Genomic DNA, 115,343 nt, shown 5'->3' on the forward strand with positions numbered 1-115,343 from the left:
GTGCACATCTCCTCCGACGCCGCCGGCCTGCTGAACAAGACCTTCAGCACCGACGCCGTCAAGCCCGGACTCCTCGTCGGAATCGCCAAGATCACCGTCAACACCAAGTAACACCCCGCACAACCCGAATGGCCCGCCGCTTACGCGGCGGGCCATTCTGCTACCCCCGAACATTCCCAGCCCGATGATGCAAGGATCAATCAGTGAGAACAGTCCTGACCCTTGCCGCCACCGCGGCTATCGCGGTAGCCATCGGCTTCGCGACGACCCAGTTGCAACTGTTCACCCGCGCTGACGCTCCCGCTTTCATCGTCGTGATCGGAGCGGCCTGGCTCTTCTTCGCCCTCGCCTTTCTCGCCCTGAGAAAAGTCCCGGCCCGCCATGTGACGGCCGTCATCATCGCCGGATCCCTCGCCATAGGCGGAGCCGCGCTGCTCGGGCCGCCGAACACCAGCACCGATTCGGCGCGCTACGCCTGGGACGGCATCGTCACCAACGCCGGAGTCTCCCCCTACGCCCACATTCCCGTGGCCGACTCCACGAAGGAGTTGCGCCCCGACTGGCTCTTTCCGACCCCCGCCGGCACGGCCGTCGCCGACAGCGCCGCCGCCGGCAAGAACGACGTCGATCACGATGCGGACTGCCCTGGCGTCGGAAACCGGTACAACGACACCAAGTCGTCGCCCTCGCGAGAACTGCTCTGCACCGCGATAAATCGACCGCACGATCCCACCATCTATCCGCCGATGGCCGAGCTCTACTTCGCCAGCGTGCGCTGGTTCGTCGACCCGAGCGTCCAATACTGGCCATTCCAGGTCGGCGGTCTCGTGATCTCACTCGGCATCACCTGGATGCTCCTCGTCGCCCTCCGCCGCCGCGGCATGGATCCGAGATGGGCGGCCCTCTGGGCCTGGTGTCCCCTGGTCGCGACGGAGGCGATCACCAACTCGCACGTAGACGTTCTCGGGGTGGCGCTCGCACTCGCGGCCAGCCTGCTCGTGGCATCCGGCAAGCGGGTCTGGGGCGGAATCGCGCTCGGCGCGGCCATCGCAACCAAACTCATCCCCGTGATCGTCGCGCCACCCCTGTTGAAGAAGCGGCCCCTCACGCTCATCCTGGTCTCAGTCGCCACCTTCGCCGCACTCTACGTTCCCTACGTGCTGACCTCGGGAATCAAGGTTCTCGGCTACCTTCCCGGCTACCTGTCTGAAGAGGGCTATGAAGACGGAACCAGCTTCGCCCTGCTCTCGACCGTCCTGCCGGGCAAGTCCGCGGTAATCGTGGCCGCGATACTCATCGCCGTGATCACGGGGCTCACCTGGTGGCGCGCGAGCCCGACCTCCCCCTGGCTGCCGCAGCTGGTCCTCATCGGCAGCATCCTCATCATCGTGAGCCCCCGCTACCCTTGGTACGCACTTCTGCTCATCCCCTTCATCGTTCTCAGTCAGCATTGGGAATGGTTCGCCGTAGCGCTGGCCCTCACCGTGCGTCTGTTCGTTCCCACCGTCGATGTGATGCGCGGCGGGCTCGCGCTGGCCACGTTGATCGTCGTCGTCGCATGGTTCTATAGGCAGCACCTCGCGAGAGGCGGCGGTCTCCACCTGCCGGGCAGAGGCCGGCTCTCGAGCCAGCCCAGCGCATCCGGTCGCATCACGGAGGTATCGTCGTGACACGCATCACAGCACTGCTGTCTCGGCGCATCGAGATCCCTCTTCTGGCCATCGTGGCCATCGTGGTCGTCGCCATCGGCACGGATACTCCGTCGATCTGGTACGACGAAGCGGCCACGATCGTCTCGGCTACTCGCACCTGGCCCGAACTGTGGGCGATGCTGCACACCGTCGATGCGGTGCACGGGCTGTACTACGCGTTCATCCATGTCTGGTTCGACATCGTCGGGTACTCGCCGTTCACTCTGCGGCTGCCCAGCGCGATCGTCTCCGGCGGCACGGTGGCTCTCACGATGCTGCTCGCCTCACGATTCGGAACCCGCGGCTTCTCGCTACTCGCCGGAGTCGTGCTGATCACGATCCCCCGGTTCACCTGGGCGGGTATCGAGGGGCGCTCGTATGCGCTGACCGCGCTGCTCGCGGTTGCCCTGACGCTGCTGTTGATGCGGGCACTGGCGGCCGCGCGCGAACCGTCCGGCCGCTGGTCGGCCGTCTGGCCCTGGCTCGCGTACGCCGCCGTGGGGCTCTTCTCGGTGGGAATCTTCGTCTATCTCTCACTCGTCGTGGTGGCGCACGCCGTGACCGTGGTCGTGCTCACACTCTCGGGCACCCTCAACCGTCGACAGCTGTTCGCGTTCGGACGCACGGTCATTCCCCTAGGCCTGGTCTGCATTCCCTTCGTGCTCATCGTGGCCGGACAATCGGGCCAGCTCTCCTGGATCGACCCGATCAGCCAGCGCACCCTCACCGGAATCCTCGTCACCCAGTTCGCCCCGCGCAATACGCCCTTCGCGATCTTAACCTGGGTCGTCGTGCTCGTCGGCATCACCACGTTCATCGTGGCAAGACATTCATCTGCGGCCCGCGCCCGCGCAGCCCGCGATCTCATGGCCTGGGTGCTGCCGTGGCTGGTCGTGCCGACCGTCGTGCTCGTGCTCACCTCGGTGCTGATCACCCCGCTGTACTCCCCGCGCTACCTCACGTTCCTCATGCCCGCCCTGGCCGTGGCCATCGCCGGCGGCATCGTCGGCCTCGGCCGCTTGACCCGGCGGGCCGCTCGGCTCTCTAAGGGGCCGGCTGCGGCCCGGATGCGATCGGTTCCGTGGACCGCGTTGGCCGCGGTCGCCGGGGTGCTCGTTCTGGCCCTGCTCACGCAGCCGAGCTATGAGGGTCAGCGAACGACCGGCGCGAAGCAGAAATCTTCGTGGTCGCAGGCGGCCTGGCGCGTGGGAGAGGTCTCTTCCACTCTGCCGGCCGACGCACACCCCGCCGTCGTCTTCGGAAGCGTGGCGTGGCATCCGACCGCCACAGCACGGGTCGTCGAGTACTCGTACCCGTGGGCCTTCACCTCGCTCGACGATGTCGCCCTCGACAAACCCGTGGGCTCGCTGCCCCGGCTCTGGGAGACGTCGAACCCCGTCGACACGCAGATGCTCGAGGGCCACAACACCGTGATCCTAGTGTCGAGCGGTCGCGATCGCGAGCTCAACGAGCAGGCGATCGAGGATGCGGGCTTCGCCGAGTCCGACAGCTGGCACTACCCGAACCTCTGGGTGAAGGTCTTCACGCGCTGACGTTCGGCGCGCTGATCGAGTACACCTCGTCGCTACGACAGGACAGATCAAGAGTTCTTCGGCGTGCCACCGGCTCAGCGACGGAGTGTCGTCGATTCATCCTGTCGAACGATTCCGGTTCATTCGTCGAAGACGGTGAAGTTCCTCCGCGTCCGATACCACCCGACTGATGGCCGCCAGAGTCGATGGCCACAGGTCGAAGATGTGGTGCGGAAGAATCCGGAGCGTCGGCCGTCCGAAGGCGAACGACTGGAGCGTCTTTCCATAGTCCCAGCTGGTCTGCTCCTCTCCCGTATGCCAGGCGCGGCTGTCGATATCGAGGCCGACAACGCCGTTGATCAGCAGATCGAGGTCGCTCGAACCCGGAATACTCGCCTGCGGCTCGACCTCGAACCCTGCCCGTCGCATCCTCACCCGAACGATTGACTCGGGACCAGAGTCCGCCGCGGGATCGAGCTCGAGTCTCATCCTCTGCAATCGGCGAGGGAGAGACGTGAAGAGAGACTCGAGGTCGTGGTCGCGCACGACCTTCTTCCGCAGTGCGGAGTCGATGGCCGCGATCGCATGCTCGTCGTCGAGGCAGAGCACGGCCTGACGGAGCGCGCTCATCGGATCGACCAGCCAGTCGTACGCCCACGACCGCGCTGTTGGCGCATTCGCGCGCTGCCAGTGCACGCGTGGTCGGCCCGGCTCCGCCCAGAAGGCCTTGTCGGTTCGACGGATCTCGGCACTCCGGCCCAGCGCGGCGATCTCGTCGAGGTGGAGGCGAGATGCCGATGCGGGAACGTGGATATGAAGCGCCCTATCGAGCCCGCCCCATACCCCGACACGGCGAAGCGCACTGACACAGCCAACACGCCCGCCGGCGAGCACTGCCCGACGCTGGTCGATGTCGGCCTCAGGGAGCGCATACATTCCTCGGCGGAGCCGCTCGAGGCGCCCCGATCGGCATGCCACATCGATGTCGGCAGAGTCAACTCGTGCCTCGAGGAGCGTGCGCCTCGACGCGACGTTGCCGTTACGACGGACACAATCCTGAAGGAGCCAGAGATCTCTCGAGGAAACACTCATTCAAGGATCGTCGTCCCGATCGACTCATCGGTGGATCACGGGTCTTCGTGGTGAGGAAAAACCGTCGAGTTCGGACTTTCGGGAGGAGAAGTCGGGGTCGAACATCGCCGGACGCTTTCGTATAACAGGACGAAAGAAGACGACGTCGGTGCGTCGTCGAACGAACGACGGTGTGTCGTCAGTTCATCCTGTCGAAGGATCCCGGTCAGGAGGTGCTGAGACAGGAGGTCGTATTCAGGAGGTCGACGTTACGACGGAACGGGTCCCGTCGTCGATCCCACGTGGAGTTCGCACGTGAACGCGATCGGGGTTTCGGGGCGCTCTCCCGACAGCAGCGCCGTGACCGCTGCTCCCGCAGCGTGGCCCTTCGCGCTGGCGGGCTGCACCATTGTCGTGAGGTCGTGTGCGAAGCCGTCGATGCGGATTCCGTCGAAGCCGATCACACTAACGTCGACCCCGACCACCAGGCCGAGCTCCTCGACCGCCTGGATCACTCCGACGGCGAGCAGGTCGGCCTGCGCCACGATCGCTGTCGGCCGCTCCGCAGCACCGAGCAGGGCGAGCGCCGCGCGGCGACCGTCTTCGGGAGTGTTGTGCACCGAGGAGAAGGCCGGGGCATCCGGGTACACCTCGCGGGTGCCGAGGAGTCTCTCGCGAGTGACAGAGACGGCGATCTCGACGTCGTCGATCACGGGGCCCGCCTCGTGCCCGTCGGCGATGCCCAGGGTGGCGATGCCCACGCGCTCGTGGCCCAGCGACTGCAGGTGCCGCGCCGCGACCACCGAGGCGGCGCGGTTGTCGAGGGTCACCTCGACGAGTTCCGGCCGTGATGGCCCCTCGACCGAGACGACGGGAATGTCGCGACGACCGAAGACCTCGATCGAGTGGTCGACGCGGGTCGAGCATCCCAGCAGGATCACGGCGTCGACGGCCGCCGTGTCGATCGTGGCCGCGCCTTCGCCCGAGTCGGTGAGCAGCAGAATGCCGGCGCCCTGCGGTCCGAGCGCGGTGGCGACTCCGTCGAGAGTGATGGATGTCACGGGGTCGCGGAAGGCGTAAAGCAGGCTGCCCTCGAGAACCACTCCGATGACGCCGCTCCGCCCCTGACGCAGCGAGCGTGCCCGAGGGTCTGGACCGTCGTAGCCCAGTGAAGCCGCGGCGGCGAGCACGCGCTGGCGCGTCGCATCTGACACCGGGCCCGAGCCGCTGAACGCGATCGAGGCGGTCGAAACGGACACGCCGGCGGCCTTGGCCACGTCGGCCAGGGTGGGACGGCGGGAGTGTTGATCGCTCGCAGTCATGTTGGTAGCGTAGTCGAATCGATTCGATCTCGCGCGATACCGCTCCTCCAACTCTTCAGGACACCCCATGACCACTCCCACGAGCGACGTCGCCGTGCATCCTCCGCGAACCCTCATCTCCTGGCGCAACGCGGTCTTCGTGATCTTCATCCTGAGCGGCGTGAGCATCGCCACGTGGGTGGCGCGGCTCCCCGCCATTCGCGACGGACTCGAGCTGAACACGGCCAACGTCGGCGTACTCATCTTCGGAATGTCGGCCGGTTCGGTGGTCGGACTCATCGTCGCGCCCGCCATCCTGCGCCGCTTCGGGCCCCGCGCCGGCATCACCGTCTGCATCTCCCTGGTCGCGACGGGCCTCGTTCTCATCGGCATCGGCGGAGGCCTCGTTCCCGCCGTGACCATCGCCTTCATCGGCCTGGTGCTCTTCGGCTTCGGCAACGGCGCCTGCGACGTCATGATGAACGTCGAGGGCGCGGCCGCCGAGCGGGCCATCGGCAAGACGCTGATGCCCCTGATGCACGCCATGTTCTCTGGTGGAACAGTTCTCGGCGCGGGCATCGGCGCCCTCGCCTCGGCCCTCGCCATCCCGGTCTTCGCGCACCTGATCACGATCGCCGTCATTCTCGTCGTCGCCGTGATCGCCGCCGTCAGGTTCATCCCCCACGATCTGGATGCCGCAGACACAGCCGACGCCGCAGGCTCAGCCCCGCGCATCCCGCTCGGCCAGCGGCTCAAGGCGAGCCTGGCCGTATGGGCCGACGCGCGCCTGCTGCTCATCGGAGCGGTGATGCTCGGAATGGCGTTCGCCGAGGGCAGCGCCAACGACTGGATCGCGATCGCGACCGTCGACGGACACGAGCAGTCCAACACCACGGGCGCCATCGTCTTCGGCATCTTCGTGGCGGCCATGACCGTCGGGCGCGTCGCGGGCGGTCCTCTGCTCGACCGCTTCGGACGCGTTCCGACGCTGCGCGTCACGGCGGTCATCGGCATCGCGGGGCTCCTGCTCTTCATCCTCTCGACCGACATGTGGGTCACTATCATCGGAGCGATCCTCTGGGGCATCGGTGCCTCGCTCGGATTCCCCGTGGGCATGAGCGCGGCCGCAGACGACGAGAAGAACTCGGCCGCTCGTGTGAGCGCCGTGGCCATCGTCGGCTACACCGCGTTCCTCGCGGGCCCACCACTGCTCGGATTCCTGGGCGAGCACTTCGGCATCCTGAACGCCCTCTACGTGATTCTCGCGCTGCTGGTGCTGTCGTTCTTCGCGTCGCCGGCGACCCGCGAGCGCACGTACTCGAAGTAGGGCGCGGCTACACTCGACGGGTGCGTCTCGTCATTGCGAACTGTTCCGTCGACTACGCAGGCCGCCTGAGCGCGCACCTGCCGCTGGCCACCCGACTCCTCATGCTGAAGAGTGACGGGTCGATCCTGGTGCACTCCGACGGTGGCTCGTACAAGCCGCTCAACTGGATGAGCCCGCCCTGCTACATCACCTTCGACGAGCCCGATCAGACGCAGGCGGATGCCGGCATCACCGAGGTCTGGAAGGTCACCCAGAAGAAGACCGACGACGTACTGGTCGTGAGCATCTACGACGTGCTGCACGATTCGTCGCACGAACTCGGCATCGACCCCGGCCTCCAGAAAGACGGAGTCGAGGCGCACCTGCAGAAGCTGCTGGCCGAGCAGATCACCCTGCTGGGCGACGGGCACACGCTCGTTCGCCGCGAATACATGACCGCCATCGGGCCCGTCGACATCCTGGCCCGTGATTCGGGCGGCGCGGCCGTGGCCGTCGAGATCAAGCGCCGCGGCGACATCGACGGGGTCGAACAGCTGACGCGCTACCTCGAACTCATGAACCGCGACCCCCACCTGTCTCCGGCGCAGGGAATCTTCGCGGCTCAGGAGATCAAGCCTCAGGCGCGCACGCTCGCGCAGGACCGCGGCATCCGCTGCGTGGTGCTCGACTACGACGCCATGCGCGGCCTCGACGACAGCGACTCCCGACTCTTCTAGGAGCCACCTATGGCAACGCGCCCCATCCCCTTTCCCCGCAGCTACGTCAACACCGCCGTGCGCGACGCCCTCGCAGCCTTCGAGGCCGAGCCGAGCGTGGCCGGCATCCAGAAGGTTCTCTCGCTCGCAACATCGGGCGGGTTGGTGGTGGATGTGACGGGCTCGACCCCCGAGTCTGGCCCGCGTGTCCGCACGCTCACCTCGACAGACGGCCAGCTGGTGCTGCCCCTGTTCACGAGCCTCGCGGAGCTCGGGCTCGCAGTGCCGGAGGCCGAGCGCGCCGCGGTGCAGGGCACGATCCTGTCCGGCCGCGACGCCCTCGCGATCGTGCAGAGCGCCGAGATCGTCGCCGTGCAGTTCGATCCGGGCAGCCGCCAGGTCATCGTGAAGCGCAGCTTCGTCGACGAGGTGCTCGGCTCGAGCTAGCCCAGCGGATCAGACGAAAGTTATGCGCAGCGTCGACGGCGTCAGGGTCGAGCCGGAGAGCAGGAGCCTGGTGCCAGGGATATCGTCGTTGCCGCCGACGTAGCCGAACATCTCGCCCTCGTCGAAGTCGGGCCTCACGTCGCCGAAGCCCGCGGCTTCGATGGTGGCACCGGAGCCCGAGCCCGCGACCTCCGCCGCGCTCCCGCGAAGCCACCATCCGGCTCCCTCGTCGGAACCGCCCAGCGCCTCGGCCCCGCTCACCGCGAGCTCGCCGTCGAACACGAGCTCGACGGCATAGCGGGTCGCCACGCCCTCGAACGCGACGTCGAGACTCACCCCGTTCTCGTCGATGGTCGCCGTCATGACCGTGCTCAGCGACACGGCATCGACCGACCGGTTCTCGAAGTCCATCGACGCGAAGTAGCGGCCCTCCGAAACGGGCTCCGACAGATCGCGTGGCGACCCGACGACCAGGGGCTCGTAGTAGCCGGAACTGCGCGTTTCGCGGAGCACCGCCCCATCCTCGACGCGCTCCAGGCTCTGCGGCCGGACGCATCCCATCGAGAAGAAGGTCGGGGCGATCCGCACCGAACGAAGAACCACACCACCCCGGCGCGCCCTCACCAGGGTCGCCGAGTTGGCGAGTCCGGAGGCGATGCGGCCGGTGCGCGAGAAGTCGCTGCCGGCGAAGAGCGAGGCCGACACCGGCCCCCGGCGCACACGCAGGAGACTACTCTCCGGGTAGAACGTCTCCTCGGCGACCGCTGCACCGACGACGGCGGGCAGTCGCCGAGCCAGTTGGGGATGGCGAAGGACCTCGGCGAGGTGCCGCCCTGGGTGCTGCATCCCCCTCGAGACGATCCCCGAGGCCAGCGCGGCCAATCTGCCATCGCCGTGCTCGATCGCCAGCTGGCGAAGCGGAGAGAGGAACAGTTCGACGTCGTAGGCGAGTCGCTGATCCTGTCTGCGCGAGTGCAGGTTCTCGACCTCGCCGTCGTCTTCGACGAGCCCCACATAGGCGCGCAGATTGCGCAGCACGATGTCGCGCAGCTGCGGCCGGTCGAGGTCGCGGGCGATGTTCAGAAGGCTCGGGTTCGTGACCTCCGCGGCGTAGATTCCGCTTCGTTCGGAGTACAGGCCGTCGGCATCGATGTCGATGCCTTCGTCCAGCCACAGCTCGGCTCGGGCGCGCACCCGGCCGTCGGGCCAGAGGGCGTTGAGTCCCGCGAGCGCGCTCGCCACCTCCCAACGATGGTTGGGGGTGTGCACACCACCCGTCGCCAGAGCCGGGGCGGCGCGCAGAGCGATGTCTTCGAGCTGCTGCCGGATGCCCGACCAACGGTTCCGCACGGAGTCGTCGGCCCCGTCGAGCAGCGACACGGTCGAACAGAGGTCGTTGATCGTGAAGGCGGTGTCAGGAGGCGAGTCGATGTTGCCCTCGCTCGAGAACAGTCCCCCAGCGCCCTGCATGCCCGCCAGGGCATATACATAGCGCTCCGACGCTTCAAGCCAGGCAGAGGCTCGTTCTTCTGCGCCCGCGATCTCTATCGCCACAAGCACGAGCACCGCGCGCATCAGCTCGCGATGTCCCCAGCCGGCCACGTCGGCGGCGTCGGTCGATGCCAGATCGGCGGACTGCTCGAGAGCGCCATCGAGCAGCGTCGAGATGAAATCGTGGTCGAGTAGAGCCTCGTCTTCTCCGAGAACCCTCAGAAGGTTCGTGCTCGTCGTGCTCGCACTCATGCGTTCTCTCTCCTTCGGATGCGGAGGGTGACGACCTCGAATGGTCTCAACTCGAGGAGGAACCCGCCGTCGGGTTCGGCGGTGACCGCCGGGCCATCGACCCGTGGCCGCTCGAGGAGATCGACGATCGTGCACGACTCGATGGCGAAGCCCGCCTCGATTCTGGCATTCGATCGCCGCCCCTCGCTCTCGTACAGCCGCACGATCACGTCGCCCGACGCATCCGCCGCCAGTTTCACGGTCTCGGCGATGACCGATGTCGGCGTGGCACCCGTGGGTGCGGTCGCAGCGATGAGCCGAGGCGGAACGTGACCTCCGCGCACGACTCGCGTCGGCGCATCCGATGCTCGCCCGGCCCTGATCGCGTCGGCGATGCCGGGAGCCACCGAGAGGGTGCTCGTGATGACGTGGATGCCCTGGTCCGCCTCGGGGTCGGGAAAGGTCGGGGCGCGCAGCAGCGACTGGCGCACTACTGTGACGACGCGGCCATCGTCGACCTGACGCGTCACGTCGTGACCGTAGAGTCCGTCGTTGGCCACGGCTGCGCCGAATCCGGGCTCGCCGACGTGCAGCCAGCGGTGGGCGCAGACCTCATAGCGGGCGGCATCCCACGACGTGTTCGTGTGAACGGGGCGCGTCACGTGGCCGAACTGCGTCTCGTAGGAGGCAGCGGGCGCGTGCAGATCGAGCGGGAAGGCGAGCTTCAGCAGCTTGCGACGCTCGTGCCAGTCGATCTCCGAGCGGATGCGCACCGTCGGCGCGGCACCGTCGAGCTCGATGCGCTGCACGACGCTGCTCGAACCGAACTGTCGGCGAACGATCACGGCGTCACCGTCGAGCGACGCGGTTCCCTCGACGAGGTCGTGGGAGCTCGTGCGGTAGGAGGCGTCGAGATCCCAGGCATCCCACTGGTTCGGTTCGTCTCTGTGCAGCTGCAGAAGATTCGCCCGGCGTCCTTCGGCGATCAGGTTGCGGCCAGTGGCCTTATCGCTCATTCGACTGATCGTGCCGTCTCGCTCGACCACAACGACGACCGCGTCGTTCTCGAGCACGAACGGGCCTGCGTCGCCGCGAGCCTCGGTGTTCGAGACTCCCGTCGCTGCCGAGGTCTGAGCCGCGTCTTCTTCGATGACCCGCCCCGTGCGAGCGGCGATACCGCGCACGGTCACCGGCGACGCGTTCAGCGCGATCGCGATCTCGCCTTCGCCGGTGAGGTGTCGCAGCGCCGCCGCAATGAGCTTCTCGGCCCGCTCGGTGACATCGGCGTGGCTCGCCTCTGCCTCCCTGTGCACCCACGCGATGGCCGTTCCGGGCAGGATGTCGTGGAACTGCAGCAGCAGCACGGTGCGCCACAACTCGTCGAGCTCTGCGCCGGGATACGGCGCGCCCATGAGTACGGTGGCCGCGGACGCCCAGGTCTCCGCCTCGGCGAGCAGACGCTCATTGCGGCGGTTGCCGCGCTTGGTTCGTGCCTGAGAGGTGAAGATACCCCGGTGGAACTCGAGGTACATCTCTCCCGACCACACGGGCGGCTCGACGTACTCCGCCTCGGCCTCCGTGAAGAAGTCACGAGCTGTGGCGAAGCGCAACTTCGGAGATCCCTCGAGGTCGGACTGAAGTCGACCCGCGGCCATCATGTCGCGAGTGGGTCCGCCGCCGCCGTCGCCATAACCGAACGGCATCAACGAGGTGCTCGCCACTCCGTGGTCACTGAAGTTGCGGTTGTCTCGCGCCAGCTCGGTGGGGCGCATGTCGCCGCTGTACGTGTTCACCGGGGGAAAGTGCGTGAAGATGCGCGAACCGTCGATGCCCTCCCATACGAAGGAGTGATGCGGCATCGCATTGGTCTCGTTCCAACTCATCTTCTGAGTGAAGAACCAGCGCAGACCGGCCTGACGCAACAACTGCGGCAGCGCGCCCGAGTAGCCGAACGAATCCGGCAACCAGCCCACGTCTGCGGCCTCGCCGAACTCCTCGATGAAGAAGCGACCACCCTCGAGGAGCTGACGCGCGAGCGACTCTCCGCTCGGCATGGTGACGTCGGACTCGACCCACATGTTGCCCACCGGCACGAAGCGCCCCTCGCGCACGCGAGCGGCGAGACGAGAGAACAGCTCCGGATCTGCGGCCTTCACCCAGGCGTACTGCTGAGCCGACGAACAGGTGAAGTTGAGTTCGGGATCGCGATCCATGAGGTCGAGCACGTTCGAGAACGTGCGGATGCACTTGCGCACGGTCTCGCGGGTCGGCCACAGCCAGGCGGAGTCGATGTGCGCGTGACCGGTCGCCACGATCCGATGGGCGGAGTGCGCCGCGGGCGCCGCCAACACCGGCTCGAGAACGGCTCGCGCCGCCGAGACACTGCCACCGAGGTCGTCGGGATCGAGCGCATCGAGCGCGGCGCCCAGCGCGAGGAGGATACGGAGTCGGCGCGGATCGGACTCGGCCAGTTCGGCCATCAGCCCCCTGAGTACCCTCAGCTCGAGCTCGAACGACTCGAGCTCGACGTCGATCAGTCGCAGCTCCAACCGACCCAGCGTGTAGAGCTCACCCGCGGGCGCCGTGCTGCGGTCGCCGAACGGGGTCGGAGCGAAGGCCCGCTGGCTCTTGAAGTCGTCGCCGCCGGAGAGGTCGGGATTCGATGCCGCCTCGACGTAGAACTCGAACGCCTCACCCGGGAGCACGTCGAGCGGCACGTGATGATTGCGCGGTTCCAGCCCTTTGACCGCGCGACCCGAGGGGGTGCGCACGAGTCCCTCGCATTGGAAGCCCGGTTTCGACTGCGAGAAGCCGAGATCGAGCGAGAGTTCGATGCGGTAACGGCCCTCCGCTGTGTTCCAGCTTTCGGGCACGGTGCCGGTGACATGCAACCAGGTCGTGCCCCACGGCTCACCCCAACGGACGCCCCGTGCGATCGGCGTGAAGCTGGCGTCTCGGGCATCCTCGAACGGCACCGGTTCGCCGGCGACCCTCCAGGCGCCGGCCTCGACCGGCATGGCGTCGAAGACGATGGCGGGCGGTAGGAATTCGCCGAGGAAGCGATCGACCCGGGCGGCGGACTTGTCTTGATCGAGGTGCATGGAGGTCAGTCGCGGAGTCCCGTGTTGATGTCGGAACTGGTGATGTATTTCTGAAACACCAGGTAGAGGAGCACGAGCGGAATCATCGAGATGACCGAAGCGGCCAAGAGAATGGCCCAGTCGATGTTCTCCGACCCGAGCAGGCTGCGCAGCGCGATCTGCAGGGTGAAGTTCTTTGGGTCGCTCAGAATGATGAGGGGGAAGATGTAGTCGTTCCAGCGCCACTGGAACGAGATGATGGCCAGCGTCAGCATGATCGGTCGTGCCAGCGGAAGCATGATCCGGAAGAAGATCGACAGCTCGTTCGCGCCATCGATTCTGGCGGCGTCCAGCAGCTCGTCAGGCACAGTGATGAAGAACTGCCTGAACATGAACACGCCCGTCGGCGTCAGGATCGAGGGCAGGATGACACCGAGGAGCGAGTTGTAGAAGCCCAGGTCGCGCACCACGGAGAAGGTCGGGCTCAGGATGACCTCGCCGGGCAGCATGGTCATCGACAGGATGCACAGAGCGAACACAGAGAGCCACGGCGCGCGGTATTTCGCGAGCGCATACCCCGCGGTCGCGCAGAAGAAGACGGTGAGGGCTGTGGTGATGGCGGCGACGACGATCGTGTTTCCGAAGTAGCGCACGAAGTCGATACGCTCCCACGCCCTCGCATAGCCGTCGATCGTCCACTCCCGGGGCAGGAAGGAGAGCGGATAGGTGAAGAGCTCGCCGCCTCCCTTGAAAGAGGACAGCAGGAACCACAGAAGCGGAAAAGCCATGAGGATGGCGAGCACCCAAAGCATGGTGGTCGGCAGGATAGACCGACGGATCTCGCCGGACTTCTTGCGCATGACAGCTCGGGGCAATCGAGAAAATCGTGAACCTGTCGACTGCGGCATCGTCTCGGTCGCCATTATCGAGTGGCCTTCCTGTTGATCGCGATCTGGATGAGTGCGATGACCATCAGAATGACGAGAAGCACCATCGACGCCGCGCTGGCGTAGCCCACATTGGATTGGGCGAAGCCCGTCTGGTAGATGTACTGCACGATGAGCTGATTCGAGGTACCGGGGCCACCGTTGTTCAGCGCCTGGATCATCGCGAACTCCTTCATCTGACCGAGTGTCGAGAGGAGGATCACGAGGACAGACGTGGGCGCGATTCCGGGAAGGGTGATGGAGACGAAGCGCTGCCAGCCGTTCGCCCCGTCGAGCTGAGCGGCCTCGTAGTACGACTTCGGCACGTTGTTGAGGGCAGCGATGAAGAGAAGCATGTTGAACGCGGCGCCGGCCCACGAGGACGCCACGATGACCACCATGAGCGACAGGTTGGGGTCTGACGACCACGGCACCGCGCCCCCGCCGAGCGCGGTGATCACGTAGTTCACGAAGCCGAAGTTCTCGCCGAACATCCAGCGCCAGATCACACCGGTGACGATGGGCGACACCAGCCACGGCAAGAAGAAGATGATGCGGGCGGCTGTCTTGCCCCGTGCCCGCACGTTCGTGAGAGCGACCGCGAGGGAAAGAGACAGCGCATATCCGAGGGGAACGGAGAAGACGGTGTAGATCAGGGTGCGACCGAGCGCTGCATAGAACGTGGGGTCGCCGGCCAGCTTCGTGTAGTTGTCGAGGCCGACGAAGTTCATCGGCCCGAAACCCTTGTACGAGGTGAACGAGTAGGTGAGGCCGAGCACACCCGGCCAGATGAAGAAGAGCGCCATGAGAACGATCACTCCGGCCGAGAGCAGCAGGGGTGTCAGGCGGTATCGCCGTTTCGCCCGACCACGTCGACGAGGCGGTGTGACGGCACCCGCGGCTGTCGGCGCATCCTCGGCCTTCGGGGCGACGACGCTGCGCATCGTGCTGGTCATGTTCTCTCCTCGGGTGTGGTGTTCAGATGGCTCAGGCTGCGCGTCGTGCTGCGCACGGGTGAGACCCGGTCCCGGTGCGCCGACAACGGCGCACCGGGATCATGAGGTCAGCCCAGCGCCTCTTTGGTCGCCTTGGTGATCGCGTCGATCGTCTGGTCGATCGACTGCTCACCGCTGATGTACTTGATGGTCTCGTCCTTCAGAGGTTCGACCTCGAGGCTCTTTCCCTCGTAGCCCTGGCGCAGCTGGTCGGTGGTCTGCACAGCAGACACGTCAGGCGATGCTGCGATCTCTGCGTTGTACAGCGCGAACGCGTCGGCGTTCTTCGGGTACGAGACGTTCAGACCGCTCACCGACGGCAGGCATCCGGCGATCTCGCAGTAGGCCGTGTAGTTCTCGGGCTGGTAGAGCCACGAGATGAACTTCGTCGTCGCCTCGTCTTTTCCCTGCCCGCTGAAACCGACGATCCACGATGCGGCACCGTAGTTCGTCGCCTTGACCGGCTGCTGCGGGGTCGGAACGGAGGCCCAGGCGAAGTCGGTGATGTTCGCCTGGAAGTCCGCGATCTGCCACACGCCCGAGTAATAGGCGGCGACCTGTCCGCTCTTGAAGGTGGCACTTGCGTCGTCACCGGCGGTCCACACCGACTTGGGCATGAAGCCGTCGTCGTTCATGGTCTTGAAGTACTCGAGGGCGGTCTTGCCCTCGTCGTCGATCGAGAAGTCGTCGCCATCCTGCACGACGCCCTGGCTGCCGAACTCGTAGAGGAACGAGCGAAGGCGGTGCGCCGACGCGTCCATCGTGAGTCCGTACTGGGCTCCCGCGCCGGACTGGACCTGCTTGGCCTTGGCGACGAACTCGTCCCAGGTCCATGTCTGGCCCTCGTCGGTCGGGTAACTCACGCCGGCCTTGTCCCACAGGTCTTTGTTGATGAACATGCCCACCGAGGTGAGGCTGGAGGGAAGAGCCTTGACCTTCTTGTCGGCCGGGTCCTCGACGGTGAGAGTGGGCAGCACGTTGGCGTCTTTGGCGACGCTCGTGAGGTCGAGCAGCTGATCCTTCCACAGCGGATCGACGTTGGCCGCCGCGGCGATGTTGGGAAGGTCGTCCGCCTGCGCGCTATTGCGCAGACGCGTGGTGAGATCGTCTCCCGGCACGTCGACGATCTCGACCTTGGTGCCGGTCTCCTCGAAGTACTTGTCGGCCATCTTCTGGTAGCCGCCGCCCTGCGTCGCGTCGCCCGAAAGCACGAACTTGAGGGGGGCCGATTCGTCATTCGAACTGGAGCAGGCGGTTATGGATGCCAGCAGCGCTCCGACCGCGACAACCGTCGCAGCGACGCGAATTCTGTGATTCACAGTGAGCCTTTCATGGGGCGGGTGAGGGCGAAGCGCTGTAATACATCGCTTCTCAGTTGATCTTTTGTATCAGTGCAAGGGTTATCTGGTCAACGACCAAAACCACGTGAGTCCCCGAACTTCTTCGGCTTGAAACAGGCGTTTACACACGTGAAACATTTGATTCCCTCTCTGCGGGTCTCACCTTCAGCAAGCTTGCAGTGAGCGCGAGAGCGTGCTTTATTATCACTATGAGGCAATGATGCAGCCGATCGCCTCGCGAAAGGATGGACCTCCTCACCCGCTACTGACGAACGAAGAGAACCGGAGAGTCGTGCTTTCAGGCGCCCAACCACCCCGCCATCCGTCGTCGACCCCGCATGCGCGTGGCGACGAGGTGTCGCTCTCGGTCGTCGGCATCGATGTCGGCGGAACGAAGACCCACATCCGTGCCATCGACGGGAGCGATTCGACGACCGAGATCGTCGTGCCCTCCGCAGAGTGGCGACGTGGCTCGCTCTTCTCCGACGACGACAACTTCGTTCGGCTCAGCGCGACCGTGCGCTCGCTCGGCTCCATCACCCGCGACACGGTCATCGTCGCCGGGGTGCACGGATGCGACACCGACGAGCAGATCATGCTGACCGAGGCGAGACTCAGCTCCTTGTTGGAGGCCGAGGTGACCGTCGTGAACGACGCCCTTCTGCTGCACCACGCCACGACGATCCGACCGACGATCGAGATGATCGTCGGAACCGGCGCGGTGATCAGCGGAACGACCGCGACCGGAGCCCGTGTGACGGTCGACGGCTATGGATGGCCACTCGGCGACAAGGGGAGTTCTCACGATCTGGTCACTGCAGCCCTGCGCGCCACGCTCGCTGCCTCAGACAGGGACGAGGTCGATCATGATCCCCTGTTCGCCGCCATGCTCGGCGCTTTCGGCGCCCGCGGTGCAGCGGAGCTGGCCGAACAGGCGTCGTCGAGCGCCAGCGGAGCGGCCTGGGGCCGGCACGCATCGATCGTCTTCGACCTGGCCGCGGCCGGATCCCCCGCAGCCGCGGCGATCATCGACCGCGCCGCACTCGACCTCGCCGAGGGCGCTGCTCACGTGATCAGACGAGGCGCCATCGGCCGCACTGTTGTCGCGGGTGGTGGAGTGATCGTCAATCAGCCGAGTTATGAGGCGGCGGTACGCACTCACCTCGAGCGGATCCTGCCGGGCATAGAGCTTCTGGTCGTCCGGACCCCTCCCGTGCAGGGCGCCGTGCAGTGGGCCGGCGAATTGCGGGCCGCGCTCGTCGAGCGATCGGTGCTCGAGTCATGAGCTCGCCCTCGCTCGCCCACCCGCTCACCTCGCTGAGAGTCTGCGTCGCTGCAGACGCCGAAGCCGCGGCCGAGGTGGCGGCCACCCGCATCCTGACCCTGCTCAGAGAAAAGCCGACGGCAGCGCTCGGCGTGGCCACCGGGTCGACGCCCTCGCCCGTGTACCGCGCGCTCGCGCGGTCACTGCAGTCGGAGCCTCTCGACCTTTCGCGAGCGCGAGCCTTCGCCCTCGACGAATACGTGGGCATCGACCCCCGTGCGCCCCAGAGCTACCGGAGTGTCATCGACGCCGAGGTGACCGAACCACTCGGGTTCGACCGCCGTCTCGTCGCTGTGCCGGATGGCTCGTCTGCCGATCTCGACGCGGCCGCCAGCGCCTACGAGGCAGGCATAGACGCGATAGGCGGGGTCGACCTGCAGATCCTCGGCATCGGCCACAACGGCCACATCGGATTCAACGAGCCGGGTTCTCCGCATGACTCACCGACCCGGGTGGTGGATCTGGCCGAGGAGACCCGAGAAGCGAACGCGCGGTTCTTCGACGGCGACATCGACCGTGTGCCGCGGCAAGCCATGACCCAGGGAATCGGAACGATTCTCAAGGCTCGTTCGATCGTGCTGCTCGCATTCGGCTCCGGCAAGGCGGAGGCCGTCGCCCGGGCACTCGAGGGTCCGATCGCAGAGGCGAGTCCCGCATCCGCACTCCGCCGGCACGCCGACGTCACCATACTTCTAGACAAGGCCGCGGCGTCGTCGCTGAGCTGAGACCGCCGAGACCGGGCACGCTGTCGAAAGAAGAGATCGATGAACATGAAGAAGCGAACAGCAACGACCCGTGTCGTCACGCAGATCAATCGAACGGCGATCCTCGATTGCCTCGAAGAGAACGGTCCCCTCTCTCGCAAACAGATCGGTGAGAAGACCGGGTTGAGCCCGGCCACCGTCGAACGGCTCAGCGCCGCCATGCTCGCCGAAGGCATTCTGGCTCACGAGGGCATGCAGCAGTCCTCGGGCGGACGCCCATCCAATCTCTTGCGAGCCGCCGGAGAGTCTCGGGTGATCGCAGCCGTCGATGTGCGCCGCGACTCGGCTCACGGACTTCTGCGTGACTTCGGCCGCAAGACCGTGGTCACCGAGGTCGTCGTCTTCGACGACGATCCGGCCACCGGCGCCGTTTCGGCCTCCACCCGACTGGCGGGCACGCTCGCCCTGACCCAGAGGCTCGTCGAGGCGGCCGCGGGCGAGAAACGTGAGCTGATGGGGATCGGCATCTCCGTTCCCGGCATCGTGCACGACGGCCGGGTGATGAACACGGCCGAGCTGGGCTGGCGCGACATCGCGCTCGCTTCGATCGTCGCGAGCGCGACCGATCTCCCCGTGCACGTCGAGAACGATGCGAACTGCATCGCCTTCGGCGAGTGGGCCCTCGGTGCGGGCCGGGGAACTCAGAGCGTGGCGTCGTACCTCCTCGGAGAGGGCGTCGGCGCCGGCATCGTGAACAACGGAGAGATCTACCGCGGGTTCCGCTCCGCGGCTGGCGAGGTCGGCTTCCTCTTCACCGAGCGCGGCGCCCTCGCTCGCTACTTCACCGACCAGGGTGACCTCGAATCGAGAATCGCGGGCATCGCGAGCACACACGGTCAGGTGCGACTGGCTGCGCCGGAGGCCATGCAGCGACTCCTCGACGACGCGGCCGAGAAGATCCCCTCGGCGAAGGATGCCGCCGACGAGCTGTTCGACCTGCTCGCCTTCTCCTGCGGGGCGCTTGCGACGGTGCTCGACCCCGAGGTCATCGTTCTCGCCGGACACCTCGCTCGGCATCCGGCCTTCGCCATCCGCGAGATCTCGGCTCGTCTGGTGGGACGCATCCCGTTCCCCCCGCGTCTCGTGGCCGGAACCCTCGGGGATGACGGCGCGCTCCTGGGCGTGGCGGAGATCATCACCAGACAGGTAAGAGGGTCCACCTATCTTGCGTGAATCGACCGCCAAGGCGCCCTTCACTCCCGTGCGCCTCGGCATCCTGCTCGCCTATTTCTTCAACGGTCTCGCCCTGTCATCGTGGATGGTCCGGCTTCCCGGAATCCGCGAGGGTCTCGACCTGTCGGTTTCCGACGTCAGCCTGTTTCTCAGCGCCGGGGCCATCGGCACCCTCGTGATGGTGACCTTCGCCGGTGCAGCCGTCATGCGCTTCGGCCCCCTCCTGACCTACCAGCTGGCCACCGGCGCTTTCGTGCTGGCGTATCTTCTGCTCGGACTCTCGATGGAGGTCGGCGGCCTGCCCGTCCTCCTTCTCGCGAACGTGCTGCACGGCGCCGCGTTCGCCCTCACGAACGTGCCGCAATCGATCCTCGCAGCGGCGAACGAGCGCTCTGTCGGACGCACGATTCTGCCCCAGTTCCACGCCGGCTACTCGATCGGTTCGGCCGTGGGCGCCGCCACCGGAGGGGCCGCAGCGGCGCTGGGCGTGACGGTTCTCCCCCAGCTCTTCGGACTCGCGCTCGTGGCCGTCATCATTCGCACACTGGTCGCTCGGCTCGTGCGCCCGCTCGCACTCGAGGTTCGAGAGAATCACCTGGCCGCCGCACAGGCGCTTCCCATCGCCAAAGGCGCCTCGCTGCGGGTCTGGGCCGAATCGCAGACGCTGCTGCTCGGGGTGATCGTCTTCGCTGCCGCCCTGTCGGAGGGCACGGCGAACAACTGGGCGGCCCTCTCGGTGGTCGACGCCTTCAGCGCACCCGAGAGCGAAGGCGCCATCGCCTTGACCGCGTTCCTCGTCGCGCAAACGGTGGTTCGCCTCGTCGGCGGGCCGGCGATCGACAGGCTCGGTCGGCTGACGATGCTCCGCCTCTCCGGAGCCGTCTCCATTCTGGGCCTCGGCGTCTTCGCCCTGGCGCCGTCGCTGCCCCTGGCGATCTGCGGGATGGTGCTGTGGGGCGCAGGATCGGCCCTGAACGTGCCGATCGGAATCGCGCTCGCCGCCGCCGATCCTCTGCGCGGCCCCGCGAAAGTCGCGGCTGTCACCTCGCTATCGTCGATCGCGAACATCGTCGGCCCGCCGGCGATCGGAGCCCTGGGCGAACGGATCGACATACGGCTCGCCATGGCGTCGATCATCGCGGTCATCGCCGCGGCTGTCTCAGCCTCCGGCCGTGCCGTGCGCTCGCTTCCTCGACCCTGACCCCCTCGCCCGCGTCCACCACCACGTGAAAGACTCTCGCCATGACAGCACCCCTCGACCTCGAAGCCTCTCTTTCGTCTGCCGAGGCGTTCGTCGCGGAGCTCTCCGACCCGGGCCCCGGCCGCGGATCGCTCGCGCCCCGCGCGCACCTCTCGAGCGACGCGCCGACTCTCCGTCTCGACGGCGAATGGATGTTCCGCCTGTCGCCCTCCGCGAGAACGGCTCCCCAGGACGACTGGATGAGCGATGCTGCCGCGAATGACGGCGCCTCATCGGGCTCGTGGTCGACGATCACGGTTCCCGGTCATTGGAACCTGCAGGGTTTCGGCTCTCCTGCCTACTCGAACGTGGACTTCCCGTTTCCCGTCGACCCGCCGCACCCGCCCGAGGCCAACCCCATCGGTGATTACCTTCTGGTCTTCGATGCCGACGAACCCTTCTCGGCCTCGCGCAGCATCCTGCGATTCGACGGCATCGAGTCGGCCGCCACGGTCTGGCTCAATGGGGTCGAACTCGGCACGACACGGGGCAGTCGACTGACCCACGAGTTCGAGGTGAGCGGCATCCTCCGAACCGCCGCGAATGTGCTCGCCGTTCGGGTGGCACAGTTCTCTGCCGCCACCTATCTCGAAGATCAAGACATGTGGTGGCTTCCCGGCATCTTCCGCAGCGTCACCGTCGAGGCGCGGCCCGCCGACGGCATCCGCGACGCCCAGGTGCACGCCTCGTTCGACGCCGCAGATGGCTCCGGCCGGCTGCGAGTGGATGTCTCGCTCGAGTCGGGCGCATCGGATCAGGACGCGCTCGGGTCGAGTGAGTCGGGCGCGCCGCCGGTTCAGGACGCGCTCGTGTGGGCGCCGACCCTCGGCATCCACGGATCGCCCGCGGGCACGGAACACGTGATCCCGTCGGTCGAGCCCTGGACCGCCGAGACGCCGACGCTGCACGAGGTCGTCGTGCGAACGCCCGGCGAGACGGTCACGCTGCGAGTCGGATTCCGCTCGATCTCCGTCGAGAACGCCGTCCTCCTGGTGAACGGCGCCCCGATCACCCTGCGCGGAGTCAACCGGCACGAGCACGATCCCGAGAGGGGCCGCATCGTCCCTCTGGAGGCGGCACGCCGCGAGTTGATCTTGATGAAGGCGCACAACATCAATGCGATCCGCACCTCGCACTATCCGCCGCACCCCGACTTTCTCGATCTGGCCGACGAACTCGGGTTCTGGGTGATCCTCGAGAACGACCTCGAGTCGCATGGCTTCGAGCCGGTCGGGTGGCGCGACAACCCCAGCGATGACGACCAGTGGCGTGAGGCCTACCGCGACCGCATGCGCCGCACTGTAGAGCGCGACAAGAACCACGCCTCGGTCATCATGTGGTCTCTCGGCAATGAGGCAGGGGTCGGGGCGAACCTCGAGGCCATCGCCGAGTGGACTCACCGCAGGGATCCGTCGCGGCTCGTGCACTACGAGGGCGACTGGAGCAGCACCTACGTCGACGTCTACTCGCGCATGTACGCGTCGGTCGCGGAGGTCGAAGCGATCGCTCTCGAGCACGACACTCCGGCACCGTCTGACGCCACCCCCGAGGAGCTGCACCGACGTGGGCTGCCCTTCGTGCTCTGCGAATACGCGCATGCCATGGGCAACGGACCGGGTGGGCTGACCGAGTATCAGCGTCTGATCGACGAGTCTCCTCGCGTGGCGGGCGGGTTCATCTGGGAGTGGGTCGAGCACGGCCTCGCGGTCAGAGCCGCCGACGGACGACGCGTCATCCGCTACGGCGGGGATTTCGGCGAGGCGGTGCACGACGGAAACTTCGTGATCGACGGACTCGTCAGCGCAGATCGTGAGCCTCGACCCGGTCTCGCCGACTTCGCTCAGCTCACGGCACCGGTGAAGATCGACGTGGACGCCGAAGACCTCTCGGTGACGGTCGGCAATCGCTATGACACTCTCGGGCTCGACCACCTCGAGTTCCGGTGGCAGCTCGAGACCGACGAGGGAGTCGTCCGCTCGGGAACTCTCGCGGTTCCTCCGACCGCGGCGCACACGAGCAGCGTGGCCACACTGCCTTCCGAAGTACGTCTCACCCCGCTCGACCGGGGCCGGATGCATGCCGTGACGATTCTCGCGACGCTGCGGCAGGCGACATCCTGGGCGCCCGCGGGCCACGTCGTGAGCTGGGGCCAATCGGCCGTTCGAGCCACGGACCGCGACACACTGGTGCCCACGGGCGACGCGAGTCCCTCCGTCAGCGCCCCGACCGCGAGTGCCGACGGCATCGCTCTCGGCAGCAGTCTGATCGATCCCGCAACCGGACGACTCCTGCGGCTGAACGGCGTTGCCGTGAGCGGCCCGTCGGTCGGAGTCTGGAGGGCACCGGTCGACAATGACCGCGGCGTCGGCTGGGACGAACCGGAGCTTCCGCCCCTCGCCGATCGCTGGCGGGACGCAGGCCTCGATCGCATGGTTCCGCGCCTGCGCGGCATCCGCCTGGACGGCGACACGATCGTGGTCGACACCCGCTGGGCCCCGCCCATGCGCGACGTCGGAATCGACACCAGCTTTCGATGGAGTCAGACCGACGAGGGCCTGCGGCTAGACGCCTCGTTCGAGCCCTTCGGTCCCTGGGTCGTAGATTGGGCGCGGCTCGGAATCGACCTGGTGTTCGAGGAGCCGACCGACCGCCTCGACTGGGTGGGCCAGGGCCCGGGGGCGGGCTACGCCGACACCGGCCAGGCCAACCGCTGGGGACGATGGTCTGCGGGGCCCGAGCAGCTGCACACCGCACATGTGCGCCCGCAGGAGAGCGGCGCACGTCGCGGCGTCAGCGAGGCACAGCTCGAACTGGCAAGAGGGAGCGTGATCGGGCTAAGTGAGAATCACGCCGAGCAGGCTTCACAGGGGTTGATCGTGACCGTGTCGCGGTGGTCGAGGGAGCAGCTCGATGGCACCCTCCACGCCGATGAACTGCCCACGAGCACACAGAGCCACGTATCGATCGACGTGCTGCAGGCCGGCGTCGGCACGGCCACGTGCGGTCCCGGCATCCTGCCCGCCTATCGCGTCGCCCCTCAGCCCGCGCGCCTGTCGGTCACCTTCACCGCACCTGCCGCGTAGTTCGAGGCTGGCTGGCGGGCAGTAGGCTCCCATCCATGCAACCGTCCAAGAGCAACCTCCAGCTGCTGCCGAAGCCGGTGGTCAACACGGCCGCGCGGCAGGCGACGGTGAACGCTCTGCTCGCGGCGTCGTTGACCGTCATCGGCTTCCTTGTACTCTGGGCGCCGTACTACTTGCTGCGCACCGATTCGCAGCTGGTGCTGGCCCCGTTCGTGCTGATCTGCGTGCCCATCTTGTGGATCTTCGCCGTGCGCGCGATCGTCTTCGGTCGCCGGGGCCGCCGCTGGGCAGCGCTGCACGCGCCGGCGCCCGCGCCCGCGGCGACACCGGCTCAAGCACAGGCTCAAGCCCCGACATCCGATCAAGCGCGGGCTCAAGCTCCGGATGGCGCGACTCCGCCCGCTTACAGCTCCGGCAGGCGCGCCAGCACCTGGAGCGTGGCGACGGGGGTAGTCACGATCGTGGCACCCCTGCCCCTCTTCATCTTCGGCGCGCTGCCACTGCAGCTGCTCGGCGGCGCCTAGCTCGCCGAGCGCGGGTGTTGCCGTCCAGCGCGGTGGCGCTGCCACCCGTCTCGGCGCGCACTCCCGCGCTCGGCGGTCGGGTTCCTACGCTGCCGCGACGATCACGAGTTGAACGCGATCCAGGCGGGCCATTCGCCGGTCTCGGCGAAAGCGGCGGCGCCCTTGCGATGCGTGACCTCAGCCGTGCGGAGAACCCTGTCGGCGCCATAAACGTGCCACTCGGCCGGGTCTACCGCCGACGCAACGAACACGCCGTGGATCGGTTCCTCAGGCCGGAAGCCGAATTCATAAGCGGCGATCGTGTCATCCGAGAAGGTCTTCTTCGCATACGCCATAAATGCCATGACTCAATACTCCAACGCCCTGCGCCGCCGAGCCTGGATTCGTCTACTTCCATCCGTAAGAGAAAAGCCACGCCAGCGCATCGAGCGCCGGTTCCGAAAGGTCGACGCGATCCCATGTACACCGGGGCACCGCATATCTGCCGTACCCGATGTAGTCGGTCAACAGCTGGCTGAGCTTCGCGTCTTCTGCCACTCTGGCCCTTCCTATCTGCGTGATGGCGGTCGTGTGAGCTAGCTACGACCTAGAACTCACAAGCCGCCGGGCTCAGCTCACATGAACATCAGGGCGGCGCCTCGGATTCGGCTCCGCCCGGCGCAGCACCTCACGGGTGACCGGGGCCACCTCGCCGCCGCCCGTAATGAGGTACTTGAACATGTTCGAGATGGGGTTTCCCTCTGTCCACTCGAAGTAGATATCGGGCACCGTTCCCGTGAGGTCGCGGATGTTCAGCAGCACCGTGGCGATCGTGTTCGGTATATTGCCGCTCGACACCTCGAGCACCCGGTTGCCGTGCCTGACGACGCCGCGCACCTCGAGGTCCTCCTCGAAGTTCGACGAGTCGGTCGGGTACACCTCGAGAAAGATCACCGGTCGCCGCGACGGGATTCCACTGTCGCGACGCTCGTCTGAGATCTTCTGCCGGTACTCGCTGGCGCTGCCGTCGTCGGGCTCGTTGGCCACGATGAGAACCTGGTCGTAGGCATCCGCGTCGGCGAGCACGAAGTCCTGCGCCGTCGCATCCAGTGTCACGCTCGTCGCGCGCAACTGGAACGAGCGCTGCACGCGCGACACAATCGACACCACGAGAATGCCGAGGATGAACAGCGCCGCGATGCGCACACCGTCGGGCCGCTCGAAGACGTTCGTGATGGTCGTGTAGACGAAGACCACGGCGATCGCGCCGAATCCGACCGTGCGCTTGCGCTGCTTCTTGTGCAGAGCCGACAGGGTCACGGCCACCGATGCCGAGGTGATGAGCACCAGCACGCCGGTCGCGTAGGCACCACCCTGCGCATCGACGTTCGCCTGGAACACGATCGTGATCACGAACGCGATCAGAGTGAACACGATCACCATCGGTCGCACGGCTCGGGCCCACTGCGGCGCCATTCCGTAGCGCGGCAGGTAGCGGGGCACCAGGTTCAGCAGGCCGGCCATCGCCGAGGCGCCCGCGAACCACAGGATGCAGATGGTGCTGATGTCGTAGGCCGTGCCGAACGCGGGTCCGAGGTATTCGTGCGCGAGGTAGGCGAGGGCACGCCCGTTCGCCTCGCCGCCGGCCTTGAACTTCTCCTGCGGAATCAGGAACGTCGTCACGATGCTCGAGGTGATGAGGAACGTCGACATGATGATCGCGGCCGTCGTGAGCAGCCGCTGCGCGCCCCGGATGCGACCGGCCGGGTTGGCCTCGGTGTCGCCGGGCTTTCCCGAGATCTGTGGCATGACCGCCACGCCCGTCTCGAAACCGGAGAGACCGAGTGCGAGCTTCGGGAACACGATCAGCGCGATACCGACCATCACGACGGGGTTGCCGTGCTGCGCGGTGAGGGCCGCCCACCAGTCCGTGATCACCACCGCGTTCTGGGCGACGTGCCCGATCGACACGGCGATGACGATGGCGTTAAGCACGAGGAACACGGCGACCAGTACCACCGCGATGTTGATGGCCTCCTTGAAGCCACGCAGGAACACGGCCGCGAGCAGCGCCACGAGAACGAGCGTGATCAGCACCTCGTTTCCGTGGAACCAGCTCGGGGCGAACGGATTCTCCACGGCGTGCGCCGTCGCATCCGCCGCCGACAGGGTGATCGTGATCATGAAGTCGGTGACCGCGAAGCCCAGCAGCACGAGTACGAAGAGCTTGCCGCCCCACCACGGCAGCAGGCGCTCGAGCATGGCGATCGAGCCCTCGCCCCGGAAGCTCTCGCGGGCGACGCGTCTATATACGGGCAGCGCCCCGAACAGCGTGAGCAGCACGAGCACGACCGTGGCGAAGGGAGAGAGCAGGCCCGCAGCCACGGCGGCGATCGCGGGCTGGTAGCCGAGGGTCGAGAAGTAGTCGACACCGGTGAGGCACATCACCCGCCACCACGAGTGGGTCTTCTCGATCTTCGCCGCGTGCGGACCCTGGTGCGCGCCGGAGTCGTCGGTCAGGCCGTCGAGAAGCCAGGCCCCGAAGCCGCGCCGTCGCGCAGAAGTAGTCGTCATGAGTACAGCTTGCATGGTTCTCATGAAGCGAACGCGCTCAGATGCTCAGCATCACTGCAGTCCTAACGAATTCCTAACGGGCCGATGAGGGTAGAGTTCCTCGCCTACGCTTGGCTGATGGGCGTCGAATCTACAGCCGCACGAACACCCCGGCGCCGTGTGACCCTCGCTCAGGTCGCTGAACGAGCGGGTGTCTCTCGCAGCGCGGTGTCGTTCGTATTGACGGGCCGAACCGACCAGCGTCTCTCGGTGGAGACGACCGAACGCGTGCGCAAGGCGGCCGAGGAACTCGGCTATCGGCCCAATGTCACGGCGCGCACCCTGCGCACGGGCAGGTCGGGCACGGTCGCCCTGGTATCCGACTTCGTGAGCTCGACGTCACACGCGAACTCCATGGTTCGCGGAGCGCTCGACGCGCTGCGCGAGCGGGACACCATCCTGTTCACGGTCGACACGCAGGGTGACGCCGACCAAGAGAAGCAGGTGATCGACAGCCTTCTCGACCGCACCATCGACGGGGTGATCTACACCTCGATGTTCACGCGCGCGGTCACGCCGCCCCCGCTGCTCTCGCAGGTTCCCTTCGTGCTGTTGAACTGTGTCCCGGCCGAGGGCGTCGCGCGCTCCGTGATACCGGACGAGGTGGCCGCCGGAAGAGACGCGGCCAACGAGCTTCTCGAGTTCGGTCACCGCGATCGCATCTGGTTCATCGGATGCCTTGCTCCCGGTGTGACCGGCGGCGCCTCCTGGAGCGGGTGGGCGCCGCTCGCCCTCACCGATCGACTCGAGGGAGTGCGACAGGCTCTCGCCAGTGCCGGCACGGAGCTTGCTGGAACCCAGATGGTCGACGACGACTGGACCACCGAGGACGGACGCGAGGCGGTGACCCGGCTTCTCGCGACAGGTGCCCGACCGACCGCGTTGATCTGTGCAAACGACGCCGTGGCGGCGGGCGCCTACCAGGCGCTGCACCGGGCCGAGTTGCGCGTGCCGGAGGATGTGTCGGTCATCGCCTTCGATGGCAGTCCGATCAGCCGGGCGATCGACCCGCCTCTCACCTCGATCGCGCTGCCCCAGGTCGAGCTCGGCCGACGTGCCGTCGAGCTCCTCTTCGATAAAGAAGCGAAGCCGACCGTGCATCGAATCGCGATGACGATGGTGCGCGGCGGATCCGTCGGCCCAGTCCGCTGAAACTGCCCGAAGATTTTCCTGCTTAATTCTCAGCTATATCGATATAGCCTCTGATCTGACGCGGATTGCACTGAGCACTCAGGCTGCGGCGCGACGTATACAAAGGGGTATGACATGACGACGACGGCACCGACGCGAAGCGGCCCGAATGCGTGGTGGGTGGGATTCGTCTGCGGTATGGCGACGTTCGTCGACGCCGCGGCGACCACAGGCATCGGCATCGCGCTCGTTCTGTTCCTGGCTCCCGGGCCAGGCGCACCAGGCCTCACGAACGATCAGCTGGGCCTCCTTACTGGAGTGCTCACCGCTGGCGTCGCTGCCGGAGCGCTGATCGGTGGTCGGCTCGGCGACCGATACGGTCGCCGAAAAGTGTTTCTGGTCACGATGTCGATCATCGTGATCGGCGCGGCCACACCGTTCTTCGGGATCTCGCTCGCCGTGCTGCTTCCCGGGGTGGCGCTCATCGGGCTGGGCGTGGGTGCTGATCTCCCGGTCGCCCTCGCAACCATCTCGGAGGCCGCCACCGATAAGAATCGCGGAAAGATTCTCGTCTTCTCGAATCTGCTCGGCGGCTTCGGCATTCTGCTCGCCGTTCTCATCGGCATCTTCTTCGGATCGGCTGGAGCGACCGGCGGTCACATCATGTTCGCCTCCTTCGGCATCGTCGGCGTCGTCGTGCTGGTGTTGAGACTCACGATCCCCGAGTCGGCAGCCTGGTCTGTCGCCAGGGAGGAGCGCACGGAGGGCGTACGCACCGTGCGGGCCCAGCGCGGTCGCATCGCCGACTTCGGGCGACGTCCCTATCGCAGGGCCTTCATCACGCTGCTGATCTTCTACACGCTCACGTCGATCGCGATCAGCGTTGCCGGCAGCTTCGGCACGTTCGTCGCCGTCAGCGTCGCCTCCATCCCGGTCAATGAGTACCAGTCGTGGACAATCCTCGCCATGCCCGCAGCAGTGCTCGGTGCCCTCTGGTTCATGAGCGTCGCCGACACGCGGTTCCGCATGGCGTACTTCGTCATCGGCTCGATCGCCGTGGTCGTCTTCAACCTGGTGCCCGTCGTGTTCGGGTTCAGCCTGCCCACGCTGGTCGTGTCGGTCGTCGGCTCCACATTCGCCGGGGCCTTCTGCTTCGAGACGATCATGAAGGTGTGGACCCAGGAGTCCTTCCCGACGCTACTGCGCTCCACCGCGCAGGGCACGATCTACGGCGTGGCGCGCTTCGCCACGGCGGGCTTCAACGTCGTGACGCCCGCGCTCATCATCCTCAACCCGCAGGCCGTCTACATCGTCGTCTCCGCCATCGCGCTCGTCGGATTCCTCGTCGGCTGGATCGGCTTCCGACGTGGAACCGGCACCGTTTTCGACACCGAAGACCAGACCGTGCCTCTGACGGCGGCGACTCCCGCGGTTCACGCGACCGCGTAGACACCGTGACGCAGCATGATCGACACAACAACCGATAGAGGTAGCACCATGAACATCCGTCCGTTTGAAGCCCGAGTTCGCGGTCTCGTGCTGCGCGGTTCCCAGTACCTCGTCGAGGAAGAGGGGCAGCACCCCACCGCCGTGTTGATGCACGGATTCGGCGGCTCTCGGGTCGAGACGACCGGTGTTTTCGTCGAGCTCGCTCGTCGACTTGCGCGCTCGGGAATCGGCGTCGTTGCATTCGACCGCGCTGGTCATGGAGAGAGCGACGGCGACTTCTTCGATACGAGCGCGACAGGAGACGTTGCCGACACGCTCACGGTACTCGAGCAGATCAGCTCCCTGCCCGAGGTCGACGCACACAACCTGCACCTCGTGGGCATGAGCCTCGGCTCGGTGATCTCTGCATCGGCGGCAGCCCGTGTGGCCGAAGGATCGGGGCTCGGTGGTCCAGGCATCCGGTCACTCACGATGTGGTCGACGGCGGCCGTTTTCGTCGACGACATTCGAGCCGGCACGATTCAGGGGCGTTCGCTCGACAGCCTCGACACCCTCGGCTATTTCGACTTCGCAGGAATGCGCCTGGGCCCGGCGATGCGAGACGATGCGCTCGCATTCGACCCCTACGCCAGTGCGGCCGCCTATCAAGGACCAGCGCTGCTGCTGCACGGCACGGCAGACTTCGTGCCGGTCTCCTACGCCGAGGGATACCTGGCGCCAGACGTCTTCGCGGATCGGGCAGAACTCGTGGTCGTCGAGGGTGCAGACCACGGATGGGCCGAGCTTCCTCAGCGCGACGAGGTGCTCGACCGCACCGTCGAGTTCGTGCACGCGCATGCGTCTTCGGTGGCCTCATGACGGGCGAGACAGCACCGGCGACATCCGGTCTGGTCGTCGAGCTCGACGGGGGATCCGTCCTGCTCGAGGGGCACCTCGACGTGATGACGGTACCGGGCGGCGTGCGACCCGTTCGACTTCCGCTGGATGCCTGGAAATTCTTTCCGCCCGCAGGCGAGCTGCTGGGCGCGACCGTCTCCAGCGCCAGCGGTGTGCGCATCCTCTTCGACACCGAGGCGCAGCAGATCCAGCTGCGTGTGCGCTGCACCCGGCTGCAGTACGACGAATTGCCAGGGCCACTCAATACGTTCGTGGCCGAGGTGAGCGGCATCGATCGCGAACCGGTCGAAGCACCCGTCGACGCCGTGCGCCGGATCACGATGCTGGGCGACAAGGCGACGGATCTGCCGCGGGGAGAGTCGTCACTCGTTGTGTTCGATGGACTCGGCGCGGGCTCGAAGAGCGTCACGGTGTGGTTTCCGCAGGGCCTGATCGTCGACCTGCTCGACATCACCGCCACGGCACCCGTACGAGCATCCGCACCGTCGACGGCCGCCCGCTGGATTCATCACGGCAGCTCGATCAGTCACTGCGTCGAGACACCCCATCCCACCGGAACCTGGCCGGTGATCGCCGCGCGGCGCGCGGGCCTGCACTTGGTGAACCTCGGCTTCGGCGGTCAATGCATGCTCGACCCCTTCGTCGCCGACGCCATCGCCGCGCAGCCTGCCGACATCATCTCGCTCAAGGTCGGCATCAATATCGTGGGGGCTCGATCGATGGATCAGCGCACCTTCGCCCCGGCACTGCACGGCTTTCTCGACCGGGTGCGCCGGGGTCACCCAGACACACCGATCGTTCTGGCCTCGTCCATCTTCTGGCCCGGCAGCGAAGATACGCCCGGCCCTCCCGGGCTGGAGTTCGAGGGAGAAAACGTGCGCTGCTTCGCCGACGGCGACCCGGCAGATGTGGCCAAGGGCGCGCTCACTCTCGCGCAATCGCGACTCCAGATCGAGCACGTCGTTCGCATCAGACAGAACGTGGGCGAGAACATCCACTACCTCGACGGACTCGAACTGTACGGCCCCGGCGACACCGAGCGCTTTACTCTGCCCGATGGCCTGCATCCTGACGCTGTGCTCTACGCCGAGATGGGCAAGCGCTGGGCCGAGCGCGTCTTCGGCCCACGCGGACTGGTGCCGATGACGGCGACCTGATCGCGTCGGTCGGGCTCCCTGCTCGCTAGCTCCCGGCGGTCAGCCACAGCGCTACGGTCGCAAGCGGCACGGTCAACAGCACCACGCCGAGGCCTGCCAACATGAACTTCGGCCACGACAGAGTCACCCCGAGGCCGGTGATCTTCTGGTGCCAGAGCAGGGTGGCAAGCGAGGCCCACGGCGTCACCAGCGGACCGAGGTTCACCCCGATCAGGAGCGCCGCGAGGCGCACCGGCGAGTGGCCGATCGGCTCGAGCACGAGATAGGCCGGCAGGTTGTTGATCGCGTTCGACGTGACCGTTCCGAGCGCCGAGAGCTGCAGCAGGCTCAGAAGATCGGTTCCATTTCCGCCAATGTTCGAGATGAAGGCCGTGAGTCCGCGCGCGTGCGCCGTCTCGACGAGCACGAAGAGCCCCGCCGCAATGCCGAGCGGCTGCCACGGCACGAGATTCACGCTGAGGGCACCGGGGCGCCGGATGCCGAACAGCACCACGATCGCCACGGCCGCGGCGGCGGCCGGTATCCAGACGGGAAGGCCCGAGACCAGCAGCGGAAGCAGGGCCGCCACGACGATCGCGCTGACCAGAAGAAGGGTGCGGTCGGGGGCGCGCTCGACGGGCGGCGCCGAGTAGCGCCCCCGCAGTTCCTTGCGGAACATCAGGCTGAGCACGATCACAGGCACCAGGATGCCGACGGCGGCAGGAGCGGCCACGAGGGCCGCGAATCCGGCCGGGCCACCGACATCCATTCGCCCTTCGGCGAGCAGGTTCGTGAGGTTCGACACCGGAAGCAGCAGCGACGCCGTGTTGGCCAGCCAGACCGTGGCCAGGGCGAATGGCAGCGGCGGCAGGCCGGCGTGCAGCGCGAGCAGAACGACGACCGGAGTGACGAGAACCGCCGTGGTGTCGAGCGAGAGGAAGATCGTCGAGACGACCGCGAGCGCCAGCACGAAGAGCCAGAGCAGGATGCGGCGGCCTCGACCCCAGAGCGCCAGCCGGCCGGCGAGCGCCGAGAAGACACCGGCCTCGGCAGCGAGCTCGGTGACGATCGTGATGGCGGCCACGAAGCCGAGCACGGGCACGACGCGGTCGGCCAGCACCAGAGTGTCGCGCCAGGGCAGGATGCCTGTGGCGATGACCACGAACGATGCCGCCAGAAGTGAGACGACGACAATGAGACCGCGGCGGCCGGGCGGCTGAGGCGCGGAGGCGGAATCCGACGCGGCCGAGGAGTGCTGTTCGATGTCGCGATTCTATGACGCTGTCCCTGACAACAGGGTGAAGCGTCGGCAAGGAGGTGGTTGGCCCGCCCTCGACCGCTTCGACGGAACAGCGCCACCTCCTCCCCATAGGATGTCTGCGATGACTAGCCACGCCCCCACCAAGCCCTGGTCGACGATTCTGTTCGATCTCGACGGCACGATCACCGACTCGGCCCCCGGCATCCTGAACCGACTGGCGCGCACCCTCCAGGCACTCGGCCACCCTGTGCCGCCGCCCACAGAGCTGGTCAAGTTCGTCGGTCCGCCGATTCTCGATGGCTTCCGCGCCGTCGCCGACATCGATGCCGAGGGCGCCCAGGAGGCGCTCGTCGTCTACCGCGGACTGGCCGCATCCGACGGGCCAGAGGGCGACAGCGTCGTGTACCCGGGAATTCTCGGGATCCTGCGCGAGATTCACGCCGCGGGCATCCCCCTCGCCATCACCACCTCGAAGTCAGAGGTGCAGGCCGTGCGCATCCTTCAGCACCTCGGCATCGCCGACCTGTTCGCCACGATCACCGGCTCGAGCGAAGACGAGACGCGCAGCGCGAAGGCCGACGTCGTGGCAGAAGCCCTGGTGCGACTGCGCGCTCAGAACGTCGACCTGTCGAACACGGTTCTCGTCGGTGACCGCCACCACGACATCGAGGGGGCGGCCGAACACGGAATCCCCACGATCATGGTGGAGTGGGGCTACGGCTCCCCCGCCGAAGCCGCCGGTGCTATCCAGGTCGTGCACTCCATGGAGCAGCTGCGGGCGCAACTGCTCTAGTCAACTACCGTCTCCGGCGCGGATGCGCAGGGTCGCCACGACCGGGCGGTGATCGCTGCCGGCCGCGTCTTCGGTGCTCAGCACCTGGGCCGAGTCGGCGCTCCACTCGCTCGTCGTCAGCACGTGGTCGATGGGTGCCGACAGGATCGGCGGCAAGCTGGTGGGCCAGCTGCCCTCGGCACCCGCGCCCGCCTCGGTGAGAGCGTCCGAGCATCCACCCAGCGGGCCGAGGTGGTCGAGGGTCGCGTTGAGGTCGCCGCCGAGAATGAGGTCGGGCTGGTCACAGAGCGACAGCACCCAGTCGAGGTCGCTGCGCCACAACGACATGATCGACGGCAGCGGGGGCATCGGATGCGCCGCGACGATCACCGGGCCGCTGCCGTCGGCGGGCCGCACCACCACGCTCGGCATCGTGCCCGTGTCGCCGAGCTCGTCGGTGACCTCGTAGTCGCCGAGCTCCTCCGAGACGAGTAGCGCCGTCGGCGGAGTCTCTGACGGGTCGCCGCGCTCGGCCGCGAACACCTGCATCGGCCAGCCCGCGGCATCCAGTGCACGGGCGACGGCCTCGGCCGTCTCGCGCGAGGTCTCGGGCAGAGTCACCACCATCGACCGCTCGGCGAGGGCCACGCGGGCGATGTCGTCGGCGGCCACGGTGCCGTAGGTGTTCCAGGTGAGAACGCGGATGCTCGTAGCCGAGTCGGCCGCATCGGCCACGGATGCCGGTGCCGCGTCGGATCCGAACCCTCGGCCTGCCTGCACGGCGACGTTCGCGCCCCCAGCGAGAAGCGCGATCGCGGCCAGCCCGGCGACGACCGGACGGGCCTTGGGTGCCCGGCCCCGGAGCATCCAGAACAGCAGCGCGCCGACAAGACCGACCGCCACAAAGCCCAGCGCGAGAAGACCGCGGAACGCGATCAGCTGGGCGAACGCGAGCTGGCGCTGCAGCCCGAACACCCCCGGGGCGGTGACAAGCAACGCGACGGCGGCACCCACCACGAGCAGAACTATCCGACCCCACATAGGCCCGACCCTAGCGGCTAAGCATCCGCGCCTTCTCGGAGCATCCGCTGCTGGTCGACCAGGCACCGATGCGCCTAACCGGCGCGGATGCCGCTATGCGTCGCTCGGCTTGTCTTTCTTGGAGCGGGCCTCGCGGGCCTCCTCGTGGGCGGCACGACCTTCGGCCTGCACCTCGCGGAGCACGGCGATGCGCTCCCGGTACTCAGCCGCGTCGATCTCGCCGCGAGCGAAGCGCTCTGCGAGAACGACCTCGCCGAGGTGACCGCCGAGTCCTCGTCCGCCGCGAAAGCCGCGCGGTCCGAAGTGGCCGCCGCGCCCGCCGAAGCCGGGGCCGCCGAACGGGAAGCCGGGGCCGAAGCCGGGCCGCTGTCCACGGCGATCGGAGTTGTTGTTGTCTGTTTCGGGCTCGTGGCCCTCATCGAAGTTGTGAGTCATTTCTCTTCCGTTCTAGGGATCGTGGGCAGCCGTTGTGGCTGCTGAGATCGATACTCCTCCGATCGCTCGAAAACGGAATCCTCCCGCGGGATGCACCTCGCGCACTCCCCCGGCGGTAGCTGCGCCGCTACTTCTGCACGGCCGGGCGCAGGCGCAGCTCCTGCATGCCTCCGTCGACGGCGAGATTCGTGCCGGTCGTCGAGCGGCTGCGAGGGCTGGCCAGGTAGCAAACAGCATCGGCGATCTCGGATGCCGTCACCAGGCGGCCGTGCGGCTGTCGCGCCTCGAGGGCCAGGCGTTCGGCCACCGGATCGTCGGCGCTGTCGAGGAGGCGTCCCACCCAGGGAGTATCCGCGGTTCCCGGCGAGACGCAGTTGACTCGCACGCCCTCACGGAGATGGTCGGCTGCCATTGCGCGGGTCAGCGAGAGCACGGCTCCCTTGGATGCCGTGTACAGCGCGCGCTCGGGCAGCCCCGCGGTGGCGACCACCGAGCAGGTGTTCACGATCGCCGCGGCAGACGAGCGTCTGAGGTGAGGAAGGGCGGCGCGACTGACTCGGGCGACTCCCACCACATTCACGTTCAGCACGCGCGCCCAGTCGTCATCGGAGTTGGCTTCGACGGTTCCCTGGGCGCCGATGCCCGCGTTGTTGATCACGATGTCGAGCGATCCGTACTCGGCGACCACGGCATCCACCGCCGATCGCACCGACGCGTCGTCACCGATGTCGGTCTGCACGGCGAGGGCGGCGGGATTCGCTCCTTCGGTCGCGACGTCGAGCACCGCCACGCGGGCGCCACGATCGAGCAGTTCGGCCGCGATGGCGGCTCCGATGCCCGACGCCCCTCCGGTGACGAGCGCCACGAGTCCGTCGAATTCCTGTGCGGCGAGGTTCTGCGACATGCCCCGCCCCTACGCCTGTCCGAAGAGTTGGCGCTGGCGGCCCAGCCCGTCGACCTCGACCTCGACCACGTCGCCCTCGGCGATGTACGGGAACCGACCCGAGAGCGCGACGCCCTCGGGCGTGCCGGTGAGAATCACGTCGCCGGGGTCGAGCGCCAGATACTGGCTGAGGTGCCAGACGAGGTAGTCGACGTCGAAGATGAGGTCGGCGGTGGTCGAGTCTTGACGCGGTTCGCCGTTGACCCAGCTGCGCAGTCGCAGCCCGCCGGCATCGACCTCGTCGGCCGTGACGAGCCAGGGCCCGAGAGGCGTGAAGCCCGGGGCCGACTTGCCCTTGCTCCATTGGCCGCCCGACTCCGCGAGCTGGAAGTCGCGCTCAGAAAGGTCGTCGGCCGTGACATAGCCCGCGATGTGCCGCGCTGAATCTGCCGGCGAATCGAGGTACAGCGCACGCCTGCCGATGACCACGCCCAACTCGACCTCCCAGTCGGTCTTGACGCTGCGCCGAGGAATGTCGACGTCGTCGAAGGGGCCGCTCACCGAGTTGGTGGTCTTGAGAAAAAGGATCGGGCGCTGCGGCGGCTCGGCGCCCGACTCGGCGGCGTGAGCGGCGTAGTTCTGACCGATGCACAGGATCGCGCCCGGCCGCGCGACCGGCGAACCCACACGCAGATCCGCCGCTCCGTCGAGCACCGGCAGCGTGCCCGCGTCGCGGGCGGCGGCGATCTCATCGAGCACGGTGGATGCGAGATGGGCGCCATCGAGATCGATCACGATGCCGCGCAGGTCGAGGTAGCGATCGCCGTCGACCAGCACGGGGATCTCCTGGCCGACGGGGCCCAGTCTGGCGAGTTTCATCGGTGCTCCCTCTTCATCAGTCTCGACGGCCGAGCAGGTACGACGTGATCTGAGCGGAGAGCTCTACGTCGATCGCGCGCTCCATGCCGTCGAGCCTGTTGATCGGCACGGCCTGTCGCACACTCGACACCAACCACAGCGCGTCGGCAGAAAGGAGATCGGCGACCGGGATGACCGCGTACTCCGTTTTCATGCCCTCAGCTTGCGCGAACTCGAAGACGCTCGCCTGGGTTGTTCCGGGGAGAATGCCCTGATCTGTCCGAGGGGTCACGAGCGTGTCGCCTTTTCTCAGGATCACGTTCGCCGTCGGGCCTTCGAGAACGAAGCCGTCGCTCGAGGTGAAGATCACGTCGTCGGCGTCGCGACGCTCAGCCTCGCGCAGTGCAGCGCGGTTGATGGCATACGACAGGGTCTTGGCACCCTGGAGCAGCCACGGCGAGGTCTGCGCGACATCGTGCCTCAGACCGCGATCGAGGGTGACCACGCGGATTCCCTCGGTGCGCTCGCGCGTGAAGTCGGCCGCTGCGGCCGCGTAGACCCAGCCGGTCGGCACACCGGTGCCCTCGATGCCTCGGGTCATCACGGTCTTGATGTAGAGCTCGGGCAGATCGTCATGTGCCTCGATTGCCTCGAGGATCCCTTGGCGGTAGAGGCCCAGATCTGGTTCGGGCAGATCGAGGAGACGCGCCGAGCGCGCGAAGCGATCGAGGTGTGCCTCGAGAGCCTGAGCACGGCCATCGCACACACTGATGGTCTCGAAGATGCCGTCGCCGCGGGTCACCCCGAGATCCATGACGGAGACGTGCTGTGCGTCGGGATCGGCCCTCACGCATCCGGAATCGACAGAGACGAGAAACAGAACGGGGCGCGACGAACTCATACCAAGAAGCTACTCGCCCCGGGCGACACCCGGGGCTAGCATCGAGCCATGATCGTCGTGACTACCAATGAGATTCCCGGCCACCGCATCGATGCCGTCTTCGGAGAGGTGATGGGCCTCACCGTGCGATCGCGCGACATCGGCGCGCAGTTCACCGCCAGCTTCCGTGCCCTTGGAGGAGGAGAACTTCCCGAGATGACCAAGGCCCTCTACGAGAGTCGCCAGGAGGTCATGCACCGTATGGTCGTCGAGGCCGAGAGCAAGGGGGCGAACGCCATCGTCGCCATGCGCTTCGACACATCGGAGATGGGCACCAACTGGACAGAGGTCTGCGCCTACGGCACCGCCGTCTTCGCGATTCCGCTCGGCCGAGGAGAGGCCGGCTCCACCGGCCAGTCGGCCTACCTCGTCGACGCCGCCGCCGGCGCACAGACCCCGCCAGCCGCAGATCAGGCGTGACCTGCCCACATCGAGAGGCGCTGCGGCGTCGTTCGGCGTAGCTTTGTCATCATGCGCGAAGAACAGGCCCACATCATCAAGGCCCTCACCGTCTTGCCCACGATCGACGCCGCGGCCGAGGTCGAACGCCGCACGTCGTTTCTCGTCGACTACCTGCGCCGAACGGGAGCGAAGGGTCTCGTGCTCGGCATCAGCGGCGGGCAGGACTCGTCGCTCGCCGGACGTCTGTGCCAACTCGCGATCGAGAGGCTCCAGGGCGAGGGCGTCGAGGCCACGTTCATCGCCGTGCGTCTGCCCTACGGTGTTCAGGCCGACGAAGACGACGCTCAACTCGCTCTGAGTTTCATCAAGCCCGAGCGCGTCGTCACCTTCGACATCAAGCGCGGAGTCGACGGCATCGCCGCCGAGTTCGCCGACGCCGTCGGAACTCCGATCACCGACTTCAACAAGGGCAACGTCAAGGCTCGCACCCGCATGATCGCCCAGTACGCCATCGCCGGAGACGCCGGTCTGCTGGTCGTCGGCACCGACCACGCCGCAGAGGCCGTGACCGGCTTCTTCACGAAGTTCGGCGACGGCGGCGCCGATATCCTGCCGCTGTCGGGCCTCACCAAACGACAGGGCCGGGCGCTGCTCGAAGCGCTGGATGCGCCCGAGCGGCTCTACCTCAAGGCCCCGACGGCGGATCTGCTCGACGACACCCCCGGCCAGACCGACGAGGCGAACCTCGGCCTCACCTACACCGACATCGACGACTTCCTCGAGGGCAAAGACGTCGAGGCCCGCGTGGCGGACGCCATCATCGCCCGGTACGCCGCGACGGAGCACAAGCGCTCCCTGCCCGTCGGACCGGCCGATTCGTGGTGGAAGTAGCACACGGCTACTCAGTCGCTGTCGTCGCCTGCTCAGTTCGGCTCGCCTTGTTGCTCAGGTGCGTGACGAGAGCTGTGAGAGACCGATCGTGCCTGCCAGCATGGTGATCGCCCCGCAGTGCAGGGCTCAGATCGATTCCGATCCGACCCCGACGATCACGAAAGGCCTCACCAGCTCATGTCCACCACCACGCATCGCAGACTCACACCGGTCGCCGCCGCCGCATCCTTGATGATCGGGCTGTTCGCCCTCACCGGCTGCAGCGTCCTCGACACGGTCTTGCCCAAAGACGAGGCCGTTCGCGACGACAAGACCAGCGAGGTCACCGAAGCCGGCCAGGCCGATGTCTTCACGATCGCCGTGGGCGACTGCTTCAACGACGTCGACGCCGAGGAGATCAGCGAGGTTCCCGTGGTTCCCTGCGACCAGCCGCACGACTACGAGGCCTACAGTGCATTCGACCTCGCAGGCGATGAGTTCCCCGGCGACGAGGCAGTCACGCAGCAGGCCGGCGACGGCTGTACTCCGCCCTTCGCCGAGTTCAACGGCGTCGGCTACGACGACTCCACCCTGTACCTCGGCTATCTCCTTCCCACCGAAGACAGCTGGAACGAACAAGCCGACCGCGAGGTGCTCTGCTACATCTACGAAGAGAACGTGCAGACAACGGGAACCCTGAAGGGCGCCGCCCGCTAGCGTAGACGGGCCGCCTGCTCGTGCCGCTATGGTCGGTGCATGGCATCCAGTTACGACTTCTTCATCTCCGGCGATCACGATGCGGCGAAGACCCTCATCGGTGACGCGCTCACCGCCGAGGGATTCACCATCACCATGAACGTAGACGGCGGCTTCCACGCCGTTCGCGGCAGCACCGCCGCCACCGTTCTCTGGGGAGGACTCGCGGGCAAGAAGCTGCACATGGCCTTCGACACGCAGTTCTTCGTCGACGACAAGGGCCAGCTGGTCGCGCGCCTCTCGCGCGACCTCGCCGTCGGCGCCCTCAAAGGCGGAGCGATCGGTGCGACGAAGACGGCCAACGCGTTCGAAGCCACGTCGCACGCCGTCGGCACCGCCCTCACGAATGCCGGCGTCCTGACCGGGAGCCTCGCCAACTAGTCGACGAGCCCCGCCTCACAGCACGAAGCGGTATCCCATGCCGGCCTCGGTCAGCAGGTGCCGTGGTCTGGCCGGCTCCTGCTCGAGCTTCTTGCGCAACTGAGCGAGATAGACGCGCAGATATCCGGAATCGTTCGTGTGGTTCGGCCCCCAGACCGCGGTCAGCAGAGAGGCTCGGGTCACGAGCCTGCCGGGGCTTCGCACGAGCGTCTCGAGAATGATCCATTCCGTCGGAGTGAGCCGAACTGTCTCGTCGCCACCGGCATCCGTTCTTCTCGTCACCTGCTTGGCCGACAGGTCGATCGTGACATCGCCAAACGTCACGAGGGCCTCATCGCCCGCGGTGGGCACACGTCGCGTCAGGGCTCGGATGCGCGCGAGCAGTTCGTCGATCGCGAACGGCTTGGTGACATAGTCGTCAGCGCCGGCATCGAGGGCCAACACCTTCTCGGCACCGTCGGTTCGCCCCGACACCACGAGAATGGGAACCTGCGACCAGCCGCGGAGCCCCTCGATCACCTCGATGCCATTCAGCTTCGGCATTCCGAGATCGAGCATGACCAGATCGGGATGCTGGTCGATCGCCGCGTTGAGCGCCTCGGCTCCGTCGTGGGCCAGAACCACGTCGTAGCCGCGCGCGCGCAGCGTCACAGAGAGCGCCCGAAGGATCTGCGGGTCGTCGTCGGCTATCAGAATCTTCATGGTTTCCCCTCGACGTGCTCCTCGGACGGCTTCGCGGAGTCAGGCGCCATGGGCAGCGACACGACCATGGTCAGACCACCGCCCGGGGTGTCTTCGGCCTCGATGGTTCCGCCCATGCCCTCGACGAACCCCTTCGAGAGGGCGAGACCGAGGCCCAGGCCCGTGGAGTTGTCGGTGTCTCCCAGTCGCTGGAACGGCACGAACACCTCGTCGCGTCGGTCACCCGGAATACCGGGACCGGTGTCGACGACGCGAAGCTCCACCCGCCCCTGAAATCCGCTGGCAGAGAGTCTGACCCGCGTGTCAGCGGGGGCGAATCGCACCGCATTAGACAGCAGATTCACGAGCACCCGCTGCAGCAGCACCGGGTCGGCGAGAACGGGCGGCAACGTGTCGGCGGCGAGAGCCAACTCCACCGATTCCGGGCCGAGTCCCAACTCGTCGAGGGCAGGCACGATCACATCGTCGACGTCGAGCGGAATGAGCGACACGGCCAGCACCCCCGCCTCCACCCGGCTCACGTCGAGCAGGTCGGTGACGAGTTCGGCCAGGGTGTCGAGGCTCTCCTGAGCGGTGTCGAGCAGCTCGGCCTGATCGGCGCCGCTCAGCTCGACCTGCGTGGAGCGCAACCCGCTCACGGCCGCCGTCGCAGCGGTCAACGGGCGCCGCAGATCGTGGCCGACGGCGGCGAGCAGAGCGCTGCGCATCCGATCCGCGACGGCCAGCGGCTTCAACTCCTGGGCCGTGGCCGAGAGGTCGCTGTGCTCGAGGCCCTGTTCGATCTGTGCCGCGATCACGCCCAGCAGCCGTCGTTCGGATGCCGCCAGGTCGGGCCCGCGCAGCTCGAGCACGGCGCGATCGCCGACCGGCACGGACGAGACGAGCCCGTTCGTCGAGCCCGTCGAGACGGCATTCCCTTCGACAGGCTCGGGGAACGGCCCCGTAGACACCGCCAGGATGCTGCCGTCCGATGCTTTGAGGCGCACCTCGTCGAGCCGGAACGCCTCGCGGGTGCGAGCAAGCAGGGCCTGCAGCGCATCTTCGCCACGCAGCACGCTTCCCGCGACCGTGGCGAGCAGCTCGGACTCGGCGGCCGCTCGACGCGCCTGCCGCGAGCGCCGTGCGGCCGTGTCGACGACCACGCTCACGAGCACGGCGTTGACCACGTAGAGCGCGAGTGCAAGCAGGTGGAGGGGTTCGCTGACCGTGATCGTGTAGAGCGGGGAGACGAAGAAGAAGTCGAGCGTGAGACCCGACAGCAGGGCCGCGAAGAGCGCGGGCCAGATGCCACCGAGCAGTGCCACGAGAACGACGAGCAATTGGAAGGTCAGCACGTCGGAGGTGATCGACTCGTCGCTGCGCAGAACGACCAGCAGCCAGGTCACCAGGGGGCCGCCGACGAGGGCGAGGGCGAAGCCCAGCAGGCGGCGACGCATGGTGAGCGAGCCGCTGAACTTCGGCAGAGACAGGCGGCCGCCGGCGGCAGCGTGGGTCACGATGTGCACGTCGATATCGCCGGAGGCGCGAACGACCGTGGAGCCGATTCCCGGCCCGGAGAGGGCAGCGCTCAACCTGCTGCGGCGGCTGACGCCGATCACGAGCTGGGTCGCGTTGACCCCGCGCGCGAAGTCGACCAGTGCAGCCGGGATGTCATCGCCGACGACCTGGTGGAATGTTCCGCCGAGCGACTCGACGAGCACGCGCTGGGCGGCGAGCGCCCCCGGATGCGCCGCGCGGAGGCCATCCTGGCTCGTCACGTGCACCGCGAGCAGGTGTCCACCGGCCGACCGGGCCGCGATGCGCGCGCCCCGTCGCAGCAGCGTCTCGCCCTCGGGGCCGCCAGTGAGCGCGACGACGACGCGCTCTCTGGCCTCCCACGTGTTCGAGATGCCGTGGGCGGCACGGTAGTTGGTGAGCGCCGAGTCGACCTCGTCGGCCAGCCAGAGCAGGGCGAGCTCGCGCAGCGCCGTGAGGTTGCCGAGCCGAAAGTAGTTCGAGAGGGCGGCGTCGATGCGCGCCGCGGGGTACACGCGTCCGTCTGCGAGGCGGTCGCGTAGCGCCTGCGGGGCCAGGTCGACGACCTCGAGCTGATCGGCCGAGCGCACGACCTTGTCGGGCACGGTCTCCTGCTGGCGCGCTCCCGTGATCTGCTCGACGACGTCGGTGAGCGACTCGATGTGCTGGATGTTGACGGTCGTCATCACGTCGATGCCGGCATCCAACAGCGTCTCGACGTCTTGCCAGCGCTTCTCGTGCCGCGACCCCGGCGCGTTGCTGTGCGCCAGTTCGTCGACGAGGGCGACACTCGGATGCCGCTCGAGCACGGCGTCGAGATCCATCTCGCTGAGCGTCACTCCCCGATGCGTCACCGACAGGCGCGGCACGACCTCGAGGCCGGCGAGCATGCGCGCTGTAGCTGAACGTCCGTGGGTCTCGACGACCGCCACGACCACGTCTCGACCCTCGGCGGCGAGCCGAGCGCCCTCCTCGAGCATCGTGTAGGTCTTGCCGACACCGGGCGCAGCTCCGAGCAGCACGCGCAGACGGCCGCGCCCCATGATCAGCCTGCCATCGAAGAGAGGGCGAGGTTCAACTCGAGCACGTTGACGGTCGGGTCTCCGAGGATTCCGAGATCGCGACCCTCGACGAACGACTCGACGAGCGCCGCGACCTTCGCCTCGGGCAGGTCGCGTGCCTCGGCGACGCGGGCCACCTGCAACCGCGCATACTCAGGGCTGATCTGGGGGTCGAGACCGGATGCCGACGCGGTCACGGCGTCAGCGGGAACCTCGGACTCCGACACGCCTTCGAGTTTAGCCACCGCGGCTCGACGGTCGCCGATCGCCGTGATGAGGTCGGCGTTCTCGGGGCCGAGGTTGCTGCCGCTCGACGCGGTGCCGTCGTATCCGCTGCCCGCAGCAGACGGCCTCGACTGGAACCACTGCGGAAGCGCATTGCCGTCGGCGTCGGTGAAGGACTGCCCGATGAGGGCCGAGCCGACGACCCGGCCGTCGGCATCCGACACCGGCTGGCCGTCGGCCTGCGCCGGCAGCGCCAGTTGGCCGATGCCGGTCACCACGGCCGTGTAGCCGACGCCGAGAACAAGGGTGAACACCGCCATCGCCCGAAGGGCCACCCAGTACTGACGGCCGGAACGTGAACGTGAACTCATTTTCGTGCTTCTTTCTTTGTATGCGCTGGTCGAGTAGGCCGCCTGCGGCCGTAGCGAGACCTAGAAACCAGGGATCAGGGTGACGACGAGGTCGATCAGCTTGATGCCGATGAAGGGTGCCACGACTCCGCCGAGTCCGTAGATCAGCAGGTTGCGGCCGAGGATGCGCGAGGCCGACAGCGCCCGGTACTTCACGCCGCGGAGTGCCAAGGGCACGAGCACCACGATGATGATCGCGTTGAAGATGATCGCCGAGAGGATCGCCGAGGCGGGCGAGTGCAGCTGCATGATGTTCAGCAGCGCGAGCCCCGGGAACACCCCCGCGAACATCGCGGGAATGATCGCGAAGTACTTGGCCACGTCGTTCGCGATCGAGAAGGTGGTGAGCGCACCACGGGTGATGAGCAGCTGCTTGCCGATGCGCACGATGTCGATGAGCTTGGTCGGGTCACTGTCGAGGTCGACCATGTTGCCGGCCTCCTTCGCGGCCGAGGTACCGGTATTCATCGCGACTCCCACGTCGGCCTGGGCCAGCGCGGGCGCATCGTTGGTGCCGTCACCGGTCATGGCGACGAGGTTGCCGCCCTCCTGCTCGCGCTTGATCAGCTCGAGCTTCTGCTCGGGCGTCGCCTCGGCGAGAAAGTCGTCGACCCCGGCCTCGGCTGCGATGGCCTTCGCGGTGAGCGGGTTGTCTCCCGTGACCATCACGGTGCGGATGCCCATGGCACGCAGCTCGGCGAACCGCTCGGCGATGCCCTCCTTCACGATGTCCTTCAGATAGACGACACCCAGGATGCGGGCTTCGCCCGGCTGCTTTCCGACGGGCGGCGCCTTCACGGCGACCACCAGGGGCGTGCCGCCCGCGTTCGAGATGCGGTGCACCTGCTCGTCGAGCTGCGCCACGGTCGACGAGGCCGCTGTTCCCGACTCCTCGACCCACGCGAGCACGGCCGAGCCGGCACCCTTGCGGATCTGCGAACCGTCGGGAAGGTCGAGTCCCGACATGCGGGTCTGCGCGGTGAACGGCACGATCACGCCATCGATATCGTCGGGCGTCACGAAGCCCTTCGTCTCGGCGAGCACCACGATCGACTTGCCCTCGGGGGTGGGGTCTGCGAGCGACGAGCTGGCGGCCGCCTCGATGAGCTCCAGCGGGGCGACACCGTCGAGGACCGAGAACTCGGCGGCCTGGCGGTTTCCGTAGGTGATCGTTCCGGTCTTGTCCATGAGCAGCGTGGTCACGTCGCCCGCCGCCTCGACAGCGCGGCCCGACATGGCGAGCACGTTGTGCTGCACCAGACGGTCCATTCCGGCGATGCCGATGGCCGAGAGCAGCGCGCCGATGGTGGTCGGAATCAGGCAGACGAGCAGCGCCACCAGAACGGGCACGCTCACCGAGGCCGCGGAGTAGCCCGCGATCGGGTTGAGCGTCAGCACCACGACCACGAAGATGACCGACAGACTGGCGAGAAGGATGTTGAGGGCGATCTCGTTCGGCGTCTTCTGCCGTGACGCGCCCTCGACGAGCGCGATCATGCGGTCGACGAACGTCTCGCCGGGCTTCGAGGTGATGCGCACGACGATGCGGTCCGACAGCACGCGGGTGCCGCCGGTCACGGCGCTGCGATCGCCGCCCGACTCTCGCACGACCGGTGCTGACTCGCCTGTGATCGCGGATTCGTCGACCGAGGCGATGCCCCACACGATGTCGCCGTCGCCGGGAATCAGCTCGCCGGCGGTGACCACGACGTGGTCTCCGAGAGTGAGCTCGGCGCTCGAGACGGGACGTGTCTCGGCACGCAGGCCACCGGCATCCGACTCGCTGTCATACGACGCGATCACGTTCGCGGTCGTCGAGGTGCGGGTCTGGCGCAGGCTGTCGGCCTGAGCCTTGCCGCGACCCTCGGCGATGGATTCGGCCAGGTTCGCGAAGACCACGGTGAGCCAGAGCCACACGGCGATTCCCGCGGTGAACGTGGCCGGTACGGGCGAGCCGCCGGATGAGGCCGGCCCTCCGAGAAACGGCTCGGCGACGGCCAGCAGGGTCGTGAGCGCGGCGCCGACCTCGACGACGAACATCACGGGGTTGTGCCACATCTGGCGCGGATCGAGCTTGCGCAGGGCCCCGGGAAGCGCGGGGATGACTGTTGCAGTGAGCATGGACATAGCTGTGGTTACAGCCCTTCAGCGAGTGGAGCGAGTGCGAGAACGGGGAAGTAGGTGAGGGCCGACACGATGATCGTGACGCCCACGAGCAGGCCCACGAACTGCGGACGGTGCGTGGGCAGAGTTCCCGCGGTAGAGGGGATCTTGGGCTGCGCGGCGAGCGAGCCCGCGAGCGCCAGCACCAGCACGATCGGAATGAAGCGGCCGAACAGCATGGCCGCGCCGAGAGCGGTGTTGAACCAGGGGGTGTTCGCCGTGAGGCCCGCGAAGGCCGACCCGTTGTTGTTGGCCGCCGAGGTGAACGCGTAGAGCACCTCGCTGAGGCCGTGCAGCCCGGGGTTCAGGATCGACGTGCCCTCGACATCGGCTCTGACCGCCGGAATGGCGAAGCTCAGAGCGGTGCCGGCGAGCACCAGGGTGGGGGTGACGAGGATGTAGAGGCTCGCGAGCTTGATTTCCCGCGGGCCGAGCTTCTTGCCCAGGTACTCGGGGGTACGTCCGACCAGCAGGCCGGCGATGAAGACCGCGATCACCGCGAGGATCAGCATTCCGTAGAGGCCCGAGCCCACGCCTCCTGGTGCGACCTCGCCGAGCATCATGTTGATCATCGGCATCATGCCGCCGAGCGAGGTGAACGAGTCGTGCATCGAGTTGACCGCGCCGGTCGACGTGAGTGTCGAGGCCGAGCCGAAGAGGGTCGACGTGGCGATGCCGAAGCGCGTCTCCTTGCCCTCCATCGCCGCACCGGCGAGTTGCGGAGCCGTGCCCGCGCCGCCCAGCTCGAACAGGGTCAGCGCCGTGAGCGACACCACGAAGATGGTCGCCATTGCAGCCAGGATCGCGTAGCCCTGGCGCTTGTCGCCCACCATCGCGCCAAAGGTGCGGGGAAGGCTGAACGGAATGGCGAGCATCAGCACGATCTGAACGAGGTTCGTGAACCCGGTGGGGTTCTCGAACGGATGAGACGAGTTGGCATTGAAGAAGCCGCCACCGTTGGTACCGAGCATCTTGATGGCCTCCTGGCTGGCGACAGGCCCGCCGGGGATGCTCTGCGCCCCGCCGCTCAGCGTGGTCACATCGGTGAAGCCGGCGAAGTTCTGGATGACTCCTCCCGCGACCAGCACGATCGCGACCAGTACCGCGAGGGGCAGCAGAAGACGCAGGATGCCGCGGGTCAGGTCGACCCAGAAGTTGCCGAGGGTGCCCTGGCGGGTGCGGGCGAGGCCGCGCACGAGGGCGATGGCCACGGCGATTCCGACCGCGGCAGAGACGAAGTTCTGCACTGCGAGGCCGGCGAGCTGCACGGTGTAGCCCATGGTCGCCTCAGGCGAATAGCTCTGCCAGTTGGTGTTCGTGACGAACGAGACGGCCGTGTTGAACGACAGCCCCTCGGGAATGGCCGGCAAGCCGAGCGAGTATGGCAGCACAGCCTGCGCCCGCTGGATCGCGTAGACCAGCAGTACACCGATGAGCGAGAACGCGAGCACGCTGCGGAGGTAGGCCATCCAGCTCTGCTCGGCGCGGGCATCCACACCGATGAGCCGGTAGAAGCCGCGCTCGACGCGCAGGTCCTTCGTCGACGAGTAGATGTGGGCCATGTAGTCGCCGAGCGGACGGTGAATGACGACGAGAACGAGGGCGAGGGCGCCGACCTGCAGGATTGCGAGAAGTGAAGAGTCCATCTAGAACTTCTCCGGCTTCACGAGTGCGTAGACGAGATACGCGAGGGCCGAGACGGCGAGCACCGCCGCGAGCGTGTCGAAGACGATCACAGCTTCGACACCCCCCAGGCGATGACGCCGACGAGCGCGAACGCGGCGAAGATGCCGAGAACGTAGACGAGGTCGAGCACGGAAAACTCCATCGGATGATGTGACGTGACGCGCCCCGGCCGGGGTCGCTCATCCGAGTAGATACCTGCTTTCGAGCGTCATCCCGCGCCCTAACGGATTCCTAACGGCCGTCCCGGGCATCCATACGATGTCGATACGGCTGTGCCTGTTCCCTGAGCCTGTCGAAGGCAGCCCCCGCACACCGCGCTGGTCGACCAGCCGCCCTTCGACAAGCTCAGGGAACGACTCCTCTTCACGACGAAGGCCCCGGGTTCGTCACCCGGGGCCTTCGTTCGTTGTGTCGCTTCTAGTCGCGCAGCTTCTCTTTGTATTCGTTCTTGGCTTCAGTGGCATCGCGCTCGGCTTCGGCTCGCTTCACGTCGCCCTCCGCACGCTTGACCTCGGCCTCGGCCCGAACCTCGTCGGCCTTGTCGCTGAGGCGCTCTTTCGCGTCGTCGACCGCCTCGCCGATCTTCTTACCGGTGGCCTCTGCAGCATCTTTGGCGTTCTCGAGAAAACTCATGGTTCGTTCCTTCCGGTTGACTGACTCCACCGTATGAGCGGGCGCTGGGAATTCGCGGAAAGCATGCTGGCCCCACGCTTCACGCGTCGAAGCGACGCCGACTCTCCTCGATCTCGGCCTGGTGAAGCTGTGTCCATCCGATGAAGGCGCGCACGGGTTCGCTGAGCGTCTCGCCCAGTTCGGTGAGCTCGTACTCGACCCGCGGAGGCGACTCCGGGTAGCTCGTGCGACTGACGAGACCGTCTCTCTGCAGGGAGCGGAGCGTGCGCGTCAGCATCCGGTGCGAGATGCCCTCGACGTCGTGCATCAGAACGGTGAAGCGCGTCGGGCCGCCGTCGAGGGCGCGGATCACGGGCATCGACCAGCGGTCGCCGGTCATGGTGAAGATGTCGCGCACGAGGTTTCGAGTGGAGGGGACCTCGCACGCCTTGTCGAGTCCCTCGACGGATTGCGCAGCGGTTGCGATCGACAGTGCCGTCATAACGCGAGACTTCCCTTCGTGTGCGTGACGCACTCGAAAGTGCGCGGTCGGAGACGGGACTAAATCACGCCCTCGACCTCTTCGTATGACTGACAACGTGCGTTAGGCACGAAAAGTTCCTAAGGAGAGAAACCCCGATGACCAAGATCGCAATCATTCTCGGCAGCACGCGCCCCGGACGCAACGGAGAGGCCGTGGCGAAGTGGGTTCGCGACATCGCCGTGAAGCGCGACGACGCGACGTTCGAGCTCGTCGACCTGGCCGACTTCCCGCTGCCGCACCTCGATGAGCCCGGCTCCGCCGCGTGGGGTGTCTACCAGAACGAGCACACCAAGGCCTGGTCGGCGAAGATCGACGAGTTCGACGGCTTCGTCTTCGTGACCCCCGAGTACAACCACTCCACCTCCGGCGTGCTGAAGAACGCACTCGACTACCTCTACAAGGAGTGGAACAACAAGGCGGCCGCCTTCGTGAGCTACGGCGGGGTCGGCGGAGCCCGCGCGGTCGAGCACCTGCGTCTCATCGCATCCGAGCTGCAGCTGGCGACGGTTCGCGCCCAGGTCGCGATCTCGCTCATGACCGAGTTCGAGAACTACACGACCTTCACACCCGGTGACCACCTGCTGCCGCAGGTCGACACCATGCTCGACCAGCTCGTGGCCTGGTCGAAGGCTCTCGAGCCGCTGCACACCGCCACGACGGCCGACAGCGACGACGTCGACGAGACCGTCGCCGCCTGACCGAGTGACTCCGGTCGGCCCATCACCGGATGCGATGGGCCGGCCCGGTCAGCCCCGAACCTTCTCGACGCGGCGCCGCAGGCCCGCGCGCACCGACGGCCACTCGCTCTCGACGATCGAGAACACGACGGTGTCGCGCAGAGTTCCGTCACCCGTGCGGGTATGGCTGCGCAGTACGCCGTCTTGCTTCGCACCCAGCCTCGCGATGGCCTCGCGCGACTGCTGGTTCATCCAGTTCGTACGGAACTCGACGGCCACGCATCCGAGTGTCTCGAAGGCGTGCCCGAGAAGAAGCAGCTTCGAATCGGGGTTCGTGCCCGTTCCGTGAGCCGAGGCTGCGTTCCAGGTGAAACCGATCTCGAGCCGGGGCGTCGAGTGGTCGATGTCCATGTACGTGGTCATGCCGATCACGCGGCCCGGCTCTCCCGTCTCGCGGTCGCGCAGGCGAGTGACGAACGGCAGCATCGAGCCCCCTTCCTGCAGCCGCAGCCTCCGATCGATCTCGGCCCGCATCCCCTCGGGCGATGGCACCGTCGTGTAGAAGAGCTTCCAGAGCTCGCCATCGCGCACCGCATCCACCAGCCCGTCGTGGTGGTCGTGACTGAGCGGCTCGAGAACGACGTGGGTTCCGGTGAGAGTGACGGGGGAGATCGTGAGTGTCATGCATCCGATACTGCTGGAGCAAGTGGATCAGAACGTATGCCACTATGGGCGAGTTCCATGAGACCAGTTGGGAGGATCGCCATGCGGCACGCACGCGCAGTCGACATCGTCGAGATGATCGCACCGGATGGCCCCGGCTCCCCGCGCGACCGCTTGTCCGCGGGCCTCCGCGCGGCCATCCTCAGCGGGCGGATGCGCCCGGGCGACGCGGTCCCATCGAGCCGCGCCGTCGCATCCGCCGTCGGAGTCGCGCGCGGCACCGTCGTGCGCGTCTACGACGAACTCTCGGGCGAGGGATATCTCGATACCGTTCACGGCTCGGGCACCTTCGTGTCGACGAGCGTGCCGATGCGAGAGCTGCACGCCCGGAACGATCCGGGCGAACGAACGGCGAGCGCAGACAAGGCCACGCCGACGACCGACCCCTCGAGCCCGCCCATCGAGCTGCGCCCCGGCATCCCCTCGACCGCGTCGATCACGCGTGGCGACTGGGCCGCCGCCTGGCGTCGCGCAACCGCCGGCGAGGTCGCCTCCGTGTACCCGCCCGCGGCAGGGCTGCCGGCCCTGCGCGAGCAGATCGCACGGCACCTGTTTCACTCTCGCGGGCTCGCGTGCGACCCCGACGAGGTCATCGTCACCTCCGGGGCGCGCGAGGGGCTCGCGCTTGTCGCGCTCGGGCTCGCGGCTCAGCACGGCCGACTGCTGCGGGTCGGATGCGAGAACCCGGGTCACGTAGGCAGCCGCGCGGTGCTCGCGCGGCTCGGCGCCGAACTCGTGCCCATCGATGTCGTCAACGGCGGAGTCGACTTCGACGCCGTGCAGAGCGCGAGACTGACCGCCCTGCTGGTCACGCCCAGCCACCAGTATCCGCTGGGCGGCAGCCTCGACGTGGGGCGCCGGCTGCAGCTGCTCGAGTGGGCCGAGCGAACGAACGCGATCATCATCGAAGACGACTACGACAGCGAGTTCCGGCACGCCGGACGCGCGCTGCCGTCGATCGCGTCGCTCGACGACTCCGGCCTCGTCGTGCACGTCGGCAGCTACTCGAAGGTCATCACGCCGTGGCTGCGATGCGGGTACGTGGTGGCGCGCGATCCGGCTGTGCGCGCCGCGATTCTGGATGCCCGGGCCGACGTCGGCGAAACCGTGTCGGGCATCCCGCAGCAGGCGCTGGCGCACTACCTCGACAGTGGCGGACTCAGCCGGCACCTCGCCCGCACCCGCCGCGCATACGCACACAAGCGCGCCCTGGTGGTGGATGCGCTCGACGGCGACGTCGGGTCGCCGCTCGTGCTCAGCGCCCTCGACGGCGGACTACACGCGGTGCTCTCGTCGCCCGCGGGCACGGGGAACGCAGATCTGGCCGAGCGCCTGTCGCGCCGCGGCGTCGCCGTGACCGAGCTCGCCAGGCACTACTTCGGGCAGACCGCTGCCGACCGCGAAGGGATCGTCTTCGGCTACGGCGCTGCGACCGACCTCGATCTTCAGTCGGCGCTCGTCGCGATCCGACGCGAGATCGTCTGATTGGTCGGCTATTCGCTCGGCTTCTGAGAAACCGTGATGGTCACCGTCGGTCGCCCCCGACTGCCGGCGCCCGGGTCGACGGCGTCGAGCGCCGCGGTGACGCCATCCGACAGCTCGATCGACTCCCCGACGGTCACCGTGACGGCCCGATCACCGGATGCGGGACGCAGAAGGAGGCGAGCCTTCGAGACGCCGTCGCGCGTCGCCGCATCGATGATCCCGATGCGCAGCCCCGCGATCGTCGGCTGCGATCCCTGCTCCGCGGTGACGGTCTCGGTGTCTGTCTCCGTGTTCTCAGAAGTACTCATCGCATCCTCACTTCGTCGAGCCCGTGTAGGCGTTGGTGAAATTGTCCTTGTACTCCTGCTCGGTGAGCCAGACGTCACCATAGCGGTGGTCGCCGTCCTCGCCAGTCAGATTGCCCCCGTTGGGCCCCCATGGATTCAAGACATGAATCATCTGTTCCGTCTTGCCCGTGTCGGGGTTCACGTGATTTTCGACGGCGTCGACCATGTATGCGTGGTTGGGAACGATGCCGTCGTCGTCGATTTCGTCGTCAAACCACCACAGGGTGTCGTCGTTCTCCGTCGTGACGGAGACGGGTCCGTCTGCGAGGTGTTCGCTGATCTCATTGAGGTTCGACTCACCGAGGTCGGTCGACTTGTTACCCGTGATGGCCTCGAAGGCGTCGTTCGGCCATCCACCGTCGATGTCGTCGTAATTGCCACCGAAGTACTCGGCCGCCGCCTTCTCGTAGATGGATAGCCAGTTGTCGTGGCCGTCGGCATCTTTCACCGACTTGACCGGCACGGTCGGCTCGACCTGGATGTAGTTCGGCTCCCCGTCTTTGTAGAACTTGACCGTCCACGTGCCGTCCGGGTTCTGCCACATATGCTCGCGGATCCACTCGGGGTCGCTGCCGGCGACAGCACCGGCCGCCGCGAGGAACCAGCAGTCTCCGACCTGGCCTTGAGCCATATTGGTCGGGTCGAGCGCCTCCTCATCTAACGGAATAGGGCCATCGATGTCCCTGTACTCGCCCATTCCGTCGTGAGGATCCGGGTCGCCCGGCTTGTCACCGACGCCCCCACCCCTCGGGTGATCCGACGTAGAGCCGGAGCCGCCCGGACCGTCGCCATCCGTCGACGTCGTCTCTTGCTGGTCTGCGTTGGTGCGCAATGCGGCCGCGGCGTGCATCAACCCGCCACTCGCCCGGTGAAGACTGCCCTTCAACGTCGAGTTCCACAGGCTTGTGAACTCTGCACCGTCGGGACCGTGCCATGGCGTCTGGGCCAGACATCCGGAGAGCGTCGCCATGGCACCGTCGAGTTGCTGGCCGCTGGAATCGACGAGCTTGGCGAGGGCCCTCAGCTCGGCAACGTCTGCTCCGTAGAACGAGCCCATCGCATCCTCATCTCTCGCCCGACAAGCCGCCGGTAGTGGTCATGCCGGCTGGTCCTGCCGGATGGAGCGAGCGTAACGAGTCATACAAGACGGGTCGATGGGTAGATCTCCCCATCCGCCGACATCCTCGCCCTGAGTACGCTGGCTGCATGACTCCCGTGCCCCGACTCGCAGCCGCGCTCGTTGTGACCGCCGCCCTGGTGGCCCTGTCGGGATGCGCGGCCTCCGACCCCTCCCCGAGCATGGATTCCGCGGCCGCCGCTGAACGCTACGAACCGGTGATGGACGACGTCGTGGCGGCACTCGAGCAGAAATACCCCGACATCGCATGGAGCGACGACGACGAGACCCGTGTCGTGGCCGATGGTGACCGGTGCACCTTCGTGGTGGCAACGCAGCGAGGCGAACCGTCACTACGGGAGACGTCCGGCGGGTGGGACGCGGTGGCAGATGTGATCAATCCCGTGCTCACAAACCACGATCTCGATTCCCTGTCGGAACAGAAGCTCGAGGGCGGCTGGACCGGAGTTGCATCTCGCGACGACAGTGGGGCCACGCTGGACATCTCCGACAAGACGTACACGCTCATCGAGTTGTCGGTTGCCGTAACCGACACCGACTGCTGAGAGGACCAGTCCTGTGTCGCCACAACGACCGCGTCGCCGCGGCTATGCCTTGGGCGTCGTCATCGCCCTGCTGGGTGCATTGCTGATCGCTGCCACGATCATCTGGCAGTGGCGGCACATCCCCTACGGGCTGGGCATTGCCGCGCTGGCTATCGGATGCGCGATTCTCATCGCCGTGGCCATGCGCCGAGTGGTGTGGAAGGTGATCGCCGGCGTTGCCGTGGGCGCCCTCGTCGTGGCCGGTGGCGTGGTCGCCCTGACCGGCATCTCATCGAACACCCTGCCCCATTGGGATAGGAGGGTCTTCGAAGGGGTGTCCGGGTTCTCTGCCCGCTCGGGCGATCTGCTCATCTCTGGAGGGACCGCCTATGACGCAGCCTCCGGAGACATCGTGTGGAGCATCGATCGCGGGATTATCGATCCCATGCTCGTCCGCTCCGACATCGTTGTTCTGACCACCTCCGATGAGACGATCGCGGTCGAACCGTCGACCGGAGACGAACTCTGGCGCTCCCCCCTATCCGCACGAGGAATTGCCGCAAGCGGTGACATTCTCGTGGTCTCGCATGCCGTGTCCGACACGGAATTCGAAGCCCTTGGGCTCGATCTGACGACCGGCGAGACGGTCTGGCAACGCCCTGGCCGCCCCGTGATGGAGTGCGATCTCGGACCGATCGATCGATACTCCGTCGCCCCCGAGGGATCTCACGTGATCGTCGACCACGAGGGCGGCCCGGCGGAGGTTCTCTCTGTGGCCGACGGCAGCACCACAGTCGCGAACGTGGACTGCTCCGGATCCTCGAGGCTGGTCGGCGACGTCCTCCTCCAGACAGACGGCGACACCCTCCTGGGCAGGTCCCCCTCAGACGGCACGCAACTCTGGTCGACGCCCGTCGACGAGCCGTGGATGGTGGAAGGCGACGGACCCGAGATCTTTACCACCAGCGAGGCACTCGGGGACTCGATCGAACTCACGGCGATCGACGTCGCCAGTGGTCGAGCACACACGGTGGAACCGCCGGCCGGGAAGATCAGGTCGTTGTCGAGCACAGAACGCTACCGTTCGGCCGATGTCTGGGTCGTCGTCGACCTCGACACGGGCGCGGCGATGTGGAACCCGGGCACTGACGCCTTCGTCACCATCCCCGACGCCGAGTCCATCGACGACTACAACATCGACGCGTACTCGGGATGGATTGCGCTGAGCGGTCGGACTCGAGACTTCACGGGCGACGTGACCCGCCTCTGCTGGGCACTGTCACCCGACGGAGAGCTCTTCGGCCCCGCACCAGGACCGGGATGCTACGTCGACGAAGGCATCATGGACGCCGGTCATGCTGTCTATCCCCTGACGTGAGAGTCGGCGCCACGGCAAGCCTGTAGCGCGCCGGCGTCGTGCCGAATCGAGCCTTGAACGCCGTGATGAAGCTACTCACCGATTCGTAGCCGACCGCCCGCGCGGCGTGCTGAACCTCATCGCCGTCCCCCAGCATCCGGGCCGCCGCATGGAGCCGCGCCCGCACGCGCCACTCGCGGAACGAACTGCCCGTATCGGCCAGGAACGCTCGAGCCAGTGTCTTCGAGCTCACACCCGACGAGAGCGCCCACGCCGCGAGCGACCGCTGGTCTGCCGGATGCGCGAGCAATGACGACGCGACGGCTCGGGCGCGCGGGTCGCGCGGCAACGCCACGGCGTCGTGCTGCGCCGGGGCGTCCGCGAGCAGATCGGCAAGCAGTTGCCGAACCTGCTGGCGCCGCGCAGCATCCGGCGACGCATCTACGAGGTGCAGCATCAGCGCTCCCGCGAGCGCCTCCCCTTGCAGGGCGCGAGGTCTGCTCCACGAGTCACCGCTCGGCCTCAGAGCCGTGTCGGCGTAGACGCTGATCAATTCGCCCGGCTCGTCGAAGGCCATCTCGTGGCTGATGCCGGCGGGGATCCATGCGAGGTGCTCTCGACGGAGGTGCCAGCGTTCGCCTTGGACGGAGAGTTCCATCGAGCCGGAGACCATCCAGGCGAGCTGATCCTCCTGATGCTGGTGGGTGGCGAAGAGGGTTCCCTGGTCGACCCGAGAGCGAGAGGCGAAAAAAGGGGCGTCTGTCTTATCGGGAACATCGGGTGACGCATCCGTTGCCTTCTCGGGCAGCAAGTATGTGGCAGCGGACATGGGGATGTCGTTCCTCGGATAGTTCTGTCTTCTCAGGGCGATGGCGCGTCAAGCTTAGGCAAGGCTAACCTGTGTTCGCATCACGACGCACCCGACGATGCCCCTCACGACGAAGGACCCATGAATACGATCTCCCCGGCCCGCCCGCGCGCAGCCTCCCTCGCCCGTCGACTTCTCACACTCTCCGCAATCATCAGCCTGAGTGGCGCCGCTTTGACCGGCTGCGCGACGTCTGCCGAGGCCGCCGCCGACAACCCGAACTACACGACAGAGCCGAGCGACAGCTTTCCCGTGACCGTCGAGCACCAGTTCGGCGAGACCGTCATCCCGTCCGAGCCACAACGCGTCGTCGTCGTCGGCCTGACCGAACAAGACATCCTGCTCGAGCTCGGCGTCGCTCCCATCGCCACTACCGAGTGGTACGGCGAGCAGCCCTACGCCGTGTGGCCGTGGGCCACCGATCTGCTGGGCGACGCCAAGCCGACCGTGCTCGACCAGACCGACGGCCTCGAATTCGAGAAGATCGCGTCGCTGAAGCCCGACCTCATCGTGGGAACGAACGCGGGTCTCACCGAAGACGCGTACAAGAAGCTCGCCGCCATCGCACCGACCGTCACGGGCGTCGAGGGCTCAGGCCTCTACTTCTCCGATTGGCAGGACCAGACCCGCCAGGTGTCCAAGGCGATGGGCCGATCCGCCGAGGGCGAGGCGTTGATCGAGGGCGTCGAGACGGCCTATGCCGAGGCTGCCGCCGCGCATCCGGAGTTCGCCGGGCTCACGGCCAGCTTCTCGCAGGGCGTTCCCTACGACGGCAACCTCTACGTCTACCCCGACGGGCTCAACACCGACTTCCTCACCGACCTCGGCTTCGTGATGACACCCGGACTCGAGAAGTACGCTCCGGAGGAGGGCCAGCAGGCGCTCATCTCGCCCGAGAACATGAGTCTGATCGACGCCGACGTGATCGTCTTCGCCACCGAGAGCGACGACGGCGTCAAGGAGATCCTCGACTTCGGCACCACCTCGAGCCTCAGCGCGGTCACCGGCGGACACGCGGTGTTCAGCAACCCCGAGCTGTCGGGTGCCATCTACTTCCTCACTCCCCTGAGCCAGAAGTACGTCCTCGAGAAGCTCGTTCCACGCCTGGTCGACGCTGTCGACGGCACCGCGCCGCAGAGCGTCGAGGGCTGAGCTGAGCACCCTCGCGGTGCGCACTCCCCGCGCATCAGACAGGCGCCGGATGCTCGGCCTGGCCGCCGCGGTCGGCGCACTGATCGCGGCGGTCGTGCTGAGCATCGTCGTCGGCTCGAACCAACTCGGGCCGGCCGAACTCTGGCACGCGCTCACGGCCTACAGCGGAACGACCACTGATCAAGTCGTGGTCGATCTGCGAGTGCCGCGCACCGTCGCGGCGCTCGTGGTGGGTGCCGGACTCGGTGTGGCGGGAGCCGTCATCCAGGCACTCACCCGCAACCCTCTCGGCGACCCGGGCATCCTCGGTGTCGATGCCGGGGCCGGGCTCTTCGTCGCGATCGGCGTGCTGCTGGGCGCGGCAAGCCCGGTGCAGTATCTGCCCTTCGCATTCGTCGGCGCTTTTGTGGTGACGGTGCTGGTCTACGTCGTCGGTTCGGCCGGTCGCGGCGCACCCGATCCGATCCGCCTCACACTCGCGGGCGTGGCGTTGGCCGCCGTGCTCACGGGCATCACGACCGCCATGACGCTGCTCGACCCGGTGACCTTCAACAGGCTGCGCGCCTGGAGCGCCGGCTCGTTCATCGAGCGCGGTTTCGATGTGATCCTGCCCGCCCTTCCGTTCGTGGTGGTGGGCGTTCTGCTCGCGCTCTTCTGCGCACGGCCGCTCAACACCATGGGGCTCGGTGATGACCTGGCATCGTCGCTCGGCACGAACATCGTGCGCACCCGCGTCATCTCGGTGGTCGCCATCACGCTGCTCACCGGCGCAGCCACGGCGATCGCCGGGCCTGTCGCGTTCGTCGGGCTGATGGTGCCGCACATCGCCCGCTGGATCGTGGGGCCCGACCAGCGCTGGATCATCCCGTACTGCGTCGTGATCGCTCCGGTCGTGCTCCTGGTCTCGGATGTGATCGGCCGCGTCATCCTGTGGCCGAGCGAGGTACCCGTCGGCGTCGTGACCCCGTTCGTCGGGGCGCCCGTGCTCATCCACCTCGTGCGCCGGGCGAAGGCGAGTTCGCTATGAGCCGCGTCGATTTCGGCTCGCGCACCGCCGTGCTGCGGCGGGGCCCTTTCTCGATTCGGTTCCGGATGCGCACCGCGCTCATCGGCGCAGCACTGGCTCTGGCGACGGTGGTCGTCGCCATTCTCGCCCTCTGCCTCGGCGACCTGCCGCTGAGCCCGGTCGATGTGGTGTCGGCACTGCTGGGCTCTCAGGAGGGGCTCGCGCACCTCGTGGTGTTCGAATGGCGGCTGCCGCGAGTGCTCAGCGCCATGGTGTTCGGAGCGGCGTTGGGCGTCTCGGGTGCCATCTTCCAGTCGCTCACTCGCAATCCGTTGGCGAGTCCCGATGTGATCGGCCTCTCTGCCGGGTCGTACGCCGGCGGTCTCATCATGATCATCGTGTTCGGAGTCGGCGCGGGCTCTGTGCCCGTGGCGGGCGGGGCGATCATCGGAGGCCTGCTCGCGGCCGCCGCCGTCTACGTGCTCGCGTACCGCAACGGCATGCACGGGTTCCGTCTGATCGTCGTGGGCATCGGTGTCTCGGCCATGCTCGAGGCGCTCGGCGTGTATCTGATTCTGCGCGCGAAGCTCGAAGTCGCCATGGTGGCGAGCGTGTGGGCGCTGGGCTCGCTCAACCCGGTGGGCTGGGCGCAGCTCGTTCCCGCCGTCGTCGTGGTCGCCGTCGTCTTCGTCGCGCTGGGCACTCTGGTGGGGCCGATGCGACAGCTCGAGCTCGGCGATGACGCGGCCCGATCGCTCGGCTCGAGGGTGGAGCCGGCACGGCTGTGGCTCGTCGTGTGCGCGGTCGCGCTGAGCGCGGTCGTCACGGGCGCCGCTGGCCCGATCGCGTTCATCTCGCTGGCCGCACCGCAGATCGCGAAACGAATCACGCGAACCGCCGGGATCGCCCTCGTACCCTCGGCGCTCGTCGGAGCACTGGTTCTGACGGCGTCGGATATCGTCGCCCAGTTCGCGCTGCCCGACAACCTGCCCGTCGGGCTCGTCACCGTGGTCGGCGGCGGCGGCTACCTGGTCTGGCTCCTCATCCACGAAGTCCGGAGACGACGTTGACCCTTCATTCCCCCGCTTCCATCTCCGCGTCGCCGAGGCTCGCGGCCTCGGACATCACCATCGGCTACGACCGACGGGTGATCTCCCGAGAGCTGTCCGTCGAGATTCCCGACGGCTCGTTCACCGTGATCGTCGGACCGAATGCGTGCGGCAAGTCGACACTGCTGCGAGCTCTGTCGAAGCTCATCGTGCCGAGTGCGGGTCAGGTGGTGCTCGACGGGCGCTCGATCTCGTCGTACAAGGCTCGAGAGGTGGCGCGCGTGCTGGGCCTGCTGCCGCAGACGTCGCTGGCACCAGACGGCATCACGGTGGCCGACCTCGTGGCTCGCGGGCGGCATCCGCACCAGGGGTTCATGCGGCAGTGGTCGCCGGCCGACGAGGCCGCCGTCATCGCGGCGATGGATGCGACCGGGGTGACCGAGCTCTCGGGTCGGCACGTCGACGAGCTCTCGGGCGGTCAGCGACAGCGAGTGTGGGTGGCGATGGTACTCGCGCAACAGACTCCCCTGATGCTGCTCGACGAACCCACGACCTTCCTCGACATCGCGCATCAGATCGAGCTCATGGAGCTGTTCACCGACCTCAATGAGCAGGGCACCACGCTCGTGGCTGTGCTGCACGACCTCAACCAGGCGGCCCGCTATGCGACGCACCTGATCGCCATGAAAGACGGATCGGTCGTGGCACAGGGAGCCCCGTCTGAGATCGTGACGGCGTCGCTGGTCGAGGAGGTGTTCGGGCTGCGCTGCGTCGTGGTGCCCGACCCGGTGACGGGCATGCCCTCGGTCGTGCCGATCGGGCGCGAACGAGCAAACCGGTGAACCCACACGCTTCCGGCTCACGTCGGCGTTGGGCTCCCCGGATGCTGCTCCAGGCGCCCGGAGAGCCTCCTCGCACACGACCCCTCCGCGTCGACGACGCCACGACCGCGAGGCGCCTCACTCTTCGGGTGATGACGGCTGCACCGCGCTATTCCGTTCCCGCGGGAGCGCTCAGCGTCACCCATCAGATCGGCGAGGCGCTCGTGCCCGTGCTCATGGGCCTCGCGATCGAGCGCGCCGTGTCGACCGGTGACCTCGGGCAGCTCATGCTCTGGCTCGGGCTGCTCGCCGTCGACTTCGCGCTGCTGTCGTTCTCCTGGCGCTTCGGCTCGCGCCTGGCCGAACTCGGCATGCTCGCCGTTCAGCACAGCCTGCGCACGCTCGTGACGGAGCGCCTGTTGCTGCGCGCATCCGGTGCCCGCCGTGCCTCAGACCAACCGGGCGTCGCCCTCTCGCTCGCCACCTCTGATGTGAACCGGCTTTCTTCGGCGGTGGAGATCGGCGTCTACCCGGTGGGGCAATTCGCAGCCGTGCTGTTCGGTGGCGGACTCTTGCTCGTGATCTCGTGGCCGCTGGGAATCGCCGTGCTCGTCGGGGCTCCGCTGCTGCTGTGGGTCACCGAACGGGCCGGACGCACGTTGCGCGACCGCAGCGGTGACGAGCAGGAGGCCGCAGCCGTCGCCGCGGGCCAGGCAGCGGACCTCATGACGGGCTACAGGGTGATCCGTGGAATCGGTGCCGAGGCCGAAGCGTCGCGGCGCTATAAGCAGACCAGCCGCGCCGCGCTCGCCAGCACGCTGCACGCTCGTCGCGCCGAGGGGGTGTTCGGCGGAACGATGGACGTGGCCAGCGGCCTCTTCTTGACCGGCATCGCCGTGGCTGCCGCGCTGAGTGCGGTCACCGGTGGCCTCGGACTCGGCGAGTTGATCGCTGTGGTCGGGCTGGCGCAGTTCCTCATCGATCCGTTGCAGTACGCGGCCCGCAATGCGGGGGCGCTGTGGGCCTCGGCGACGGCATCGTCGGCCCGTCTCCTCGCGCTGCTGCGCGAGGCAGATCCGGATGCGACGGGCGCCGCCCGAAGCAGGCGTCCCGCTGCCCGTGGCATCGGTCGCATCGGGGAGGGCGAACTCGTCGGTGTCGCGTCCGATGGCGTCGAGGCCCAGAGGGTGATCGCGGCGCTGCGGCAGACGCATCCGGATGCTCTGGCCGTGCCCAATGCGGCGCATCTCTTCACGGGAACGGTGTGGCAGAACGTCGCGTTGCCCGGAGTCGAGGCGACGCGCGCCCGGGCAGCACTCACCGCTGCGGGCTGCGACGAACTCCTCGATCTCTTGACGCAAGGCTGGGACAGTCCTGTCGGTGAGGGCGGCTCCGCACTGTCGGGAGGCCAGCGGCAGCGCGTCGCTCTCGCCCGCGCCTTGGCTCAGGATGCGCCGGTACTCGTGCTGAATGATCCGACGACGGCGGTCGACGCCGTCACCGAGGCGGGCATCGCTGACCGCCTGCGGTCGGAGCGCACCGGCAACCGCACGGTCCTGGTCACGCAGTCCCCGGCCCTACTCGCTATCGCCGACCGTGTGGTGCGCGTCGACAGCCCCGGCTCTCGCACGGGCTCCGCAGCGTGAGCGCCACGAGCTCCTCCGCGAGCGCATCCGGAGCCCGCCGAACTGCCGACCGGCTGCCGGTCGCCGACACTCGAACGGTCTGGCGAGAGGCCAGGCGCTCGCTCGCCGGTCGATGGTGGCAGCTCGCGGGTGTCGTCACTCTTCTGACGGGCGGCGCCGCTGCCGGCGTCGTGTCGCCACTCGCACTCGGAGCCGTTGTCGACATCGTCCAGTCGGGCCGCGCGTCTGGCGACCCGGCAGCCGTCTGGATGCTCGGCGGCTGGATGGCCGCATCCATTCTGCTGGCCGCGCTTCTGGGGGCGGCGGGAGTGATCGGGGCGTCGCGTCTGATCGAAGTAGCACTGGCCGATCTGCGGGAGCGGATGGTCGACACGGCGTTCCGTCTGCCGCAGTCGCGGGTCGAGGTCGCCGGCACAGGCGACCTCATCTCGCGAGCAGGCGACGATGTGGCGGTCGTCGCCGAGGCGATTCCGAGTGTGGTTCCCGCACTGGCGGGCTCGTTCTTCACGATCGCCGTGACGCTCGTGGGCATGGCCGTGATAGACCCCTGGTACGCGGTGGTGCTGCTTGTCGTGGTGCCCGTGCACGCACTGGCCGTGCGAGGCTACCTCCGACACGCTCCTCAGGTGTACGCGGGCGAGCGTGCGGCGGTGGCCGATCGGGCTCACCACCTGCTCGACAGCCTGCGGGGCCTCGAGTCTGTGCGCGCCTACGGTCTCGCCCCCGCGCACATCGTTCGGATCGCCCGCGTCTCATGGGCCGTCGCCGGCTGGACCATGCGCGCCCGCGCCATCCAGAACGTGTTCTTCGCGCGTCTGAACCTGGCCGAGCTGCTCGGCATGGGCGGACTGCTCGTGGTGGGTTTCGTTCTCGTGTCGAACGGTTCGGGCAGCATTGGAGGCACGACGGCCGCAATGCTGCTGTTTCTGCGACTGTTCGGGCCCATCAACGAACTGCTCTTCGTGGTCGACGAGTTGCAGTCGGCACTAGCCTCGCTCGGTCGCATCGTGGGCGTGATCACGTGCGCTCCGCAGCGGCGGCCCTCGCGCGTCGAGAGCGCCGCGTCGGCGGGCACCGTGCGTCTGACGGGCGTGGCCCACTCCTATATAGAGGGCCACGACGTGCTGAGTGACATTCACTTCGAGCTGTCGCCGGGCGAGACCGTCGCGGTCGTTGGCGCGTCGGGCGCGGGCAAGAGCACCCTCGCGGCGCTCGTCGCCGGAGTTCACGAGCCGACCGAGGGCTCGGTTGAGCAGGAGTGTTCGGTCGTGCTGGTCACGCAAGAGGTTCACGTATTCGACGCGACCCTGCGGGCGAACCTCACGGTGGCGCGAGCCGATGCCACGGACGAGGCCGTTGTGGATGCGTTGGCCCGGGTCGGCGCAACGCCTCTCGTCTCGAGACTGGCTAGCGGGCTCGACGAGCCGCTCGGCTCGTCGGGCACGACGCTGACACCGGCGGAGGCGCAGCAGCTCGCCCTGGCGCGGGTGCTCCTGGCAGATCCGGAGTTGGTCATTCTCGACGAGGCGACCGCCGAGGGCGGATCCCGCGACGCCGACAGGCTCGACCGAGCGGCAGCCGAGGTGGGGCGCGGTCGAACCGTGCTCATCGTGGCCCACCGACTCAGCCAGGCCGCCACGGCCGATCGAGTGATCCTGATGCACGACGGCCGCATCCATGAGCAGGGCTCGCACGCCGAGCTGGTCGCGGCCGGAGGCGGCTATGCCCGCCTCTGGCGAGCCTGGTCGCGTGAAGGCGAGGCGTAGGCCCTGGTACCGTGACTCGATGCCATCCAAGCGCGAGATCACCGAGTTCTCCGATGAGCCGGCCGCCGGCAACCCCTGGGTCGTCGAGCCCATGCCCGCGACGATCGACCTCATCGAATACGACTCGGAATGGCCTTCGCAAGCCGCAGAGATCAGCGAGCGACTCAACGATGTTCTCGGCCTCCGGGCTCTCCGCATCGATCACGTCGGTTCGACCGCCGTAGAAGGCCTGCCCGCCAAACCGGTCATCGACATCGACGTCACGGTCGCCGACCCCGCCGACGAGGCGGGCTATGTACGAAGCCTGCAGGACGCGGGATTCGTTCTCACCGTGCGCGAGCCCTGGTGGCACGAGCATCGTCTGTTCCGGGGCGGCCACAGGCCAGACGATCGCGTCGCACCGACCGACGGCGGGCCCGCCACCAACATCCATATCTTCGGACCCGACAGCCCTGAACTCATCAAGCATCTCGTCTTCCGCAACTGGCTCCGCTCTAGCGCGAGCGATCGCGAGCTGTACGCCGACACGAAACGCGCCGCCGCCGCCGCGCAGCGGGAGGACGATGCGGTCATGGACTACAACGCGAGAAAGCAGGCCGTGATCCTCGAGATCTACGAACGTGCGTTCCGCGCATCCGGATTTCTGAGCTGACGCAGACTCGATGGTCTATATACAAGGAGCGCCCATGGATTTCTCTGAGGCCCAGGCCGATGTGCGGCGCGTCTACCGCGCCGGCTTTCCCGGCCCCGCGGTATCGGCCGTGGTCTGGGCCGCTTCCAACGCCGTCTTCCTCTGGGGTTCGGCGACGGCGGGCATGCTCGTGCTCTTCGTGGGCGGCATGCTGATCTTTCCCTTGACCACTCTTGTTCTCTCGGTCATGGGCGGCCCGGCATCCTTGCCCAAGGGTCATCCGTCGACATCCCTTGCGATGCAATCGGCTTTCACCGTGCCCTTCGGCCTGCTCGTCGCGATTGTTCTGGGAGCGTACGAGCCCGCTCTGTTCTTTCCGGCGTCGCTCATCATCGTCGGAGCCCACTATCTGGTGTTCGTGTCGCTGTATGGAATGCGCCTCTTCGCGGTTCTCGCCGCAGTTCTGATAGCTCTCGGAACGCTCGTGCTGTTCCTGCTTCCGTCGCTCGGAGGCATCAGCGGCTGGCTCGGCGCTGCCGTCTTCGCGATCTTCGCGGTGATCCTCTTTCGCGCGGCGCGCGCCCACTAGGCGTTCAGGGCCCGCCGCACTTCCGAGGCGAGCCGCGGAACCGTCTCCTCCTCGAACCATGGGTTACGCGAACGCCATCCCCTCGCCAACGGCGACGGATGAACCAGCGGAAAGAACGGCAGAAACGACTCGGCCGCCCGCACCGTCTCGGTCACGGACTGTCGCTTCTGCCCGTGCAGGTAGTACCGCTGCGAATACGCACCCACCAGCACCGTGAGGCGCACGTCGGTCAGCGCGCCGATGATGCGCGGATGCCACAGCGGAGCGACCTCGGGTCGAGGCGGCAGGTCGCCGCTCGGCCCCTTGCCCGGAAAGTAGAAGTCCATGGGCAGCAGCGCGAACTTCTCGGGGTCGTAGAACGTCGCATCCGTCACGCCCAGCCATGATCGCAGCAGCCGCCCGCTCACATCGCTCCAAGCCAGGCCCGTCTCCTGCGCGACTCGGCCCGGAGCCTGGCCGATGACCAGCACGCGAGCGCGCGCGGATCCGGTGAACAGGGGCTCCCACCCCTGTTTCGTTGCCCATGCATTCGACGGGTCCCCGATGATCTCCTCACGAATGAGCTCGAACTCATCCACGGGTCGCGATGTCACCACTCGATCTTCGCATTCGCGGATCAGAAGAAGAGGTCTTGGAGGAGGTTGTAGAACCCGAAGAGAGCCAGCAAGGCGCCGATGATCCACCACCAGTCAGCTCGACGGGCGAGCCTGCGCCCGTGGGACGCAACGCCCTCTCGCCTAGCGTAATTCGGAACGGCCGCGCCTTCCGGCCATGCCGCGCCACCGGCATCCAGACGCTCATCACGCCACCGCGCCCACTGCCTCACCCTCTGCGACAGCGCCTCGACGGTAGAGAGAAGCTGCTTCCAGAGTTCGGGATCGAGAGTCGACAACTCGCCCTGCGCGTAGAGGAACAGGTAGTCATCGACGATCTCGATATCGAACGAAGCGGCGTTGTCGATGAACCGCGCCATGATGTCGGGCGTGAAGAGGTAGAGGGCGTCGGCTTCGTAGCCCGCCGGGCAGTAGAGGGCGAAGTGCCGATCGAAGTCTCCCTCGAGCGACAATCGCTGCCGGGCCGCTAGGGCCACGGGTAACGCTGCTCTGCCCCAAGAGTTGTTCTTCTGGGCATCGAGAACGATGTTGGGCAGCGGCGTAGTCAGGCGCAGCGCGACGTAACCCCACCGGTGCACTGTCCTGTTCTTTCCCGATCCGACGACCGAGGTGTGGTTCGCGATAATCGTCGGCGCCTCGCCGTCACGGCTCACCATGTCGGTTGAATACGACGACGACTGCCCCTCGCGCTCAAAGATCATGCCCGGAAGCCACGGCCGCTCAACCCGCGGCGAGTAGCTGAACGAATTGGCCCGAGCGAACTCGGCTATGCGAAACTGCCTCACTCCGTTGCGCTGCCGCAGAGCCCTGACGAGGAGTGTGATCGCGACGACGGGCATGGTGATGACCGGCACAAACGCCAGGATGCTCGACAGGCCCTTATCGCGCAGGATGAACTGATCGACACCGATCGCCGTGAGCAGCGCGATCATGAAGACAAAAGGAACAGCGATGAGGGCGACAGGCAGAAGCACCGTCACCAACTTCGGCCGCACCGTGGAGGGCAGTGTGCGCCGGAAGGCCCGGAGTGCCCGGCGGTCGATGCGATCAGCCAGCGGCCTGGTATCCAGAGTCACCCGACCACATTAGTTGCAGCGATGCGGGGTGGTGTGTGGAAAGCAAAAGGCCGGACAGGGATTTCTCCCGATCCGGCCTTCATTCGTTCGCGTGCGCGAGGGGGGACTTGAACCCCCACGCCCTTTCGAGCACTGGCACCTGAAGCCAGCGCGTCTGCCAATTCCGCCACTCGCGCGAACTTAGAGAGATTAGCACGAAGCGGCGGCGTGAGGGAATTCGGAGTCGCTTGTAAAGGAGGACAAGCTTCTTGCCGGAGACGAGTCCTCGAGGCACAGCCTCGGATTCACGCACCTTCGTGCGAATCGGAGCAGAAATGTCCTCAGTTGGCCCTCGGACTCGTCCCTTCACTTGTGCAGGTGCAGGCTAAAGACGCACATATCGAGCAACACGCCGCCAGCGGCACTCGACTCGCCCGCATATCCACCGATTCGTGCTCCATTGGCCCGTTTCGAGGGGCCATGACCAACCGCTGAACCTCAAAGTGCCACCCGACCCGCAGCCGTGCTTTTAAGAGGTACGAAATCCACCGGGCAACAGGCCCAGAACGCGTACTAGGTGGATTTGCACGCAACACAAGTAACATCTACCTGAGCGTCGCCGCCCGGACTGTGGCGTGCGCGCAAGAAATAGGGAGACACGTGGGACTGCTGGACAACTTCGAGAAGGGTCTCGAGCGTGCCGTCAACGGCGCATTCGCCAAGACCTTCCGCTCGGGGCTGGCGCCGGTCGAGATCACCTCTGCCCTGCGCCGCGAGCTCGACACCAAGGCCGCCGTCATCTCGCGCGACCGCATTCTCGTGCCCAACTCGTTCCGCGTCATCCTGGCCCCCGGCGACTACCAGCGCATGCAGGCCATCGGCCCTACACTCAGCGACGACCTCATCCAGTTCGTTCAGACCCACGCCAAGCAGCAGGGCTACCAGTTCGCCGGTGGCATCTCGATGGACCTCGTGCAGAACCCACGCCTCACCGACGGCCTCGTGCAGATCGAATCGGCCAACGCGGCCGGAGAGGTCACCTGGACCCCTGTGCTCGACGTGGCCGGCAAGCGCTACCCGATCACCTCTTCGCGCACCGTGATCGGGCGGGGCTCGGATGCCGACATCACCATCGACGATCCCGGCACCTCGCGCAAGCACGTCGAGATCCTGTGGGACGGCAAGCGCGCCCAGGTCAAAGACCTCGGCTCCACGAACGGATCGCAACTCAACGGCGTCGCCGTCTCGAAGGCCGCGCTCGAGCCCGAGTCCGTCATCCAGATCGGCCGTACCCGCATCGTGTTCCGCGTTCTCGCGCAGTCGGCCAGCGTCGACCAGTACTCCGATCTGCGCACTCAGCGCCAAAGCCGCGCGCCCGAGCCCTTCCGCGAGCAGCGCCCGCTGCCACCGCGCCCCGATCGGCCCCGGCACGACCCGGGTGGCTTCTGGAGGGACAACAGTTGAGTGAACTCACCCTTCTGATCCTGCAGTTCGCGTTCCTCGCCCTTCTCTGGATCTTCGTCTTCGTCGTGGTCTACGCCATGCGCAGCGATCTCTTCGGTCGCCGAGTCAAGAAACTTCCGGATGCGCAGGCCGCCGGCGCGGCCGGCTTCCCCACGGCGGCCCCGGCCGCCGCCGTGAGCACAAACGCCCCGCCCCGCCAGCAGGCGCCCGTTCCCCAATCGAAGGTGCCCACCTTCACCCCCCTCGAAGGCTCCTCAGCGGGAACTCATCCCCGCGCGACCACCGGTAACGCGTCGCGCCTGGTCATCACCGCCGGCACGAAGAGCGGCACCGAGATCCCCCTCGGCACCATGCCGCTCACCATCGGCCGCTCGACCGACTCGAGCGTCGTCATCCGCGACGACTACACCTCCACCCACCACGCCAGGCTCATGGTGTGGAACGAGGAGTGGATGCTTCAGGATCTCGACTCCACGAACGGAACCTTCCTCGACGGCAAGCGCGTCACCTCTCCGGTGAACGTTCCACTCAATACGCCCATCAAGATCGGCGCGACCAGCTTCGAGTTGCGGCGCTAACCGATGGCCCTCGTCACATCGAGCGCCGCCATCTCCCATGTCGGCAAGATCCGCTCGAACAACCAGGACTCCGGGTTCGCCGGGCAGTCTCTGTTCGCGGTGGCCGACGGAATGGGCGGCCACGCGGGCGGCGACGTCGCATCCGCTCTCGCCATCACGCGCCTGCGCGAGATCGACGGCGAGTACGGGTCGGCTGTCGACGCAGAATTCGCCCTGCAGGAGGCCATCGTCGCGGCCAACGCGATCCTGGCAGAGACCGTGTTCGAGCATCCAGAACTTACAGGCATGGGCACCACGCTCTCGGCTCTCGTGCGCGTCGGTCAGAGCGTGGCCCTCGCCCACATCGGCGACTCGCGCGTCTACCGATTTCGCGACGGCACTCTGACTCAGATCACCGCCGACCACACCTTCGTACAGCGGCTCGTCGACTCGGGTCGCATCACGGCCGAGGAGGCCAAGACCCACCCGCGACGCTCGGTTTTGATGCGCGTGCTCGGCGACGTCGATTCGACACCGGACGTCGACCTGCAGGTCATGGACACACGTCCCGGCGATCGGTGGCTGATCTGCTCAGACGGCCTCACCGGGGTCGTCGACAACGACCACATCTCGGAGGCCCTGGCCAGCGAGATGACGCCGGCCGAGGTCGTGTCCGACCTGGTCAAGCAGGCTCTCGACGGCGGTGCGCCCGACAACGTCACCATCGTGGTCGTCGACATCAACTCCTCGTTCGACGAGCACGGTGTCGAGCCTGTCACCGTCGGCTCCGCGTCTAAACCCGTCGCCTTCGAGGGCACCCTGGGTCGCCGCGTCTCGCGACTGCCCGGCCTGCGCCTTCACCAGCGCGGCCCCGCAGACCCCAGCCACTTCGAGCCCGAGTCGGAGGACTACCTCGACGAGCTCATCGAAGAGAACCAGCGTCGCTCACGGCGACGCAAGACAGCATGGCTGGCCGGCGCCCTCGTGGTCATCCTCGCCATCGCGGCTGCCGCTTTCGCCGGCTACAAGTGGACACAGACCCGCTACTACGTCGGCGATGTCGACGGACAGGTCGCCATCTTCCACGGCGTGCAGCAGAGCGTCGGGCCGATCGCCCTGTCGGAGGTCTACCAGACCACCGACATCCAACTCGACGATCTGCCGTTCTACACCCAGGAGCAGGTGCGTGACACCATCAGCGCCGACTCGGTGAAGGCCGCCCTCGAGATCGTGAAGCGCCTCGGCGCCGCAGTCGAACCAGAGCCGACGCCCACTCCCACGCCCACCCCGTCTGTCACCCCGGCACCCGAAGCACCGGCGGCCCCCGTTGGCTGATGTGAACGGATCGTCTCCCGTGATCGAGGCCTCGCCGCGGGTTCCGGATGCCGGTCGCGGCATCCGTCGCATCCGCGTGCCCCAGAAACTCCGCAACCTCGAGCTGTTCCTGCTCGTCGTCGCCTGCGGAATCAACGCGTTCGCCGTCGTGCTCGTGCAACTCGGGGCGATCGGCACCGTGGACTCGACGGTCATCACTCTCTGCGCAAGCCTGTCGGTGCTCGTGCTGGGCATGCACTTCGCGCTGCGCTACGTGGCGCCGAACGCCGACCCGTTCATCCTGCCCGTCGCCTCAATTCTCAACGGCATCGGCATCGCCGTGATCTACCACATCGACCTCATCAACGGCGATACGGGATGGGATTCGACCGCCATCAGGCAGGTCGTGTGGAGCGCGATCGCCCTTATCTGCGCGATCGCCGTCGTCGTCATCATTCGCAATCACCGCGTGCTGCAGCGCTACACCTACGTCTTCATGTTCGCGGCCTTTGTTCTGCTGCTGCTCCCGATGCTCCCGGGAGTCGGACAGGAGATCTTCGGCGCCCGCGTGTGGATCCACATCGGGCCGTTCTCGTTCCAGCCCGGCGAGATCGCCAAGATCCTGCTCGCGATCTTCTTTGCCGGCTTCCTCGTGCAGCGCCGCGACACCCTGTCACTCGTCGGACGCAAGATCCTCGGCGTGCGCTTTCCCCGGGCACGCGACCTCGGCCCCATCCTCGTGATCTGGGCACTCTCGATGTCGGTCATCGTCTTCCAGCGAGACCTCGGAACGGCTCTGCTCTACTTCGGCCTCTTCGTGGTCATGCTCTACGTCGCCACGGGCCGCACGAGCTGGATCCTGCTCGGAGGCGGTTTGTTCCTCGCCGGCGCGATCATCGCGAGCCAGACCCTCACCTACGTCAACGACCGCTTCAGTGCGTGGCTCGACCCGTTCAGCCAGAAGAACTACGGCGAAGACGGCGGCAGCTTCCAACTCGTGCAGGGAATCTTCGGTCTCGCCAACGGTGGATTGATCGGCACCGGCCTCGGTCGGGGCCGCCCCGACATCACACCCCTGGGGCAGAGCGACTTCATCATCTCGTCGATCGGTGAGGAGCTCGGACTCGCGGGGATCTTCGCGATCCTCTGCCTGTACCTGCTGCTCATCGCGCGCGGTCTGCGCATCAGCTTCGCGGGACATGACGACTTCGGTCGGTTGCTCGGCGTCGGACTCTCTTTCGTGATCGCCCTGCAGTGCTTCGTCGTGATCGGTGGAGTCACCCGGGTCATCCCCCTCACAGGCCTCACGACACCGTTCCTGGCCTCCGGAGGCTCATCCCTGATGGCCAACTGGATCATCGTCGCGCTGTTGCTTCGCCTGTCGGACACAGTTCGCAACCAGCCAAGGCTGGTGATCTAGTCCGATGAGCAAAGAACTCAAACGCGTTGCGATCGTCGTTCTGCTGATGTTCGGGGCACTCTTCATCGCGACCACGAGCATCCAGTTCTTTCAGACGGATACCCTCGCCGCGGACACCCGGAACACGCGCGCCCTCTACGCCAGCTACGACGCCGAGCGCGGGCCGATCCTGGTCGACGGCCAGCCGATCGCCATGTCGGTCCCCATCGACGACGACTACAAGTTCCTGCGCACATACACGAACGGCCCGCTGTACAGCCAGGTCACCGGCTACTACACGCTGGGCCAAGGCTCGACGGGCATCGAGAACTCTCTCGGCGACTACCTGTCGGGCACCGCCGATTCCCAGTTCCTCGCACGCATCAACAGCATCATCACGGGGCAGAAGCCCAAGGGCGCGTCCGTCGAGTTGACCATCGACCCGGTGGTTCAGCAGGCCGCATGGGATGCGCTGGGCGATCTCAAAGGCTCCGTCGTCGCCATCGAGCCGTCGACCGGTCGCATCCTGGCCATGGTGTCCAAGCCCTCGTTCGACCCGAACACCCTCGCCGTGCACGACAAACAGGCCGTGACAGACACATATAGGACGTTGATCGACACACCGGGCGATCCTCTGATCAACCGCTCGATCGACGGCAACCTGTATCCGCCGGGATCGACGTTCAAGATCGTCACCTCGTCGGCCGCCCTCGAAAGCGGCATCGCAGCCACCGACACGCAACCGAACCTCTCGCGCTTCCCCCTGCCAGGATCGACCAACACGGTCTCGAATGCCGGCGGCGGAACCTGCGGCGGCGGCGACACAGTCTCTCTCGAGACTGCCTTCGTCCTCTCGTGCAACATCCCCATGGCCGAGTTCGGCGTGCAGATGGGCGACAGCACCCTCGTCGACAAGGCGAAGGCCTTCGGGTTCGACAAAGAACTCGACATACCGATGGCCGTGCAGCCCAGCACCATTCGCTCGCCCATGACCGATGACAAGCTCGCGCTGTCTTCATTCGGTCAGGACGAAGACAGGGTCACTCCTCTGCAGGTCGCGATGTTCTCCGCCGCAGTCGCGAACAAAGGAACCATCATGAAACCGAACCTGGTCGACTCCATCACGGCGCCCGATCTGACGGTGTTGCAGCAGTTCGAACCCAAGGTCTTCGCCGACCCGATCACCTCTGCAACATCTTCGACACTTTCGCAGTTCATGGTCTCTGCGGTCGAGAATGGCGCGGCCACTAATGCAAGAATAGATGGGGTCAGCGTGGCCGGTAAGACAGGCACGGCGGAGAACGGCGAAGACGATCCGTACACTCTCTGGTTCACCGGTTTCGCCCCCGCAGACAACCCTCGGGTAGCCATCGCGGTAGTGGTGGAAGACGGCGGAGGCGAAAACCAATCCGGCTCGGGGAACTCCATCGCCGCGCCGATCGCAAAACAAGTACTTGAGGCGGTGCTGAGTAAATGAGACCCACAGCAGGGCTCACCTTCGGGGGGCGCTACGAACTCTCCAGTCGCATTGCGATCGGAGGCATGGGCGAGGTCTGGAAAGCCACCGACCTGGTCATCGGTCGGACCGTCGCGATCAAGATCCTCAAGGACGAATACCTCGGAGATCCGGGCTTCCTCGAGCGCTTCCGCGCCGAGGCGCGGCACGCCGCACTGGTAAACCACGAAGGCATCGCCAACGTCTTCGACTACGGAGAAGAAGAGGGCAGCGCCTACCTCGTCATGGAACTCGTTCCCGGCGAGGCGCTCTCCACCATCCTCGAGCGCGAGCATGTGCTCTCGACCGACCGCGTGCTCGACATCGTGGCGCAGACCGCGTCTGCACTGCAGGCCGCACACGCCGCGGGCCTCGTTCACCGAGACATCAAGCCGGGCAACCTCCTGATCACTCCCGATGGCCGGGTCAAGATCACCGACTTCGGCATCGCGCGCATCGCCGATCAGGTTCCCCTCACCGCCACGGGTCAGGTCATGGGAACGGTGCAGTACCTGTCGCCCGAGCAGGCGTCGGGTCAGTCGGCATCGCCGACCACCGACGTGTACTCGCTCGGAATCGTCGCTTACGAATGCCTCGCCGGCAAGCGTCCATTCACCGGCGAATCGCAGGTCGCCATTGCCATGGCACAGATCAACGAGACGCCTCCCGATCTGCCGATCACGGTGGCGGAGCCGGTGCGCAACCTGGTTCTCTCGTGCATCGCCAAGAAGCCCGAAGACCGTCCGTCATCGACCGCCAACCTCGCCCGCGCCGCCACGGCCCTGCGTCGTGGCGACATCGCGGCTGCGGCCGCCGCAGTACCGGCGGTTCTCGGCGGACGAGCCGCCCCGCAGACCCAGGCCACCAGCCTGATGCCGACGGCCAACACTGTCGCCTACGGCGCGACGCAGGCCACGACCGTGATCGGTGCGGCCGGTGGCGTCGACGGGCTCCCGCCCATCGACGCAGAAGGCGCCACTGGCGTCGAAGAAAAGAAGAAGAAGCGCAGCCCCTGGACGTGGCCACTCATCGTTCTCATCGCCATCCTCGTTCTCGTGTTGGGCGGAATCATCACCGCGCTGGTCATCGGCCAGAACGGATCGAACAACGTTCCGGTGACGACGAGCTCCTCGGCTCCCCCCACCAAAGACACGCCGACTCCCAAACCCAGCACCCCCACTCCGACACCGACGGCGAACACTGTCGCGATCCCCGAGAGCGAACTCGTCGGCAAGACGTTCGACGAGGCGGCGGCCATCCTCGACGGGCTCAACTTCGAACTGAGCGCATCGAACGTCACGGGAACTGCGGCAACCTCCGCGGAGCAGGTAGGAACCGTCTACAAAGTGAACCCGGTCGGCAACGTCCAGCGCGGAACCAAGATCGAACTCACCGTCTATGGCCCGCTGCCCACGGTGAACGCGCCTACGACGGCACCGAAGCTCGTCAGCGTCGATGCTCCGACTCCTCCGCCCTCTGGCCAGGTTCCTGCGGGCACCGGTTCGTTCACGGTCTCGTGGAGTGCGTACAGCTGCCCGTCGGGAACCAGCCTCGGCGCGTACTCGATCGTGGCCACCAACGCCACGGTTCTGAGCGAGCCGGGCATCGGCACCCAGGCCACTCTTCAGGCAACCGCCGCCGGCCCGGTGACGGTCGCCTACACCGTCACCTGCTCCGGAATCGTCTCGCCCGCATCCCCTGCGCTCAGTCTCACGGCGCAGGCGCCGCCTACCACCGCGCCGAACGGCAACGGAAACGGCACGGGGAACGGCACCGGCACCGGCGGCTGAGTCACAACCAGCCTGTGCACCTAGACTGAGAAGCCCCCGCCCCACCGACCATGGAGTATCACTGTGACCGATGAACATCGCCTGCTTGCCGGGCGGTATCGAATCGGAGAAGTCATCGGCCGCGGGGGCATGGCCAATGTCTACTCAGGAAGAGACGAGCGACTCGGGCGACAGGTAGCGATCAAGCTCCTGCGCTCGTCTCTGGCGAGCGATCCGGTGTTCCGCACGCGGTTCAAGCAGGAGGCTCAGGCCGCGTCACGCATGGCGCACCCCACTATCGTGCGCGTGTTCGACGCGGGCGAAGAGAAGGTACGCGAACCCGGCGGCTTCGAAGGCGTCGTACCGTTCATCGTCATGGAGTACGTCGAGGGACGTCTGCTCAAGGACATCATCAAAGAGGGTCCGGTCGCGCCCGCCGAGGCGATCCGCATCACCGAGGGAATCCTCACCGCGCTCGAGTACTCGCACCGTGCAGGGGTCGTCCACCGCGACATCAAGCCCGGCAACATCATGCTCACCACCTCTGGCCAGGTCAAGGTCATGGACTTCGGTATCGCCCGCGCGATCTCCGATTCATCCGCAACCGTGGCGCAGACGACCGCGATCCTGGGCACTGCGCAATATTTCTCGCCCGAGCAGGCGCGGGGCGAGTCCGTCGACGCGCGCACCGACCTCTACTCGACCGGTGTCGTTCTGTTCGAGTTGCTGACGGGCCAGGCTCCCTTCCGCGGCGACACGCCCGTGGCCGTGGCCTATCAGCATGTAAGCGAGACCCCTCCGGTACCGTCGTCGATCAACCCCGCCATCTCGCCCGCGATCGATCGCGTCGTTCTTCACGCGCTCACCAAAGACCGTTTCTCCCGTTTCCAGTCGTCGGCCGAGTTCCGCTCCGATCTCCAGGTCGCCGGCGCGGGCAAGATTCCCTCGAAGCGTCCACCGGTCGAAGACTTCCAGTCGTCGCTCTTCGGAGCCCCTCCGAGCCTGACCGCCGCATCAGATTCTGCTCTCACGCAGCTCGCCGGCGACGACGACTACGCGGTCCGCACGCAGTCGAGGCCGCCCGTGGTGTGGATCTGGGCGGGAATCGCCAGCGTCGCGGTGATCATCATCGCTATCGTCTTCTGGATCTTCACGCTCCAGCCCACGACGATCGTTCCCAACAACTCGATCACGGTGCCCAATGTGGCCGGCCAGACGTTCGATGCGGCTGACAGCACGTTGCAACAGGTGGGCCTCGTGACAGCCCGCCAAGACATCTTCGACCCTGATATTCCGGAGGGTCGTGTCATCCGCACCGACCCCGAGCCAGGAACGGTACTGAACCAGAACTCCGACCTGGTGATCGACGTCTATGTCTCTCTGGGCAAGCAGACCGTGTCGATTCCGGATGAGACGGGCAAGCCCGACGCGGAGGCGACGCAGGCTCTCACCGCTTTGGGACTGAGCGTGGGCACCACGACGAAAGAGAACCACGCCACGGCTCCGACCGATACGGTCATCCGCACGACTCCCGCAGCGGGCACCGCGAGCTTTGTCGGAGACTCGGTGGACCTCGTGATCTCGTCTGGACTCGTCACTGTTCCCGACGTCACGGGCCAGCCGCTCAACGTGGCGAGCACGACCCTGCAAGACCTCGCCCTTCAGGTGAGCGTCGATGGAGATCCTGGCTGCAAGACCGTCGCAGGAAACCCGGTTTCGGGCCAGTCGGTCGCGGCGGGAGATGCCCCACAGAAGTCGGCCATCGCCATCCGGTATTGCACAGGCGCGTAGCGCCCGACGCAGCCCTTCGTCTAGCTCGTGCGCATGAGCGGGCTGAGGCTACGCGCCGCTTCTGGCGCGCCCTCAAGACCCGCGGCACCGAGCCAGTTGCCGAGCATGCGGTAACCGCCCTCGGTCAGAACCGACTCGGGGTGGAACTGCACCCCGAATACCGGCGCCTCTGCATGGCGGAGACCCATGATGACGCCACCCTTCGTACGGCTCGTCACGATGAGCTCAGCAGGCACCGTTCCGTCGACGACGGCGAGGGAGTGGTATCGCGTAGCCGTGAAGGGATCGGACACACCGTCGTAGAACGAGCTGCCGTCGTGCTCGATGAGGCTCGTCTTGCCGTGCATCAATTCGTCGGCGTACGTCACCGTGGCGCCGAGCGCTTCAGCGATGGCCTGATGCCCTAGGCAGACACCGAGGAGCGGTGTACCCGAGGCGAGCGCCGCGTACACAACGGGAATGGAGACGCCCGCGTCGTGCGGAGTACCCGGACCGGGCGAGACGAGAACGGCGTCGTAGTCCGCGATGCGCGCGGAGGCGTCGGCCGACGAGAAGTCGTCGTTGCGCACGACCTCGGTCTCGGCCCCGAGCTGCAGGAGGTATCCGTTCAGCGTGTAGACGAAGCTGTCGTAGTTGTCGATGACGAGAACGCGCGTCATCGGTCGACGGTGACTTCCTGCGTGGGGGTGATCAGCACGTCGATCCACGGGAAGACCCAGGCGGCGAGCACGAAGACGACCGCAGCGACCATGATCAGAACGAAAACGATGCGCAGCCACACGGGCCCGGGCAGAACTCTCCAGAGAGCGGCGTACATATCAGTTCCCCGATCCGACGACAGATGCGATCTCAGCGGGCGGTCCAGCAGAACGGGGCTGCCACGACTCGAATGCTCCGTAGGCGATGATGCGCTCCGATGCGATGTACAGCGGATTGCAGCTCGTGAGCGTGATCAGGCGGTCGACGGCGGTCGCACCCTCCACCTGGGGAACCGGATCGATGACGCCCACGCCGTACGGAGTCACGTATTCCGTGTCGCGGTAGCGGTAGGTGTACCAGCCGTCTTGCGTCTCGACGTAGATGGGATCACCGATCTGCAGTTCGTTGATCTTGATGAACGCGCTGCCCCATCCGTCGCGGTGAGCGGCGACGGCGAAGTTACCGACCTCACCCGGCATCTGGGTGTCTTCGTAGTGGCCGGCGCCTCCCTTATTGAGCACCGTATGCGGGTCGACTCCCTCAGAGATCGTTCGCTTGAAGTCGGCGCCAAACCGGGGAACGTAGAGAATCGCGAAATCGCTGCCGGCCGACGGTGAACCCATGACGGCGGGATCGCCGTAGTTCACGGGTGCCGCAGCGGCATCCGGCGTGGTGGGAGTGGGGGTCGGGGTCGTTCCGGTGACGACCGGGAGCTTCCAGTCGTCGGCCAGGGACGAAGCGTCGGACGTTTGCTCGTTGGTCAACACGATGCTGTTCCACCACAGCTGCCACCCCAGGAACAGGAGCACGAACACGCCCGCCGTAATCAACAGCTCGCCGAAAACCCCCACCACTTTCGTCGCGAAAGTGCGCTTCACCGGTGGGCGCGGTGCCGTCTTGGCGGCACGATTCTTCGACCTCGACGGGCGAGCGGATGCGGCTTCGCCGTCGGCGACCGCAGGTTCGTCGCCGGATGCGGGCGGCACGGAGGCGGCGACGTCGTCCAGATCCGAATGAGGGGTGGTCGACGCGGCGGGTGTGGGCTCCCCCGTCTGGGCAGCGTCGGGCTGCTGCGTCGACTCGGGTTGCTGCGTCGACGAGGACGAGTTCTTCAACGCTTCTTGCTCGGCTTTTCGCGCCTCGCGACGTGACAGAGGCGTGGCATCAGAACCTGGCTGAATATCCCCCGGCTGGTATTCGGTCATTGTTGCATTGTAAGCGGTCGATGCGGGCCTTTGCCCTGACAGCCAAGCCGTTACTAAGCATTCCGGGCTAGAATCTCCCCTATGGCCCGCGAGAAGACCCGTTCACCCCGTTCCGAAGTCGCAAAGACTGCTACCCGAAGCGGAGATGAGTCGACCAAGCCGAACCCGGTGTGGTTCAAGCCGGTCATGTTCGGCTTTATGCTCGTCGGTCTCGCCTGGATCATCACGTTCTACGTGAGCCAGGCCAAGTTCCCGATCGCCGACCTGGGCGGCGGCAACATTCTCATCGGATTCGGAATCGCCTTCATCGGCTTCCTGATGACCACTCGGTGGCGCTGACCAGTTCTTCTCCACTGCCTGTGGATAACTAGGAATTACATCCGTGTAATTATCCCCAACTGTGGATAACCCTGTTAATAACTTCTGCAGCAGGGCGCGGAAAGTCGCCTAGGCGATAGCTTTGACGACGGTGAGGGCGATGAGCCCGACGCCCGTGGCCACCAGAAGCAACATCTGGGTGTTCTTCTGACGCACGTTTCGGGTCTTCGTGAAGATCAGCCCGATCAGAGCGCCGACGGCTAGGCCGCCGAGATGGGCCTGCCACGCGATGCCGAAGCCCGGGATGAAACCGATGACGAGGTTGATGCCGACCAAGACGAGCAGCTGAATGTTGTTGCCGCCGAAATGGCGCTGGATGACGAAGAACGCGCCCATCAGCCCGAAGATAGCGCCAGACGCACCCACGACGGGTTGAGCCGGCGACGCGATCAGATCGACCGCGACCGAGCCACCGAGGCCGGCCAGGAGATAGAGCGCGAGGTAGCGCGCGCGCCCCAACGTGTGCTCGAGCATCTGCCCGAAGATGAACAGCGCGTACATGTTGAACAGGAGATGCAGGATGCCGCCGTGCATGAAGATCGACGTGATCATGCGCCACGGCTCGAGTGGAAACCCGAGCGCCGGCTGCGTATACGCGCCCGCATACTGCAGCGCCTGCGTGACGGTCGACCCGATGCCGGGGACGCTCTGCAGAATGAAGAAGAAGGCGGTCACGCCGATCAGGGAGTAGGTGACGACCGGTTGCGTCGATGTGCTGCGAAAGGCCGTGACGAAACGCGGTTTGGGGCGGGGAGGCCGGTTAGCTCGTGCACAGTCGACACAGTGCACGCCGACGGCCGCCTGCACCTGACATTCGGGACACACGGTCTTGCCGCAACGCTGGCAGAGAATGTAGCTCTGTCGCCCGGGATGCCGATAACAGAAGTTATCGGCATCCACTGGAGCCTGTGACACCCGCGTTCGCCTCTATCTCGTAGAAGAAGCTCAGACCGCTTCGATGGTGACGCTCTCGACAACGACGCTGTCGAGGGGGCGGTCGCCCGCGTCGGTTGCGACGGCGCCGATCTTCTCGACGATGCGCTTGGACTCGTCATCGGCGACCTCGCCGAAGATGGAGTGCTTGGCCTGCAGCCAGGTCGTCGGGCCCGTCGTGATGAAGAACTGCGATCCGTTGGTGCCGTGGCCACCGCGCTGGCCTGCGTTGGCCATGGCCAGAACGTAGGGCTGCGTGAAGTTGAGCTCGGGGCTGATCTCATCGTCGAAGGCGTAACCGGGGCCGCCGGTGCCCTGTCCGATGGGGTCGCCGCCCTGGATCATGAATCCCGGGATGATGCGGTGGAAGATGGTGCCGTCGTAGAGCTTGTCTTTGGAGACCTTGCCGGTCTGCGGGTGGGTCCACTCGATCTCGCCGGTGGCGAGGCCGACGAAGTTGGCGACCGTCTTCGGCGCGTGGTTGCCGAAAAGGTTGACCTTGATGGCGCCGTGGTTGGTGGTGAACGTTGCTACGTGGGTGTGTGCGGGCATGTATTGATTCTCCCATACACCCTCAGACATCCAGACGAGGCACAGGGTATGTGCGGGTGATCGCCAGGGCAAGCCGTGCGCGCCGAGTGGTGCGCGTGGCAAGATTAGGGGGAACCGCGCTCGTTCCGCTGATGGAGGTTTTCAATGAGTCTTACTCGCAAGCGTCGCAAGGCGCTCAAGAAGTTGAAGGGCAGTGCTGAAGAGCTTTGGCTCGACCAGCAAGAGATCCTTGATCGCGCAAACCAGATCGCCCGCGTCGCCGCGGGTCACGCCTCCGACCTGACGCGTGAAGAAGTCGTGCCTCGCGTTCGCGGTGCCGTTGACTCGATCGGCCCGGTCATCGGCCGCAATGTCGCCGGAGCCAAGCTCGCAGCGCAGGAGGTGCGCAGCCGTTTCGCCCACGACGTGCTTCCCTCGGTCGGCACAGCTCTCGGGTCCGCCGCCACCGTGCTGCACGTGGCCAACAATCCGACGGTCAAGCGAGCAATCGCCAAGACGCAGCCCAAGAAGGCTCCGGTCGGCGGCATCGTCGCAATCGTCTTCGGTGTCGTCGCAGCGGTTGGTGTCGGATACGCGCTGTGGCAGACGCTGCGCGCCGATGACGAGCTCTGGATCGCCGACGACGAGGCAGTCTCGGAGACGCCCGCCGGCTAGGCATCACCCCAGCTAGAACGACAAGAGCGGCATCCCACTCGGGGTGCCGCTCTTGTCGTTCCTGTGGCTCGCCGGCGTGATCTCAGCCTGCTCCGCGGAGTTTCGAGGCGGAGCTCATCCGGATACCGATGTCGACGAGGTCGACACGGTCGAGTGTCGCGACGTCGTCGAGCGCGAACCATGCAGCCTCGTCGGTACTGCCGTCGGTCTCGTTGGTGAGATCGCCGTCGACCACCTCCGCCGTGTAGACCACCCGCAGCGCGTGCAGGGGCACTCCTGAGCCGCTTATCCGCTGCTCCGCGGGGATGACCTTGGAGTCGACGCCGATCAGGTCACCGAGCTGCGCCCTGTAGCCGGTCTCCTCGGCGATCTCGCGTATGGCGGCGTCGGCCGGATCTTCACCCGGATCGATGCCGCCCCCGGGCAACGTCCACCCCGAGTAGTCACCCGCGCGCCAGTGGGCCAGCAGAATGAACCCGTCGCGAACGATGACGGCATAGGCGGCGACACGGATATCCATGACTCAGATGTCGTCCATCTGCTGTTTGAGGGCGGCGAGATCGACATCGATCAGAGTGCGGATGCGACGAGCTCGGTTGCGCGCGTAGTCAGCGTCTCTCACGGGTGGTGTCGGAAGGGTGTCCAGACGCATCTCGACGGCCCCGCCCAGGTCGGCCCAAGCATCCTGTCTGGCCGTCTCGACGATCTCGGCGACGTAATCGACGTCGTCTGCCAGGAGTCTCAGCCGGGCCGCCACACGGGAGTACACGGCGTGACGCAGGTCGAGACTGGCCAGGTCTTCGGGATGGTAGTCGTGCTCGTGCCTCACGCTGCCTCGTGCCCGGGCCGCACGCTCGCGCAGCACGTCTGTGACGCGATCGGCGTAGTCGGACTGCTCGGTCGCGAGACGCACCAGCGACTGCCTCACCTCGCGTGCCGTCACGTCGGCGTCGAACGGCTCATCGTGACGCAGAGCGGTGACGATGATGTGATTCTTCACGTCCATCACGACGGCGAAGCGGGCGATCAGCAGACCCTCGTCGACCGCACGCTGAACCGCTTCTTCAGAAACAGAAATGGCCTCGGACGAAGCCGACGGGCGCTTTCGCTTCCGATCGGATTTTCGCCTCAAGGCCATTTCGATCCACCAGTTTTATGGACTGCTGTTTGTTCACTGCGAATGATCTCGACTTCGTTGAGATCACTGCGGTGGAGCCTAGGAGAATCGAACTCCTAACCCCCTGCTTGCAAAGCAGGTGCTCTGCCAATTGAGCTAAGGCCCCGGTTGAGAAGGCTTCTTTCGAAGCATCTCGTGGGGGTACGTGGACTTGAACCACGGACCTCTTCGTTATCAGCGAAGCGCTCTAACCGCCTGAGCTATACCCCCGGATGGGCAGATAGTAGGTTATCCCACCTGCACCTGTTTCCCCAAACCGAGCGAGCTCGAATGGGGAGAATCCGCCTTACTTGTTGGTGAAACCGAGCAGAACTCCGCCCGTGATCTTGGTCGCGAGGTTATACAGAACCGCGCTGATCGCGCCGAGTGCGGTGATGACGATCACGTTGAGGATCGCCACGATCACCGCGAATCCCATGACCTGTGACAACGAGGCGAAGTCGAAGAGATCGAAGTTCTCTTTACCCGCGATGTCTTTCAGGAGCCCGTTGATCTGGTCGAAGACACCGGTCTGGTTGAGAAGCGACCACACGAGGAACGCCACGACGATCGTGATGATTCCCAGAATCACCGCGAAGAGGAACGAGAGCTTGAGGATCGACCAGAAGTCGACGTAGACCAGCTTGAGCCGCACCTGCTTGGTGGCAGCGGGGCGCGACGACTTCTTCGCGAGTTTCTCGGCGACATTACTCATTCGTCGATTCTTCCTTTCCGTCGGGCTCTGATTCGCCCTGTGCGGCGGCCGTGCTCTCTGGAACACTATCCGACACCACATCGGCATCGAGGTTTCGTTCGGTGTTCTTTGCGAGAGCGATGATTCTGTCTTCGTCTGCGAAACGGGCGAACACAACACCCATGGTGTCACGACCCTTGGCGGGTACTTCGGCCACGGCAGAGCGTACCACCTTGCCGCTGGCAAGAACCACAAGCACTTCGTCGTCTTCTTCAACGATCAGAGAGCCCGCGAGATCGCCTCGAGCCTCCTGCAGTTTGGCCACCTTGATGCCGAGGCCACCACGCCCCTGCACGCGATACTGCTCTACGTGGGTGCGCTTGGCGAAGCCGCCCTCGGTCACCACGAAGACGTAACCCTCTTCGGAGACCACGGACGCGGCGAGCAGATAGTCGTCGCTACGGAACTTCATGCCGATGACGCCCGCGGTGCTTCGGCCCATCGGGCGCAGAGAGTCGTTCGACGCCGTGAAGCGGATCGACATGCCCTTCTTCGAGACGAGAAGCACATCGGAGTCTTCTTCGACGAGCAGCGCCGAGACGAGCTCGTCTCCCTCGCGGAGGTTGATCGCGATGATTCCGCCGGAGCGGTTCGTGTCGTACTCGTCGAGCGCCGTCTTCTTCAGTAGGCCGCCCCGAGTCGCCAGCACGAGGTACTTGGCAGCCTCGTAGTCGCGGATGTCGAGCACCTGTGCGATCTGCTCGTCGGGCGCCATCGCCAGCAGATTGGCTACGTGCTGGCCTTTCGCGTCGCGGCCGGCCTCCTGCAGCTCATACGCCTTCGCACGGTAGACCCTGCCCCTGTTCGTGAAGAACAGCAGCCAGTGGTGCGTCGTGGTGACGAAGAAGTGCTCCACCACGTCGTCTGCGCGCAGCTGCGCACCCTTGACGCCCTTGCCGCCGCGGTGCTGGCTGCGGTAGTTGTCGCTGCGCGTGCGCTTGATGTAGCCGCCGCGCGTGACCGTGACCACCATCTCCTCTTCGGGGATGAGATCTTCCATGTTCATGTCGCCGTCGAACCCGAACACGATCTCCGTGCGGCGATCGTCTCCGTACTTGTCGACGATCTCGCCGAGCTCTTCGACGATGATCTCGCGCTGACGCGCCTGCGACGACAGGATGAAGTTGTACTCGTCGATCTTCAGCTGAAGCGCGTCGGCCTCGTCCATGATCTTCTGGCGCTCGAGGGCGGCCAGGCGACGAAGCTGCATCTCGAGGATGGCGCGGGACTGCAACTCGTCGATGTCGAGGAGCTGCATGAGTCCGTCTCGAGCATCTTCGACCGTGTTGGAGCGGCGGATCAGGGCGATGACCTCGTCGAGCGCGTCGAGCGCCTTGAGGTAGCCCTGCAGGATGTGCATGCGCTCCTGAGCTTCACGCAGGCGGAACATCGTGCGGCGAACGATGACGTCGATCTGGTGGGTGACCCACTCGCTGATGAATCCGTCGATCGAGAGTGTGCGAGGAATACCGTCGACGATCGCGAGCATGTTCGCGCCGAAGTTCTCTTGAAGCGACGTGTGCTTGTAGAGGTTGTTCAGAACGACCTTGGCGACGGCATCGCGCTTGAGCACGATGACGAGTCGCTGACCGGTGCGACCCGAGGTCTCGTCGCGGATGTCGGCGATGCCGCCGACCTTGCCGTCTTTGACGAGGTCGGCGATCTTGATCGCCAGGTTGTCGGGGTTGACCTGGTAGGGCAGCTCGGTGACGACGAGGCAGGTGCGACCCTGCAGCTCTTCGACGCTGACGACCGCGCGCATCGTGATCGAACCGCGACCGGTGCGGTACGCATCCTGGATGCCCTTGGTGCCGAGGATCTGGGCGCCGGTCGGAAAATCAGGGCCCTTGATGCGCTCGATCAGCGCGTCTTGCAGTTCCTCGCGCGACGCATCCGGATTCTGGAGTGCCCACACCGCGCCCGAGGCGACCTCGCGCAGGTTGTGCGGCGGGATGTTGGTGGCCATTCCGACCGCGATGCCGACAGATCCGTTGACCAGCAGGTTGGGGAACCGAGCCGGAAGAACGACGGGCTCGAGCGTGCGGCCGTCGTAGTTGTCTTGGAAGTCGACGGTCTCCTCGTGGATGTCGCGCACCATCTCGAGCGCGAGCGGAGCCATCTTGGTCTCGGTGTATCGAGGGGCGGCCGCGCCGTCGTTGCCTGCGGAGCCGAAGTTGCCCTGGCCGAGAGCCAGCGGGTAGCGCAGGCTCCACGGCTGGATGAGACGCACGAGGGCGTCGTAGATCGACGAGTCACCGTGCGGGTGGAACTGTCCCATGACCTCGCCGACGACGCGGGCAGACTTGGAGAAAGCCCGGTCGGGGCGGTATCCCCCGTCGTACATCGCGTAGATGACGCGGCGGTGCACGGGTTTGAGCCCGTCGCGCACGTCGGGAAGAGCGCGGCCCACGATCACGCTCATCGCGTAGTCGAGGTAGGAGCGCTGCATCTCGAGCTGCAGGTCGACCTGCTCGATGCGGTCGGTCGTGGCGCCCGAGGAGTCGGGTGCCTGGGGGATGTCGCCCGTGGTGTCGTCAGTCATGGTGTCCTAGCGGTAGAGCCCGTCGCCGGGCAGAGCGCATCAAATATCGAGGAAGCGAACGTCTTTAGCGTTCTTCTGGATGAAGTTGCGTCGGGATTCGACGTCTTCGCCCATCAGGGTCGAGAAGATCTCGTCGGCGGCGGCTGCGTCGTCGAGCGTGATCTGGCGCAGCGTGCGCGTGTCGGGGTCCATCGTGGTGTCCCACAGCTCGCGGTAGTCCATCTCACCGAGACCCTTGTAGCGCTGGATGCCGTTCTCTTTCGGGATGCGCTTTCCGGCGGCCTGGCCATCGACCAGCAGCGCGTCGCGCTCCGCGTCGGAGTACACGTACTCGTGTGCCGAGTTGGTCCACTTGAGGCGGTAGAGCGGCGGCATGGCGAGGTAGACATAGCCGAGCTCGATCAGAGGCCGCATGTAGCGGAACACCAGCGTGAGCAGCAGGGTCGTGATGTGCTGGCCGTCGACATCGGCGTCGGCCATCAACACGATCTTGTGATACCTGGCCTTATCGGGGTTGAAGTCCTCGCCGATGCCCGCGCCGAACGCGGTGATCATGGCCTGGACCTCGTTGTTGCCGAGCGCCCGGTCGAGCCGTGCCTTCTCGACATTCAGGATCTTTCCGCGAAGGGGCAGGATCGCCTGGGTCTCGGGGTTACGGCCCTGGATGGCGGAACCGCCGGCCGAGTCACCCTCGACGATGAAGATCTCGCTCTTCTCGGGATCACGAGAAGAGCAGTCCTTGAGTTTTCCAGGCATTCCGCCGCCCTCGAGCAGGCCCTTGCGCCGGGTCTGTTCGCGGGCCTTGCGGGCAGCAAGACGGGCCTGGGATGCCTGGATCGCCTTGCGGATGATGTCACGGGCCTGCGCGGGGTTGCGATCGAACCAGTCGGTGAGCTCTACGCCGACGACGCGCTGAACGAAGGCTTTGGCCTCGGTGTTGCCGAGTTTCGTCTTCGTCTGGCCCTCGAACTGTGGCTCGGCGAGCTTGATCGAGATGACGGCCGTCAGGCCCTCGCGCACATCGTCGCCCGAGAGGTTGTCATCTTTCTCTTTGATGATGCCCTTCTCGCGGGCGTACTTGTTGACGAGGGTCGTCAGCGCAGCGCGGAAGCCCTCTTCGTGGGTGCCGCCCTCGTGGGTGTTGATGGTGTTCGCGTAGGTGTGCACGCTCTCGGTGTAACCCGTGGTCCACTGCATGGCGACCTCGAGCGCGATCTTGCGCACCGTGTCCTCTTGTTCGAACGAGATGATCTCTTCGTTGACGAGGTCGTTCTTCTTCGCTCTGTTCAGGTACTCCACGTAGTCTTGGAGGCCCTTTTCGTACAGGTACGTCACCGCCACCGGCTCGCCGTCGTCGCCGGCCGTCGCGCGCTCGTCGGTGAGACTGATGCTGAGACCCTTGTTCAAGAAGGCCATCTGCTGGAAGCGAGCACGCAGGGTCTCGTAGTCGAACTCGATCGACTCGAACGTCTCGGCGCTCGGCCAGAAGGTGATGCGCGTTCCGGTCTCGGTTGTGGTCTCGTCTTTCGACAGGGGTGCCTCGGGAACTCCGTTGCGGTAGCTCTGCCTGTACACGTTGCCCTGGCGGCGCACCTCGACTTCGAGTTCGCTGGAGAGGGCGTTGACCACCGAGCTGCCGACACCGTGGAGACCACCGGAGACCGCATAACCGCCGCCGCCGAACTTGCCACCGGCGTGGAGGATCGTGAGAACGACCTCGACGGTCGATTTCTTCTCGACGGGGTGCATGTCGACGGGGATTCCGCGACCGTTGTCGGTGACCTGGATGCCGCCGTCGCGACGCATCACGACGTCGATGGTGTCGGCGTAGCCGGCCAACGACTCGTCGACGGAGTTGTCGACGATCTCGTAGACCAGGTGATGCAGTCCGCGGGGTCCAGTCGACCCGATGTACATACCCGGACGCTTGCGCACCGCTTCAAGGCCCTCGAGAACCTGAATCTGGTTGGCGCCGTACTCGCTGTCGGGGTTCACTTTGTCTGACTCAGACATATAGAAATGGGCTCCTCAGTGCCGCCTCTATGTGAGTCATGAAGGCGACCCTTAATTCTAGCAAAGGCAGCGTGAGTTAAACGGCTATATGGCGATCTGAGCGGTTTATTTTGCCAAGGTGACCGTATTTGCCACGTCAACCGTAGGTATCGCGAGGACCACGCCCTGGAATTGATCTGGAGCCCTTTTTCCAGGACGGTGCGTGGGGTGCCTGAAAGCGAACGCTCTCAATGCCCGCGTCGGGGTAGGACTGGGCGATGCGGGTCATGATCATCGTGCGCATGTGTCGCAGTTGAGTTGCCCACGCCGTGGAGTCGCACTGCACTGTGAGAACCGAGTCCGTGACGTCGAGCGGAAAGCTGTGTTCGGCCGTGTCGGCGCCGGCGATCTCCCGCCAGGCCATTAGTAGATCCGACTTCGCGAGCGGTGTCGCCCAGCCCAACTCGCTGGTCATCGCCGTCATCACATCGGCGATACCTCTCGGATCGCGGCCGCGACCGTATGCCTCGCTCTCGACGACAGGTTCGCGCGTGCGCCTCTTGCGAGGGCCGTAGCGTCGACTCGTGGCATCGCCGAAGACCTCTTTGAATCGCAGATACACCGACGACGACAATGACAGTGAGGTCGCTTTCCCCGACCCGTCGTGCCCTGAGTCTGCCTGAGGAATCTCCTGAGTCACGCCGTATTCCCTTCGACAGGCTCAGGGAACGGGTCTGGCTCAGGGGACACGTCTGGTTCAGGGGACACGTCTGGTTCAGGGAACGGCACACTCGGATCGACGATCGTTCCCGCGCTGATGCGCACCGTGTGCGGCGTGAGCGACTCGGGCACGTCGTCGTAGACGGCAGCCGTTATCAGCACCTGTTCGTAGTCGGCGACCGCGATGGCCAACCGCTTGCGCCTGGCCTCATCGAGCTCGGCGAAGACATCGTCGAGGATCACCACCGGGTCTCCGGTGGGCGATTCGACGCGCAGGAGAGCGGCAGCAGAGAGCTTGAGCGACAGCGCGTATGACCACGACTCTCCGTGACTCGCGTATCCCTTTGCCGGAAGGCCGTTGAGTTCGAAGACGAGATCGTCACGATGCGGACCGATGAGCGTCAGCCCGCGATCGAGCTCCTGTCGCCTCACGCGGACCAGCCCTTCGCGGAACAGCTCAGCGATCTTCTCCCTGGTCAGAATCTCTTTCGTCGTTCCCTCCGGCACTGCGAATCCATCATCCGCCTGCTCGTCGGCATCCGGATGCGCGGCGAGCACGCTGAGCCGATTGCCCAACGCCGGTCGATGGTCGGCCCCGGCGATCGAGCGGTACGCGTCGACGACGAGCGGATGAAGACGGCTGACGAGCGCGACCCGTTCGGCGATCAACTCGCTGCCGAGCGCGACGAGTCGTTCGTCCCAGATGTCGAGAGTCGAGAGGTTGGCTCCTCGCAGGCCCTGTGCTCGGGCGGATTTGAGGAGTGTGTTGCGCTGCTTGAGCACGCGCTCGTAGTCGGACTGCACCCCGGCGAGGCGGGGCGTGCGTGCCACGAGCAGCTGATCGAGGAATCGTCGTCGACCCGACGGTTCTCCTCGGATCAAGGCGAGGTCTTCGGGAGCGAAGAGCACCGACGAGAAGTATCTCGGCAGCTCGCGAGGCTTGATGACCGAGCGATTGACCTGGGCGCGGTTTGCGCTCGAGCGGTTGATCTGGACTTCGACGAGCAACTCGCGTGCCTCGTGTTCGAGCCGAGCTCGCACGATGGCTGCGTTCTGGCCGGCACGGATCATCGCGTGATCGACGGAGACGCGGTGCGAGCCGAGGCTGCTGAGATAGCCGAGCGACTCCACCAGATTCGTCTTACCCTGGCCGTTGCTTCCGACGAAGAGATTCGGTCCCGGCTCGAGGTCGACCTCTGCCGTGGCGTAATTACGAAAGTCGACGAGCGAGAGATGCCGAACGAGCACGGTTCTCTCCTGTCTTACTTACTGGTTGCGCTGGTCGAGTAGTCGCGCAACGACGGAACCGGCGTATCGAGACCACGGAGTCGTGGCCTCGATACGCTCGTTCCTCGCTACTCGACCAGCGCGGTTCCGTTCTAGTCTTCGGCCTTCTTGACCGCGTGACCGCCGAACTGGTTGCGCAGAGCTGCGACCGCCTTCATCGAAGGCGAGTCCTCCTGGCGCGACACGAAGCGAGCGAAGATCGACGCCGAGATCGTGGGCACGGGCACGGCGTTCGAGAGAGCTTCTTCGATGGTCCAGCGGCCTTCGCCGGAGTCCTCGACGTAACCCTCGATGTCTTCGAACTCGGGGTCCTGCTCCAGCGCCTGAACGAGGAGCTCGAGCAGCCAGGAGCGCACGACTGTTCCGCGCTGCCATGCCTTGAAGGTTCCCGTGACGTCTTTGATGATGTCTTTGCGGGTGTCGAGAAGTTCGTAGCCCTCGGCATAGGCCTGCATCAGGGCGTACTCGATGCCGTTGTGCACCATCTTGGCGTAGTGACCCGCGCCGACCTCGCCGACGTGAACGAAGCCCTCTTCACGAGGTCCTTCGGGACGGAGGGCGTCGAAGATCGGCATCAGCGTCTCGATGTTGGCCTTGGTGCCACCGACCATCAGTCCGTAGCCGTTCTCCAGGCCCCAGATGCCGCCCGATACGCCAGCGTCGACGTAGCCGATGCCCTTGGGCTCGAGCTCTGCCGCGTGCTTGAAGTCTTCGGTGAAGCGGGAGTTTCCTCCGTCGATGACCAGGTCACCGTCAGAGAGAACGGTTCCGAGCTCGGTGATGACCGAGTCGGTGATCTTTCCGGCGGGAACCATGACCCACACGACGCGAGGGCTGGGGAGCGCGGCAGCCAGAGCTGCAAGGTCGGCCACGTCGGAGACGGCGGGATTGTTGTCGTACCCCGTTACCTCGTGACCTGCGTTGCGCAGGCGCGCACGCATGTTGTTGCCCATCTTGCCGAGACCGACGAGTCCAATGTGCATTACAGAATCTCCTTGACGAAAGATGTGGGTGAGGGCGTCCGGGATCCCGGCCACCGGCATCCGGTGATTACCGCAGCAACAGGTTCGGCTGCAGCAGGTATTTGTAGTCGTCTGTGCCGGGCTGGTCTTTGGACGACTGGCTCGTGATGAGCACGGGGCCCGGCTTGTTGGGGTTGTCGGTCTTGGTGAACGAGATCCGAACGTATTCCGAGTGCACAGCACTCAGCCCATCAAGCAGGAACTGTGGTTTCAGCGAGACGACGGTGTCGGAGCCGGTGAGAAGCGCGTCGATCGATTCTGATGCCTGAGCCTGCTCGGAGCCGATGGCTTCGAGGGTGACACCGTCGATCGTGAAGGTGAAGCGGAGCGCGGCCTCGCGCTCGAGAACGAGGCTGACGCGACGAGTGGACTCGATGAGTTCGGCGGTATTCATCACCGCATAGTTGTCGACGGTCTCGGGAAAGAGGCGCTTGACAGGAGGGAAGTTTCCCTTGATCAGCAGTGACGTGACCGTCTTCTTGTCGGAACGGAAGGCGATGAGCTCTCGGTCGTCGGTGTTCGTGATCGAGACCGAGATCGTTCCAGCGTTGCCGAACGTCTTTCCGACCTCTTGCAGAGTCTTGGCGGGAACGAGGGCACTCGCCGTCGTCACGCCGGCGTCTCCGGAATCCCAATCGATGTTGCGCACGGCCACGCGGTAGCGGTCGGTGGCGACCAGAGACAGCGTGTTCTCAGAGACCTCGAGCTGAACGCCTGTGATCACGGGGGTCACATCATCGCGTGACGCGGCGACCGCTACCTGCGCCACTGCGGCGGCGAACTTGTCTGCTGGCAGGATGCCGGACTCTTCGCCGATCTGGGGCAGGCTCGGATATTCCTCGACGGGCATGCTCAGAAGAGTGAACTTGGCGGATCCGCTGGAGACGGTGATTCGGGAGTCTTCGGAGGCGAAGCGCACGGGGGCATTCGGAAGCTTGCTGGCGATGTCTGAGAGGAGGCGACCCGATACGAGCACGGTTCCCGGCTCCTCGACGTCTGCGGCGATCTGGGTCTGGGCTGAGACCTCGTAGTCGAACGACGACAGAGTGAGGCCGTCTTCATCGGCTTTGATGAGGATTCCGGAGAGGATCGGAAGAGTGGTTCGCTGAGGCAACAGCTTGACGGCGAAGGAGACGGCTTCGCTGAAGACGTCTCTGTTGGCTTGGAACTTCACGAAGGCACTCCATACGAGATCGGCCAGTTGAGATGGGTTGCTGATTGGCCTCAATGCTAGCGGGTGGTGGGAACGTCGAGGCGTTCTTGTCATTCAGGGACGACGGCGTCGAAAAGGTTGTCGGGGGCTTAATTAACTGAATTTAACGTTAATGGTCTTAACCGCTGTGGATATGTGGATAACTTCTGTGGATTGCAGTCTTCCGTAGGGAACTACAACGGTGTGACATGTAGAAATCGTGTGCGGGGTGCATCCACAACTCGACCGCTCGGAGAACGCCATATGAACGAATCCACAGCTCGGGTGGATCGACTCACATGTTTAAGCGTGTTATCCACAGCTTCTGCACAACGTGTGGAAACTCTTGTGGGTATGAGCTGTCGAGGCCGTGATCACACGTCTTTGTAGCGCTGATTGTGCTTGATGCGATTGCTGATCTCGGTGACCTGGTTGTAGATCGAGCGCTTCTCGGTCATGAGCTTGCCGATCTTGTTGTTCGCGTACATCACCGTGGTGTGGTCGCGACCGCCAAAGAGTTGACCGATCTTAGGCAAGGAGAGGCTCGTCATCTCGCGGCACAGATACATGGCGATCTGTCGTGCCGTGGCGATCGCCTGCGACCGAGAGGAGCCGTAGAGGTCGTCGACAGAGAGTTTGAAGTAGTCGGCCGTGTGATTGATGATGTCGACCGGCGCGATGATGTTGTCTTCGTCGAGAGTGATGAGGTCTTTGAGTACGGTCTGCACGAGTTGCATGTCGACGGGCGTGCGGTTGAGGCTCGCGAACGCCGTGACTCTGATCAGTGTTCCCTCGAGCTCGCGCACGTTAGACGAGACCTTGGTGGCCATGTACTCGAGGATGTCGTCGGGAACCCGCAGCTTTTCGCTCTGCGCCTTTTTTCTGAGGATCGCGATGCGCGTCTCGAGGTCAGGCGTCTGCACGTCGGTGATCAGACCCCACTCGAACCGTGTGCGCATCCGGTCCTCGAAGCCGGTCAGTGCCTTGGGTGGCAGATCCGAGGTGATCACGACCTGCTTGTTGTGATCGTGCAGGGTGTTGAAGGTGTGGAAGAAGGCTTCCTGCGTCTCTGCCTTGCCCTGAAGAAACTGGATGTCATCGATGAGTAGCAGGTCGATGTCTCGGTAGCGAGAGTGGAATGCGGCGCCTCTGTTGTTGGCGATCGAGTTGATGAAGTCGTTGGTGAACTCTTCGCTCGACACGTAGCGGACGCGAACTCCGGGATAGAGGCTCATGGCGTAGTGGCCGATGGCGTGCAGAAGGTGGGTCTTGCCCAGACCGGAATCCCCGTAGATGAAGAGTGGGTTGTACGCCTTGGCCGGAGCCTCTGCCACAGCGACCGCAGCTGCGTGTGCGAAACGGTTTGATCCACCGATGACGAAGTTGTCGAAACTGTACTTCGGGTTGAGACGAGTGTCGTTGTTGCGCGGAGGGCCGACGGTCTCCTGAGCCGGGGTGGGTGCGGTCTGTACGGCCGGCGTCTCGATGTAGACCGGTTCGGATGCGTCGGCCTGGCCGGCCATTTCGCTTCCGCTGATCTCCGGGTTGACCACCACGGAGAAATTCGTGACGGCGAGGCCAGAGTCGAGCTGGCCGATCGCGGCGAGCAGCGACGGCCGGACCCGCAGTTCGAGCATGTCCCGGGTGAAGTCGTTCGGTACCTCGAGGTAGAACGAACCGGCCATGATGCCCTTCGGTACTACCAGCCCCAGGAAACCTCGCAACTGCGGTGTGATTCGTTCATCACGGGACAGTGTCTGAAGGACGGAGCGCCATTGGCCCTCCGTCGAGGCGTCATCCTCCGCCATGGAACTCCCGTCGAACATATGAAAAAAATCGATTCTGCCTGTGGAAAACTTGGCGAATCGAGCCGATGTGTAGAGCGAGCCCGAGCGTCAGCGAACTGGATAACTAAGCTAGTTGCTGGCATGCAGCGGGGCAAGCTCACTGTATTGACTCTACGCGTGTCATGCACAGGCAGTTTCCACAGTCTGTGGATAATACCTGTCTCTCTGCCCGTGAGGTTTGACCATTGGCATTCGAGGTCGTAGGTTTAATCAGTTGACTTGTGGCCAATCGGCCCGCACTTACTTTCCCGGTTCCCTGTCGTGCACTCGCGATGAGGTCCGGGCCACGGAGAACACACCATGAGCAAGAGAACTTTCCAGCCGAACAACCGCCGCCGCGCCAAGGTGCACGGCTTCCGTCTGCGCATGCGCACCCGCGCCGGCCGCGCCATCCTCGGCGCACGTCGTCGCAAGGGTCGCACCGAGCTCTCCGCGTAGCAGCCGAGCTCGTTTCGCTGTGTTGGCTCACGCCAACCGGATCACGACCGCCGATGATTATCGGGGCGTGGTCCGGAGGGGAACACGTTTCGTGTCCCCGAACGCCGTGACGTACCTCCGCACGCCCAAAAACGAGCCCAGCGCACCTGCCGAACCCCGATTCGGATTCATCGTCGCCAAGTCCGTCGGCGTCGCAGTGGTCAGAAATCGCGTTCGTCGGCGACTCAAAGCGGCGAGCTACACGATGCTCGATCGTGTGAAGCCGGGAACCGATGTGGTTGTACGAGCTCTACCGGGAGCAGCATCTCAGCCTTACGGCGTACTCTGCGAAGAGCTAGCCGCATCGCTCCGGAAGGGATCCGCATTCGTATGACGACGGTTCCTGTTTCCTCCGTTTCCTGGAAATACGCTTTGATCAGCGTTTTCCTTATTCCTCGCAACGTCGCGGTGGTTCTGCTCCGCGCCTACCGCGCTGTCATTTCTCCCCTCTACGGCGACGTATGTCGGTACTACCCGTCGTGTTCGTCGTACACCCTCCAGGCAATCCAGCATCGTGGGCTGTCTGTGGGAGTCGGCTTAGGCATCCTGCGCATTGCGCGCTGTCACCCCTGGGCTGCCGGCGGTGTCGACGATGTGAAGCCGGCCAAAAACCCCCGATACGCGCTGACGCCGTTCGGATTCGTTGTTCCACGTAGCCACGGAAAGGGCTAGACGCTTTGGATCTCCTCGGCACCATACTTTGGCCGATCAAATGGGTCGTCGAACTCATTCTGGTCGCATTCCACTACGTCTGGACGTGGGTTGGACTCAATCCAGACGACGGCCTGACGTGGGTGCTCTCGATCGTCGGACTCGTTCTGGTGATCCGTGCGGCCCTCATTCCGATCTTCGTCAAGCAGATCAAGAGCCAGCGCAAGATGCTCGAGGTCGCGCCACAACTCAAGAAGATCCAAGACAAGTACAAGGGCAAGAAAGATCAGTTCTCCCGTGAGGCGATGTCTCGCGAGACGATGGAGCTGTACAAGCGCACGGGGACGAACCCTCTGAGTTCGTGCCTGCCTCTGCTGTTGCAGATGCCTATCTTCTTCTCGCTGTTCTCCGTTCTCAACGACGCGCAGCACGAGAAAGCCGGCGGCGGTGTCGGTCTGCTCAACGAGGCGTTGGCCAAGTCGTTCGGTGAGTCCGATCTGTTCGGCGCTCCCCTGAAAGCGACCCTCGCCAACAACGAGGGCAGCGTGCTCGTCATCGTCTTCGCTGTCACGATGATCGCCCTGATGACGGCATCGCAGTTCATCACCCAGCTGCAGATCATGTCGAAGAACCAGTCGCCCGAAGCCAAGAACAGCCCGATGTTCAAGCAGCAGCGCATCCTCCTCTACATCCTTCCGGTTGTCTTCATCTTCTCTGGTGTGGCGTTCCCGCTCGGCGTGATGTTCTACTGGCTGACCTCCAACTTCTGGACGATGGGACAGCAGTTCCTCGTCATTCGCAATATGCCCACACCGGGCAGCGAGGCGGCCGCAGCGCGCGAAGCCCGACTCGCCAAGCGCGGAAAACTGGTCATCAAGGACGGTCCTCTCAGCGACGAGACAGTCGTAGATGAAGCACCGAAGACGACGCAGCGGCAGCAGCCCGTCGGCAAGAACCGAGCCAAGAAGCAGGGTGGATCCAAGTGAGTGACGTGACAACCGAGACCGTATCGACAGACGAGACCGGCGAGGTCGTCGTTGTCGATGAAGGCGCCGTGGGCACCGATGTGCCTGAGTCGAATGAATCCACCCCGGAAGCCAACCTCGACGATGAGGGTGACATCGCCGCTGACTACATCGAGGAGCTCCTCGACATCTGCGATCTCGATGGCGACATCGACATCGATACCCGTGGTGGCCGCGCATACATCTCGGTCAACGCGTCCGGCGACAGCAACATCCGTGTTCTCTCGAAGCCCGACACCGTGAACGCCTTGCAGGAGCTCACGCGTCTGGCCGTTCAAACGAAGACGGGCGCCTTCAGCCGCTTGATTCTCGATGTGGGCGGCAGTCGCGAGGCCCGTCAGGCCGAGCTCGGCCGACTCGTCGATGCTGCGGTTGTGCGTCTCGACGCCGGTGAAGAGTCTGCTGCTCTGCCTGCCATGTCGTCGTACGAGCGCAAACTGGTTCACGACATCGTCGCGGAGCGTGGGTTGGTGTCAGCCTCCGAGGGTGATGGCCGCGATCGCCACACCGTCATCAGCCGCGGCTGATCGACCACTCCCCCGCGTACACGGGCGTCGTGATGAGCATTCCTGAGAACACCGAAGCCGAGCCACGAGTTGCTGCCGATCTTTTCGGCGACCGCATCGAGCTTGCGCGAGAATTCACCAACGCGCTGGCGACCCATGGCGAGGAGTACGGACTCATAGGTCCGTTGGAACTCCCCCGCCTGTGGACTCGGCACGTTCTGAACTGCGCCCTCGTGGCTCCTTTGCTTCGGCCGGGAACCGTGGGAGATATCGGTAGCGGTGCGGGACTTCCGGGCCTCGTTCTGGCGATCGCTCGGCCCGATGTTCACTTCACTCTCATCGAGCCGATGGAACGTCGCGTCAAGTGGCTGAACGATCAGGTTGCCTCTCTCAAGCTCGGCAACGTCACCGTTCTGCGCGACCGCGCCGAAGACGTGCGACTGCCCGAGGGCTTCGATCAGCTCACTGCGCGTGCAGTGAGTGCGTTCTCCAAGCTCATCCCGATGTGCGCTCCCCTGGTCGTTCCCGGTGGGGAGTTCATCTTGATGAAGGGCATCAACGCAGCGAAAGAGATCGACGCTGCAGAGAAGCAGATTCGACGGTTCAAGCTTCGTGATGTCCGCGTCATCGAACTCGGCGAGGGAGTTCTGCCTGAAACGACGCGCGTGATCAGGGCCATCGTTTCGTAGCTTGTAACGGTGTTTCACGTGAAACATTCGAGTTGCGTCACGACTGTCGCTGGCGGCTGCCAATCGCTGCTGTGTCGACACCGCCCAGCGCTTGGCTCGGAACACCGGAGCGGGAGCCGCCGGGCCTTCTCATACGCAGCCCGCGGAGCTTGTTGGCAGGGGGCTGATGGTCCGTCGTCGCTCCCCCAATGGTTGCGTTCATCGAACTACGCGGGGAACGAATCGCCGTCGCGCGCGTTGCGTGGCCGGGTTGGACGCACGCTGCAACTGCAGTCTGGAAGGGCGTGCATACGGGCGATACCGCTTCCAGCTCTCGTCCGGTGGAGGGATTCACGGGTGTCGGACGTCATCGTCCGTGCGTCGGCCGCGCGAACCAGCTATTGGCGTCGTGGGGTTGATCACTCTGTGATTCCTTTACGTTTGGTCGACCGCGTCTACCTCGAGTCAGGTGCGAGTTCCCTTCGGCGGCCCACTGAAGGGGCGAGCTTGTTCACATGAAGCTGGTCTTGTGGGGCTGTCGTCAAAGTCAGATGTGACCACGAATACCGATCGACGATGGCAGTCTCTGTTAGTGCGTTGTCTTGCGGCTGGCAGGCGAACGAGGCCGACTCGGGGGTTCGACCAGGTCTCCCCCCGTTCTTTACACGTGCACCACTCGCACCACGCAGGGCGCTGCGAAGGCATGGATGCGCCCGCTCACGCACACCACGCACACCACGCACGCAGGTCGGCGCAAGCACACCACGCACGCACGCCACTCGCGCACACCGGGCGCACGTGCGCCGCGCGCACGCACGCACGCACGCGGGGCACGCTCGCACGCGGGGGCACGGGTGCCGGGCACGGGCGCCGAGCACGGCACGTACGTAGCCGGGCCACGCACGCACACGTACCGCGCACATACACGCATGCATGCACGCATGGCACATTGAGATTCTTACGCGGAGACTCCCCAGCGAAGACTCTTATGCGGAGAGAACAACGTGATCCGACCGTGCGCCGATAGTGACGGCTTCGATCTGATTGAAGGTTGGCGAGTGGGCAACGAGTGCCCAGTACAGGCCGTTCTTGCGACCCCGACCCCACGGTGGGTGGTGTCCTCAAGAAGCAGAAGCTGCGATGAAAGCGGAGGCCACGTCGAGATCGTTCTTGGTGCAAGGGGCGCAGCGTCGGTGCCTACGGCGTGCTGATTCCGCGGTAATTGGGCAGGCGGCGCGTCAGTTCCTGTGTCTCGAATTTGGGTGCGCCTGGATGAGAGATGTCAGATGTGGGAAGGCCCGATCGAGGGACGGGGCTCCCGGATGACCAAGCGGATGACCAAGCGGATGACCAAGCCGGTGGCTGGGACCTGCGTGAGAGTCCCAGGCGGCGCGGGCGCAGGGCGAGAGCGTGCAGCTACGCGGAGGTGGCGAGGTCGGGACTCGGTGGAAGCGGGCTGATCGAGCCAGTCAGGAGCGTGCAGGAGAGAGTGTCGTGGGAAAGGCGGTCGTCGCGGAGTGTGCGGGAAAGAGAGTCGTCGAAGAGATTCTGGACTACAGGAGATGCCGACTATGACAGATTCTCGCAAAGACAAGGCTCGATGCTGGAGGCAAGATGGCGGCGCAGAGGCAGTGAAATGGTTCGTGAGGGGAGCAGCACTTGTGGTGGATTTGCTGGGTCTCCTCGGGTTCACATTGCCGTGTCTCGATTGGTCGACGCCGATGGTGACTGAATCCGCGGGCTGTGCTTGGCTCCGGTTCGGGTAGGGACTCGGGATTCGGGATTGTGCGGGGGATGGTGGAGGGTGTCATCGGTGTTGTGCGAGTGTCGTCTGCGAGCTGGCGCGGTCGACTCGAGGAGAAGTCATCAGGGCGGCGCGGCGCGGGTCCGAAGCGCAGAGGGCGGACGGTGCCGACGTGCCGACGGTGGCTGCTGAGTTGGGAAAGGCCAGAGTTGGGTTGCCTTCCAGTTCTCAACGCGGATGTACGGGGCCCGCTGGCCGCCGTACTTTGTGGGATTCACGTCAGACGGGAGGCATCGGGCGGGCGAATCGTCAGGCTGTTGGTTGCGGGCGACGTGAACAAAGAATCGGCTCCTCCAGGCAGGAGCCTGGTCCTCCCCCATGACTTTCAGTGTGATTGCCCCGCCCGCCCGCCGCCCGCCCGCTCGGTCTGCTGCCGCGCTAGGTCTACGGTCAAGTCCGTTTCAGCAGCCATCGACATGTGGGCGCCGCGAGGAAGAGGCGGGCGGTCGACCGTCATAATGAGCAGGATTCGTCGAGTGTTGATCCTCGTCCCGACTGCGAAGGCCGAGCTCATTGAAACACAGACAGGTGTGCGGAGAATCGAGGGCTCTCTCGAACGGCTCCGCGACGAAGGTCGCGTCAAGGAGTCGCGTTCACGCGTGGACCACCTGACGTCAGACACGGGACTCGGTTGCTGGTCCACGATGTTTCACGTGAAACATGTGGAGACAGTGGCGAAGGTGCTCCTGAAGAACCATGCCATTCGGCTTACCGCAGTTGATACTAGACAGTCAAGAGCGAACTCAAACTTTTCGTTCGCTCAAACGGATCCTAAGCGATTTTCGACGATCGCAGATCGGGCGAAAATCGGCCCAAAATCGACCGATTTCTGTCTCAACTTAGAGTTTCCAGCGACGGCGGGTACTTTGGTCTAGGGACGATTTCGTTTCGACAGACGGTCGCTTGATTGACGACCGGTGTCTTCCATCCTCTCCCCCGGCCTCGGGTTTCTTCGGGTCGCCAACGGAACTCAGCAAGTCAGGATTTGTGGATGTCAACGGAACCAATTGGCGGAGGCGCATCGTTCGATGCTTCGACGCCCCTGGCTCGTGAGCTGGCCGACCTCTCGAATCGGCGGCGCAACTTCGCAAAGCGTGTAGTTCCGCTCCCGGAGACGACGCGGGTATTCACGGTCGCCAATCAGAAGGGAGGGGTGGGCAAGACCACGACGACGGTCAACCTCGCCGCGGCCCTCGCTCGCAGCGGTGCTCGCGTTCTCGTGATCGATCTCGACCCGCAGGGCAACGCGTCGACTGCTCTGGGCGTCGAACATCGCGCCGACACTCCGAGCGTGTACGACGCCCTCGTTCGCGACGAGCCCATGGCCGACCTCGTACAGAAGAGCCCGGAGTTCGACACACTCTTCTGTGTGCCGGCGACGATCGATCTCGCCGGTGCCGAAATCGAACTCGTACCCATGGTCGCCCGCGAGCAGCGCTTGCGGACAAGCGTTGACACGTATCTGCAGGAGTCATTCGACGCGGGGCTCGCGTACCACTACGTGTTCATCGACTGCCCGCCCTCACTCGGACTCCTCACCATCAACGCGTTCGTCGCCGCGCATGAGGTTCTCATTCCGATCCAGTGCGAGTACTACGCGCTCGAGGGTCTGAGTCAACTGCTGAAGAACATCCAGCTCATCGAACGTCACCTGAACCCCACGCTCGCGGTCTCGACGATTCTGCTCACGATGTACGACGGCCGCACCCGCCTCGCCTTTCAGGTCGCCGAGGATGTCCGCAGTCACTTCCCGGACCAGACCCTTGCGGCGGTCATCCCCCGCTCGGTGCGAGTGTCGGAGGCCCCCAGCTATGGTCAGACCGTGATCAGCTTCGACCCCAATTCACCCGGCGCACTCTCGTATTTCGAGGCCGCAGCCGAGATCGCAGACAGAGGAGCGCCCACCGATGGCAACTAAGAAGAGAACCGGCCTCGGTCGAGGCATCGGCGCCCTCATTCCTACCAATGACGCGGTCGATTCCGAGGGGCGTCCTGGAGTTCGACCGGTGGACGTGTTCTTCGCCGATCGAGGAGACGCTGCTACTCCCCCTCAGACAGACCTGATCGAGGTGCCCGGAGCGCGGCTTGCACACTTGGATCCCGCAGACATCGTGCCCAATGCAAAGCAGCCGCGGGCAGTCTTCAAAGAAGACGATCTCGCTGAACTCGTCGTGTCGATCCGGGAGATCGGCGTGCTTCAGCCCGTCGTTGTTCGGCCACTCCCCCTCGTTGCCGGCGAGAAGCCCAAGTACGAGTTGGTCATGGGAGAGAGGCGGCTTCGGGCGACGCGGCAGGTGGGCCTGGAGAGCATTCCGGCGATCGTCAAAGACACGGCCGACGAGAACATGCTTCGTGACGCCCTGCTCGAGAACCTCCACCGGTCTGAGCTCAACCCTCTCGAAGAGGCATCCGCGTACCAGCAGCTTCTGAGCGACTTCGGAATCACCCAGGATGAGCTGGCGACACGGATCGGTCGGTCGCGACCACAGATCACGAATACCATTCGGCTGCTTCGCCTGCCCGCCGCGGTTCAGAAACGTGTCGCTGCGGGCGTTCTCAGCGCAGGGCACGCGCGCGCGGTGCTCTCTGCCGGAGATGCCGAGGCGATGACACGTCTCGCCGACAAGATCGTCAACGAAGATCTATCTGTTCGTGCCGCGGAGGCTGCGGCGAGTGCTGCCCCGAAGCCGGCTAAGGCGAAGACCGTCGCTGGCGCGAAGCGCGGTCACCTCGATGAGATCGCCGACCGGCTCGGGGATCGGCTGGACACCCGCGTCAAGGTGAGCCTCGGTCGGTCCAAAGGTCAGATCGTCATTGATTTCGCTACGATCGGTGACCTGAACCGCATCCTGGGCGAGTTGGGCGACAAGGGCTTCGGTCGCCCCTGAGGCCAGCCTGCAGCGGCCCCGCGGCCGCGAGATACGCAAAACCCCGATGTTTCACGTGAAACATCGGGGTTGCGTCGTTAACGGCGAAGGCAATGTTTCACGTGAAACATGCCGGTTGCGGGTCAGGCAGAATCGTCTGCGATTGCCTTCTCGCCGAGAGCCTCGTAGACCTCGCCGAGGTTGAGCCCCGCCGCCTGAATGGCCTGCGGTACCAGGGAGGTCTCCGTCAGCCCGGGAAGTACGTTGGCTTCGAGGAACCAGACAACGCCGTCGTCGTCGATGATGAGGTCGACGCGCGATATGTGTCGCAGGGCGAGCGTCTTGTGAATGGAGAGCGCGGTGGACTGAGCCAACTCGGTGATCTCGGCCGATAGACGCGCGGGAGTGAAGAAGCGGGTCTCCCCCGCGTTGTATCGCGCGTCGTATCCGTAGACGCCGAGGCGGGGCTCGATCTCGACAGCGGGCAATGCGAATGGACCGTCGCCCGTGTCGATGATGCCGACAGAGATCTCGGTGCCCGATACGCGGCGCTCGATCAACGCGACGTCGCCGTAGGTGTAGGCCTCGACGACTCCGCGACGCAGATCATCGGTGTCTGCGACCATCGAGACTCCCTGAGCCGACCCACCCTGGGCTGGCTTCACGACGAGGTCGGTGCCGAACTGACTGGCGACGCGATCGAGAACCTGTGCCGAGCCCAGTTCGCGGAACGTGTCGCGAGGAAGCGTGATGGACTCAGGCGTGGAGAATCCGGCGCGCGCCACGATGACCTTGGCCGTGGGCTTGTGCCAGGCCAGCCGACTGGAGCCGGGCTGAGAGCCGACGTAGGTGATCTCGAGCGCATCCAGGAGCGCTCTCAGAGCGCCGTCCTCACCGCTCGCACCGTGGAGGGCCGGCCAGACGACGTCGGGACGGTTGGACTCGAGGTAGGACAGGAGTGTGGCATCCGGCTCCCGCAGAATGACGGTGTGTCCACGATCGAGCAGGCCGTCGGCCACGCGGCGACCAGAGCGAAGAGAGACGTCGCGCTCGTGCGAGATGCCTCCGGCCAGAACGACAACGGTACGAGAGGTCACGGTATTCATCCCTAGTTTGTGTTGGGCGGTGGTGCTGTGTAGTTGTCATCGCGGCGGATTGCGGTGAGCGGGCCCGTGGCCGAGAACGACTCGAGCAGGTCTCTCTCCGCATTGATGACACTCGTGAGACGGCGAATGCCGAGCTTGATCTGCTCGGGAGTCGGGTAGCAGAACGAAAGACGGATGTTGTTGCGGCCCTGACCATCTGCGAAGAACGCGGTGCCGGGCGTGTAAGCGACCAACTCCGTGACAGCCCTCGGCAGCATCTGCTTGGAATCGAGGTAGTCGGGTAGCGTGAGCCAGACGTAGAAGCCGCCGTTGGGGTTCGTCCAGCTCAGATCGGGCAGGTACTCGGTCAGCGCCGAGAGCATCGTCTCTTTGCGTTCCTTATAGATGCCACGGAACCGATCGATCTGGCCCTTCCAGTCGGCGGTGTCGAGATACTGGCTGATGATCATCTGGCTGAAGGAGCTCGGACTGAGCACGGCGGCCTCATTGGCGAGGATCAGCTTCTCGCGAATGGCATGCGGCGCGAGCGCCCATCCCACACGGAATCCGGGCGCGAGGGTCTTCGAGAACGTGCCCAGGTAGATGACACCGTCGGTTTCGAGTGACCGGATGGCCGCGGGCGGCTTCTCTTCGAAGTACAGCAGGCCGTAGGGGTTGTCCTCGAGAACGAGAATGCCCTCTGACCTGCAGATTTCGAGGATCTCGACGCGACGCTCCCAGCTGAGGGTGACGCCAGCGGGATTGTGGAAGGTGGGAATCGTGTAGAGGAACTTGATGCGCTTGCCGGCTCGTTTGAGTCCGGCGATGTGCTCTCGCAGCGCCTCGGGGATCAGGCCGTGTTCGTCCATGGGAACGTGTTCGATCTCGGCCTGGTACGACTTGAAGATGACGACGGCCGTGACGTAGCTGGGGCCCTCCGAGAGCACCACGTCGCCCGGGTCGAGGAACAGTTTGCTGACAAGCTCGAGGGCGTGCTGAGAACCGGTCGTGACGACGACATCGTCGACACCCGCTTTGATGCCCTCGAGCGCCATGACGTCGAGGATCTGCTCACGCAGCGCAGGAACTCCCTGACCCGACCCGTACTGAAGTGCGGCCGCGCCCTGGTTCGACATGACGCGATTCATGGCGTCGGTGACGAGGTCTTGGGGAAGACCCGAGACGAAGGGCATGCCACCCGCCAGAGAGACGACCTCGGGGCGGGATGCCACGGCGAACAGTGCACGCACCTCTGATGCTGCCAGGCCCGCCGCGCGGGCGGCGTAGTTGCCGTACCACGGGTCGAGGTTGTTTCCTGAGCCACTTCGAGTGTTGTCGTTCACGCGCACTTCCTGGGTCGAGACCGAAATTCCATACTAACCAGCCCCGGGCGTGTCGAACGCCGGGCCGGGCGCATCCCAAGCCACAGGCATCCAGGTGGCCTTTAACGACGTCGGGCCCCCTGCGAGATGCAAGGGGCCCGACGAACGAGCGGATGCTACGCGATGAAGTCTGCGAGGTCCTTCTCGAGTGCGGCCTTGGGCTTGGCGCCGATGATGGTCTTGACGACCTCGCCGCCCTTGTAGACCTTGAGCGCGGGGATCGACGTGATCATGTACTTCGCAGCGGTCTGCGGGTTGTCGTCGACGTTGAGCTTGACGACCTCGATCTTGTCACCGTGCTCGTCGGCGATCTGGTCGAGGATGGGGCCGACTGCGCGACAGGGGCCACACCATTCGGCCCAGAAGTCGACCAGGATCGGCTTGTCGGACTGGAGAACGTCTGCATCGAAGCTGGCGTCGGTAACTGCCTTGGCGTTGGACATGATTGCTTCTTTCTGTGGGATGAAAACTAGTTGACGGGAATGAGTTCTTCGGCGGCGGCGTCAGGCGTGACGTGCGCCGCTTGGGCTAAACCCGCGAGGTAGTGCTCCGCGTCGAGAGCGGCGACCGTACCGGACGCGGCCGCGGTGACGGCCTGGCGGTAGGTGTCGTCGACGACATCGCCGGCAGCGAAGACGCCGGTGAGGTTGGTCTTCGAGCTGCGGCCGTCGACGGCGATGGTTCCGGATGCCGTGAGCTCGAGCTGGCCGTGAACGAGATGAACCCGCGGGTCGTTGCCGATGGCGACGAACAGACCCTGAACAGCGAGCTCGCTCTGCTCGCCCGAGACGGTGTTGCGGAGAGTGAGAGCTTCGACAGCGTTCTCACCGGAGATGCCGACGACCTCGGAGTTCCAGACGAACTCGATCTTCTCGTTGTCGAAGGCGCGCTGCTGCATGATCTTGGATGCGCGGAGCGTGTCTTTGCGGTGTACGAGGTAGACCTTGTCGGCGAAGCGGGTGAGGAAGGTCGCCTCCTCCATGGCCGAGTCGCCACCACCGATGACGGCGATGGTCTTGGTCTTGAAGAAGAAGCCGTCGCAGGTGGCACACCACGAGACGCCTCGGCCACTCAGGCGCTCTTCGTCTTCGATGCCCAGCTTGCGGTAGGCGGAACCGGTGGCGAAGATGACCGACAGGGCCTCGTGCTCTCCGCTGTACCCCGTGCTCACCTTCTTGATGTCGCCAGTGAGGTCGACGCTCGTGACGTCGTCGAGAAGCACCTCGGTGCCGAACTTCTCTGCCTGCTCCTGGAGTTTGCCCATGAGTTCGGGACCCTGGATGCCCTCGGGGAAGCCGGGGAAGTTCTCGACGTCGGTGGTCTTCATCAGTTCGCCGCCGGCCTCGACACTCGAGGCGATCAGAAGCGGGTTGAGCCCCGCCCGGGCAGCATAGATGGCCGCGGTATATCCGGCAGGACCGGATCCGATGATGATGATGTCGCGCACGTGCGTGTCAGCTCCTTGGAAAGGGTGTCGCGAGACGGCCTGGTGAGGCCCTCACTTGACGGGTACAACCCATCCTATTCCGCGGATATTCCGCCGTCAGGGGACAGCGGAGAGCTGGCCGCAAACTAGGAGGTACGGCGCAGACGCGCGAGCAACGGGGTGAGGGCGTCGTTGAGCTCGGGCGACTTCACCAGCCTCAGCACGCCGATGTAGAGGAGCGACATCACGAGTCCGATCACGATCATCGAGATGACGGAACCGGGCACGGTGGCGCTGGCGAAGCCCTCGGAATCGGTGACCCGGAACAGAGCAGCGAGCACGAGGCCCGCTCCGAGGGTCGGGATGGCGGCGATGGCGAAACGCACGAGGCTGCGGGCGACGCCCGATCCTCCCCCTCCCCCGAGTCTGCGACGAATGAGAATAACGGCAAGGACTGCCTGAAGCGTGCCGGCGATCGACATGACGACGGCCACGGCGAAGCCCACGAATTCCTTGGGCACGAAGAACAGAACGACAATCGCGCCCAGCGAGAAGACGACGGCCTGGAAGACCGTGACGTAGAACGGCGTCCTCGTATCGCCCAGGGCGAAGAATCCTCTGAAGACGACGAACAGGATGCTGAACGGGGGCAAGCCGATGAGGAACCCGATCACCACGTTGCCCATCGCGAGCTGGTCGGAGAAGGTCCTCGTGAAGAACCCGCTGAACGTGTACGCGACCGCGATGAGCACCACGGTGGCGAGCACCATGATCAGGGTGATCACACGAATGGATGCGGACAGATCTCGTCGAACTCCGTCCAGATCACCCGAACTCGCGTGCTGGCTCATGCGAGTGAAGTAGGCGGTGGCCACGGAGACGGCGACGATCGAGTGCGGCAGCATGAAGATGAGCCAGGCGTTCGACAGCACGAACGTCGAGACATCGTTGCCCGAGGCCGTGAGAACCACGTTCGTCTCCACGAGGCCGGCGAGCTGCGTGACGACGAGCATTCCGAACGTCCAGCTCGCGATGCGCCCGGCCTGACCGAGTCCGACTCCGCGCCAACGGAAATCCGGACTGAATGTCAGACCGACTCGACGCCAGAAGACGAAGAGGATCAGACCCTGCACGGCGACGCCCAAGGTCGCGGATCCGGCCAGCACGGCCACCTTGTCGGGAGTCCAGAAGTCGAGTCTGAGGGTCGAGTCCTCTCCGGGCGAGAAGAGCAGATTGAACGCGACGAGACCGACGATGGCGACGACATTGTTCAGTACCGGCGCCCACGTGAACGGACCGAAGGAGTTGCGGGCGTTGAGAACCTCGCCGAGCACGGAGTACAGGCCGTAGAAGAAGATCTGGGGCAGGCACCAGTAGGCGAAGGCGATCGCGAGAGCCGTCTGGCCCGGAGGCATGGTGAACCCCGCCAAGGTGACCAGCACCGGCGCGAGCAGGGTCGCTATGAGAGTGGCTACTCCGAGAACGGCTAGAGCCAGGGTCACGAGCTTGTTGATGTAACCGCGCCCGCCGTCGGCATGGCTGGCCGCTTTGACGATCTGAGGCACGAGAACCGCGTTCAAGACCCCGCCCGCCACGATGACGAAGACCGTGTTGGGGAGCTGGTTAGCGACGGCGAAGGCGTCTGTCCCGAGGCCGGTGGCTCCGATGGTCTGGGCAAGCACGAGCGCCTTGACGAAGCCCAAGACACGGGACACTGTCGTTCCCGAGGCCAGAATGGCGCTCGCCCGGCCCAGATTCGGTCCGGATTTGGTGGGAGTGTCAGCCACGCGGCTCCTCGATGATCTCGGTGTTATCGCCCTCTGCCGGGGCGGCACGATTGCGTCGGCGCTTCACATAGAGGCGAATGGCGGCGAAGATCAGAAGGGCGCCGACGACGCTTCCCACGAGCCACGAGCCCGCCACCTCCCAGTCGGCCGAGACGTTGACAGGAATGAAGGTGGGCTGCTGCGAGACGAGAACGCCGGTGGGGCTCACCAGTTCGGCTCGAACGATGGTGTCGCCGTTCGCCACGCCCGCGGTGATCGGAACCTTGGCCCGCTTGCTCGACGCGGCCTCGACCGTGATGGTGACCTCGGGCTGAACGACGAGTCTGAAGTTGGACGGCGAGAGGCGCACCGTGACAGTGACCGGGTAGGGCAGATTGTTCTGCACCAGCACCGTCATGTCGCCGCTGTTGCTGACGAGAATGATGGGAGAACCCGCGACGATCGAGACAGAGCTCAGGGTCTGGGCGGAGCGCTCCGTCTGATCCTGCACCGCCACGTTCCACCCACCAGAGTTCGACGCCCACGAGTTGGCCAGAAGCGACAGGATGTTCGCGCGATTCTCGCCGAGCAGCTTCGTCGGGTCGGTGATGATGCTCGAGAACGCAGCGACCTGGTTCTCGGATGCGAGCAGCGCTGTGACGGCGCTGGTTCGTTCGGCGGGCTCGGGCTGGTCGACGACCGTGGCCTCGGTCGCCGGCGTCTGCGCGGCGAAGCCGTCGAACGATGTCGTCGACGACCAACTGAGCGAGTCGAGTGAGGTCAACGCGTCGGCCAATGCCGTTCCGTCGGCGGGGGCGGCGCGGTCGAGAGTGGCCAGCACGGTCTGCGGCGTTCCGCCGTCTTCGCTCGCGACGACCGCAAGAGAAGACGCGAGATCGGAGAGCGACCGCTGCCGGTCTGTCGCCGTGAGGGCTCCTGCCGCGTTGCGGAGGGCCTGAGAGACCATGTCGTCGGAGACGAGAACGGTGCTGTCACCAGAGCGGACGACGCCGGCGGAGGGCTCTCCCGACGCGACGGCGACGTTCGACGACGACAGGATCGATGTCGTGAGACCGTTGCCCGCGAAGTAGGGCAGATCGGTGGGAGCGACGGTGTTGTCTCGTGGCCACGCGATCGACGTGCCCGTGTAGTTCCACGCGAGCAGCGCGCTCGTGTCGGGCACGGCATCCGGTGCCGGACTCGGGCTGGGCGTCGGCGAATTCGTCGCATCGACGCCCGGGTCGACCGCGGTCGTGCCGTTGACCGGGGTGGGAGTCGCCGTCGGAGCGGCAGCGCCCGTGAAGTTCGCCGGGTCGAGGGCATAGTCGAACGAGGTGGGGGCGAGGATCTGTGGTGCGCCTCCCTGACTCATCGCGGCCACATCGGCGTCGCCGTAGCTGAGCGGGTAGATGGGGTTCGAAGCCCCCTTCAGGCGGTCGAGCCACGCGGTGGCGGTCGACGGAGCGGCGCTTCCGAGTGCGCGAATCGACGCGATGATGCGGGGGTCGATCAGGATGCCGACGGGCCGGCCGATGACCGAGTCGAGTTCGCGGGTGAGTATGCCGTTGTCGGCCGTGATGGTGGCGAGAGTGGCCTCGGGAATCAGTCCCGTCTGTCCGGGCTGGGTGGTGATGGGGATGGCGACGGCCACCTGTGCGCGTTCCGGTGCGTCTTGGCCGTTGAAGACGAGCGAGGAGTGCGAGACGGATTCGGTCCCGTCGGATCGTTCTACCGTTCCCGTGATGCCACGGACGCCCCACTCGTCGAGGGTCACGTCTGCGGCCGGGATCACTGCCTGCACGATGTGCTGCTCGCCGGGCTGCAGAGCGGGAACGGGGACCGCGGTGATGATGGCGTCGGAGTCGACGGTCGACTCGGTGGTGGGAGGGGTGAGCCATTCCGTCAACTCGGACCGGGTCGATATGACCTCGCGATCGAGAGCGACCTGCAGGGTGGACGCGTCGATGGTCGCGGAGCCGGTGTTGGTGACCGCCGCGGTGACCGTGACGTCGGCGCCGGGCTGCACCACTCCCCCGTTAGCGGGCGCGAGAACAAGCTGCACGGGCTCGCCGGCAGCGCTGGCGGGCCCCGCGACCGGCACGATTCCCAGCATCGACGATGCCACCACTCCCAGGCCCAGAAGGGCGGGGAGGGCGCGCAGGCGTCGGGAGGAAGGCGGTTTCATAGGTGCTCTCGTCGAAGACGCATGAGATGCGGCCTCGCGTAGATTCTAGGTTGCGAAGGCTGAAAGCATGGGAGGCCGCTCTGCCAGCGACCTCTTCGTGCGCCTCGGTAAACTGTGGGCATGCAGCGAACGGTTCACGAATCCATGGTTCGGCTGCGCGCACTCAGTGAGTCGTCGCCCGTCGCACCGCTCGCGGCAGCCTTCAGCAAGGCGGGCTTCGAACTGGCCCTCGTCGGAGGCCCCGTTCGAGACGCGTTCCTCGGCCGTCCCGCCAAAGATCTCGACTTCACGTCGAACGCCACTCCAGACGAGATTCTCGCCGTGGTGTCGACGCTCACGAAGAGCACCTGGGACATCGGTCGCGACTTCGGCACGATCGGAGCGATGATCGATGGCGAACAGGTCGAGATCACGACCTACCGCTCCGACAGCTACGACCAGCAGACCCGAAAGCCCATCGTCGCGTTCGGCGACAGTCTCGAGGTCGATCTCACCCGCCGCGACTTCACGGTCAACGCGCTCGCCCTCCGGTTGCCCGAACTCGTTCTGGTCGATCCGTCGGGTGGCGTCGAAGACCTGCTGGCGGGCATCCTTCGTACGCCCTCGACGCCGGCCATCTCGTTCGGCGACGATCCCCTGCGCATGCTGCGCGCCATCCGGTTCTCGGCCCAGCTCGGGTTCGACATCGAATCAGAGACGCTGGATGCCCTGGCCACCATGGGTGAGTCACTCAAGATCATCTCGGCCGAGCGCATCCGCGACGAGTTCTCGAAGCTGCTGCTGACGCCCTCGCCGCGCAGAGGCGTCGAGCTGCTCGTCGAGACGGGGCTCGCCGAGCTGGTGATGCCCGAAATCCCCGCGCTGAGGCTCGAGCGCGATGAGCACCACCACCACAAAGACGTATACCAGCACAGCCTCACCGTGCTCGACCAGGCGATCGAACTCGAGGAATCGCGGGACTCGTTCGAGGGGCCGGATCTCGTGCTGCGGCTCGCCGCACTGATGCACGACATCGGAAAGCCGGCGACACGGCGGCTGGAGCCCGGCGGCGTGGTGACCTTCTACCACCACGACGTCGTCGGATCGAAGATCGCCAAGAAGAGGCTGCGCGAGCTGCGCTTCGACAACGACACGATCCACGACGTTGCGCGCCTCATCGAGCTACACCTGCGCTTCTTCGGCTACACCGAGGGCGCCTGGACCGACTCGGCCGTGCGTCGTTACGTGCGGGATGCGGGTCCCCTGCTCGAGCGCCTGCACATTCTGACCCGGGCCGACGTGACCACCCGAAACACGCGCAAGTCGCACATGCTGTCGTTCGCGTACGACGATCTCGAGACGCGCATCGCCGAGCTGGCCGAGCTCGAGGAGATGCAGGCCGTGCGGCCCGACCTCGACGGCGAGCAGATCATGGCGATTCTCGGCATCCGTCCGGGCCGCGACGTGGGCGAGGCGTATCGCTTTCTGCTGGAGATGCGCCTCGACGACGGTCCCCTCGGCGAAGAAGAAGCCACCCGCCGCCTACGGGAATGGTGGGCGGCGCGCCAGGCAAGTTAGGGTACCCTTAATTCGGCCCCCCTCCCCCGAGTCGAGACGAGTACCGCGAGCATGGCAAAGAGCACCGAGGCAGCCCGCCGGATCAAGCCTCAGGCCTCCGAACTGCTGACGCTGCATGTGATCCGCCGCCAGGTGATCACACCGAACATGGCCAGGGTCACCCTCGGAGCGGGCGACATCGCCAAGTTCGTGCCGATGGGATTCGATCAGTGGTTCCGACTCTTCATTCCGATCGCCGAAGAAGAGACACTGTCGAGGCTGCCGCAGAAGCTCAACACGCTCTCGTACGCCAAGTACCTGACCATCTCGAAGACGAAACGGCCGGTGCTGCGCAATTACACGGTGCGCGCATATAGAGAGGTGGGCGTCGACGGCCCCGAACTCGACGTCGACTTCGTTCTGCACGGCGACGCGGCAGCGGGAACGGCAGGACCGGCTGCGAGTTGGGCGGCCCGGTGCGAACCTGGAGACGCGGTCGCGATTCTCGACGAGGGCATCGGATTCGTCCAGCCCGTCGAGACCGACTCCGTGGTGTTGGTGGCCGACGAGACGGGCTTGCCCGCAGTCGCCGGGGTTCTGGCGTCTCTGCCAGCCGACACCGTCGGAATCGCTCTGATCGAGGTGCCGACGGCCGACGACATCCAAGATCTCGTGGGCCCGGCCAAGGTCGACGTGCGATTCATCGTGCGACCGGATGCGCATGCCACTCCGGGCCGCGCCGTTCTGGCGGCGGCAGAGGCCCTTCCTGCGCTGGGAGAGCGCTGCTTCGCCTGGACCGTGGGCGAATCGGCTCTCGTCGCGGGAGCGCGCCGGCACTGGATCGCGACCGGAGTGCCGAAGGAGAACATCATGTTCTGCGGGTACTGGAAGGCTTCCCAGCACTGATCAGGCGCTTCTGCTAAGCTTCCAAGGTTGTCCGTTACCAGTGGGAATCTCCCACGCGGTGGCGGGCCGATGCAGATACACCCTCCTGTCACAGACCGTCTGTGACCGAACTAGTCCGAAGGAGGTGGGTTTGTGACGCATCAGTACGAACTCATGGTGATCCTCGATCCTGAAATCGATGAGCGCACCGTGGCACCCAGTCTCGACAAATTCCTCAACGTCATCCGCAAGGATGGCGGCACCGTCGACAGCGTCGACATCTGGGGACGCCGTCGTCTGGCCTACGAAATCAACAAGAAGACCGAAGGCATCTACGCGGTGGTCAACCTGACCGCAAGCGCAGACTCGACCAAAGAGCTCGACCGCCAGCTGAAGCTGTCGGAGGCCGTCATGCGCACCAAGGTGCTGCGTGCCGAGGAGGCCATCGCTATGGTCGCCACCGCCGACAAGCTCGCCGCCGAGAAGGCCGCCCGCAAGGCTGCCAACCCGAAGGCCGCTGCTGCTCCCGCCGAGGCTCCCGCCGAGGCTTCCGCTGCTGCTCCTGCTGCCGCCAAGGCCGCGCCGAGCGCCGCGTCGAAGGTCGCTGCTGCCGCGAAGGCTCCCAAGGCTGCCGCACCGGCCGCCGACGACGAGTCCGCCAAGTAGTCGATCATGGCTGGCGAAACCGTAATCACCGTGGTGGGCAACCTCACCAGCGATCCTGAACTGCGCTACACGCAGGGCGGGCTGGCGGTTGCCAACTTCACCATCGCATCCACGCCGCGCACGTTCGATCGTGCCGCGAACGACTGGAAAGATGGCGAGGCTCTGTTCCTGCGCGCGAGCGTCTGGCGTGAATTCGCCGAGCACGTTGCTGGATCGTTGACCAAGGGAAGCCGTGTCGTCGCGACCGGTCGCCTTCGCCAGCGCTCCTACGAGACGAAAGAGGGCGAGAAGCGCACCTCGATCGAGCTCGAGATCGACGAGATCGGCCCCAGCCTGCGCTACGCCACGGCAAGTGTCACCCGGGCAGCCGGGGGCGCACGCCAGGGCGGCGGCCAGGTCGGTGGACCGAGCGGTGGAAACGACGAGCCGTGGGCCGCTTCGGCGCCCGCGCAGCCGGCTGCCGGAGCTGGAGCCGACGTGTGGAACACGCCGGGCAACTTCAGCGACGACACCCCCTTCTAACAACTTCGTTCTTCATAGAACTCATCTGAAAGCAGATAAAAATGGCTGGAAAGTCAAGCGGCGACCGCCGCAAGCCGCTGCGCGGTGCCAAGGGCGCCAAGAACGCAGCTCCCGCGAAGTCCATTCGCGTCGGCGTCATCGACTACAAAGATGTCGCAACTCTCCGCAAGTTCATCTCCGAGCGTGGAAAGATCCGCGCTCGTCGCATCACGGGAGTCTCCGTCCAGGAGCAGCGCCTCATCGCCCGTGCCGTCAAGAACGCCCGCGAAATGGCTCTTCTGCCTTACGCCGGCTCGGGCAGGTAAGGAACCGACATGTCAAAACTCATTCTCACGCACGAGGTCTCCGGCCTCGGTTCAGCGGGTGACGTGGTCGAGGTCAAGAACGGCTTCGCTCGCAACTACCTGATCCCCCAGGGTTTCGCGGTCACGTGGAGCCGTGGTGGCGAGAAGCAGGTCGAGCAGATCAAGGCCGCCCGCGTTTCACGCGAGCACGCCACGATCGAAGAGGCCCAGCACCTCAAGCAGGTTCTCGAGGCTGCGACCGTCAAGCTGACCGTCAAGGCCGGCGAAGGCGGACGCCTGTTCGGTTCGGTCAAGACCTCCGACATCGCTGACGCGGTGTCGGCCCAGGGTCTCGGCTCACTCGACAAGAAGAAGATCGAGATCAGCCAGGCCATCAAGCTCACCGGAACCCACGAGGCCACGGTCAAGCTGCGCGATGACCTGGTCGCGACGATCACGTTGAACGTGGTCGCTGCCAAGTAGCACCTCAGAAACACCGCGCTCGCTCGAGCGCACAACGAATGGCGGTGGATGATTCCACCGCCATTCGTCGTTTCGCCACCTGTGTTCGGAGGTAGGGCCAGACCCACTTCGGGGGTAAGAATGGCTCGATTTTATGCACAGGACAAAAGTCAAATCGAAACCCTCAAGCTCTGCTAGAAGGATGTATCTATCCACGGCTGTGGAAACCCGATAATCCCTGTTCAACTAGCTTTTTGCTAGACAAATTGGTCTGACTTTCCACAGCGGTTTCCACAGTTTCCCCCCAGACCTTCCGGCGTTTCTCCCCAATTGTCCACATGGTTATCCACAGGGCCTGTTGGGGATGTCGGATGGTGCGGGTACAACTGTCACAGAACGATCGCGCGCGAGCGCACACGAAGGAGGACCCGTGTCGATAGCCCATCTGGGACTGTCCGGCCCGAACGACGGCCAGCGCGGTGGCAACGCCGCGGGCGGTGCGGGCGAATGGCGGGCCGACTCCCGTGGCGATCGCACCCCACCTCACGATCTGCTTGCCGAGCAGAGCGCCCTCGGCGGAATGCTGCTGAGCAAAGACGCTGTTGCCGACGTCGTGGAGGTCGTCCGCGGAGCCGACTTCTACATTCCCAAGCACGAGATCATCTTCGACGCCGTGCTCACGCTCTACTCGCACGGCGAGCCCACCGATGTGATCGCGGTCACCGACGAGCTCACCAAGATCGGTGAGCTGAGCCGAGCCGGCGGTGCGGAGTACCTGCACACGCTCACCGGCCTCGTCCCCACCGCTGCGAACGCCGGCTACTACGCCAACATCGTCTCCGAGAAGGCCGTTTTGCGCCGTCTCGTCGAGGCCGGCACCCGCATCGTTCAGATGGGGTACGCCAGCGAGGGTGAGGTCATGGACCTGGTGAACAACGCTCAGGCCGAGATCTACGCCGTCAACGGCAACGTCGAGACCGAAGACTACGTGCCGCTCACGATCGCCCTCACGGCCGCCACCGACGAGATCGAGGCAGCTGCGGGCAAAGATGGCCAGATGACGGGCGTTCCCTCCGGGTTCACCGACCTCGACAACCTCACCAACGGGTTCCACCCCGGCCAGCTCATCATCGTCGCGGCGCGACCCGCGCTCGGTAAGTCGACGCTCGCCCTCGACTTCTGCCGCGCCGCGTCGATCAAGCACGACATGCCGGCCATCTTCTTCTCGCTCGAAATGGGCCGCGCCGAGATCGCCATGCGTCTGTTGTCGGCCGAGGCATCCGTGCCCCTGCAGATCATGCGTAAGGGCCAGGTCAACGGCCAGGACTGGACCAAGATCGCGTCGACGCGCTCGACCATCAACGACGCGCCGTTCTACATCGACGACAGCCCCAACATGACGCTTGTCGAGATCCGGGCCAAGTGCCGCCGACTCAAGCAGAAGGTCGGCCTCAAGCTCGTGGTCATCGACTATCTGCAGCTCATGACCAGCGGCAAGAAGGTCGAGAGCCGCCAGCAAGAGGTCTCGGAGTTCTCGCGTGCGCTCAAGCTCATGGCGAAAGAGCTCCAGGTTCCTGTCATCGCCCTGTCACAGCTCAACCGTGGCCCCGAGCAGCGCGCCGACAAGAAGCCCGCCATCAGCGACCTCCGCGAGTCGGGATCGCTCGAGCAAGACGCCGACATGGTGATCTTGCTGCACCGCGAGGGCGCCTACGAGAAAGACAACCCGCGTGCGGGCGAGGCCGACTTCATCGTGGCTAAGCACCGCAACGGCCCCACCGCCACCATCACCGCGAGCTTCCTCGGTCACTTCTCCCGCTTCGCGGACATGCCGCAGGCGTAGCTTCAAGCGCCCGGAGGTGTCCGCGCCCGTTCGGCGCATCCGCTGCTGGTCGAGTCGGCGCTGATAGACCGAACGGGCACGAATGCGTGCGTCAGGCGCGGGTCGTCATCCGAAGTTCCAGCGCGGCATCGCCCTGCTGCGCGTGCAGAGTCACCTGCGGGTCGCTCAGCTCTGCG

Annotated in this window: 106 protein-coding genes, 3 tRNA genes and 1 pseudogene (1 of these 110 running past the window's edge); 56 read left to right on the forward strand and 54 right to left on the reverse strand. The window is 65.6% G+C overall.

All coding sequences use genetic code 11. The features are described from left to right. Window positions 1-203: 203 nt before the first annotated feature. Entirely contained in the window at window positions 204-1,670 is a 1,467-nt protein-coding gene (locus CCK87_RS17090; RefSeq protein ID WP_086462640.1) for a glycosyltransferase family 87 protein, read from the forward strand. Next, the gene (locus CCK87_RS17095) at window positions 1,667-3,244 is read left to right on the forward strand and encodes a hypothetical protein (protein WP_086462641.1); all 1,578 of its coding nucleotides are present in this window, start codon (window positions 1,667-1,669) and stop codon (window positions 3,242-3,244) included. Before CCK87_RS17090 ends, CCK87_RS17095 begins: the two co-directional genes overlap by 4 nt. A 96-nt stretch (window positions 3,245-3,340) precedes the next feature. On the opposite strand, the gene CCK87_RS17100 is transcribed toward CCK87_RS17095, so the two are convergent. Both CCK87_RS17100 and CCK87_RS17105 read right to left on the reverse strand, forming a co-directional pair. Continuing rightward, window positions 3,341-4,315, reverse strand: coding sequence for a type IV toxin-antitoxin system AbiEi family antitoxin domain-containing protein (locus tag CCK87_RS17100; RefSeq protein WP_140162915.1), 975 nt, complete (start codon window positions 4,313-4,315; stop codon window positions 3,341-3,343). A 248-nt stretch (window positions 4,316-4,563) separates the two neighbouring features. Next, entirely contained in the window at window positions 4,564-5,616 is a 1,053-nt protein-coding gene (locus CCK87_RS17105) for a LacI family DNA-binding transcriptional regulator (RefSeq protein WP_086462643.1), read from the reverse strand. Window positions 5,617-5,683: 67 nt separating this feature from the next. Here CCK87_RS17105 and CCK87_RS17110 point away from each other — a divergent pair, with 67 nt between their 5' ends. Genes CCK87_RS17110 through CCK87_RS17120 form a run of 3 tightly spaced genes read left to right on the forward strand, consistent with a single transcriptional unit; the run spans window position 5,684 to window position 8,064 of the window. After that, window positions 5,684-6,922, forward strand: coding sequence for an MFS transporter (locus CCK87_RS17110; protein ID WP_086462644.1), 1,239 nt, complete (start codon window positions 5,684-5,686; stop codon window positions 6,920-6,922). Between the two features lie 20 nt (window positions 6,923-6,942). Continuing rightward, the gene (nucS, locus tag CCK87_RS17115) at window positions 6,943-7,638 is read left to right on the forward strand and encodes an endonuclease NucS (RefSeq protein WP_086462645.1); all 696 of its coding nucleotides are present in this window, start codon (window positions 6,943-6,945) and stop codon (window positions 7,636-7,638) included. A 9-nt stretch (window positions 7,639-7,647) separates the two neighbouring features. Beyond that, window positions 7,648-8,064 carry an SseB family protein gene (locus CCK87_RS17120; protein WP_086462646.1) on the forward strand — a complete coding sequence of 139 codons (417 nt, stop codon included), beginning with the start codon at window positions 7,648-7,650 and terminating at the stop codon, window positions 8,062-8,064. Window positions 8,065-8,073: 9 nt separating this feature from the next. Here CCK87_RS17120 and CCK87_RS17125 read toward each other — a convergent pair whose 3' ends face one another. The 5 genes from CCK87_RS17125 to CCK87_RS17145 all read right to left on the reverse strand — a co-directional run bounded on the left by CCK87_RS17125 (window position 8,074) and on the right by CCK87_RS17145 (window position 16,106). Further along, complete coding sequence (locus CCK87_RS17125) at window positions 8,074-9,807, reverse strand: hypothetical protein (RefSeq protein ID WP_086462647.1); 1,734 nt, start codon at window positions 9,805-9,807, stop codon at window positions 8,074-8,076. Beyond that, window positions 9,804-12,887, reverse strand: coding sequence for a glycoside hydrolase family 38 C-terminal domain-containing protein (locus CCK87_RS17130; protein WP_086462648.1), 3,084 nt, complete (start codon window positions 12,885-12,887; stop codon window positions 9,804-9,806). Before CCK87_RS17130 ends, CCK87_RS17125 begins: the two co-directional genes overlap by 4 nt. 5 nt (window positions 12,888-12,892) lie before the next feature. Further along, window positions 12,893-13,726, reverse strand: a complete 834-nt coding sequence (locus CCK87_RS17135; RefSeq protein WP_249273962.1) for a carbohydrate ABC transporter permease — start codon at window positions 13,724-13,726, stop codon at window positions 12,893-12,895. A gap of 62 nt (window positions 13,727-13,788) precedes the next feature. Continuing rightward, complete coding sequence (locus CCK87_RS17140) at window positions 13,789-14,748, reverse strand: sugar ABC transporter permease (protein ID WP_249273963.1); 960 nt, start codon at window positions 14,746-14,748, stop codon at window positions 13,789-13,791. A gap of 107 nt (window positions 14,749-14,855) precedes the next feature. Continuing rightward, window positions 14,856-16,106, reverse strand: a complete 1,251-nt coding sequence (locus CCK87_RS17145; RefSeq protein ID WP_086462649.1) for an extracellular solute-binding protein — start codon at window positions 16,104-16,106, stop codon at window positions 14,856-14,858. 313 nt (window positions 16,107-16,419) lie between these two features. Here CCK87_RS17145 and CCK87_RS17150 point away from each other — a divergent pair, with 313 nt between their 5' ends. From CCK87_RS17150 to CCK87_RS17175, 6 genes are read left to right on the forward strand one after another with little or no spacing between them, the layout of a single operon-like run. After that, window positions 16,420-17,412: a BadF/BadG/BcrA/BcrD ATPase family protein gene (locus CCK87_RS17150; protein WP_170927339.1), complete on the forward strand. Its 993-nt coding sequence runs from the start codon at window positions 16,420-16,422 to the stop codon at window positions 17,410-17,412. Beyond that, window positions 17,409-18,176 (forward strand): glucosamine-6-phosphate deaminase, encoded by a 768-nt coding sequence (locus tag CCK87_RS17155; RefSeq protein ID WP_086462651.1) that lies wholly within the window; start codon window positions 17,409-17,411, stop codon window positions 18,174-18,176. Before CCK87_RS17150 ends, CCK87_RS17155 begins: the two co-directional genes overlap by 4 nt. A 39-nt stretch (window positions 18,177-18,215) precedes the next feature. Continuing rightward, complete coding sequence (locus tag CCK87_RS17160; protein WP_086462652.1) at window positions 18,216-19,388, forward strand: ROK family transcriptional regulator; 1,173 nt, start codon at window positions 18,216-18,218, stop codon at window positions 19,386-19,388. Continuing rightward, on the forward strand, window positions 19,381-20,589 hold the full coding sequence (locus CCK87_RS17165) for an MFS transporter (protein WP_086462653.1): 1,209 nt from the start codon (window positions 19,381-19,383) through the stop codon (window positions 20,587-20,589). Before CCK87_RS17160 ends, CCK87_RS17165 begins: the two co-directional genes overlap by 8 nt. 41 nt (window positions 20,590-20,630) lie before the next feature. Further along, window positions 20,631-23,711: a glycoside hydrolase family 2 TIM barrel-domain containing protein gene (locus tag CCK87_RS17170; RefSeq protein WP_086462654.1), complete on the forward strand. Its 3,081-nt coding sequence runs from the start codon at window positions 20,631-20,633 to the stop codon at window positions 23,709-23,711. Between the two features lie 35 nt (window positions 23,712-23,746). After that, window positions 23,747-24,235 carry a hypothetical protein gene (locus CCK87_RS17175; protein ID WP_086462655.1) on the forward strand — a complete coding sequence of 163 codons (489 nt, stop codon included), beginning with the start codon at window positions 23,747-23,749 and terminating at the stop codon, window positions 24,233-24,235. A 101-nt stretch (window positions 24,236-24,336) separates the two neighbouring features. On the opposite strand, the gene CCK87_RS17180 is transcribed toward CCK87_RS17175, so the two are convergent. Beyond that, complete coding sequence (locus CCK87_RS17180; protein ID WP_140162916.1) at window positions 24,337-24,579, reverse strand: hypothetical protein; 243 nt, start codon at window positions 24,577-24,579, stop codon at window positions 24,337-24,339. A 265-nt stretch (window positions 24,580-24,844) separates the two neighbouring features. After that, the gene (locus CCK87_RS17185) at window positions 24,845-26,788 is read right to left on the reverse strand and encodes an amino acid transporter (RefSeq protein ID WP_249273964.1); all 1,944 of its coding nucleotides are present in this window, start codon (window positions 26,786-26,788) and stop codon (window positions 24,845-24,847) included. A 117-nt stretch (window positions 26,789-26,905) separates the two neighbouring features. Between CCK87_RS17185 and CCK87_RS17190 the strand changes: the two genes are divergently transcribed. The 4 genes from CCK87_RS17190 (at window position 26,906) to CCK87_RS17205 (ending at window position 31,461) form a co-directional block, all read left to right on the forward strand. Further along, window positions 26,906-27,979, forward strand: coding sequence for a LacI family DNA-binding transcriptional regulator (locus CCK87_RS17190; protein ID WP_086462774.1), 1,074 nt, complete (start codon window positions 26,906-26,908; stop codon window positions 27,977-27,979). Window positions 27,980-28,093: 114 nt separating this feature from the next. Then, on the forward strand, window positions 28,094-29,407 hold the full coding sequence (locus CCK87_RS17195) for an MFS transporter (RefSeq protein ID WP_086462658.1): 1,314 nt from the start codon (window positions 28,094-28,096) through the stop codon (window positions 29,405-29,407). Window positions 29,408-29,455: 48 nt separating this feature from the next. After that, complete coding sequence (locus CCK87_RS17200) at window positions 29,456-30,265, forward strand: alpha/beta fold hydrolase (protein WP_086462659.1); 810 nt, start codon at window positions 29,456-29,458, stop codon at window positions 30,263-30,265. Then, window positions 30,262-31,461, forward strand: coding sequence for an SGNH/GDSL hydrolase family protein (locus CCK87_RS17205; RefSeq protein ID WP_086462660.1), 1,200 nt, complete (start codon window positions 30,262-30,264; stop codon window positions 31,459-31,461). Before CCK87_RS17200 ends, CCK87_RS17205 begins: the two co-directional genes overlap by 4 nt. Before the next feature lie 25 nt (window positions 31,462-31,486). On the opposite strand, the gene CCK87_RS17210 is transcribed toward CCK87_RS17205, so the two are convergent. Next, on the reverse strand, window positions 31,487-32,635 hold the full coding sequence (locus tag CCK87_RS17210; protein ID WP_086462661.1) for an SLC13 family permease: 1,149 nt from the start codon (window positions 32,633-32,635) through the stop codon (window positions 31,487-31,489). Window positions 32,636-32,822: 187 nt separating this feature from the next. Here CCK87_RS17210 and CCK87_RS17215 point away from each other — a divergent pair, with 187 nt between their 5' ends. Then, entirely contained in the window at window positions 32,823-33,494 is a 672-nt protein-coding gene (locus tag CCK87_RS17215; RefSeq protein WP_086462775.1) for an HAD hydrolase-like protein, read from the forward strand. Here CCK87_RS17215 and CCK87_RS17220 read toward each other — a convergent pair whose 3' ends face one another. From CCK87_RS17220 to CCK87_RS17240, 5 genes are all read right to left on the reverse strand, one after another. Continuing rightward, window positions 33,495-34,514, reverse strand: a complete 1,020-nt coding sequence (locus CCK87_RS17220) for an endonuclease/exonuclease/phosphatase family protein (protein WP_086462662.1) — start codon at window positions 34,512-34,514, stop codon at window positions 33,495-33,497. Window positions 34,515-34,607: 93 nt separating this feature from the next. After that, window positions 34,608-34,949 carry a hypothetical protein gene (locus CCK87_RS18625; protein WP_086462663.1) on the reverse strand — a complete coding sequence of 114 codons (342 nt, stop codon included), beginning with the start codon at window positions 34,947-34,949 and terminating at the stop codon, window positions 34,608-34,610. 127 nt (window positions 34,950-35,076) lie between these two features. Next, a complete protein-coding gene (locus CCK87_RS17230; protein ID WP_086462664.1) occupies window positions 35,077-35,853 on the reverse strand; it encodes an SDR family oxidoreductase in 777 nt (258 codons plus the stop codon). 9 nt (window positions 35,854-35,862) lie between these two features. Next, a complete protein-coding gene (locus tag CCK87_RS17235) occupies window positions 35,863-36,711 on the reverse strand; it encodes a fumarylacetoacetate hydrolase family protein (RefSeq protein ID WP_086462665.1) in 849 nt (282 codons plus the stop codon). Window positions 36,712-36,727: 16 nt separating this feature from the next. Then, entirely contained in the window at window positions 36,728-37,591 is an 864-nt protein-coding gene (locus CCK87_RS17240) for an aminodeoxychorismate lyase (RefSeq protein ID WP_086462666.1), read from the reverse strand. A gap of 48 nt (window positions 37,592-37,639) precedes the next feature. Between CCK87_RS17240 and CCK87_RS17245 the strand changes: the two genes are divergently transcribed. The 4 genes from CCK87_RS17245 (at window position 37,640) to CCK87_RS17260 (ending at window position 40,039) form a co-directional block, all read left to right on the forward strand. Beyond that, window positions 37,640-38,050: a YbjQ family protein gene (locus CCK87_RS17245; RefSeq protein WP_086462667.1), complete on the forward strand. Its 411-nt coding sequence runs from the start codon at window positions 37,640-37,642 to the stop codon at window positions 38,048-38,050. 51 nt (window positions 38,051-38,101) lie between these two features. Continuing rightward, window positions 38,102-38,923 (forward strand): ammonia-dependent NAD(+) synthetase, encoded by an 822-nt coding sequence (nadE, locus tag CCK87_RS17250; protein ID WP_086462668.1) that lies wholly within the window; start codon window positions 38,102-38,104, stop codon window positions 38,921-38,923. Between the two features lie 177 nt (window positions 38,924-39,100). Next, window positions 39,101-39,619, forward strand: coding sequence for a septum formation family protein (locus tag CCK87_RS17255; protein ID WP_086462669.1), 519 nt, complete (start codon window positions 39,101-39,103; stop codon window positions 39,617-39,619). Between the two features lie 39 nt (window positions 39,620-39,658). Continuing rightward, window positions 39,659-40,039, forward strand: a complete 381-nt coding sequence (locus CCK87_RS17260; RefSeq protein WP_086462670.1) for a hypothetical protein — start codon at window positions 39,659-39,661, stop codon at window positions 40,037-40,039. 15 nt (window positions 40,040-40,054) lie between these two features. Here the strand turns inward: CCK87_RS17260 and CCK87_RS17265 are convergent, their stop codons facing one another. The 8 genes from CCK87_RS17265 to CCK87_RS17300 form a co-directional block, all read right to left on the reverse strand. Next, window positions 40,055-40,741, reverse strand: a complete 687-nt coding sequence (locus CCK87_RS17265) for a response regulator (RefSeq protein ID WP_086462671.1) — start codon at window positions 40,739-40,741, stop codon at window positions 40,055-40,057. After that, window positions 40,738-43,299, reverse strand: coding sequence for an ATP-binding protein (locus tag CCK87_RS17270; RefSeq protein WP_086462672.1), 2,562 nt, complete (start codon window positions 43,297-43,299; stop codon window positions 40,738-40,740). The genes CCK87_RS17265 and CCK87_RS17270 overlap by 4 nt, the downstream gene beginning before the upstream one ends. 2 nt (window positions 43,300-43,301) lie before the next feature. Next, window positions 43,302-43,913, reverse strand: a complete 612-nt coding sequence (gene kdpC / locus CCK87_RS17275) for a potassium-transporting ATPase subunit KdpC (protein WP_086462673.1) — start codon at window positions 43,911-43,913, stop codon at window positions 43,302-43,304. A 60-nt stretch (window positions 43,914-43,973) separates the two neighbouring features. Next, window positions 43,974-46,073, reverse strand: coding sequence for a potassium-transporting ATPase subunit KdpB (gene kdpB / locus CCK87_RS17280; protein WP_249273966.1), 2,100 nt, complete (start codon window positions 46,071-46,073; stop codon window positions 43,974-43,976). Between the two features lie 14 nt (window positions 46,074-46,087). Beyond that, on the reverse strand, window positions 46,088-47,761 hold the full coding sequence (kdpA, locus tag CCK87_RS17285; RefSeq protein WP_086462675.1) for a potassium-transporting ATPase subunit KdpA: 1,674 nt from the start codon (window positions 47,759-47,761) through the stop codon (window positions 46,088-46,090). Further along, window positions 47,762-47,851: a potassium-transporting ATPase subunit F gene (locus CCK87_RS17290; protein WP_104279474.1), complete on the reverse strand. Its 90-nt coding sequence runs from the start codon at window positions 47,849-47,851 to the stop codon at window positions 47,762-47,764. A 367-nt stretch (window positions 47,852-48,218) separates the two neighbouring features. Then, window positions 48,219-48,434: a hypothetical protein gene (locus CCK87_RS17295; RefSeq protein WP_086462676.1), complete on the reverse strand. Its 216-nt coding sequence runs from the start codon at window positions 48,432-48,434 to the stop codon at window positions 48,219-48,221. A 79-nt stretch (window positions 48,435-48,513) separates the two neighbouring features. Further along, entirely contained in the window at window positions 48,514-48,915 is a 402-nt protein-coding gene (locus CCK87_RS17300) for a helix-turn-helix domain-containing protein (RefSeq protein WP_086462677.1), read from the reverse strand. Window positions 48,916-49,052: 137 nt separating this feature from the next. On the opposite strand from CCK87_RS17300, the gene CCK87_RS17305 reads away from it, so the two are divergent. Then, window positions 49,053-49,655: an NAD(P)H-dependent oxidoreductase gene (locus CCK87_RS17305; protein WP_086462678.1), complete on the forward strand. Its 603-nt coding sequence runs from the start codon at window positions 49,053-49,055 to the stop codon at window positions 49,653-49,655. Between the two features lie 48 nt (window positions 49,656-49,703). On the opposite strand, the gene CCK87_RS17310 is transcribed toward CCK87_RS17305, so the two are convergent. Further along, a complete protein-coding gene (locus tag CCK87_RS17310) occupies window positions 49,704-50,318 on the reverse strand; it encodes a GNAT family protein (protein WP_086462679.1) in 615 nt (204 codons plus the stop codon). A gap of 81 nt (window positions 50,319-50,399) precedes the next feature. On the opposite strand from CCK87_RS17310, the gene CCK87_RS17315 reads away from it, so the two are divergent. Next, window positions 50,400-51,842, forward strand: a complete 1,443-nt coding sequence (locus tag CCK87_RS17315; protein WP_170927340.1) for a PLP-dependent aminotransferase family protein — start codon at window positions 50,400-50,402, stop codon at window positions 51,840-51,842. An 8-nt stretch (window positions 51,843-51,850) separates the two neighbouring features. Here CCK87_RS17315 and CCK87_RS17320 read toward each other — a convergent pair whose 3' ends face one another. Both CCK87_RS17320 and CCK87_RS17325 read right to left on the reverse strand, forming a co-directional pair. Next, entirely contained in the window at window positions 51,851-52,150 is a 300-nt protein-coding gene (locus tag CCK87_RS17320; protein WP_086462681.1) for a hypothetical protein, read from the reverse strand. A gap of 7 nt (window positions 52,151-52,157) precedes the next feature. Next, window positions 52,158-53,246: a C2 family cysteine protease gene (locus CCK87_RS17325; protein ID WP_086462682.1), complete on the reverse strand. Its 1,089-nt coding sequence runs from the start codon at window positions 53,244-53,246 to the stop codon at window positions 52,158-52,160. Window positions 53,247-53,395: 149 nt separating this feature from the next. On the opposite strand from CCK87_RS17325, the gene CCK87_RS17330 reads away from it, so the two are divergent. Both CCK87_RS17330 and CCK87_RS17335 read left to right on the forward strand, forming a co-directional pair. After that, on the forward strand, window positions 53,396-53,872 hold the full coding sequence (locus CCK87_RS17330) for a hypothetical protein (protein ID WP_086462683.1): 477 nt from the start codon (window positions 53,396-53,398) through the stop codon (window positions 53,870-53,872). A gap of 13 nt (window positions 53,873-53,885) precedes the next feature. After that, window positions 53,886-55,229 (forward strand): PQQ-binding-like beta-propeller repeat protein, encoded by a 1,344-nt coding sequence (locus tag CCK87_RS17335; protein WP_140162918.1) that lies wholly within the window; start codon window positions 53,886-53,888, stop codon window positions 55,227-55,229. Here CCK87_RS17335 and CCK87_RS17340 read toward each other — a convergent pair. Continuing rightward, window positions 55,192-56,037 carry an AraC family transcriptional regulator gene (locus CCK87_RS17340; RefSeq protein ID WP_086462685.1) on the reverse strand — a complete coding sequence of 282 codons (846 nt, stop codon included), beginning with the start codon at window positions 56,035-56,037 and terminating at the stop codon, window positions 55,192-55,194. The two genes, CCK87_RS17335 and CCK87_RS17340, sit on opposite strands and share 38 nt — an antisense overlap. A 120-nt stretch (window positions 56,038-56,157) precedes the next feature. Here CCK87_RS17340 and CCK87_RS17345 point away from each other — a divergent pair, with 120 nt between their 5' ends. From CCK87_RS17345 to CCK87_RS17380, 8 genes are all read left to right on the forward strand, one after another. After that, complete coding sequence (locus CCK87_RS17345; protein ID WP_086462686.1) at window positions 56,158-57,228, forward strand: ABC transporter substrate-binding protein; 1,071 nt, start codon at window positions 56,158-56,160, stop codon at window positions 57,226-57,228. A 16-nt stretch (window positions 57,229-57,244) separates the two neighbouring features. After that, window positions 57,245-58,255, forward strand: a complete 1,011-nt coding sequence (locus tag CCK87_RS17350) for an iron chelate uptake ABC transporter family permease subunit (protein ID WP_249273967.1) — start codon at window positions 57,245-57,247, stop codon at window positions 58,253-58,255. Next, entirely contained in the window at window positions 58,252-59,304 is a 1,053-nt protein-coding gene (locus CCK87_RS17355) for an iron chelate uptake ABC transporter family permease subunit (protein ID WP_086462687.1), read from the forward strand. The genes CCK87_RS17350 and CCK87_RS17355 overlap by 4 nt, the downstream gene beginning before the upstream one ends. Then, entirely contained in the window at window positions 59,301-60,125 is an 825-nt protein-coding gene (locus tag CCK87_RS17360; protein ID WP_249273968.1) for an ABC transporter ATP-binding protein, read from the forward strand. The genes CCK87_RS17355 and CCK87_RS17360 overlap by 4 nt, the downstream gene beginning before the upstream one ends. A gap of 131 nt (window positions 60,126-60,256) precedes the next feature. After that, window positions 60,257-61,750: an ABC transporter ATP-binding protein gene (locus CCK87_RS17365; RefSeq protein WP_170927341.1), complete on the forward strand. Its 1,494-nt coding sequence runs from the start codon at window positions 60,257-60,259 to the stop codon at window positions 61,748-61,750. After that, a complete protein-coding gene (locus CCK87_RS17370; protein ID WP_249273969.1) occupies window positions 61,747-63,516 on the forward strand; it encodes an ABC transporter ATP-binding protein in 1,770 nt (589 codons plus the stop codon). The genes CCK87_RS17365 and CCK87_RS17370 overlap by 4 nt, the downstream gene beginning before the upstream one ends. 19 nt (window positions 63,517-63,535) lie before the next feature. Next, window positions 63,536-64,168 carry a GrpB family protein gene (locus CCK87_RS17375; protein ID WP_086462689.1) on the forward strand — a complete coding sequence of 211 codons (633 nt, stop codon included), beginning with the start codon at window positions 63,536-63,538 and terminating at the stop codon, window positions 64,166-64,168. A 34-nt stretch (window positions 64,169-64,202) separates the two neighbouring features. Next, the gene (locus CCK87_RS17380; protein ID WP_086462690.1) at window positions 64,203-64,736 is read left to right on the forward strand and encodes a hypothetical protein; all 534 of its coding nucleotides are present in this window, start codon (window positions 64,203-64,205) and stop codon (window positions 64,734-64,736) included. On the opposite strand, the gene CCK87_RS17385 is transcribed toward CCK87_RS17380, so the two are convergent. The 3 genes from CCK87_RS17385 to CCK87_RS17395 form a co-directional block, all read right to left on the reverse strand. Next, the gene (locus CCK87_RS17385; RefSeq protein WP_249273970.1) at window positions 64,733-65,329 is read right to left on the reverse strand and encodes a uracil-DNA glycosylase family protein; all 597 of its coding nucleotides are present in this window, start codon (window positions 65,327-65,329) and stop codon (window positions 64,733-64,735) included. The genes CCK87_RS17380 and CCK87_RS17385 overlap by 4 nt on opposite strands. Window positions 65,330-65,352: 23 nt before the next feature. Next, a complete protein-coding gene (locus CCK87_RS17390; protein WP_086462692.1) occupies window positions 65,353-66,426 on the reverse strand; it encodes a hypothetical protein in 1,074 nt (357 codons plus the stop codon). Between the two features lie 92 nt (window positions 66,427-66,518). Beyond that, a tRNA-Leu gene (locus tag CCK87_RS17395) sits at window positions 66,519-66,602 on the reverse strand. Between the two features lie 463 nt (window positions 66,603-67,065). On the opposite strand from CCK87_RS17395, the gene CCK87_RS17400 reads away from it, so the two are divergent. The 7 genes from CCK87_RS17400 (at window position 67,066) to pknB (ending at window position 76,194) form a co-directional block, all read left to right on the forward strand. Further along, window positions 67,066-67,869 carry a DUF3662 and FHA domain-containing protein gene (locus tag CCK87_RS17400; protein WP_086462693.1) on the forward strand — a complete coding sequence of 268 codons (804 nt, stop codon included), beginning with the start codon at window positions 67,066-67,068 and terminating at the stop codon, window positions 67,867-67,869. After that, window positions 67,866-68,447, forward strand: coding sequence for an FHA domain-containing protein (locus CCK87_RS17405; protein WP_086462694.1), 582 nt, complete (start codon window positions 67,866-67,868; stop codon window positions 68,445-68,447). Before CCK87_RS17400 ends, CCK87_RS17405 begins: the two co-directional genes overlap by 4 nt. A gap of 3 nt (window positions 68,448-68,450) precedes the next feature. Then, on the forward strand, window positions 68,451-69,761 hold the full coding sequence (locus CCK87_RS17410) for a PP2C family serine/threonine-protein phosphatase (RefSeq protein ID WP_086462695.1): 1,311 nt from the start codon (window positions 68,451-68,453) through the stop codon (window positions 69,759-69,761). A 1-nt stretch (window position 69,762) separates the two neighbouring features. Continuing rightward, window positions 69,763-71,160: an FtsW/RodA/SpoVE family cell cycle protein gene (locus CCK87_RS17415; RefSeq protein WP_249273971.1), complete on the forward strand. Its 1,398-nt coding sequence runs from the start codon at window positions 69,763-69,765 to the stop codon at window positions 71,158-71,160. A 4-nt stretch (window positions 71,161-71,164) separates the two neighbouring features. Beyond that, complete coding sequence (locus CCK87_RS17420) at window positions 71,165-72,616, forward strand: penicillin-binding protein 2 (RefSeq protein WP_086462696.1); 1,452 nt, start codon at window positions 71,165-71,167, stop codon at window positions 72,614-72,616. After that, the gene (locus CCK87_RS17425; RefSeq protein ID WP_086462697.1) at window positions 72,613-74,424 is read left to right on the forward strand and encodes a protein kinase; all 1,812 of its coding nucleotides are present in this window, start codon (window positions 72,613-72,615) and stop codon (window positions 74,422-74,424) included. The genes CCK87_RS17420 and CCK87_RS17425 overlap by 4 nt, the downstream gene beginning before the upstream one ends. A 63-nt stretch (window positions 74,425-74,487) precedes the next feature. Continuing rightward, the gene (gene pknB, locus CCK87_RS17430; RefSeq protein WP_140162919.1) at window positions 74,488-76,194 is read left to right on the forward strand and encodes a Stk1 family PASTA domain-containing Ser/Thr kinase; all 1,707 of its coding nucleotides are present in this window, start codon (window positions 74,488-74,490) and stop codon (window positions 76,192-76,194) included. A gap of 20 nt (window positions 76,195-76,214) precedes the next feature. Here the strand turns inward: pknB and CCK87_RS17435 are convergent, their stop codons facing one another. Genes CCK87_RS17435 through CCK87_RS17440 form a run of 3 tightly spaced genes read right to left on the reverse strand, consistent with a single transcriptional unit; the run spans window position 76,215 to window position 78,098 of the window. Further along, entirely contained in the window at window positions 76,215-76,853 is a 639-nt protein-coding gene (locus tag CCK87_RS17435) for a gamma-glutamyl-gamma-aminobutyrate hydrolase family protein (protein WP_086462698.1), read from the reverse strand. Further along, the gene (locus CCK87_RS18410; RefSeq protein WP_170927342.1) at window positions 76,850-77,011 is read right to left on the reverse strand and encodes a hypothetical protein; all 162 of its coding nucleotides are present in this window, start codon (window positions 77,009-77,011) and stop codon (window positions 76,850-76,852) included. Before CCK87_RS18410 ends, CCK87_RS17435 begins: the two co-directional genes overlap by 4 nt. A gap of 1 nt (window position 77,012) precedes the next feature. Further along, window positions 77,013-78,098, reverse strand: coding sequence for a class E sortase (locus CCK87_RS17440; protein WP_249273972.1), 1,086 nt, complete (start codon window positions 78,096-78,098; stop codon window positions 77,013-77,015). A gap of 81 nt (window positions 78,099-78,179) precedes the next feature. Here CCK87_RS17440 and CCK87_RS17445 point away from each other — a divergent pair, with 81 nt between their 5' ends. Continuing rightward, complete coding sequence (locus tag CCK87_RS17445) at window positions 78,180-78,437, forward strand: cell division protein CrgA (protein WP_044440925.1); 258 nt, start codon at window positions 78,180-78,182, stop codon at window positions 78,435-78,437. 108 nt (window positions 78,438-78,545) lie between these two features. On the opposite strand, the gene CCK87_RS17450 is transcribed toward CCK87_RS17445, so the two are convergent. Both CCK87_RS17450 and CCK87_RS17455 read right to left on the reverse strand, forming a co-directional pair. Beyond that, on the reverse strand, window positions 78,546-79,151 hold the full coding sequence (locus CCK87_RS17450) for a rhomboid family intramembrane serine protease (protein ID WP_349290001.1): 606 nt from the start codon (window positions 79,149-79,151) through the stop codon (window positions 78,546-78,548). A 270-nt stretch (window positions 79,152-79,421) separates the two neighbouring features. Then, window positions 79,422-79,961, reverse strand: a complete 540-nt coding sequence (locus CCK87_RS17455; RefSeq protein ID WP_085488083.1) for a peptidylprolyl isomerase — start codon at window positions 79,959-79,961, stop codon at window positions 79,422-79,424. A gap of 144 nt (window positions 79,962-80,105) precedes the next feature. On the opposite strand from CCK87_RS17455, the gene CCK87_RS17460 reads away from it, so the two are divergent. Beyond that, complete coding sequence (locus CCK87_RS17460; protein ID WP_086462700.1) at window positions 80,106-80,615, forward strand: hypothetical protein; 510 nt, start codon at window positions 80,106-80,108, stop codon at window positions 80,613-80,615. 82 nt (window positions 80,616-80,697) lie between these two features. Here CCK87_RS17460 and CCK87_RS17465 read toward each other — a convergent pair whose 3' ends face one another. The 12 genes from CCK87_RS17465 to dnaA all read right to left on the reverse strand — a co-directional run bounded on the left by CCK87_RS17465 (window position 80,698) and on the right by dnaA (window position 93,088). Further along, entirely contained in the window at window positions 80,698-81,135 is a 438-nt protein-coding gene (locus tag CCK87_RS17465) for an NUDIX hydrolase (protein WP_086462701.1), read from the reverse strand. A 3-nt stretch (window positions 81,136-81,138) separates the two neighbouring features. Then, window positions 81,139-81,753 (reverse strand): hypothetical protein, encoded by a 615-nt coding sequence (locus tag CCK87_RS17470; RefSeq protein ID WP_086462702.1) that lies wholly within the window; start codon window positions 81,751-81,753, stop codon window positions 81,139-81,141. A gap of 72 nt (window positions 81,754-81,825) precedes the next feature. After that, window positions 81,826-81,898: transfer RNA gene (locus tag CCK87_RS17475), tRNA-Ala, on the reverse strand. Between the two features lie 30 nt (window positions 81,899-81,928). After that, window positions 81,929-82,002 (reverse strand) — tRNA-Ile (locus CCK87_RS17480). Between the two features lie 76 nt (window positions 82,003-82,078). Further along, a complete protein-coding gene (locus tag CCK87_RS17485; protein WP_086462703.1) occupies window positions 82,079-82,486 on the reverse strand; it encodes a DUF3566 domain-containing protein in 408 nt (135 codons plus the stop codon). Next, window positions 82,479-85,067: a DNA gyrase subunit A gene (gyrA, locus tag CCK87_RS17490; protein ID WP_086462704.1), complete on the reverse strand. Its 2,589-nt coding sequence runs from the start codon at window positions 85,065-85,067 to the stop codon at window positions 82,479-82,481. Before gyrA ends, CCK87_RS17485 begins: the two co-directional genes overlap by 8 nt. A 39-nt stretch (window positions 85,068-85,106) precedes the next feature. Further along, on the reverse strand, window positions 85,107-87,080 hold the full coding sequence (gene gyrB / locus CCK87_RS17495; protein ID WP_086462705.1) for a DNA topoisomerase (ATP-hydrolyzing) subunit B: 1,974 nt from the start codon (window positions 87,078-87,080) through the stop codon (window positions 85,107-85,109). A gap of 136 nt (window positions 87,081-87,216) precedes the next feature. Further along, complete coding sequence (locus tag CCK87_RS17500; protein ID WP_249273973.1) at window positions 87,217-87,759, reverse strand: DciA family protein; 543 nt, start codon at window positions 87,757-87,759, stop codon at window positions 87,217-87,219. Then, window positions 87,756-89,027 (reverse strand): DNA replication/repair protein RecF, encoded by a 1,272-nt coding sequence (gene recF / locus CCK87_RS17505; protein ID WP_086462706.1) that lies wholly within the window; start codon window positions 89,025-89,027, stop codon window positions 87,756-87,758. The genes CCK87_RS17500 and recF overlap by 4 nt, the downstream gene beginning before the upstream one ends. Window positions 89,028-89,158: 131 nt before the next feature. Then, complete coding sequence (gene gnd / locus CCK87_RS17510; protein ID WP_086462707.1) at window positions 89,159-90,049, reverse strand: phosphogluconate dehydrogenase (NAD(+)-dependent, decarboxylating); 891 nt, start codon at window positions 90,047-90,049, stop codon at window positions 89,159-89,161. Window positions 90,050-90,116: 67 nt separating this feature from the next. Next, complete coding sequence (gene dnaN, locus CCK87_RS17515; RefSeq protein ID WP_086462708.1) at window positions 90,117-91,262, reverse strand: DNA polymerase III subunit beta; 1,146 nt, start codon at window positions 91,260-91,262, stop codon at window positions 90,117-90,119. 392 nt (window positions 91,263-91,654) lie between these two features. Then, complete coding sequence (gene dnaA, locus CCK87_RS17520; protein ID WP_086462783.1) at window positions 91,655-93,088, reverse strand: chromosomal replication initiator protein DnaA; 1,434 nt, start codon at window positions 93,086-93,088, stop codon at window positions 91,655-91,657. Window positions 93,089-93,427: 339 nt separating this feature from the next. Here dnaA and rpmH point away from each other — a divergent pair, with 339 nt between their 5' ends. The 8 genes from rpmH (at window position 93,428) to CCK87_RS17565 (ending at window position 101,146) form a co-directional block, all read left to right on the forward strand. Beyond that, window positions 93,428-93,565: a 50S ribosomal protein L34 gene (gene rpmH / locus CCK87_RS17525; protein ID WP_010204566.1), complete on the forward strand. Its 138-nt coding sequence runs from the start codon at window positions 93,428-93,430 to the stop codon at window positions 93,563-93,565. A gap of 19 nt (window positions 93,566-93,584) precedes the next feature. Next, window positions 93,585-93,938 (forward strand): ribonuclease P protein component, encoded by a 354-nt coding sequence (rnpA, locus tag CCK87_RS17530; RefSeq protein WP_086462709.1) that lies wholly within the window; start codon window positions 93,585-93,587, stop codon window positions 93,936-93,938. Further along, window positions 93,935-94,276: a membrane protein insertion efficiency factor YidD gene (yidD, locus tag CCK87_RS17535; protein WP_086462710.1), complete on the forward strand. Its 342-nt coding sequence runs from the start codon at window positions 93,935-93,937 to the stop codon at window positions 94,274-94,276. The genes rnpA and yidD overlap by 4 nt, the downstream gene beginning before the upstream one ends. Window positions 94,277-94,281: 5 nt before the next feature. After that, on the forward strand, window positions 94,282-95,241 hold the full coding sequence (yidC, locus tag CCK87_RS17540) for a membrane protein insertase YidC (RefSeq protein ID WP_086462711.1): 960 nt from the start codon (window positions 94,282-94,284) through the stop codon (window positions 95,239-95,241). A 68-nt stretch (window positions 95,242-95,309) separates the two neighbouring features. Continuing rightward, window positions 95,310-95,807, forward strand: a complete 498-nt coding sequence (locus tag CCK87_RS17545) for a R3H domain-containing nucleic acid-binding protein (protein ID WP_086462784.1) — start codon at window positions 95,310-95,312, stop codon at window positions 95,805-95,807. A gap of 38 nt (window positions 95,808-95,845) precedes the next feature. After that, a complete protein-coding gene (gene rsmG, locus CCK87_RS17550) occupies window positions 95,846-96,475 on the forward strand; it encodes a 16S rRNA (guanine(527)-N(7))-methyltransferase RsmG (RefSeq protein ID WP_170927346.1) in 630 nt (209 codons plus the stop codon). 2,774 nt (window positions 96,476-99,249) lie between these two features. Continuing rightward, on the forward strand, window positions 99,250-100,176 hold the full coding sequence (locus CCK87_RS17560; RefSeq protein ID WP_086462714.1) for a ParA family protein: 927 nt from the start codon (window positions 99,250-99,252) through the stop codon (window positions 100,174-100,176). Further along, window positions 100,166-101,146, forward strand: coding sequence for a ParB/RepB/Spo0J family partition protein (locus tag CCK87_RS17565; RefSeq protein WP_086462715.1), 981 nt, complete (start codon window positions 100,166-100,168; stop codon window positions 101,144-101,146). Before CCK87_RS17560 ends, CCK87_RS17565 begins: the two co-directional genes overlap by 11 nt. Window positions 101,147-101,268: 122 nt before the next feature. Here CCK87_RS17565 and CCK87_RS17570 read toward each other — a convergent pair whose 3' ends face one another. From CCK87_RS17570 to CCK87_RS17595, 6 genes are all read right to left on the reverse strand, one after another. Beyond that, the gene (locus CCK87_RS17570; RefSeq protein ID WP_086462716.1) at window positions 101,269-102,231 is read right to left on the reverse strand and encodes a D-alanine--D-alanine ligase; all 963 of its coding nucleotides are present in this window, start codon (window positions 102,229-102,231) and stop codon (window positions 101,269-101,271) included. A 2-nt stretch (window positions 102,232-102,233) separates the two neighbouring features. After that, a complete protein-coding gene (locus CCK87_RS17575) occupies window positions 102,234-103,553 on the reverse strand; it encodes a PLP-dependent aminotransferase family protein (protein WP_086462785.1) in 1,320 nt (439 codons plus the stop codon). Window positions 103,554-103,708: 155 nt separating this feature from the next. Further along, on the reverse strand, window positions 103,709-104,035 hold the full coding sequence (gene trxA / locus CCK87_RS17580; protein WP_085488115.1) for a thioredoxin: 327 nt from the start codon (window positions 104,033-104,035) through the stop codon (window positions 103,709-103,711). Between the two features lie 26 nt (window positions 104,036-104,061). Further along, window positions 104,062-105,039 (reverse strand): thioredoxin-disulfide reductase, encoded by a 978-nt coding sequence (gene trxB, locus CCK87_RS17585; RefSeq protein WP_086462717.1) that lies wholly within the window; start codon window positions 105,037-105,039, stop codon window positions 104,062-104,064. Between the two features lie 125 nt (window positions 105,040-105,164). Continuing rightward, window positions 105,165-106,805 (reverse strand): murein biosynthesis integral membrane protein MurJ, encoded by a 1,641-nt coding sequence (gene murJ, locus CCK87_RS17590; protein ID WP_086462718.1) that lies wholly within the window; start codon window positions 106,803-106,805, stop codon window positions 105,165-105,167. Beyond that, complete coding sequence (locus CCK87_RS17595) at window positions 106,798-108,969, reverse strand: DUF6049 family protein (protein WP_086462719.1); 2,172 nt, start codon at window positions 108,967-108,969, stop codon at window positions 106,798-106,800. Before CCK87_RS17595 ends, murJ begins: the two co-directional genes overlap by 8 nt. Before the next feature lie 120 nt (window positions 108,970-109,089). Here CCK87_RS17595 and CCK87_RS17600 point away from each other — a divergent pair, with 120 nt between their 5' ends. The 7 genes and pseudogenes from CCK87_RS17600 to dnaB all read left to right on the forward strand — a co-directional run bounded on the left by CCK87_RS17600 (window position 109,090) and on the right by dnaB (window position 115,167). After that, the gene (locus CCK87_RS17600; protein ID WP_086462720.1) at window positions 109,090-110,526 is read left to right on the forward strand and encodes a CCA tRNA nucleotidyltransferase; all 1,437 of its coding nucleotides are present in this window, start codon (window positions 109,090-109,092) and stop codon (window positions 110,524-110,526) included. 51 nt (window positions 110,527-110,577) lie between these two features. Next, window positions 110,578-111,411: a siderophore-interacting protein gene (locus tag CCK87_RS17605; RefSeq protein WP_086462721.1), complete on the forward strand. Its 834-nt coding sequence runs from the start codon at window positions 110,578-110,580 to the stop codon at window positions 111,409-111,411. A 132-nt stretch (window positions 111,412-111,543) separates the two neighbouring features. Next, a pseudogene (gene rpsF / locus CCK87_RS17610) lies at window positions 111,544-111,894 on the forward strand (30S ribosomal protein S6); the annotation flags it as partial. A gap of 168 nt (window positions 111,895-112,062) precedes the next feature. Next, the gene (locus tag CCK87_RS17615) at window positions 112,063-112,578 is read left to right on the forward strand and encodes a single-stranded DNA-binding protein (protein WP_044440970.1); all 516 of its coding nucleotides are present in this window, start codon (window positions 112,063-112,065) and stop codon (window positions 112,576-112,578) included. A gap of 41 nt (window positions 112,579-112,619) precedes the next feature. Continuing rightward, entirely contained in the window at window positions 112,620-112,883 is a 264-nt protein-coding gene (gene rpsR / locus CCK87_RS17620) for a 30S ribosomal protein S18 (RefSeq protein ID WP_022895757.1), read from the forward strand. 9 nt (window positions 112,884-112,892) lie between these two features. Then, complete coding sequence (gene rplI, locus CCK87_RS17625) at window positions 112,893-113,345, forward strand: 50S ribosomal protein L9 (protein WP_044440975.1); 453 nt, start codon at window positions 112,893-112,895, stop codon at window positions 113,343-113,345. 409 nt (window positions 113,346-113,754) lie between these two features. After that, window positions 113,755-115,167: a replicative DNA helicase gene (gene dnaB / locus CCK87_RS17630; protein ID WP_085488183.1), complete on the forward strand. Its 1,413-nt coding sequence runs from the start codon at window positions 113,755-113,757 to the stop codon at window positions 115,165-115,167. Between the two features lie 91 nt (window positions 115,168-115,258). Here the strand turns inward: dnaB and CCK87_RS17635 are convergent, their stop codons facing one another. Further along, on the reverse strand, window positions 115,259-115,343 hold the 3' portion of the coding sequence (locus tag CCK87_RS17635; RefSeq protein WP_086462724.1) for a metal-dependent hydrolase. 794 nt of this gene lie beyond the right edge of the window; the window shows 85 of its 879 coding nt (coding positions 795-879); its start codon lies beyond the right edge, outside the window — the gene reads right to left on this strand; it ends in the stop codon at window positions 115,259-115,261.

It is taken from the genome of Agreia sp. VKM Ac-1783 (genome assembly GCF_900177765.1).
GTDB lineage: Bacteria > Actinomycetota > Actinomycetes > Actinomycetales > Microbacteriaceae > Agreia.

Coding starts and splice junctions, on each gene's coding strand:
- CCK87_RS17200 (WP_086462659.1), top strand. CDS start 29,456: ATGAACATCCGTCCGTTTGAAGCCCGAGTTCGCGGTCTCGTGCTGCGC.
- rpmH (WP_010204566.1), top strand. CDS start 93,428: ATGAGCAAGAGAACTTTCCAGCCGAACAACCGCCGCCGCGCCAAGGTG.
- CCK87_RS17190 (WP_086462774.1), top strand. CDS start 26,906: ATGGGCGTCGAATCTACAGCCGCACGAACACCCCGGCGCCGTGTGACC.
- rpsR (WP_022895757.1), top strand. CDS start 112,620: ATGGCTGGAAAGTCAAGCGGCGACCGCCGCAAGCCGCTGCGCGGTGCC.
- CCK87_RS17120 (WP_086462646.1), top strand. CDS start 7,648: ATGGCAACGCGCCCCATCCCCTTTCCCCGCAGCTACGTCAACACCGCC.
- CCK87_RS17565 (WP_086462715.1), top strand. CDS start 100,166: ATGGCAACTAAGAAGAGAACCGGCCTCGGTCGAGGCATCGGCGCCCTC.
- CCK87_RS17215 (WP_086462775.1), top strand. CDS start 32,823: ATGACTAGCCACGCCCCCACCAAGCCCTGGTCGACGATTCTGTTCGAT.
- CCK87_RS17605 (WP_086462721.1), top strand. CDS start 110,578: ATGGCAAAGAGCACCGAGGCAGCCCGCCGGATCAAGCCTCAGGCCTCC.
- CCK87_RS17300 (WP_086462677.1), bottom strand. CDS start 48,915: ATGACGGCACTGTCGATCGCAACCGCTGCGCAATCCGTCGAGGGACTC.
- CCK87_RS17195 (WP_086462658.1), top strand. CDS start 28,094: ATGACGACGACGGCACCGACGCGAAGCGGCCCGAATGCGTGGTGGGTG.
- CCK87_RS17355 (WP_086462687.1), top strand. CDS start 58,252: ATGAGCCGCGTCGATTTCGGCTCGCGCACCGCCGTGCTGCGGCGGGGC.
- CCK87_RS17485 (WP_086462703.1), bottom strand. CDS start 82,486: ATGAGTAATGTCGCCGAGAAACTCGCGAAGAAGTCGTCGCGCCCCGCT.
- CCK87_RS17420 (WP_086462696.1), top strand. CDS start 71,165: ATGAGCAAAGAACTCAAACGCGTTGCGATCGTCGTTCTGCTGATGTTC.
- CCK87_RS17140 (WP_249273963.1), bottom strand. CDS start 14,748: ATGACCAGCACGATGCGCAGCGTCGTCGCCCCGAAGGCCGAGGATGCG.
- CCK87_RS17160 (WP_086462652.1), top strand. CDS start 18,216: ATGAACATGAAGAAGCGAACAGCAACGACCCGTGTCGTCACGCAGATC.
- CCK87_RS17255 (WP_086462669.1), top strand. CDS start 39,101: ATGTCCACCACCACGCATCGCAGACTCACACCGGTCGCCGCCGCCGCA.
- gyrA (WP_086462704.1), bottom strand. CDS start 85,067: ATGACTGACGACACCACGGGCGACATCCCCCAGGCACCCGACTCCTCG.
- CCK87_RS17125 (WP_086462647.1), bottom strand. CDS start 9,807: ATGAGTGCGAGCACGACGAGCACGAACCTTCTGAGGGTTCTCGGAGAA.
- CCK87_RS17105 (WP_086462643.1), bottom strand. CDS start 5,616: ATGACTGCGAGCGATCAACACTCCCGCCGTCCCACCCTGGCCGACGTG.
- CCK87_RS17470 (WP_086462702.1), bottom strand. CDS start 81,753: ATGGCCTTGAGGCGAAAATCCGATCGGAAGCGAAAGCGCCCGTCGGCT.
- CCK87_RS17460 (WP_086462700.1), top strand. CDS start 80,106: ATGAGTCTTACTCGCAAGCGTCGCAAGGCGCTCAAGAAGTTGAAGGGC.
- kdpA (WP_086462675.1), bottom strand. CDS start 47,761: ATGGACTCTTCACTTCTCGCAATCCTGCAGGTCGGCGCCCTCGCCCTC.
- CCK87_RS18625 (WP_086462663.1), bottom strand. CDS start 34,949: ATGACTCACAACTTCGATGAGGGCCACGAGCCCGAAACAGACAACAAC.
- CCK87_RS17180 (WP_140162916.1), bottom strand. CDS start 24,579: ATGGCATTTATGGCGTATGCGAAGAAGACCTTCTCGGATGACACGATC.
- CCK87_RS17185 (WP_249273964.1), bottom strand. CDS start 26,788: ATGACGACTACTTCTGCGCGACGGCGCGGCTTCGGGGCCTGGCTTCTC.
- trxA (WP_085488115.1), bottom strand. CDS start 104,035: ATGTCCAACGCCAAGGCAGTTACCGACGCCAGCTTCGATGCAGACGTT.
- CCK87_RS17305 (WP_086462678.1), top strand. CDS start 49,053: ATGACCAAGATCGCAATCATTCTCGGCAGCACGCGCCCCGGACGCAAC.
- CCK87_RS17330 (WP_086462683.1), top strand. CDS start 53,396: ATGACTCCCGTGCCCCGACTCGCAGCCGCGCTCGTTGTGACCGCCGCC.
- CCK87_RS17295 (WP_086462676.1), bottom strand. CDS start 48,434: ATGAGTTTTCTCGAGAACGCCAAAGATGCTGCAGAGGCCACCGGTAAG.
- CCK87_RS17235 (WP_086462665.1), bottom strand. CDS start 36,711: ATGAAACTCGCCAGACTGGGCCCCGTCGGCCAGGAGATCCCCGTGCTG.
- CCK87_RS17230 (WP_086462664.1), bottom strand. CDS start 35,853: ATGTCGCAGAACCTCGCCGCACAGGAATTCGACGGACTCGTGGCGCTC.
- CCK87_RS17155 (WP_086462651.1), top strand. CDS start 17,409: ATGAGCTCGCCCTCGCTCGCCCACCCGCTCACCTCGCTGAGAGTCTGC.
- CCK87_RS17270 (WP_086462672.1), bottom strand. CDS start 43,299: ATGGGGCGCGGCCGTCTGCGCGTGCTGCTCGGAGCTGCGCCCGGTGTC.
- CCK87_RS17365 (WP_170927341.1), top strand. CDS start 60,257: ATGACGGCTGCACCGCGCTATTCCGTTCCCGCGGGAGCGCTCAGCGTC.
- CCK87_RS17440 (WP_249273972.1), bottom strand. CDS start 78,098: ATGACCGAATACCAGCCGGGGGATATTCAGCCAGGTTCTGATGCCACG.
- CCK87_RS17340 (WP_086462685.1), bottom strand. CDS start 56,037: ATGTCCGCTGCCACATACTTGCTGCCCGAGAAGGCAACGGATGCGTCA.
- CCK87_RS17445 (WP_044440925.1), top strand. CDS start 78,180: ATGGCCCGCGAGAAGACCCGTTCACCCCGTTCCGAAGTCGCAAAGACT.
- CCK87_RS17345 (WP_086462686.1), top strand. CDS start 56,158: ATGAATACGATCTCCCCGGCCCGCCCGCGCGCAGCCTCCCTCGCCCGT.
- CCK87_RS17320 (WP_086462681.1), bottom strand. CDS start 52,150: ATGAGTACTTCTGAGAACACGGAGACAGACACCGAGACCGTCACCGCG.
- CCK87_RS17425 (WP_086462697.1), top strand. CDS start 72,613: ATGAGACCCACAGCAGGGCTCACCTTCGGGGGGCGCTACGAACTCTCC.
- CCK87_RS17375 (WP_086462689.1), top strand. CDS start 63,536: ATGCCATCCAAGCGCGAGATCACCGAGTTCTCCGATGAGCCGGCCGCC.
- CCK87_RS17175 (WP_086462655.1), top strand. CDS start 23,747: ATGCAACCGTCCAAGAGCAACCTCCAGCTGCTGCCGAAGCCGGTGGTC.
- CCK87_RS17455 (WP_085488083.1), bottom strand. CDS start 79,961: ATGCCCGCACACACCCACGTAGCAACGTTCACCACCAACCACGGCGCC.
- CCK87_RS17240 (WP_086462666.1), bottom strand. CDS start 37,591: ATGAGTTCGTCGCGCCCCGTTCTGTTTCTCGTCTCTGTCGATTCCGGA.
- CCK87_RS17220 (WP_086462662.1), bottom strand. CDS start 34,514: ATGTGGGGTCGGATAGTTCTGCTCGTGGTGGGTGCCGCCGTCGCGTTG.
- CCK87_RS17410 (WP_086462695.1), top strand. CDS start 68,451: ATGGCCCTCGTCACATCGAGCGCCGCCATCTCCCATGTCGGCAAGATC.
- kdpB (WP_249273966.1), bottom strand. CDS start 46,073: ATGCTCACTGCAACAGTCATCCCCGCGCTTCCCGGGGCCCTGCGCAAG.
- CCK87_RS17570 (WP_086462716.1), bottom strand. CDS start 102,231: ATGAATACCGTGACCTCTCGTACCGTTGTCGTTCTGGCCGGAGGCATC.
- CCK87_RS17265 (WP_086462671.1), bottom strand. CDS start 40,741: ATGAAGATTCTGATAGCCGACGACGACCCGCAGATCCTTCGGGCGCTC.
- CCK87_RS17560 (WP_086462714.1), top strand. CDS start 99,250: ATGTCAACGGAACCAATTGGCGGAGGCGCATCGTTCGATGCTTCGACG.
- CCK87_RS17100 (WP_140162915.1), bottom strand. CDS start 4,315: ATGAGTGTTTCCTCGAGAGATCTCTGGCTCCTTCAGGATTGTGTCCGT.
- CCK87_RS17130 (WP_086462648.1), bottom strand. CDS start 12,887: ATGCACCTCGATCAAGACAAGTCCGCCGCCCGGGTCGATCGCTTCCTC.
- CCK87_RS17600 (WP_086462720.1), top strand. CDS start 109,090: ATGCAGCGAACGGTTCACGAATCCATGGTTCGGCTGCGCGCACTCAGT.
- rplI (WP_044440975.1), top strand. CDS start 112,893: ATGTCAAAACTCATTCTCACGCACGAGGTCTCCGGCCTCGGTTCAGCG.
- CCK87_RS17245 (WP_086462667.1), top strand. CDS start 37,640: ATGATCGTCGTGACTACCAATGAGATTCCCGGCCACCGCATCGATGCC.
- gnd (WP_086462707.1), bottom strand. CDS start 90,049: ATGCACATTGGACTCGTCGGTCTCGGCAAGATGGGCAACAACATGCGT.
- nadE (WP_086462668.1), top strand. CDS start 38,102: ATGCGCGAAGAACAGGCCCACATCATCAAGGCCCTCACCGTCTTGCCC.
- CCK87_RS17315 (WP_170927340.1), top strand. CDS start 50,400: ATGCGGCACGCACGCGCAGTCGACATCGTCGAGATGATCGCACCGGAT.
- CCK87_RS17435 (WP_086462698.1), bottom strand. CDS start 76,853: ATGACGCGCGTTCTCGTCATCGACAACTACGACAGCTTCGTCTACACG.
- CCK87_RS17325 (WP_086462682.1), bottom strand. CDS start 53,246: ATGGGCTCGTTCTACGGAGCAGACGTTGCCGAGCTGAGGGCCCTCGCC.
- CCK87_RS17615 (WP_044440970.1), top strand. CDS start 112,063: ATGGCTGGCGAAACCGTAATCACCGTGGTGGGCAACCTCACCAGCGAT.
- gyrB (WP_086462705.1), bottom strand. CDS start 87,080: ATGTCTGAGTCAGACAAAGTGAACCCCGACAGCGAGTACGGCGCCAAC.
- kdpC (WP_086462673.1), bottom strand. CDS start 43,913: ATGAGTTCACGTTCACGTTCCGGCCGTCAGTACTGGGTGGCCCTTCGG.
- CCK87_RS17205 (WP_086462660.1), top strand. CDS start 30,262: ATGACGGGCGAGACAGCACCGGCGACATCCGGTCTGGTCGTCGAGCTC.
- CCK87_RS17465 (WP_086462701.1), bottom strand. CDS start 81,135: ATGGATATCCGTGTCGCCGCCTATGCCGTCATCGTTCGCGACGGGTTC.
- CCK87_RS17135 (WP_249273962.1), bottom strand. CDS start 13,726: ATGCGCAAGAAGTCCGGCGAGATCCGTCGGTCTATCCTGCCGACCACC.
- CCK87_RS18410 (WP_170927342.1), bottom strand. CDS start 77,011: ATGTACGCCGCTCTCTGGAGAGTTCTGCCCGGGCCCGTGTGGCTGCGC.
- yidD (WP_086462710.1), top strand. CDS start 93,935: ATGACGACGGTTCCTGTTTCCTCCGTTTCCTGGAAATACGCTTTGATC.
- CCK87_RS17260 (WP_086462670.1), top strand. CDS start 39,659: ATGGCATCCAGTTACGACTTCTTCATCTCCGGCGATCACGATGCGGCG.
- dnaA (WP_086462783.1), bottom strand. CDS start 93,088: ATGGCGGAGGATGACGCCTCGACGGAGGGCCAATGGCGCTCCGTCCTT.
- CCK87_RS17110 (WP_086462644.1), top strand. CDS start 5,684: ATGACCACTCCCACGAGCGACGTCGCCGTGCATCCTCCGCGAACCCTC.
- CCK87_RS17595 (WP_086462719.1), bottom strand. CDS start 108,969: ATGAAACCGCCTTCCTCCCGACGCCTGCGCGCCCTCCCCGCCCTTCTG.
- CCK87_RS17380 (WP_086462690.1), top strand. CDS start 64,203: ATGGATTTCTCTGAGGCCCAGGCCGATGTGCGGCGCGTCTACCGCGCC.
- CCK87_RS17170 (WP_086462654.1), top strand. CDS start 20,631: ATGACAGCACCCCTCGACCTCGAAGCCTCTCTTTCGTCTGCCGAGGCG.
- CCK87_RS17310 (WP_086462679.1), bottom strand. CDS start 50,318: ATGACACTCACGATCTCCCCCGTCACTCTCACCGGAACCCACGTCGTT.